109 protein-coding genes (1 of these 109 running past the window's edge) are annotated in these 115,343 nt (G+C 31.2%); 55 read left to right on the forward strand and 54 right to left on the reverse strand.

What is annotated here, in order from left to right; translation table 11 throughout:
- Nucleotides 1-189 precede the first annotated feature (189 nt).
- From Q0739_RS08135 to Q0739_RS08160, 6 genes are all read right to left on the reverse strand, one after another.
- On the reverse strand, nucleotides 190-1,359 hold the full coding sequence (locus tag Q0739_RS08135) for a T9SS type A sorting domain-containing protein (RefSeq protein WP_298238221.1): 1,170 nt from the start codon (nucleotides 1,357-1,359) through the stop codon (nucleotides 190-192).
- Between the two features lie 129 nt (nucleotides 1,360-1,488).
- Nucleotides 1,489-2,340, reverse strand: a complete 852-nt coding sequence (locus Q0739_RS08140) for a substrate-binding domain-containing protein (protein ID WP_298238222.1) — start codon at nucleotides 2,338-2,340, stop codon at nucleotides 1,489-1,491.
- A 12-nt stretch (nucleotides 2,341-2,352) separates the two neighbouring features.
- Nucleotides 2,353-3,222: a nucleoside phosphorylase gene (locus Q0739_RS08145; protein WP_298238223.1), complete on the reverse strand. Its 870-nt coding sequence runs from the start codon at nucleotides 3,220-3,222 to the stop codon at nucleotides 2,353-2,355.
- Nucleotides 3,212-4,153, reverse strand: coding sequence for a DUF1835 domain-containing protein (locus Q0739_RS08150; RefSeq protein WP_298238224.1), 942 nt, complete (start codon nucleotides 4,151-4,153; stop codon nucleotides 3,212-3,214). Before Q0739_RS08150 ends, Q0739_RS08145 begins: the two co-directional genes overlap by 11 nt.
- Before the next feature lie 3 nt (nucleotides 4,154-4,156).
- On the reverse strand, nucleotides 4,157-4,486 hold the full coding sequence (locus tag Q0739_RS08155; RefSeq protein WP_298238225.1) for a translation initiation factor: 330 nt from the start codon (nucleotides 4,484-4,486) through the stop codon (nucleotides 4,157-4,159).
- Between the two features lie 6 nt (nucleotides 4,487-4,492).
- The gene (locus Q0739_RS08160) at nucleotides 4,493-5,443 is read right to left on the reverse strand and encodes a 2-oxoglutarate and iron-dependent oxygenase domain-containing protein (protein ID WP_298238226.1); all 951 of its coding nucleotides are present in this window, start codon (nucleotides 5,441-5,443) and stop codon (nucleotides 4,493-4,495) included.
- 159 nt (nucleotides 5,444-5,602) lie between these two features.
- Here Q0739_RS08160 and Q0739_RS08165 point away from each other — a divergent pair, with 159 nt between their 5' ends.
- Together Q0739_RS08165 and Q0739_RS08170 are read left to right on the forward strand one after the other, a co-directional pair.
- Nucleotides 5,603-7,579 carry a dehydrogenase E1 component subunit alpha/beta gene (locus Q0739_RS08165; RefSeq protein WP_298238227.1) on the forward strand — a complete coding sequence of 659 codons (1,977 nt, stop codon included), beginning with the start codon at nucleotides 5,603-5,605 and terminating at the stop codon, nucleotides 7,577-7,579.
- A 59-nt stretch (nucleotides 7,580-7,638) separates the two neighbouring features.
- Nucleotides 7,639-8,007 carry a hypothetical protein gene (locus Q0739_RS08170; protein ID WP_298238228.1) on the forward strand — a complete coding sequence of 123 codons (369 nt, stop codon included), beginning with the start codon at nucleotides 7,639-7,641 and terminating at the stop codon, nucleotides 8,005-8,007.
- Between the two features lie 2 nt (nucleotides 8,008-8,009).
- On the opposite strand, the gene Q0739_RS08175 is transcribed toward Q0739_RS08170, so the two are convergent.
- Both Q0739_RS08175 and Q0739_RS08180 read right to left on the reverse strand, forming a co-directional pair.
- A complete protein-coding gene (locus Q0739_RS08175; protein WP_298238229.1) occupies nucleotides 8,010-8,567 on the reverse strand; it encodes a biopolymer transporter ExbD in 558 nt (185 codons plus the stop codon).
- Nucleotides 8,568-8,649: 82 nt separating this feature from the next.
- Nucleotides 8,650-8,781 (reverse strand): hypothetical protein, encoded by a 132-nt coding sequence (locus Q0739_RS08180; protein WP_298238230.1) that lies wholly within the window; start codon nucleotides 8,779-8,781, stop codon nucleotides 8,650-8,652.
- 567 nt (nucleotides 8,782-9,348) lie between these two features.
- Between Q0739_RS08180 and Q0739_RS08185 the strand changes: the two genes are divergently transcribed.
- Nucleotides 9,349-10,023: a hypothetical protein gene (locus Q0739_RS08185; RefSeq protein ID WP_298238231.1), complete on the forward strand. Its 675-nt coding sequence runs from the start codon at nucleotides 9,349-9,351 to the stop codon at nucleotides 10,021-10,023.
- On the opposite strand, the gene mgrA is transcribed toward Q0739_RS08185, so the two are convergent.
- Both mgrA and Q0739_RS08195 read right to left on the reverse strand, forming a co-directional pair.
- On the reverse strand, nucleotides 10,024-11,037 hold the full coding sequence (gene mgrA / locus Q0739_RS08190) for an L-glyceraldehyde 3-phosphate reductase (RefSeq protein WP_298238232.1): 1,014 nt from the start codon (nucleotides 11,035-11,037) through the stop codon (nucleotides 10,024-10,026).
- 105 nt (nucleotides 11,038-11,142) lie between these two features.
- Nucleotides 11,143-13,449 carry a S9 family peptidase gene (locus tag Q0739_RS08195; protein WP_298238233.1) on the reverse strand — a complete coding sequence of 769 codons (2,307 nt, stop codon included), beginning with the start codon at nucleotides 13,447-13,449 and terminating at the stop codon, nucleotides 11,143-11,145.
- A gap of 218 nt (nucleotides 13,450-13,667) precedes the next feature.
- On the opposite strand from Q0739_RS08195, the gene Q0739_RS08200 reads away from it, so the two are divergent.
- The 7 genes from Q0739_RS08200 (at nucleotide 13,668) to Q0739_RS08230 (ending at nucleotide 24,054) form a co-directional block, all read left to right on the forward strand.
- Nucleotides 13,668-15,221 carry a DEAD/DEAH box helicase family protein gene (locus tag Q0739_RS08200; protein ID WP_298238234.1) on the forward strand — a complete coding sequence of 518 codons (1,554 nt, stop codon included), beginning with the start codon at nucleotides 13,668-13,670 and terminating at the stop codon, nucleotides 15,219-15,221.
- Between the two features lie 70 nt (nucleotides 15,222-15,291).
- Nucleotides 15,292-18,570, forward strand: a complete 3,279-nt coding sequence (locus tag Q0739_RS08205) for a glycosyl hydrolase (RefSeq protein ID WP_298238235.1) — start codon at nucleotides 15,292-15,294, stop codon at nucleotides 18,568-18,570.
- A 192-nt stretch (nucleotides 18,571-18,762) separates the two neighbouring features.
- Nucleotides 18,763-19,218 (forward strand): cold-shock protein, encoded by a 456-nt coding sequence (locus Q0739_RS08210; RefSeq protein ID WP_298238236.1) that lies wholly within the window; start codon nucleotides 18,763-18,765, stop codon nucleotides 19,216-19,218.
- A 27-nt stretch (nucleotides 19,219-19,245) separates the two neighbouring features.
- Entirely contained in the window at nucleotides 19,246-20,160 is a 915-nt protein-coding gene (locus Q0739_RS08215; protein ID WP_298238237.1) for an EamA family transporter, read from the forward strand.
- Nucleotides 20,161-20,176: 16 nt separating this feature from the next.
- Nucleotides 20,177-20,986, forward strand: coding sequence for a DMT family transporter (locus Q0739_RS08220; protein WP_298238441.1), 810 nt, complete (start codon nucleotides 20,177-20,179; stop codon nucleotides 20,984-20,986).
- Between the two features lie 269 nt (nucleotides 20,987-21,255).
- Complete coding sequence (locus Q0739_RS08225) at nucleotides 21,256-22,893, forward strand: tetratricopeptide repeat protein (protein ID WP_298238238.1); 1,638 nt, start codon at nucleotides 21,256-21,258, stop codon at nucleotides 22,891-22,893.
- A gap of 114 nt (nucleotides 22,894-23,007) precedes the next feature.
- Complete coding sequence (locus Q0739_RS08230; RefSeq protein WP_298238239.1) at nucleotides 23,008-24,054, forward strand: glycosyltransferase family 9 protein; 1,047 nt, start codon at nucleotides 23,008-23,010, stop codon at nucleotides 24,052-24,054.
- Between the two features lie 44 nt (nucleotides 24,055-24,098).
- Here the strand turns inward: Q0739_RS08230 and Q0739_RS08235 are convergent, their stop codons facing one another.
- Entirely contained in the window at nucleotides 24,099-24,332 is a 234-nt protein-coding gene (locus Q0739_RS08235) for a hypothetical protein (RefSeq protein WP_298238240.1), read from the reverse strand.
- 265 nt (nucleotides 24,333-24,597) lie between these two features.
- On the opposite strand from Q0739_RS08235, the gene Q0739_RS08240 reads away from it, so the two are divergent.
- Both Q0739_RS08240 and Q0739_RS08245 read left to right on the forward strand, forming a co-directional pair.
- A complete protein-coding gene (locus Q0739_RS08240) occupies nucleotides 24,598-25,146 on the forward strand; it encodes a DUF4251 domain-containing protein (protein ID WP_298238241.1) in 549 nt (182 codons plus the stop codon).
- Between the two features lie 178 nt (nucleotides 25,147-25,324).
- The gene (locus tag Q0739_RS08245) at nucleotides 25,325-25,969 is read left to right on the forward strand and encodes a hypothetical protein (protein WP_298238242.1); all 645 of its coding nucleotides are present in this window, start codon (nucleotides 25,325-25,327) and stop codon (nucleotides 25,967-25,969) included.
- A 260-nt stretch (nucleotides 25,970-26,229) separates the two neighbouring features.
- On the opposite strand, the gene Q0739_RS08250 is transcribed toward Q0739_RS08245, so the two are convergent.
- Entirely contained in the window at nucleotides 26,230-27,126 is an 897-nt protein-coding gene (locus tag Q0739_RS08250; RefSeq protein ID WP_298238243.1) for a peptidoglycan DD-metalloendopeptidase family protein, read from the reverse strand.
- Nucleotides 27,127-27,718: 592 nt separating this feature from the next.
- On the opposite strand from Q0739_RS08250, the gene Q0739_RS08255 reads away from it, so the two are divergent.
- The 23 genes from Q0739_RS08255 to Q0739_RS08365 all read left to right on the forward strand — a co-directional run bounded on the left by Q0739_RS08255 (nucleotide 27,719) and on the right by Q0739_RS08365 (nucleotide 54,388).
- Nucleotides 27,719-28,696 carry an acyl-CoA desaturase gene (locus Q0739_RS08255; protein WP_298238244.1) on the forward strand — a complete coding sequence of 326 codons (978 nt, stop codon included), beginning with the start codon at nucleotides 27,719-27,721 and terminating at the stop codon, nucleotides 28,694-28,696.
- 19 nt (nucleotides 28,697-28,715) lie between these two features.
- Entirely contained in the window at nucleotides 28,716-28,958 is a 243-nt protein-coding gene (locus Q0739_RS08260) for a cold shock domain-containing protein (RefSeq protein ID WP_366140780.1), read from the forward strand.
- Nucleotides 28,959-29,190: 232 nt separating this feature from the next.
- Nucleotides 29,191-30,045 carry an AraC family transcriptional regulator gene (locus Q0739_RS08265; RefSeq protein ID WP_298238245.1) on the forward strand — a complete coding sequence of 285 codons (855 nt, stop codon included), beginning with the start codon at nucleotides 29,191-29,193 and terminating at the stop codon, nucleotides 30,043-30,045.
- 90 nt (nucleotides 30,046-30,135) lie between these two features.
- Nucleotides 30,136-30,537, forward strand: coding sequence for a DUF5367 family protein (locus tag Q0739_RS08270; RefSeq protein WP_298238246.1), 402 nt, complete (start codon nucleotides 30,136-30,138; stop codon nucleotides 30,535-30,537).
- Nucleotides 30,538-30,540: 3 nt separating this feature from the next.
- A complete protein-coding gene (locus Q0739_RS08275; protein WP_298238247.1) occupies nucleotides 30,541-31,035 on the forward strand; it encodes a DUF1772 domain-containing protein in 495 nt (164 codons plus the stop codon).
- A gap of 52 nt (nucleotides 31,036-31,087) precedes the next feature.
- Entirely contained in the window at nucleotides 31,088-31,930 is an 843-nt protein-coding gene (locus Q0739_RS08280; protein ID WP_298238248.1) for an NAD(P)H-binding protein, read from the forward strand.
- Nucleotides 31,931-31,935: 5 nt separating this feature from the next.
- The gene (locus Q0739_RS08285; protein WP_298238249.1) at nucleotides 31,936-32,280 is read left to right on the forward strand and encodes a 5-carboxymethyl-2-hydroxymuconate Delta-isomerase; all 345 of its coding nucleotides are present in this window, start codon (nucleotides 31,936-31,938) and stop codon (nucleotides 32,278-32,280) included.
- A 9-nt stretch (nucleotides 32,281-32,289) separates the two neighbouring features.
- The gene (locus Q0739_RS08290; protein ID WP_298238250.1) at nucleotides 32,290-32,751 is read left to right on the forward strand and encodes a GNAT family N-acetyltransferase; all 462 of its coding nucleotides are present in this window, start codon (nucleotides 32,290-32,292) and stop codon (nucleotides 32,749-32,751) included.
- 64 nt (nucleotides 32,752-32,815) lie between these two features.
- The gene (locus tag Q0739_RS08295) at nucleotides 32,816-33,967 is read left to right on the forward strand and encodes a hypothetical protein (protein ID WP_298238251.1); all 1,152 of its coding nucleotides are present in this window, start codon (nucleotides 32,816-32,818) and stop codon (nucleotides 33,965-33,967) included.
- Between the two features lie 615 nt (nucleotides 33,968-34,582).
- Complete coding sequence (locus Q0739_RS08300; protein WP_298238252.1) at nucleotides 34,583-35,260, forward strand: NUDIX domain-containing protein; 678 nt, start codon at nucleotides 34,583-34,585, stop codon at nucleotides 35,258-35,260.
- Between the two features lie 157 nt (nucleotides 35,261-35,417).
- Nucleotides 35,418-36,395, forward strand: a complete 978-nt coding sequence (locus Q0739_RS08305) for an SPFH domain-containing protein (protein WP_298238253.1) — start codon at nucleotides 35,418-35,420, stop codon at nucleotides 36,393-36,395.
- Between the two features lie 2 nt (nucleotides 36,396-36,397).
- Nucleotides 36,398-37,324: a sugar kinase gene (locus Q0739_RS08310; protein ID WP_298238254.1), complete on the forward strand. Its 927-nt coding sequence runs from the start codon at nucleotides 36,398-36,400 to the stop codon at nucleotides 37,322-37,324.
- Nucleotides 37,325-37,418: 94 nt separating this feature from the next.
- Nucleotides 37,419-39,332 (forward strand): Piwi domain-containing protein, encoded by a 1,914-nt coding sequence (locus Q0739_RS08315; RefSeq protein ID WP_298238255.1) that lies wholly within the window; start codon nucleotides 37,419-37,421, stop codon nucleotides 39,330-39,332.
- A 10-nt stretch (nucleotides 39,333-39,342) separates the two neighbouring features.
- Nucleotides 39,343-40,398 (forward strand): SIR2 family protein, encoded by a 1,056-nt coding sequence (locus Q0739_RS08320; RefSeq protein ID WP_298238256.1) that lies wholly within the window; start codon nucleotides 39,343-39,345, stop codon nucleotides 40,396-40,398.
- Nucleotides 40,399-41,481: 1,083 nt separating this feature from the next.
- On the forward strand, nucleotides 41,482-43,203 hold the full coding sequence (locus Q0739_RS08325) for a hypothetical protein (RefSeq protein ID WP_298238257.1): 1,722 nt from the start codon (nucleotides 41,482-41,484) through the stop codon (nucleotides 43,201-43,203).
- A 12-nt stretch (nucleotides 43,204-43,215) separates the two neighbouring features.
- Nucleotides 43,216-44,424, forward strand: coding sequence for a patatin-like phospholipase family protein (locus Q0739_RS08330; protein ID WP_298238258.1), 1,209 nt, complete (start codon nucleotides 43,216-43,218; stop codon nucleotides 44,422-44,424).
- Nucleotides 44,425-44,684: 260 nt separating this feature from the next.
- Entirely contained in the window at nucleotides 44,685-46,061 is a 1,377-nt protein-coding gene (locus Q0739_RS08335) for an SMEK domain-containing protein (protein ID WP_298238259.1), read from the forward strand.
- A 1-nt stretch (nucleotide 46,062) separates the two neighbouring features.
- A complete protein-coding gene (locus tag Q0739_RS08340) occupies nucleotides 46,063-47,487 on the forward strand; it encodes a hypothetical protein (RefSeq protein WP_298238260.1) in 1,425 nt (474 codons plus the stop codon).
- A 275-nt stretch (nucleotides 47,488-47,762) separates the two neighbouring features.
- Nucleotides 47,763-48,188, forward strand: coding sequence for a hypothetical protein (locus Q0739_RS08345; RefSeq protein WP_298238261.1), 426 nt, complete (start codon nucleotides 47,763-47,765; stop codon nucleotides 48,186-48,188).
- A 714-nt stretch (nucleotides 48,189-48,902) separates the two neighbouring features.
- On the forward strand, nucleotides 48,903-49,514 hold the full coding sequence (locus Q0739_RS08350; protein ID WP_298238262.1) for a VTT domain-containing protein: 612 nt from the start codon (nucleotides 48,903-48,905) through the stop codon (nucleotides 49,512-49,514).
- 65 nt (nucleotides 49,515-49,579) lie between these two features.
- Nucleotides 49,580-49,867 carry a DUF3817 domain-containing protein gene (locus Q0739_RS08355; RefSeq protein WP_298238263.1) on the forward strand — a complete coding sequence of 96 codons (288 nt, stop codon included), beginning with the start codon at nucleotides 49,580-49,582 and terminating at the stop codon, nucleotides 49,865-49,867.
- A gap of 1 nt (nucleotide 49,868) precedes the next feature.
- Nucleotides 49,869-51,110, forward strand: coding sequence for a mechanosensitive ion channel domain-containing protein (locus Q0739_RS08360; protein WP_298238264.1), 1,242 nt, complete (start codon nucleotides 49,869-49,871; stop codon nucleotides 51,108-51,110).
- 203 nt (nucleotides 51,111-51,313) lie between these two features.
- Nucleotides 51,314-54,388, forward strand: coding sequence for a sulfatase-like hydrolase/transferase (locus Q0739_RS08365; RefSeq protein WP_298238265.1), 3,075 nt, complete (start codon nucleotides 51,314-51,316; stop codon nucleotides 54,386-54,388).
- Nucleotides 54,389-54,628: 240 nt separating this feature from the next.
- Here Q0739_RS08365 and Q0739_RS08370 read toward each other — a convergent pair whose 3' ends face one another.
- The 6 genes from Q0739_RS08370 to Q0739_RS08395 all read right to left on the reverse strand — a co-directional run bounded on the left by Q0739_RS08370 (nucleotide 54,629) and on the right by Q0739_RS08395 (nucleotide 61,245).
- On the reverse strand, nucleotides 54,629-54,826 hold the full coding sequence (locus Q0739_RS08370; RefSeq protein WP_298238266.1) for a hypothetical protein: 198 nt from the start codon (nucleotides 54,824-54,826) through the stop codon (nucleotides 54,629-54,631).
- 145 nt (nucleotides 54,827-54,971) lie between these two features.
- Nucleotides 54,972-56,027, reverse strand: coding sequence for a 3-isopropylmalate dehydrogenase (gene leuB / locus Q0739_RS08375; RefSeq protein WP_298238267.1), 1,056 nt, complete (start codon nucleotides 56,025-56,027; stop codon nucleotides 54,972-54,974).
- A 343-nt stretch (nucleotides 56,028-56,370) separates the two neighbouring features.
- Complete coding sequence (locus tag Q0739_RS08380; RefSeq protein ID WP_298238268.1) at nucleotides 56,371-57,891, reverse strand: alpha-isopropylmalate synthase regulatory domain-containing protein; 1,521 nt, start codon at nucleotides 57,889-57,891, stop codon at nucleotides 56,371-56,373.
- A 94-nt stretch (nucleotides 57,892-57,985) separates the two neighbouring features.
- Entirely contained in the window at nucleotides 57,986-58,585 is a 600-nt protein-coding gene (gene leuD, locus Q0739_RS08385; protein ID WP_298238269.1) for a 3-isopropylmalate dehydratase small subunit, read from the reverse strand.
- 95 nt (nucleotides 58,586-58,680) lie between these two features.
- Nucleotides 58,681-60,087: a 3-isopropylmalate dehydratase large subunit gene (leuC, locus tag Q0739_RS08390; RefSeq protein ID WP_298238270.1), complete on the reverse strand. Its 1,407-nt coding sequence runs from the start codon at nucleotides 60,085-60,087 to the stop codon at nucleotides 58,681-58,683.
- Nucleotides 60,088-60,357: 270 nt separating this feature from the next.
- Nucleotides 60,358-61,245, reverse strand: a complete 888-nt coding sequence (locus Q0739_RS08395) for a DUF72 domain-containing protein (RefSeq protein ID WP_298238271.1) — start codon at nucleotides 61,243-61,245, stop codon at nucleotides 60,358-60,360.
- A gap of 90 nt (nucleotides 61,246-61,335) precedes the next feature.
- Between Q0739_RS08395 and Q0739_RS08400 the strand changes: the two genes are divergently transcribed.
- The 3 genes from Q0739_RS08400 to Q0739_RS08410 all read left to right on the forward strand — a co-directional run bounded on the left by Q0739_RS08400 (nucleotide 61,336) and on the right by Q0739_RS08410 (nucleotide 63,298).
- A complete protein-coding gene (locus Q0739_RS08400) occupies nucleotides 61,336-61,941 on the forward strand; it encodes a TetR/AcrR family transcriptional regulator (protein ID WP_298238272.1) in 606 nt (201 codons plus the stop codon).
- Nucleotides 61,942-61,992: 51 nt separating this feature from the next.
- Nucleotides 61,993-62,742 carry an SDR family oxidoreductase gene (locus tag Q0739_RS08405; protein WP_298238273.1) on the forward strand — a complete coding sequence of 250 codons (750 nt, stop codon included), beginning with the start codon at nucleotides 61,993-61,995 and terminating at the stop codon, nucleotides 62,740-62,742.
- Between the two features lie 139 nt (nucleotides 62,743-62,881).
- Nucleotides 62,882-63,298, forward strand: a complete 417-nt coding sequence (locus tag Q0739_RS08410; RefSeq protein WP_298238443.1) for a glyoxalase — start codon at nucleotides 62,882-62,884, stop codon at nucleotides 63,296-63,298.
- A gap of 133 nt (nucleotides 63,299-63,431) precedes the next feature.
- Here Q0739_RS08410 and Q0739_RS08415 read toward each other — a convergent pair whose 3' ends face one another.
- Both Q0739_RS08415 and Q0739_RS08420 read right to left on the reverse strand, forming a co-directional pair.
- Nucleotides 63,432-64,115 carry a DUF2461 domain-containing protein gene (locus tag Q0739_RS08415; protein ID WP_298238444.1) on the reverse strand — a complete coding sequence of 228 codons (684 nt, stop codon included), beginning with the start codon at nucleotides 64,113-64,115 and terminating at the stop codon, nucleotides 63,432-63,434.
- A 37-nt stretch (nucleotides 64,116-64,152) separates the two neighbouring features.
- Nucleotides 64,153-64,929: a tRNA pseudouridine(38-40) synthase TruA gene (locus Q0739_RS08420; RefSeq protein ID WP_298238274.1), complete on the reverse strand. Its 777-nt coding sequence runs from the start codon at nucleotides 64,927-64,929 to the stop codon at nucleotides 64,153-64,155.
- 95 nt (nucleotides 64,930-65,024) lie between these two features.
- On the opposite strand from Q0739_RS08420, the gene Q0739_RS08425 reads away from it, so the two are divergent.
- Nucleotides 65,025-65,444, forward strand: coding sequence for a hypothetical protein (locus Q0739_RS08425; RefSeq protein ID WP_298238275.1), 420 nt, complete (start codon nucleotides 65,025-65,027; stop codon nucleotides 65,442-65,444).
- A gap of 121 nt (nucleotides 65,445-65,565) precedes the next feature.
- Here Q0739_RS08425 and hisIE read toward each other — a convergent pair whose 3' ends face one another.
- From hisIE to Q0739_RS08520, 19 genes are all read right to left on the reverse strand, one after another.
- Complete coding sequence (hisIE, locus tag Q0739_RS08430; RefSeq protein WP_298238276.1) at nucleotides 65,566-66,159, reverse strand: bifunctional phosphoribosyl-AMP cyclohydrolase/phosphoribosyl-ATP diphosphatase HisIE; 594 nt, start codon at nucleotides 66,157-66,159, stop codon at nucleotides 65,566-65,568.
- A 42-nt stretch (nucleotides 66,160-66,201) separates the two neighbouring features.
- Nucleotides 66,202-66,957: an imidazole glycerol phosphate synthase subunit HisF gene (gene hisF / locus Q0739_RS08435; RefSeq protein ID WP_298238277.1), complete on the reverse strand. Its 756-nt coding sequence runs from the start codon at nucleotides 66,955-66,957 to the stop codon at nucleotides 66,202-66,204.
- A gap of 33 nt (nucleotides 66,958-66,990) precedes the next feature.
- Nucleotides 66,991-67,341 carry a four helix bundle protein gene (locus tag Q0739_RS08440; protein WP_298238278.1) on the reverse strand — a complete coding sequence of 117 codons (351 nt, stop codon included), beginning with the start codon at nucleotides 67,339-67,341 and terminating at the stop codon, nucleotides 66,991-66,993.
- Between the two features lie 39 nt (nucleotides 67,342-67,380).
- A complete protein-coding gene (gene hisA / locus Q0739_RS08445) occupies nucleotides 67,381-68,115 on the reverse strand; it encodes a 1-(5-phosphoribosyl)-5-[(5-phosphoribosylamino)methylideneamino]imidazole-4-carboxamide isomerase (RefSeq protein ID WP_298238279.1) in 735 nt (244 codons plus the stop codon).
- 1 nt (nucleotide 68,116) lies between these two features.
- The gene (gene hisH / locus Q0739_RS08450; RefSeq protein ID WP_298238280.1) at nucleotides 68,117-68,698 is read right to left on the reverse strand and encodes an imidazole glycerol phosphate synthase subunit HisH; all 582 of its coding nucleotides are present in this window, start codon (nucleotides 68,696-68,698) and stop codon (nucleotides 68,117-68,119) included.
- A gap of 54 nt (nucleotides 68,699-68,752) precedes the next feature.
- Nucleotides 68,753-69,889, reverse strand: a complete 1,137-nt coding sequence (hisB, locus tag Q0739_RS08455) for a bifunctional histidinol-phosphatase/imidazoleglycerol-phosphate dehydratase HisB (RefSeq protein ID WP_298238281.1) — start codon at nucleotides 69,887-69,889, stop codon at nucleotides 68,753-68,755.
- Between the two features lie 84 nt (nucleotides 69,890-69,973).
- On the reverse strand, nucleotides 69,974-71,014 hold the full coding sequence (hisC, locus tag Q0739_RS08460) for a histidinol-phosphate transaminase (protein WP_298238282.1): 1,041 nt from the start codon (nucleotides 71,012-71,014) through the stop codon (nucleotides 69,974-69,976).
- Nucleotides 71,015-71,068: 54 nt separating this feature from the next.
- Complete coding sequence (hisD, locus tag Q0739_RS08465; RefSeq protein ID WP_298238283.1) at nucleotides 71,069-72,355, reverse strand: histidinol dehydrogenase; 1,287 nt, start codon at nucleotides 72,353-72,355, stop codon at nucleotides 71,069-71,071.
- A gap of 62 nt (nucleotides 72,356-72,417) precedes the next feature.
- Nucleotides 72,418-73,275, reverse strand: coding sequence for an ATP phosphoribosyltransferase (hisG, locus tag Q0739_RS08470; protein ID WP_298238284.1), 858 nt, complete (start codon nucleotides 73,273-73,275; stop codon nucleotides 72,418-72,420).
- 310 nt (nucleotides 73,276-73,585) lie between these two features.
- Nucleotides 73,586-74,401, reverse strand: a complete 816-nt coding sequence (locus tag Q0739_RS08475; RefSeq protein WP_298238285.1) for a prohibitin family protein — start codon at nucleotides 74,399-74,401, stop codon at nucleotides 73,586-73,588.
- A 13-nt stretch (nucleotides 74,402-74,414) separates the two neighbouring features.
- Nucleotides 74,415-76,448 carry a VWA domain-containing protein gene (locus Q0739_RS08480; RefSeq protein WP_298238286.1) on the reverse strand — a complete coding sequence of 678 codons (2,034 nt, stop codon included), beginning with the start codon at nucleotides 76,446-76,448 and terminating at the stop codon, nucleotides 74,415-74,417.
- A gap of 57 nt (nucleotides 76,449-76,505) precedes the next feature.
- A complete protein-coding gene (gene fabG / locus Q0739_RS08485; RefSeq protein ID WP_298238287.1) occupies nucleotides 76,506-77,252 on the reverse strand; it encodes a 3-oxoacyl-[acyl-carrier-protein] reductase in 747 nt (248 codons plus the stop codon).
- 119 nt (nucleotides 77,253-77,371) lie between these two features.
- Nucleotides 77,372-78,244, reverse strand: coding sequence for a succinate--CoA ligase subunit alpha (sucD, locus tag Q0739_RS08490; protein ID WP_298238288.1), 873 nt, complete (start codon nucleotides 78,242-78,244; stop codon nucleotides 77,372-77,374).
- Between the two features lie 66 nt (nucleotides 78,245-78,310).
- Nucleotides 78,311-79,249, reverse strand: coding sequence for a UDP-3-O-(3-hydroxymyristoyl)glucosamine N-acyltransferase (locus Q0739_RS08495; RefSeq protein WP_298238289.1), 939 nt, complete (start codon nucleotides 79,247-79,249; stop codon nucleotides 78,311-78,313).
- A gap of 4 nt (nucleotides 79,250-79,253) precedes the next feature.
- A complete protein-coding gene (gene efp / locus Q0739_RS08500; RefSeq protein ID WP_298238290.1) occupies nucleotides 79,254-79,820 on the reverse strand; it encodes an elongation factor P in 567 nt (188 codons plus the stop codon).
- A gap of 78 nt (nucleotides 79,821-79,898) precedes the next feature.
- Nucleotides 79,899-80,684, reverse strand: coding sequence for an acyl-ACP--UDP-N-acetylglucosamine O-acyltransferase (lpxA, locus tag Q0739_RS08505; RefSeq protein WP_298238291.1), 786 nt, complete (start codon nucleotides 80,682-80,684; stop codon nucleotides 79,899-79,901).
- Nucleotides 80,685-80,737: 53 nt separating this feature from the next.
- On the reverse strand, nucleotides 80,738-82,144 hold the full coding sequence (locus Q0739_RS08510) for a bifunctional UDP-3-O-[3-hydroxymyristoyl] N-acetylglucosamine deacetylase/3-hydroxyacyl-ACP dehydratase (RefSeq protein WP_298238292.1): 1,407 nt from the start codon (nucleotides 82,142-82,144) through the stop codon (nucleotides 80,738-80,740).
- Nucleotides 82,131-83,159: a UDP-3-O-(3-hydroxymyristoyl)glucosamine N-acyltransferase gene (lpxD, locus tag Q0739_RS08515; RefSeq protein ID WP_298238293.1), complete on the reverse strand. Its 1,029-nt coding sequence runs from the start codon at nucleotides 83,157-83,159 to the stop codon at nucleotides 82,131-82,133. The genes Q0739_RS08510 and lpxD overlap by 14 nt, the downstream gene beginning before the upstream one ends.
- A 148-nt stretch (nucleotides 83,160-83,307) precedes the next feature.
- Complete coding sequence (locus Q0739_RS08520) at nucleotides 83,308-84,528, reverse strand: HD domain-containing protein (RefSeq protein WP_298238294.1); 1,221 nt, start codon at nucleotides 84,526-84,528, stop codon at nucleotides 83,308-83,310.
- A gap of 94 nt (nucleotides 84,529-84,622) precedes the next feature.
- On the opposite strand from Q0739_RS08520, the gene Q0739_RS08525 reads away from it, so the two are divergent.
- The 4 genes from Q0739_RS08525 (at nucleotide 84,623) to Q0739_RS08540 (ending at nucleotide 87,497) form a co-directional block, all read left to right on the forward strand.
- On the forward strand, nucleotides 84,623-86,170 hold the full coding sequence (locus tag Q0739_RS08525) for a bifunctional response regulator/alkaline phosphatase family protein (RefSeq protein WP_298238295.1): 1,548 nt from the start codon (nucleotides 84,623-84,625) through the stop codon (nucleotides 86,168-86,170).
- A gap of 91 nt (nucleotides 86,171-86,261) precedes the next feature.
- Complete coding sequence (gene tsaE / locus Q0739_RS08530; protein ID WP_298238296.1) at nucleotides 86,262-86,711, forward strand: tRNA (adenosine(37)-N6)-threonylcarbamoyltransferase complex ATPase subunit type 1 TsaE; 450 nt, start codon at nucleotides 86,262-86,264, stop codon at nucleotides 86,709-86,711.
- Nucleotides 86,712-86,866: 155 nt separating this feature from the next.
- The gene (locus tag Q0739_RS08535; protein WP_298238297.1) at nucleotides 86,867-87,010 is read left to right on the forward strand and encodes a hypothetical protein; all 144 of its coding nucleotides are present in this window, start codon (nucleotides 86,867-86,869) and stop codon (nucleotides 87,008-87,010) included.
- Nucleotides 86,973-87,497: a hypothetical protein gene (locus Q0739_RS08540; RefSeq protein ID WP_298238298.1), complete on the forward strand. Its 525-nt coding sequence runs from the start codon at nucleotides 86,973-86,975 to the stop codon at nucleotides 87,495-87,497. Before Q0739_RS08535 ends, Q0739_RS08540 begins: the two co-directional genes overlap by 38 nt.
- Here Q0739_RS08540 and Q0739_RS08545 read toward each other — a convergent pair.
- A complete protein-coding gene (locus Q0739_RS08545; RefSeq protein WP_298238299.1) occupies nucleotides 87,494-89,911 on the reverse strand; it encodes an outer membrane beta-barrel family protein in 2,418 nt (805 codons plus the stop codon). The two genes, Q0739_RS08540 and Q0739_RS08545, sit on opposite strands and share 4 nt — an antisense overlap.
- A gap of 201 nt (nucleotides 89,912-90,112) precedes the next feature.
- On the opposite strand from Q0739_RS08545, the gene Q0739_RS08550 reads away from it, so the two are divergent.
- The gene (locus Q0739_RS08550) at nucleotides 90,113-91,312 is read left to right on the forward strand and encodes an alanine dehydrogenase (RefSeq protein WP_298238300.1); all 1,200 of its coding nucleotides are present in this window, start codon (nucleotides 90,113-90,115) and stop codon (nucleotides 91,310-91,312) included.
- Nucleotides 91,313-91,351: 39 nt separating this feature from the next.
- The gene (locus Q0739_RS08555) at nucleotides 91,352-91,702 is read left to right on the forward strand and encodes a hypothetical protein (RefSeq protein ID WP_298238301.1); all 351 of its coding nucleotides are present in this window, start codon (nucleotides 91,352-91,354) and stop codon (nucleotides 91,700-91,702) included.
- 7 nt (nucleotides 91,703-91,709) lie between these two features.
- On the opposite strand, the gene Q0739_RS08560 is transcribed toward Q0739_RS08555, so the two are convergent.
- Nucleotides 91,710-92,891, reverse strand: a complete 1,182-nt coding sequence (locus Q0739_RS08560; protein ID WP_298238302.1) for a proline dehydrogenase family protein — start codon at nucleotides 92,889-92,891, stop codon at nucleotides 91,710-91,712.
- A gap of 95 nt (nucleotides 92,892-92,986) precedes the next feature.
- Between Q0739_RS08560 and aroB the strand changes: the two genes are divergently transcribed.
- Together aroB and Q0739_RS08570 are read left to right on the forward strand one after the other, a co-directional pair.
- Nucleotides 92,987-94,054, forward strand: a complete 1,068-nt coding sequence (gene aroB / locus Q0739_RS08565) for a 3-dehydroquinate synthase (protein WP_298238303.1) — start codon at nucleotides 92,987-92,989, stop codon at nucleotides 94,052-94,054.
- 74 nt (nucleotides 94,055-94,128) lie between these two features.
- Complete coding sequence (locus Q0739_RS08570; RefSeq protein WP_298238304.1) at nucleotides 94,129-94,419, forward strand: hypothetical protein; 291 nt, start codon at nucleotides 94,129-94,131, stop codon at nucleotides 94,417-94,419.
- 30 nt (nucleotides 94,420-94,449) lie between these two features.
- On the opposite strand, the gene Q0739_RS08575 is transcribed toward Q0739_RS08570, so the two are convergent.
- Nucleotides 94,450-94,932 (reverse strand): winged helix-turn-helix transcriptional regulator, encoded by a 483-nt coding sequence (locus Q0739_RS08575; protein WP_139002602.1) that lies wholly within the window; start codon nucleotides 94,930-94,932, stop codon nucleotides 94,450-94,452.
- Nucleotides 94,933-95,002: 70 nt separating this feature from the next.
- Nucleotides 95,003-96,154: a M14 family zinc carboxypeptidase gene (locus tag Q0739_RS08580; RefSeq protein WP_298238305.1), complete on the reverse strand. Its 1,152-nt coding sequence runs from the start codon at nucleotides 96,152-96,154 to the stop codon at nucleotides 95,003-95,005.
- Between the two features lie 282 nt (nucleotides 96,155-96,436).
- Here Q0739_RS08580 and Q0739_RS08585 point away from each other — a divergent pair, with 282 nt between their 5' ends.
- Nucleotides 96,437-96,799, forward strand: a complete 363-nt coding sequence (locus tag Q0739_RS08585) for a helix-turn-helix transcriptional regulator (protein ID WP_298238306.1) — start codon at nucleotides 96,437-96,439, stop codon at nucleotides 96,797-96,799.
- Between the two features lie 40 nt (nucleotides 96,800-96,839).
- A complete protein-coding gene (locus tag Q0739_RS08590) occupies nucleotides 96,840-97,208 on the forward strand; it encodes a DNA topoisomerase IV (RefSeq protein ID WP_298238307.1) in 369 nt (122 codons plus the stop codon).
- Here Q0739_RS08590 and Q0739_RS08595 read toward each other — a convergent pair.
- Both Q0739_RS08595 and Q0739_RS08600 read right to left on the reverse strand, forming a co-directional pair.
- Nucleotides 97,205-97,705, reverse strand: coding sequence for a hydrolase (locus tag Q0739_RS08595; protein ID WP_298238308.1), 501 nt, complete (start codon nucleotides 97,703-97,705; stop codon nucleotides 97,205-97,207). The genes Q0739_RS08590 and Q0739_RS08595 overlap by 4 nt on opposite strands.
- Before the next feature lie 10 nt (nucleotides 97,706-97,715).
- Nucleotides 97,716-98,477 carry an MBL fold metallo-hydrolase gene (locus Q0739_RS08600; protein WP_298238309.1) on the reverse strand — a complete coding sequence of 254 codons (762 nt, stop codon included), beginning with the start codon at nucleotides 98,475-98,477 and terminating at the stop codon, nucleotides 97,716-97,718.
- 93 nt (nucleotides 98,478-98,570) lie between these two features.
- On the opposite strand from Q0739_RS08600, the gene Q0739_RS08605 reads away from it, so the two are divergent.
- Nucleotides 98,571-100,046, forward strand: a complete 1,476-nt coding sequence (locus tag Q0739_RS08605; protein ID WP_298238310.1) for a TonB-dependent receptor — start codon at nucleotides 98,571-98,573, stop codon at nucleotides 100,044-100,046.
- A gap of 45 nt (nucleotides 100,047-100,091) precedes the next feature.
- Here Q0739_RS08605 and bcp read toward each other — a convergent pair whose 3' ends face one another.
- On the reverse strand, nucleotides 100,092-100,544 hold the full coding sequence (gene bcp, locus Q0739_RS08610; protein ID WP_298238311.1) for a thioredoxin-dependent thiol peroxidase: 453 nt from the start codon (nucleotides 100,542-100,544) through the stop codon (nucleotides 100,092-100,094).
- Nucleotides 100,545-100,579: 35 nt separating this feature from the next.
- Between bcp and nth the strand changes: the two genes are divergently transcribed.
- On the forward strand, nucleotides 100,580-101,239 hold the full coding sequence (gene nth, locus Q0739_RS08615; protein ID WP_298238312.1) for an endonuclease III: 660 nt from the start codon (nucleotides 100,580-100,582) through the stop codon (nucleotides 101,237-101,239).
- Nucleotides 101,240-101,264: 25 nt separating this feature from the next.
- On the opposite strand, the gene Q0739_RS08620 is transcribed toward nth, so the two are convergent.
- The gene (locus Q0739_RS08620; protein WP_298238313.1) at nucleotides 101,265-101,414 is read right to left on the reverse strand and encodes a hypothetical protein; all 150 of its coding nucleotides are present in this window, start codon (nucleotides 101,412-101,414) and stop codon (nucleotides 101,265-101,267) included.
- Nucleotides 101,415-101,470: 56 nt separating this feature from the next.
- Nucleotides 101,471-102,055, reverse strand: a complete 585-nt coding sequence (locus Q0739_RS08625) for a sigma-70 family RNA polymerase sigma factor (RefSeq protein ID WP_298238314.1) — start codon at nucleotides 102,053-102,055, stop codon at nucleotides 101,471-101,473.
- A gap of 239 nt (nucleotides 102,056-102,294) precedes the next feature.
- Here Q0739_RS08625 and uvrA point away from each other — a divergent pair, with 239 nt between their 5' ends.
- The gene (gene uvrA / locus Q0739_RS08630; RefSeq protein ID WP_298238315.1) at nucleotides 102,295-105,078 is read left to right on the forward strand and encodes an excinuclease ABC subunit UvrA; all 2,784 of its coding nucleotides are present in this window, start codon (nucleotides 102,295-102,297) and stop codon (nucleotides 105,076-105,078) included.
- A 17-nt stretch (nucleotides 105,079-105,095) separates the two neighbouring features.
- Here the strand turns inward: uvrA and Q0739_RS08635 are convergent, their stop codons facing one another.
- Both Q0739_RS08635 and Q0739_RS08640 read right to left on the reverse strand, forming a co-directional pair.
- Complete coding sequence (locus Q0739_RS08635) at nucleotides 105,096-106,172, reverse strand: DUF3667 domain-containing protein (protein ID WP_298238316.1); 1,077 nt, start codon at nucleotides 106,170-106,172, stop codon at nucleotides 105,096-105,098.
- A gap of 61 nt (nucleotides 106,173-106,233) precedes the next feature.
- Entirely contained in the window at nucleotides 106,234-106,719 is a 486-nt protein-coding gene (locus Q0739_RS08640; RefSeq protein WP_298238317.1) for a nuclear transport factor 2 family protein, read from the reverse strand.
- Between the two features lie 285 nt (nucleotides 106,720-107,004).
- Between Q0739_RS08640 and Q0739_RS08645 the strand changes: the two genes are divergently transcribed.
- Together Q0739_RS08645 and Q0739_RS08650 are read left to right on the forward strand one after the other, a co-directional pair.
- Nucleotides 107,005-107,715 (forward strand): hypothetical protein, encoded by a 711-nt coding sequence (locus tag Q0739_RS08645; RefSeq protein WP_298238318.1) that lies wholly within the window; start codon nucleotides 107,005-107,007, stop codon nucleotides 107,713-107,715.
- A gap of 526 nt (nucleotides 107,716-108,241) precedes the next feature.
- Nucleotides 108,242-109,549 carry a hypothetical protein gene (locus Q0739_RS08650; RefSeq protein WP_298238319.1) on the forward strand — a complete coding sequence of 436 codons (1,308 nt, stop codon included), beginning with the start codon at nucleotides 108,242-108,244 and terminating at the stop codon, nucleotides 109,547-109,549.
- A gap of 79 nt (nucleotides 109,550-109,628) precedes the next feature.
- Here Q0739_RS08650 and Q0739_RS08655 read toward each other — a convergent pair whose 3' ends face one another.
- The 4 genes from Q0739_RS08655 to Q0739_RS08670 form a co-directional block, all read right to left on the reverse strand.
- Complete coding sequence (locus Q0739_RS08655; RefSeq protein ID WP_298238320.1) at nucleotides 109,629-111,083, reverse strand: oligosaccharide flippase family protein; 1,455 nt, start codon at nucleotides 111,081-111,083, stop codon at nucleotides 109,629-109,631.
- A 1-nt stretch (nucleotide 111,084) separates the two neighbouring features.
- Entirely contained in the window at nucleotides 111,085-112,368 is a 1,284-nt protein-coding gene (locus Q0739_RS08660) for a glycosyltransferase (protein WP_298238321.1), read from the reverse strand.
- Entirely contained in the window at nucleotides 112,355-114,778 is a 2,424-nt protein-coding gene (locus Q0739_RS08665) for a YfhO family protein (RefSeq protein ID WP_298238322.1), read from the reverse strand. The genes Q0739_RS08660 and Q0739_RS08665 overlap by 14 nt, the downstream gene beginning before the upstream one ends.
- A 77-nt stretch (nucleotides 114,779-114,855) precedes the next feature.
- Nucleotides 114,856-115,137 (reverse strand): DUF4834 family protein, encoded by a 282-nt coding sequence (locus Q0739_RS08670; RefSeq protein ID WP_298238323.1) that lies wholly within the window; start codon nucleotides 115,135-115,137, stop codon nucleotides 114,856-114,858.
- Nucleotides 115,138-115,294: 157 nt separating this feature from the next.
- Between Q0739_RS08670 and Q0739_RS08675 the strand changes: the two genes are divergently transcribed.
- Nucleotides 115,295-115,343, forward strand: partial view of a transporter gene (locus tag Q0739_RS08675; protein ID WP_298238324.1) — the 5' end (the start) only. It continues 971 nt past the right edge of the window; the window shows 49 of its 1,020 coding nt (coding positions 1-49); it begins with the start codon at nucleotides 115,295-115,297; the stop codon falls past the right edge of the window.

Consider the following 115,343-nt stretch of genomic DNA (forward strand, 5'->3'; position numbering starts at 1 on the left):
CATTGAAATCAAAACAAAAAACGACCAAAAATCAAAAAACTCAGCTCGTTTTTGTAAAACTTTGCTGAGTTTTTTTACTCTATTTTTATAAATCAACTTACTTCTGAAAGTGCCTAATTAAATTTTAATAAAAAAACCTCAATAAGTAGTGTCATGTACTTAATGAGGTTTCTTTTCAAAGTAATGAGATTATCTAATTATTAACTTCTGAACAATTTTGTTTTCATTATCATTAACAACTTTAACAATATATAAACCACTTAATAAATTAGATATATTTACTTGAATGCGTCTATTATGAATCTCTTTTTTAGAAGATAACACTAGTTTTCCAGCTAAGTCATAAATTTTCAGACTAATATTTCCAGAATAATTATTGTCAAATTTAAAATTAACAATATTTGACGCAGGGTTCGGAAAAATAGCAAAACTATTTATTGAACTATCTTTAATACTTAAAGAAGGTAATTCAGTTGCACATATATTAAATGTCCCTTTTTCTTCATTAACATTTGACCATACCCTTACATAAATTGTTTCCCCTTGAGTTCGCTCACTTAATTCTATATAAGAAAATAAATCAGTCCCATCATCATCACTGCACTTAATAAAAGTCAGTCCATTAAGGCAATTTCCAGAATAAATAGCTATAACTGTATCCTCGATTGAACCATCATCAGTGCTTGTTTCAACTGAAAATCTTCCGGTAGAAGGAACAATAACACTAAACCAAACATCCGAACCTTCATAAGAACCAGAGCAGATTCCAAAGTCTGTGTTGTTAGTTGAGTCTGTTCCCTCATTAGATCCTGTGCTTGACATGCAGGTTACAGATGTGGGTAAAGTAATCGCATTTTCACAGTCGTCATTTGGTGCATACTCTATTTTTTGAGCACATATATTGAAACTGTTACCTGAATTTTCCAAGTCCCAAACTCTAATATAAATAATAGTATTTTCAGGTTCAATTATATTTATTCTAGAAAAGAAATTAACACCATCAGCAAGATCATCGTTACACCCAAGAAGAGTTAAGCCTCCACAGTCATTTCCTTTATAAATAGCCATTTTCGTATCAACACTAGAAACATTTCTACTGGTTTTAACTCTTACTCCATCTGCATTAGGCATTGTTAGTGTATACCATAGATCAGCATTTCCATTACTACTACATACTCCATCTGTAAAACCAGAATCTGTAGCATTAGTAAGATCTACAAGTGTGGCATTACATACGCCTGGTTCTCCAATGGTTAAAACCTCGGGAGTTCCAGAACAAGAATTATTAGCAGGTTGCGCAAAACAGTTATAAGAGGCTAATAGAAAGGAAGATATAACAATAAAAGTAATTTTATTCATAAGTATATTTATTAAGTTAATAGCAACTTAAAATTATGAAAAAAAAAGGCAATTAGTTGTGTTTTCTAGCCTAAGCGTTAGAAATTATAGTTAAAAGCATCTTTTTGCTAATATAATATACAAAAACTATCAAATACTTACTAGAGTTTCATACCCAACAACTTTAGGAATAATATTCAAAGCAAACAACTCCTTCTGAACATTCATAATCGTTTCTTCATCAATCACATCTTGAGACCATTCTGTTAAACTTAACCATTCTTGAACATCTTCAAGCTGTTGCTTATATCTATTAGCTATAGTTTTATCGATGCTAGGGATGTCTTTAAATTCTCTAGTTGTATTATTAATGATGCTTAGAATAAATTCTAAATCATTTTTATTTGATTTAATAAAGTCTTCTCGAACTGCGATTACAAAACAAGGCCAAGGCGAAGGACAATTACTTATACGTCTAAAAATACCATTATCTACCAATGGTTTTGTAGTAAACTTTTCCCATAAAAAATAATCGGCATCACCATTAATTAAACCTTTTACAGCACCTTCTAAATTTTTAATAACTTCGAAATTAAGATCCTTTTCTAAATCCCAATTATTATTTTCTGCATTTATGTACGCCATTAAGTGAGAACCTGACCCATATCTACTTATGGCGGCTTTGGTTCCTTTAATATCTTCAATAGATTTATATTTGGAGTCGTGAGCAACATGAATCCCCCAAATTAGAGGCGTTTGCACAAATGTCTGTACAATTTTACTCGGGTTTCCATTAATTATATCTTTGATGATACCTTCAGTTAGGATAACCGCTATATCAATATCTTTATTTCTGAGTGCCTTACACATATCGCCTGTACCACCTGGATAATCATGCCAGCGTAAATTAATGCCTTCATCTTTATATTCGCCATTCTTCAATGTTAAATACCAGGCTAAATTAAAATGTTCTGGTACTCCACCAATATTAACTTTCTTCATTAGTCAGTCTATTTATTCTATAATTTTGTTTAGTGTGTACTCAATTAAATTTGCTACAACTTTCGAAGGATTCTTACTAAACGTCCCATTTGCTCTATTTGCTATTATGGCATTTAAAGAGACAGCATGATGCCCTAATAGTTTGGATAGACCATAAATAGCTGATGTTTCCATCTCCATATTAGTGATTTTATATCCCTTAAAGTTGAAAGAATCAATTTTATCATTAAGACTAGAATCCTGCAACGCTAACCGCAAAACTCTTCCTTGAGGCCCATAAAACCCACATAAGGTAGCTGTTATTCCTTTAAAAGTAATCCCGCTATATAACTTTTCCTCAAGCGCAGTGCTATTTTCAATTATTAGAGGCGTTGCTTTATCAAAACTCCAATTTGTATACTCTATAAAAGCTTTTTCTATTTCAGGATTGCAAATAGTATCTAGTTGATAGGAGTGGAGCATACCATTTAAATCAAGTCCATGTGTGCTCAACAAAAAAGAATCTATTGGAACTGATTCTTGAAGAGAACCAGATGTGCCAATTCTAATAATATTAAGGTTTGTGAGGTTTTTTTTAGGCTGCCGCGTATTTAAATCAATGTTAACAAGAGCGTCTAATTCATTAATAACAATATCGATATTGTCTGGGCCTATCCCTGTAGAAATAACAGAAATCCGTTTGCCTTTAAAAGTACCTGTATGCGTTTTAAACTCGCGTTTTTGGGTTTTAAATTCTATACAATCAAAATGCTTACTTACTTTATCAACTCTATCTTGATCTCCAACCAATATAACAGTTTCAGCAATGTTTTCTGGTTTAAGGTTTAAATGATAAATGCTACCATCTGGATTTAAGATAAGCTCCGATTCTTTAATGCACATTTATTACAGTTTTTACAAGCTTATTTAACTTCTTGTTAAATTGAAAATCGAATTTATTGACACCGCCAAAAATCATATTATTATCAATTTCTGTAGAAAAGTTGTGCTGTCCAAGTAGCGCTTCATGGCCAGACCTATTAAGAGTTAATAAGTCTTCTTCTTGAGAAATAAAAATGCTTAATTTTTTAATAAGTCGTTCTAATTGCATATCACCATAACCATAATAACCTTGGTAGTTAAGTGCATAGCCCAATAAATGGTGTTTTGATTTTATGGTATTATCTCTTACAATTTTTAAGATGTTTCTTTCTAAAACATTCAAGCCATCAATAGAATCTGGAAAACGTTCAAGATGGGCTTTTAAACAATTACTTAAGTATTTAAACGATGATTGTTTAACAATAAAGGGTTTTAGCAAATTGTGATCTTTACCGCAATAAATACCCCAAACTGTAGTCGCTATATCTAAATCCTCGGATGTTAATTTTACCTTATCTTGATAATGATTTAATAATTGCTCAGAACTTAATTCTGATAATCCTTTTAAGGTTTTACTACCAGGAATTCTACCACTACAAACCAAATATATGGGGAGATTAATTTTTTTCTGTAGCAGCATATTAATTACAGCTAACATATTAATATGGCAAAACAAATCGTATTCAAACCACAATACTATTTCTGAATAGCGTTCAGGATGACTGAGTTGCTCCAAGGCAACTTTTACTTTATCTAAATCTAATTCAACATTGTATAAGTCATTTAAAAAAGTGCTTCTTAGAGCAATAAATTCGTCTGTATGAACTATTTCTTGTGTGGGTCCTTCACAAAGCATTTCTTGCCAAGTTATCTTTTCTCCAACAACTTCTAGTTCTATGAGGTATTTAGTAAGAATGCCTCCGTTTGTAATATGCAATGGTAGTTTATTCATAATTTAACCTCCCACACGTTTTACGTTAAAACCTTTATTCTTTAAAATACTCATAATTTTATCTCTGTAATCTCCTTGAATAATAATTTTATCATCTTTAAAACTTCCACCAACGCTAAGAGTCGTTTTTAATTCTTTGGCTAGTTTTTTGAAATCTTCGTTTGCACCCGTATAACCTTCCAAAATGGTAATTGGTTTTCCTTTTCGCTTTTCATATTTGCAAATAATGGGATCATCTTGCATCCATAGTTTAGAAATGTTATTTTCTTTAGTACTAGTAGCTTCTTGTTTGTGATCTGGAAATAAATTCTTTAGTTGGTCTTGTAAATCCATATATAACTATTTTTTTATAAGACCAAGCTCAACTAATCGTTGATTTAAAAATTCACCTGCTGTAATATCATCAAATGCTTTTGGATTGTTTTCATCAATACAACCTTTTAAAACATCGAGTTTCATATCGCTAATGGGGTGCATAAAAAATGGAATAGAATACCGCGATGTTCCCCAAAGTTCTTTTGGCGGATTTATAACACGGTGTATTGTAGATTTTAATTTGTTATTTGTATGTCGTGAGAGCATATCGCCAACATTAATCATAAGTTCATCATCTTCGGCAATGGCGTCTATCCATTCCCCTTTATGGTTTTGAACCTGTAGACCACGCCCTTGAGCTCCCATTAATAATGTTATTAAATTTATATCACCATGAGCAGCAGCTCTAACAGCATTGTTTGGTTCTTGGGTAATTGGCGGATAATGTATTGGTCTTAATATTGAATTCCCATTGTAAATGTAATTGTCAAAATAAGTTTCTTCTAATTCTAAAAACAAAGCCAAAGCACGTAAAACATACTTCGCAGTTTTTTCGAGCATTCTATAAGTTTGTTTGCCTATCTTGTTAAACTCTGGAAGTTCTTCGACAATAACATTCTCTGGATATTCAGCCTTTAGCTTTTCATTATTTTCAACATATTGTCCAAAATGCCAAAATTCTTTTAAATCACCTTCTTTCTTCCCTTTAGCACTTTCTTTTCCAAAGGACACATAACCACGTTGGCCACCAATTCCAGGAATTTCATATTTCTGTTTCGTTTCGGTAGGCAAGCTAAAAAAATTTTTAACCTCAATATATAAATTATCTACTAATGCATCATCAAGAAAGTGCCCTTTTAAGGCAACAAAACCAATTTCTACATAAGCTTTTCCAATGTTGTCGACAAATTTCTGCTTTCTTTCTGGATCTCCAGAAACAAAATCGCTTAAATCTACACTTGGCACAATATTCATGAAACTATAATTTTATGTGATGGTCTACAAATGTACAAAAACATTGCAAAGTTCTATATATTGAGTTATGTGTAATTTTTCTATTAAAAGTTACTTTTTATAGTATATTTGGTAAAGAAATGGAGTTATTTTTATGAAAATTACAACAGCTTCAAAGACATGACATTCGACATTAAAGGCCTAGACAAGAATATATTACTTGCATTATACAGCAACATGCTGAAGCCAAGATTGATAGAAGAGAAAATGCTTGTTTTATTACGGCAAGGAAAGATTAGCAAGTGGTTTTCTGGTATTGGTCAAGAAGCAATAGCTGTTGGTGTTACTATGGCATTAGATAGTGAAGAATATATTTTACCAATGCACAGAAACCTTGGAGTTTTTACTACTAGAAAAATTCCTTTATATAGACTATTTGCGCAATGGCAAGGTAAAGCTTCTGGTTTTACTAAAGGAAGAGATAGGTCTTTTCATTTTGGAACCCAGCAGTACAAAATTGTTGGAATGATATCACATTTAGGGCCTCAATTAGGGGTGGCAGATGGAATTGCCCTTGCCTCAAAACTAAAAAGCAAAAAGCAAGTCACTGCTGTTTTTACAGGCGAAGGTGGTACTAGTGAAGGTGACTTCCACGAGGCTTTAAATATTGCATCTGTGTGGCAATTGCCTGTTTTATTTTGTGTAGAGAATAATGGTTACGGACTGTCAACCCCAACCAAAGAACAATATAATTGTATGGACATTGCAGATAGAGGCCTTGGATATGGCATGGAATCTCATATTATTGATGGTAATAATGTTATTGAAATTTTCACCAAAATAAGCGCTATAGCAGATAGTATTCGAGAAAACCCAAGACCTGTACTTATAGAATTTAAAACTTTTAGAATGCGCGGTCATGAAGAGGCAAGTGGTACTAAATATGTACCTCAAGAACTTATGGATTATTGGGCTACTAAAGATCCTGTTATTAATTTCGAAGCGTTTTTAAGAGATCAAAATATTTTAAAAGAAGATGAAAATGTTAAAATTAAATCTTCAATTACAAAAGAAATTAATGAGCATTTAGAAGTTGCTTTTTTAGAAGAGCAAATCATTCCAGATACGAATGTTGAATTAAGCGATGTCTATAAGAAATTTGAATATGAAGATATCAATCATAATTCGAAATTAAAAGAAAGTCGGTTTATAGATGCCATATCTGAAGGTTTAAAGCAAAGTATGGAGCGATATAATGATCTAGTAATTATGGGTCAGGATGTTGCAGAATATGGCGGAGCATTTAAAATTACTGATGGTTTTGTTGATTTATTTGGGAAAGATCGCGTTAGGAATACGCCAATTTGTGAATCTGCAATAGTTGAAACCGCCATGGGACTGTCTATAGCAGGTATTAAGAGTGTTGTTGAAATGCAGTTTGCAGATTTTGTTACATCTGGTTTTAATCCAGTTGTTAATTATTTAGCAAAGTCTCATTATCGATGGAATCAAAATGCCGACGTTGTAATAAGAATGCCATGTGGTGGCGGTGTTGCAGCAGGCCCATTTCATTCTCAAACAAATGAAGCATGGTTTACCAAAACACCTGGATTAAAAGTAGTATATCCTGCTTTTCCTTTTGATGCCAAAGGATTATTAACAACAGCAATTAATGATCCGAATCCTGTGATGTTTTTCGAACATAAAGCCCTATATAGAAGCATTCGTCAAGATGTTCCTAGTGATTATTACACCTTACCATTTGGCAAAGCTTCAATGCTAAAAGAAGGTGATAAAATTAGCATTATTAGTTATGGAGTAGGGGTACATTGGGCATTAGAAATATTAGATAAAAATCCAGATATTTCAGCAGATTTAATAGATTTAAGAACGCTTCAGCCTTTAGACACAAATACTATTTATAACTCTGTTAATAAAACAGGAAAAGCAATTATTTTGCAAGAAGATTCACTGTTTGGTGGTATTGCAAGCGATATTTCAGCTTTAATTATGGAACATTGCTTTGAATATTTAGATGCACCTGTTAAGCGTATTGCGAGTATGGAAACTCCCATTCCTTTTGCTAGCCAATTGGAACAACAGTATCTTCCAAAAGCAAGATTTGAAGAAGCATTAAAAGAACTCTTAGAGTATTAGATTTAATAAATAGACATGTGAATATAAGATTCGTAGTAATTTTGATACTCGTTTTTTCTTTGAGTTGCAAAGAAGATAGTAATCAAAAATATGAATGGAAAACTTTAGAAGTAACTGCGACAGCATACAACTCACTTGCATACCAAACAGATTTAGATCCGCACATTACTGCTTTTGGCGATAGCTTAAAACCAGGTTTACGCTTTATTGCCGTATCAAGAGATTTACTAGCAATAGGGCTTAAACACAACACGCCTGTAACCATTGAAGGTCTAGAGCATTTATATTTGGTTAAGGATAAGATGCATTCTCGTTGGAGAAACAAAATTGATATTTACATGGGACTTAACGTAAAAGCTGCAAAATCTTGGGGACGTAAAAAAGTAACTATAAAATATCAAGTTCCTGTCTATTCAGATAACGAATAATATTATTTTGTCTCAGCTTCAGATAAAATAAAAGGGTAGGCGTCCTTTAATATTTGCATTTCTTCTTTCGATAAGTCCGTAATTGATTTTTTAAAGATACTTTTACTATAACGAGTTCTAAGTTCATAATAAGCCTTTGTTAGCTCATCTTGAACTTTTATAAATTGATTATAACTCGTTTGCTTATCATTTTGCAAAGAAATAACAGCTTCCTTGGGGTTGTCTGATGCTATCTTTAAATTTTGACCTTGACAATAATTACAACTACCATCGCCATTATTATCCAGAAAATCTTTGGTTATATTTTTTAATTTATCAACTGTAGTAACATTACCATTAACCATAATTTCATCATTGTTATTAATTACGATTCTTAAAATATTACGTTCATTAATATTAGTTTCGCATATTTGCCCAGGAGGACATAATTTTGATAGCCTTCGGTTAATACCTTTATCTTTGGGTATTACAGCTGTTACAAGAAAGAAAATAAGTAATAAGAAAGCGATGTCTGCCATAGATCCAGCATTCACCTCGGGAATAAAGTTAGAACGTCTCACGATTTTATAAATTATTGTTAATGCAATCTTTAAGTCACAAAAACAATACCACAGAAGCGTTACTAATTATTTCAATAAATGTTTAGTGTGCATAGCGCTTAGTGCCTCTCCAAATAGCTTCATTGGTAGATAAACTTAGAATACGTTTGCTAGGAAATAAATTTTCCTGTGTAATACTATTTAGTCGCTTAGATATTTTGATTACTGTTCTCATTTTGATTGATTGTTTGGTTGATGATTTTTTTATTTAGAGGCTGTCTAAAAAGTCTTTATAATTTTATTTGTCAGGTTGAGCCTGTCGAAACCGATATTGATTATTAATAAGTTAAAAATATTTCGACAAGCTCAATATAACATCGAACTTACTTTTCAGATATAAAAGGCTGTATTATCTAAAACGTCTTTTAGTATTCCATGTGTGACTCTTAGTTTTTGTTAAAGTGTTTGTTAATTGATTTGTGTTTAATGTTCTCATGATTATTGTTTTTTAATTGATTTATACTAAGTAGACGACACGATTATATTTTTGTTACAGTACTATGTATTACATAATAGTAATTTAACTAATTTTAACAATTTTTTGCTCAAAGTAGGGTAGAATAAACAATAATAATCCAAGTAATTTTTAAATTTTATTGATTTAAAATTTTATTAGGAATGGTTTTTGTTAATATTTAGGCAAATTATCGACATAAGTAAAGTCGATTTATTTGTAAAGAAATATATTTACAACTAATTTCAAGGCTTGCTTAAATAAAATTTATACTGAATAATAAAATTGATGAAACATTATTTTTCATTTGTTACATTTCTTTTTTTAATGCTTTCTGCAAGCGCTCAAATTGATAATAAGAATAAATCAATTTCAATACCTGCAGTAGAGAGTAAAAAAGATTCTGCTACTTCAATTTCAATAACGCCTTCAAAGCCCATAAATAGTAACACGAATAATCTTGCTTTGCCAAGAGTTTCTAGAAATTTAGAATTGCCAAAAAAAGAATTTTCTATGTTTCCGAAAGAAGAATTTGGAAACCCTGGAGAATTGTACGCAGATCGTATAGATAAAAATTTGGAAAATCTTGTAATACCCCCCGAAGAAGTAGAACGAAGAAATGGGAGTACGACAGATCAGTATTTTGGTGATTTTAGAAGTAACGCAGAATTTGTAAATGTGATTTATCGAGATCACGGATTCACAGATGGTGATGTAATACAAGTTCGTGTTAATGACGATATTATTCATGCAAGAGTTTATTTAACAAGTGGTTTTAAAGGGTTTAAACTCAATTTACAGAAAGGATTCAATAAGATTGATTTTTTAGCCTTAAACCAAGGAGAGTCTGGTCCTAATACGGCAGAGTTTAAAGTAGTTGATGACCAAGGGATGTTAGTGTCTCATAACCAGTGGAATCTTGCCACAGGAGTTAAAGCAACTGTTATTGTTGTAAAAGAATAATTAGGAAACTATATTGTCAATCAATTTTAGTTCTTCTTCAGAAAAATCTAAACAATCTAAAACTTTTACATTTTCTTTTAATTGATTTGCAGAACTAGCACCAATTAAAACAGAGGCAACTTGTGGTTGTCTTAGTATCCAAGCAATTGCCATTTGCGATAATTTCTGATCTCGTTTTAAAGCAACAGCGTTCAAGAGTTGAATTTTTTCAATATTAGTATTTACTGTTTCTGTATTAAGATACGTCAAGTCTTTAGCAGCTCTAGAACCTTTTGGAATACCTTTTAAATATCTGTCTGTTAGCATGCCTTGTGCTAAAGGAGAAAAAGCAATACAACCTACACCATTTTGCTCTAAAGTATCTAAAAGTTTATCTTCTACCCAGCGATCAAACATAGAATAACGTGCTTGATGCAGTATAAAAGGTACATTTAACTCTTTTAAAATTTTGGCAGCTTTATCTGCTTCAGTTGCTTGATAATTAGATATGCCAACATATAAGGCTTTACCTTGTCTAACTATGTCTGCAAGGGCTCCCATAGTCTCTTCTAATGGCGTATCTGGATCTGGTCTATGATGGTAAAAGATATCAACATAATCAAGCCCCATACGCTTTAAACTTTGGTCTAAACTGGATATTAAGTATTTTCTTGAACCTAAATTTCCATAAGGTCCAGGCCACATATCGTATCCTGCTTTCGTAGCAATAAATAACTCATCTCTGTAAGGTCTGAAATCTGATTTTAAAATAGTGCCAAAATTTTCTTCTGCAGAGCCATAAGGTGGTCCATAGTTATTGGCTAAATCAAAATGTGTTATACCTAAATCGAAGGCTGTTCTTAAAATATCTCTTCCATTTTGAATACTATCGACAAAACCAAAATTATGCCATAATCCTATGGATAAAGCTGGTAATAAAATACCGCTTTTCCCTACTCGGTTATAAGCCATCGTATCATATCGCTTCTCATTAGCTTGATAATTTTGAACTCCAGATTTATCGTTAATTTGCATAGTCTAATTTTATGAATTTCAAAGATATAAATAAGTTTTAAGCATTGTAAACAAAAAAGCCATTTGAATTTATCCAAATGGCTTTTAAAATAATATAATACTAGCTTAATCCTTTAGAGGTTGCTTTACTTCTTGTTTTAAGTGTTTTGCGTAAAAGCCCATCATCGACTCGTATAGCGCTATTCTGTTTTCTTCTTTACCAAAACCATGGCCTTCATCGTATTTAACCATATATGGTACATCAACGCCTTTTGCTCTTAAAGCTTCAACTATTTGATCAGATTCATCAATGTTTACTCTTGGGTCATTAGCTCCTTGTACCACAAATAATGGTTTTTTAATTTTATCAATTTGATATGCAGGTGATACTTCTTCCATAATTGCTTTTTCTTCAGCTATATCCTCATCATACCAAATCTCTTTAATAATCTTTAAATAAGGTTTCCAATAAGGTGGAATTGTTTTCATAAAAGTAAATAGATTCGATACACCTACGTAGTCTACTCCACAGGCATATAAATCTGGCGTTTTAGTTAAACCTCTTAAAACAGCATATCCACCATGACTACCACCGTATATTGCAGCATTATCTTTATCTACCCATCCTTGATCTACTACATATTGCAAGCCATCTTCAACATCATCCATAGCTTTTCTTCCAATTTGTTTAAAGCCTGACTCCAAAAATTCTTTACCATAACCACCAGAAATTCTAAAGTTTACTTGCAAAGTAGCATACCCACGACTTGCGAAAAGTTGTGCTTCTGGATTAAAACCCCATGAATCTCTAATACCTTGTGGTCCACCATGAGGATTCACGATTACAGGAACTCTTTTTCCATTTAGTGCTTCTTTAGGAAGTGTGATATAGCCATGAAGCGTGATACCGTCTCTACTTTTAAATGTTATTGGTCGCATTTCTGCCATATCGTTTTCAATAAGATTTGGCATTAAATTGTAAAGTAATTTAAACTCCTCGGTATTAGCATCGTAGGAGTAGTAAGTGCCATATAATTTATCGCTTTGTAAAAAGATTAGATATTTACTTTCATCATCTGTAACATCTGCAATAGAATAATTATATTTTGAGAATTTTGAGGTAATTTTATTATGAAGATTTTTATAATAATCACTAACAGGTACAATTTCTCTTTTTTCACCTTCAAAAGAAAAATAGTCTAGTTCGTAACCTCTATTTCTTGAAAGACTTAAACCAGAAACATCATATTTATCGTTTGAAAATAATTCCTTAATAACCTTATCTTCTTTTAAATCATAGAGGTATATTTTTACTTTATCGCTACTCAGATTTGAAGTTACATAGGCATCATGTGGATAATCTGTTGCATAATTAAACGAGGATATATTAAAATTATCTTTCCAACTTAATTTCTTTTTAATTTCATAATTTTCACCATCTGTGGTATAATACAAATCTATATTGACACCATCTCTAAGTTTAGCAAACCCTTTAAGGTTTCCGTCTTTATCAAATGTATAGCCGTTAATTGGATTAGTTGCATCATCATTTTTATATAATTGCACTAAATCTCCTGTAACAATATTGATTTTATATGGCTCAAATATTTGGGGATTATTCTGATTCATTGAAATAATCATATGGTCTTTATCTTCTTTCAACCCTTCCAATATATTAACTTTTACACCATCAAATGGTGTTAACTCTTTTTGGTTCGATCCGTCAATATCTACAGCAAATAAATGATAATCTTCATTACCACCTTTATCCATAACATATACTAATCGGTTGTCATTTGCCCAACCAAAACCTCTAATGAGTTCATCCTTTTCTTCGATAACGCGTTTTACCTCATCTGTTTCTAAATTTTTAACAAATACATGGTTTTTAGCATTTTCGTCCTTTTCTCTATAAGAAAGATATTTTCCATTAGGTGAAAAGTTAAATGATCTTGCCTTTGGTCTTGCGAAGTAATCTTTAACAGAATACTTAAAATTTGTAGGATTCCAGTTTGCAAGTTTATCCAAATCGGCATCAGATGTTGGTAAAGCAGTATTTCCTGGTAATGTTTTTACTGTTTTACTTAAAACAAGAGGTAGTTCCATACCACCTTGGTAGAATATACCTTCTAAGGTATTATCCTTTAGTGTACCTACATATTTAATTCCAGCTTGATTAAATTTAATTGTAAGTGTATTGTCTGCAAAAGTAGTTTCGTCCATAGCTATACCTGTTGCGCCTTGCGATGGACTATCCATAGTAGATGTATAAGTGTCTCCATCCATCTTTACATCAAAGATTAGTGGTATTTCGGTTTCTTGTACCGAAACTTTTCCTTCCCAAGACCCAATAATATCTTGAGCATTTAACTGTGTTGCTGTGCATATAAAAAGAATTAATGCTCCGCAAAATTTAGAAATTGTAGTGTTCATTTTTTTACTTTAAAGATTAAAAAAGAATGTTTTGAAATGCAAAAAGAATGCATTCTAAGTTTAAATGTTTTTAAGTTAGAAGCTTAAAAGCGAAATTTGTTACACTATATTTTGAAAATTAATTAACATAAAATCATTAATCGTTTATAACTTTAGGAATAAAGATTCGTTAAAAACCCTTTAAAGATGTTATTTTTGCCGCCGACAACAATGCGTTTATGAGTATTTCAACAACCGAATTAGAAGATAGAATAGTAGGTAAAGACTTGTATAGCTACCAAAAAGGTGCTATTGATAAAATCTTTAAAAGTTTTGAAGAATCTCCAGATGATTATCACTTACTTTATCAATTACCTACAGGTGGAGGAAAAACGGTTATATTTTCTGAAATAGTTAGGCAATACTTGAGGCATCATAACAAGAAAGTTTTGGTTATGACGCACCGAATTGAATTATGTAAGCAGACATCTAATATGCTTACTGAATTTGGAGTTGTAAACAAAGTAGTTGATAGTAAAGCAGATTTAAGTGACCAAGGAAATTATAGTTGCTTTGTAGCTATGGTAGAAACCTTAAACAACAGGTTGCATGATGATAAATTAGATATTTCAGACATTGGTTTAGTTATTATTGATGAAGCCCATTATAATTCTTTTACAAAGCTATTCAAGTTCTTTAGTCAGTCCTTTATACTAGGGGTAACAGCAACACCGTTGAGTTCCAGTATGGAGCTTCCTATGACAGATAATTATGATGAACTAATAGTTGGAGAAAGCATTGAATCTTTAATAGAGCGTGGATTTTTAGCACGCGCAGAAATGTTTTCGTACAATGTAGGGCTTACGTCTTTAGTTGTTGGAGCAAATGGTGATTATACCGTAAAATCTTCTGAAGATTTATACACAGATAATGATATGCTTTCTAAGCTTATTCAAGCTTACGAAGAACGTGCTAAAGGAAAAAAGACTCTTATTTTTAATAATGGTATTAACACCTCGCTTCATGTATACGATACTTTTAGACGTGCAGGCTATAAAATAGCGCACTTAGATAATACTAATACAAAAAAGGAACGTGCGCTAATTTTAAAATGGTTTAAAAACACGCCAGATGCAATTTTAACATCAGTAAGTATTTTAACCACTGGGTTTGATGAACCTACGGTAGAAAGTATTATTCTAAATAGAGCAACAAAATCACTTACCTTATACTATCAAATGATTGGTCGTGGTTCTCGAATTTTAAAACATAAGAAAACATTTTCTGTAATAGATTTAGGGAATAATTTCCATCGATTTGGACCTTGGGGAGATAATTTAGACTGGCAACGCATTTTTAAATCTCCTAATTATTATTTAGATTCTCTTTTAAGTGATGAAGATTTAGAGAGTAACTTTAGGTATGAAATGCCTGATGAGCTTCGTAAAGAATTTTCGAATTCAAAAGAAGTTTATTTCGATATTCAAAAAACTTATGTCGAATCTATTAGAAATGGAGAATCTACTAAAGTAGTTTTAGAACGTTCTATTGAACAGCATGGAAAGATATGCATTGAAAACAGTGAAGACGTTTACGATGCTTTAGCCTTAGCTAAAAAATTAGGTGATGACATCGATTTTAGAATAAATAGATATACCAAATGTATTAGTAAAAGTACCTTTAATTTTGTTGAATGGCTAAAAGGAGAATATCGCAAAAAACTTAACGCTTATTTACGATCTAATTTCGATGAGGTATTTGAAGCTATCCATGGTTATCCTCCAGTTGAGTAATTTCAATTTTTAACATTTTTTGAAGATTATATTTTATACATTACACAGGTAATTTATAAGATATCAACCAATGTTAAAATCAATTTTCTTAACACTAATCGTTTTATTATTTTCTTTTCAAACGCTTCAGTCTCAAAGTTCTAAAAAATCAAAATCAATTCATCCCTTAGATTCTGTAAAAATCAATGATTTAAAATGGAGACACATAGGGCCATCATTAACCTCTGGAAGAATTTCAGATGTAGCAGTTAATCCTAATAATCCGTTCGAATATTATGTAGCCTCAGCATCTGGTGGCGTTTGGAAAACTACTAATTCTGGAGTGGTTTATACGCCAATTTTTGATAAGGAAGGTTCTTATTCCATTGGTTGCATTACGCTCGATCCAAATAACTCGAATGTTGTTTGGGTAGGAACTGGTGAAAACAATAACCAGCGTTCCGTTGCTTATGGAGATGGTATTTATAAATCTGTTGATGGTGGTGTTAGTTGGAAAAATATGGGACTTAAGAATTCCGAACATATAGGTAAAATTATCGTACACCCCGAAAACTCTAATATAGTTTATGTTGCAAGTATTGGTCCTTTATGGAATAAAGGAGGTGATAGAGGGTTGTATATGACTTCAGATGGTGGTGTAAATTGGGTTTCTCTCATTGAAGTTGATGAACATACTGGCGTGAATGATGTAGTTATGGATCCCAGAAATCCAGAGGTCTTATATGCCTCAACGTACCAAAGAAGACGCCATGTTTACACCTATGTAGGTAGTGGTCCTGGATCTGGACTACATAAAAGTACAGATGGTGGTAAAACATGGAGGGAAATAAAAAAGGGCTTACCAAGTACTGAGTTAGGTCGCATAGGTTTAGCAATATCACCAGCAAATCCAGAGATTATATATGCCATAGTAGAAGCAGCTAATGGTAAAAGTGGCTTTTTTGCATCTACAAATAGGGGGGAGTCTTGGGAAAAACGAAGTGATCATGTTACCAGTGGTAATTATTATCAAGAGATTGTTGCCGACCCAATTGATGAAAATACAATCTTTTCTATGGATACATGGTTAACTGCTAGCTACGATGGTGGAAAAACGTTTAATAAAGTTGGTGAGGTTACCAAGCATGTTGACAATCATAGTATCTGGATTAATCCAAAAAACAACAAGCATTGGTTAGTTGGGTGTGATGGTGGTATTTATGAAACTTTTGATGCAGCAAAAACATGGGACTTTAAAGAAAATCTACCTGTAACACAATTTTATAAAGTTGCTGTAGATAACGATTATCCATTTTACAATGTTTATGGTGGTACTCAAGATAATTTTAGTTTAGGCGGACCTTCACGCGTACTAACAAATCATGGTATAACTAATTCTGATTGGTTTATAACAAATGGTGGTGATGGTTTTGAATCTCAAGTAGACCCTAATAATCCAGATATTGTATATGCTCAATCCCAGTATGGCTTTTTAGTACGATATGATAAAAAAAGTGGTGAATCTGTTGGAATTCAACCAAGAGAGCGAGAAGGAGAAGACACCTATAAATTTAACTGGGATGCACCACTTGTTGCAAGTAAACATGCTTCAGGAAGACTTTATTTTTCTGCTAACAAAGTTTTTAAATCAAACGATTATGGTAATAGCTGGGAGGTGATTAGTGATGATTTAAGTCGTAAAATAGACAGAAATAAACTTAAAGTTTACGACAGAATTGTAAGTATAGATGCTGTTGCTAAAAATGCATCTACGTCTCTTTATGGAACAATTGTTGCCTTTTCAGAATCATCAATAAATGAAAACCTATTAGCTGCAGGCACAGATGATGGGTTAATTCATATATCAAGCAACGGTGGAGATTCTTGGCGTAAAATTGAATCCATTCCTGGTGTACCATCACTATCGTATGTGAATAGCATTCATTTATCAAAGCACGATGAAAATGTTATTTATGTAGCTTTCAATCATCATAAATTTGGTGACTTTAAGCCATATATCTATAAGTCTAACGATAAAGGAAATACTTGGAAATCTATAAGTAATAATTTACCAAATAGGGGGAGTGTTTATTCCATTGAAGAAGACCATATTGATAAAAATCTTATTTTTTGCGGGACTGAATTTGGTGTGTTTTTCTCACCAGATAGTGGAAGTCGATGGAAAAAAATAAGCAATGGTTTACCCACAATAGCCGTAAGAGATATTGCAATTCAAGAACGAGAAAATGACTTAGTACTTGGTACGTTTGGACGTGGTTTTTATGTTTTAGATGATTATTCTGTATTGCGAGCTATTGAAAACTCCAATAATACTTTTGAACCTACAATTTTTTCAATTCGAGATGGACTCATATGGGAACAAAGCAGTCCTTTAGGGCTATCTGGAAAAGCATTTCAAGGTGATAATTTTTTTACAGCACCAAATTTAGGTCCAGAAGTTATAATTACGTATTACTATAATAACAGCTACCAATCTTTAAAAGATGCAAGATTAAAAGAAGAAAAGATATTAATAAAGCAAAATAAAGATGCCAATTACCCAACATATAATGAACTAACAAAAGAAACAACCGAAGATTCGCAAGAGCTAGTTTTTATATTTAAAGACAACCAAGACAATGTGGTTAATAAGACTTATATAAAACCTAAAGAAGGTGTAAATCGCTTCAATTGGAATTTAAGATACACATTACAAGATCCAATAAAATTCAGCAAAAGTAATTTCTATAATCCGTTCGCCTCTAAAGATGAAGGTACCTTAGTACTACCTGGAACTTATAGCGTGCAAATGTATTTATTACTAAACGGTGAAGCTAAAGCTAAAGGAGCTTCTGTTAGCTTTAAAGTGAAAGCTTTGGACAACACAACATTACCTGTAAAAGACAGAGCAGAAAAAGTGCAATTTCAAAAAGAACTAGCTTCTTTAAGTTCTAAATCGAAAATCTGCATGAATTTAATTAAAGAGATGGATAATAAACTAAAGTATATAAAAGAAGCCGTAAAGAAATCTGAACAACCTTTAAACACCTATGGAAAGGATATTTTGAATATTGAAAAAACATTAAAAATTATTAAAATAGAATTACTTGGTGATAATGTTAAGCGGAAATTAGATATCGATCAGCCACAAAACCCAATGACTAGGCTTAGAATAATTAACGGCGAACAAAAATATTCAACATCTGCTCCAACTCAAACCCATCGAGAAAGCTATTCTATAGCTAAAAAACAAATAGATGCTGCAAAACAAAAATTAGAAACTTTGTATAATGTTACTTTAAAATCACTTGAAGACAGATTAGTTAAATCTGGTATGCCATACACTCCAGGGCGTGGTTATGAGCACTAAGGGCATTTTTTTAATAAAGCTTAGTAATTAAGCATTAATTGCCCAGAACATTTATTAATTAGATTCTATATCATATCTTTGTATTCTATTAGGCAAGCGATATCAATGGTATCTGGTCTCTTTTTTTGGGATTTTAAAAATATTATCATTCTTCTTTAGCTTAATTATATTTATATTAATTAACACACTATAATGGCAAAATCTCAAGTAACATTTAATAAGATTGAAAAAGAAAAAAAGCGTTTAAAAAAACGTGAAGAAAAGCAAAAAAAGAAAGAAGCTAGAAAAGCTGAAAAAGAAGCCAGCGGAAATGAAGGGATTCAATTTGCTTATGTCGATTTTAATGGTAATTTAACCGATACACCACCAGATCCTGCAATGCGTGAAAAAGTAGAAGCAGAAAGTATAGAACTTGGAATCCCTAAGAAAGAAGATAGGGAAGAAGAAGTATTAAGTGCCAAAGAGGGGAAAGTGTCTTTTTTCGATCATAGTAAAGGTTTTGGATTTATTCTTGACAGCATTAATCAGGAAAAATATTTTGTTCACGTTTCGGGATTAATTGATTCTATAGAAGAAAATGATAAAGTAACCTATGAGTTAGAACGCGGATTAAAAGGCATGAACGCTGTTCGAGTTAAAAAGATTTAATAACTTTATATTTAATCGGGTGTTTTAATGAGTTTATCTCGAAAAACAATTCTAATAGTAATATCTTTTTTTGCTATTTATGTTATTTGGGGTTCTACATATCTTCTTAATAAAATTGCAGTTACTGAGTTAGCACCATTCTTTCTAGCTTCCATTCGATTTCTAACATCTGGTATTTTAATATTTATAATAGCAAAGACTATGGGTGTAAGTCTAAAATTGACTAGACCTCAATTTATAAATGTTATTATAACTGCTTTTTTGTTTCTTGTGTATGGAAATGGTGTCTTTGTTTGGGCACTTAGATATGTAGATAGCGGCTTTGGCGCACTTGAAGCTTCTACACAACCCTTATTTGTTTTAATATTAATGTGGTTAATAGATGGTAAAAAAATTCAATTACAGTCTTTTATTGGCATTTTATTAGGAATCATTGGTATGTATGTTTTGGTTAGCCAGAAAGATTTAGTGGCTAATGAAGGTAGCTTGCTTGGTATGTTTATGATTTTAACCTGTGTCTTAAGCTGGAGTTATGGGAGCGTATTTGTTTCTAAAGCCAATTTACCTGCCAATTATTTTGTGAGCACTGGATATCAAATGATTGCCGCTGGAGTTATGTTAGCTATTTCTAGTTTAGCTTTTAATGAAACTTGGGTTTCCCCTTTTAATTGGAGTGAGCCCGTTGTTTGGTCTATGCTTTTTCTAATCATCTTTGGTAGTATTGCCGCATTTACCGCATTTAATTATTTATTGAAGGTTGTTTCTACAGAAAAAGTGGCAACATCTGCATATGTTAACCCTGTTATAGCCCTAATATTGGGCTGGTATGTATTAGACGAAGTCTTGACACTGCAATCTATTATTGCAGCCGTAATTCTGCTTACTGGTGTCTATTTTATTACATCTAAACGAAAAATTAAAATAAGACCTTTTGGACGTTAAAACTGCCATTAAGTTTATGCTTATTAGCACTTTTGCATTTGCTTGTATGAATGCTACTGTTAAGTATTTAATTAACATAAATGCGTATCAAATAGTTTTTTTTAGATCAATAGGTACCTTAGTTTTTACATTTACATATCTTATTAAAAACAAAATTCCCATCCTTGGTAATAAAAGAAAGTTATTAATAATTCGTGGTCTTGTAGGGGTAACATCTATGACCTTGTTTTTTATGTCAATTAAGTATTTATCGGTTGGAACTGCTGTGTCGTTACGCTATTTAGCGCCTATTTTTGCTGCAGTTTTTGCTATATTCTTTTTAAAAGAAAAAATTAAACCTTGGCAATGGGTCTTTTTCTTTATGGCATTTTTAGGAGTTCTAATATTAAAAGGATTCGACACAGAACTTGATTCCTATGGACTAATTCTAATTCTGTTATCTGCTGTCTTTAGCGGATTGGTATATGTAACCATAAGAAAAATTGGAACTAGTAACCATCCTGTAGTCATCGTAAATTATTTTATGGTAATTGCAGCTATTGTTGGTGGAATTTTATCTATAAAATATTGGATTACACCATCAGCACTACAAACCATGATGCTTTTAAGTCTTGGCATTTTTGGTTACTTTGGGCAAGTATATATGACTAAAGCATTTCAAATTGCAAGTACCAATCAAGTAGCACCATTAAAATATATTGAAGTTATATTTACTGTTTTATTTGGCGTGTTTTTATTTGCCGAAGTTTACACGCTTTTTAGTTTATTGGGAATGGCACTCATAATTTTTGGTTTGGTTTTGAATACTGTTTATAAAAAGAACTAAATAGAACTTCATCCTTTTAAATAATAGACAAAATCCTTAAAATTAAGAGTTTCAAATATTCTATTCATAGTATTTCCACTTGAGATGCATTAAGTATACTGAAAATGATTTATTCGTGAATTATAAACTTTTAAATCAGTTTACTATTTCACCCATTATTTCTGTCTTAGATATGTTAAATTAAACTTAAAAAAGACTTTCCAATCATTAAAACTGTAACGTTCTAAAAAATTATAAATCCTTAAGTTAAATCAATTAAGGATAACACCATGCAAAAAATCATTCTATTATTTGTCATTTTATCATCGTTTTTTAGCTTCTCACAAGAAGAACTATCTCATAAAAATTGGCAAGAAGACTTAATATTTTTACAAAAAAAGATACATACAGAATATTCAACTCTATTCAGAAAAATTACTAAACAGGATTTTGATATAGCAGTACAAAAACTCTATCAAAAAATTCCGAACATGAAAGACCATGAGATTAAAGTTGCTATCGCAGAATTAGTGGCACTTTTTGGCTATGGTCATACAGCATTAAATCTTCATGGGTGGAGAAACAACCAGATAATTAACTTTCAACAATTACCAATTAATCTTTATTGGTTCAGCGATGGTATATATGTACAAGGTGCACATATAGATTATGAAAAAACTGTAGGAGCTAAGGTCCTTAAAATTGGCGATAAACCTATAGCAGAAGTGTTAGAAATTATTAATCCAGTAGTAAGTGCAGAAAATGATCAGTTTTACAAAGCATTTGGATTACATTATCTTGGATCACCTAAAATATTGCATGCTAAAGGCATTATTCAAGATGTTTCATTTGTTAAAATGACTCTAGAAAAACTAGGGGAGCAGTTTGAAATTGAAATAAAGCCTAAGCCAACTTCTAAATTCCCTGGTAATTATGGGTTAATACAGTCGCATGGAGATTGGATAGATGCACGATTAGTAAAATCAACTCCGCTGTGGCTCAAGAATATAGACAAAAAATACTTTTATGAGTATATAACTAATTCCAAAACAGTCTACATACGACAGAGTTCGGTTTTTGATGATGAAAATGAAACTATTAGTGAATTTTATGATCGTGCCTTGAATTTTATAAACAATAATGATGTAGAGCGTTTAATAATTGATTTAAGACTTAATGCCGGTGGAAATAATTTTAATAATAAAGATGTTATTCTAGGTCTTATTAAAAATGAAAAAATTAATAAAAAAGGTAAGCTTTTTGTTGTTTTGGGGAGAAGAACATTTTCTGCAGCGCAAAATTTGGTAAACGAAATTGAAAATTATACTCAAGCTACTTTTGTAGGAGAGCCAACATCAGAAAACGTTAACTTTTTAGGAGATGCAAGAACCGTTATTTTGCCACATAGTAAGCTTCCCTTAAGACTTTCATGGGCTTGGTGGCAAGATACTCACCCTAGAGATAAACGGAAATGGACAAGACCCCACATTCCTGTGGAATTATCTTTTCAAGATTATGTTAATAATAACGACCCAGTATTGAATATAATACCTTTAGCAGCTAATCTAGAATTGGAAATTTCAAATGCTTTTTTGGGCAATAATGTAGAAGATATTGTCAATGTAATATTGAAATATTCTTATGATTCTAGATTTGATTTTTATAATTTCGAATCAAAAATCAATAATTTTGGTTATCAATTATTGAACTTAGAAAAAATTCAGGATGCAATTACCATATTTAAGCTTAATACACGGCTATACCCTAATTCTGCTAATAGTTGGGATTCTTTGGCTGAAGCTAATTGGAGAAATGGTGATGTAAATAAAGCAAAAGAATTATACAACAAAGCTATAGAATTAGATCCTAATGGAAGAACAGGAGATAATGCAAGAACAATGCTAGGTAGAATTGAGAATAGTCATTAAAAATTAAAATGATTCTTATATGTTTTGAATGGTTTGTTATATTATTTATTAGTCAAAGTATAAGCTTGCCTAACTTTAGGGTAAGTTGTAATTTGCCGCTTTATAATTTCACAAATGAAAGTACCTAAGAGCATAAATAATATAAGAAGAAAAGTAATGCATGCCATTACTAAAAATGTTGGTGGATCATACAAAATCCCTGAGGTTGATAGTACTAAGAAACTCGATATAAAAAAGGTTTTAATCGTACGTCCCAACCATAGGCTAGGCAATCAATTACTTTTAACACCCATTGTACAAGAAGTTATAAATACGTTTCCTAAATGTAAAATAGATTTATTTGTAAAAGGTGGCGTAGCAAATCCGGTATTTGAGAATTATGAACATATTGATAAAATTATTCAACTGCCTAAGAAACCATTTAACAATTTACTGAGTTATATTGGTAAATGGATTTCTTTAAAAGGTCGTCGTTATGATATGGTAATAAACGGCGATAAAGATTCTTCTTCTGGCAGATTACTTACACAAATAAGTAAGGCAAACTTTAAAGTGTTTGGTAGTGTTAATGAAGAAATTCAACAACAATATTCAGATTATCAACACATTTCAAAGTATCCTGTTTATAATTTAAGACATTACTTAGAAAAATTAGGTTTTGAAAAAAATACATCTCAGATACCAGTTCTAAGCATAAAACTTAATTCAGAAGAAATTTCAGAAGGAAAAAAAATATTAGATGGTATTATAAAAAACGACAAAAAAACCATTTGTATTTATACTAATGCAACAGGCGAAAAATGTTATTCCGAAATTTGGTGGGAAACATTTTATGAAAGACTAAAAAAGGAATATCCAAATTTCAATATTATTGAAATGCTTCCCATTGAAAACATTTCAAAAATCAACTTTAAAGCACCTAATTTTTACAGTAAAGATATTCGTGAGATGGGAGCAATCATTAAGAATACTTCCATTTTTATTGCTGCAGATAATGGCGTAATGCATTTGGCTAGTGCGTCACTAACACCAACAGTTGGTTTCTTTTCTGTAACAAAACCTGAAGTTTATGCTCCTTATGGTAATGGTAGTCTAGCACTTAATACTAATGAATCTACAATTGACGATTGGATTAAGGAAATAAACAATATTCTTACTTAAAACTTATTAAGCACTTTTAATACGCATAGAGGTAATATTATCTTTTATATGTAATAATGGTTGACTATAGCAGATAGTTCAAACTGTAAATAGCGTTTATTTTTTTTGCTAAAGCTACTAATAGAATGTGTATATAAATAAGCAGCTCCTTTTTTAATAGCAACAACATATGTGTCTGATTCTGCATCTAAAGTAACAGAGCTTTTATAGTTACTTTCCAAAAGTAACCAATAGGATAAACTATTAATTTGATTGAATAACGAAAATGTAGTGTCCATAACGGATAAGTTTTTAAGATTTGGTTTTTTAAAGTTATACGCTGACTTTTTTGAACAGAAATTTTATTGACAGTCTACTTATTATTTCGGTAAAGTACGTTTCAAAAACATTTCATCTTAAAAAAGCAGCATCTTATAGATGTTAAAATTGATGTATAACCTCTATTTTTATATCCTTTTGTACATTTCATATCTATATTTTAACTAAAATTTAAATGATATTTTAAGCTTATTTCTTTATCTTTATCTAAGTAATTTACTTAAAATGAGACATTTAATTTACTTTTTATTTTTTATTCTAGTAGCCATAGCATGTAAGACTTCAAAATTTACAGCAACACCAGCGCAAATGGAGGCTCTAGAAAATTTAATAATTAATAAAGATTTTGTTATAGAATCCAATTGGGCGTATCCTCAATCAACTAATGCCATGCAACAAATTGCAAACACGGGAATCTTGGGTCCTGGAAATACTGCAGGAAGCATTAATTTAATTGGTAATTCAAATTTTTTAAAAATTTCTGGAGATAGCATTATGTCTTACTTACCCTATTATGGGGAACGACAAATGAATGTGGGCTATGGAGGTTCAGACAGCGCTATTCAATTAAAAGATATTGTTCATGACTATAAAGTTAAAACGAATAAAGATAATAGTTACACTATAACTTTAAATGCAAATAGTAAAACTGAAAACTTTACAGTATATTTAAGAGTATTTCCAAATTTAAAAAGCTCCATAACATTTAATAGTCCATCGCGATTTCCTATACGATATGAAGGAAAAATTCAAGAGAAAATAACAACAGAATAATTAAACTTAAGCTCTTTTTAAGTTTGAATATAAAATTTGCTACCCTATGTTTCATTACGTTTATCTATGGAAACTGCATTTAATTTCATTTCATCGTTTATTTTTATAGTTCATGTGATTTTTTAGGCACCAACGAACTGAATTACATAGTTTTACGGTAGCAAAAAATTCACTCCCCATGAAAAAGCTACTTATTTTGTTCTGTTCTATTTGGTTAATGTGCTCTTTCAGTAGCTTGAATGCGCAAGATTCTCCTGTTATTCTAGAAGAAGTACCTTTAAATTATAAAAAACGAAGTCCGCTTTATGATTATAGCGAAAAACAACTAAATAATACAGACACCATTCCAGATTTTGAAAGACGTTCTAATAAGTTAAAAATAACAGGTACTATATACCAAAGTGATGGCGTTACACCAGCTAAAGATATTATTCTTTATATCTATCAACCAGATGAAGATGGGAATTATAACACTAAGAAGAATAAAGGCAAACGTTATGTAAATCATCGTGGATGGGTAAAAACCGATGCAGATGGGCGTTATACATTTTATGCCTTTGTTCCAGGCTCTACTTTTGAGCCACTTACATATCCGCGTAAAATAGGACCAAAACAAATTCACCCTGTAATAAAGGAGCCAGGTCTTCCTGAATATAACCTTGATGCTTTTCTTTTTGATGACGACCCTTATTTAACCGAGCGTTGTCGTAAAAAACTTGAGCGCATCGGGTATGAAGGTATAGTGAAATTAAATAAAGAAGAAGGCTTATTTGTAGCCTCAAGAGATATAGTGCTTAAACAAAACATCGCATCTTATAAGTAAAGACATACTAATTGACAATAAAGATAAATTAGTACATGATTGAGATAAAATCGATGTTTTATAACTACTATTGCATCCATAAATTTGATACCTCGATTGTTGAATGAAACATAAAGTAATTGATTTTATAAATCGCTAAAAAGAAACATTTAATAATTAGTAGTATATTTAAAAGCCCTCAATCTGAGGGCTTTTAATATTTAAAGAATTGACTTGTGAAATTAAACACCCAATATAGTATTACAAAATAACATCCTTTTTTATTTTTCAATCACTAATTTTTGACCAATTCTAATTACAGAATTACGTTTAATAGCATTGACTTTACAAAGTGAAGCGATAGTGATATTATTTAGTTTAGATATTCGCGATAATGTATCACCAGATTTAACTATATATACAGAACGCTCTTTTACCAAACTAGCAATAGCCTCTTCCTCTGTTAATAAAGGTTTAATTTTACTTTGTCGCTTCGAGTTATGCGCAATAGCTTGTGTCCATTTTTTTGTTACCCAAAGCTCGCTTGATCTAATTTTATTTTCTTCATTAAACTCAAATAAATATTCAGGGTTTATAGGAATTCCTTTATAATTCACAACCAAATGTAAATGACTGCCTCTGGCATTACCAGAAACACCGCCTTTCCCTAAATATGATCCTCTAGAAACGGTATCGTTTTCTTTTACACCATACTTCGATAAATGGGCATATACCGTTTCTAAACCATTATAGTGTCTAACTACAACAGTTCTTCCGTGGCCTCTTGTGTATCTTGCCATTCTCACAATACCATCAAACATTGAAAATATACTATCACCTGTTATCAAATCTATGTCTATACCATTATGCGCACGTCCTCGTCTCCAACCATAACGAGAAGTAACAACCTTATCTTTTCCAATAGGGGAGAAATAAGTAGAATCTGTAAACGCAATTTTTAACGGAAAAGTGACAGTAACTTCTTTGTAGGGATTATATACTGTATGATTCCAAAAGTCTTTTTTAATATCTAATTCTAACGACAATGAATCATTACTTGTCTTTGTATTAGTTGAATCTACTAAAATGTAATAAGCGACTGGATTTAAGTTTTTATGCTTTTGAGCATATAAGTTTAAACTTAATAAAATTAAAATTGACGAAAACAATAATTTCATGATAAATTATCGAAGTGATTTTTTTTGATTGATTGACAAAGATAAAAATTTAACGGTAATTGTTGGGTTGTATTGTTAGCGTCTACTAGTATTCACGTAAATTACAATATCAACTTAAAAACCCAAATGGTGAAACTAGTAGAATCATAGAAATTAAGCTTAATTTATTTGCAATACTATATTGTTGATTTTTAATTATTTACAGCATTATTAATAAACCTATGCTAATTTAACCTACCTTTGAGCATTGAATATATTGACGGCCTTTCTATTTTTTATTTTTTCCAATTTTAATCAATCTTTAGCTTTCTTTAACTGTTGTATTTCAGTCTCAATAGTATGACTTCATATACAATAGCTTCAATAAATTATCATTTAGGTTAAAACTAAAATCAGCTCTTTTTAATCGATGTGGTGTATTATTTAACAATAAGAATATCAAAACAAAGTTAATCATATCGAAAATCCAAAATTTCCAAGAACAAATAATACCAACTTCTCCAAGACATTAAGAAGTCGTGTAAATATGCATTTCAAGACTAATAACAAAAGTAGAAATGCCAATACAACAATGGTTATTAAGACAATTATAATGATTACATTATTTTTTGCACCATTAATACTATTAGCAACTGGTATAATTACCTCTATATGGGCACTTTTTTTATTATATATTACTAGTGGATTAGGAATGGCTGGTATTGGTATGGGAGTTATGCACGATGCAATTCATGGCTCTTATTCAAAAAACAAAAAAATTAATAAGCTATTAAGTTATACTTTCAACCTTATTGGAGCCAATGCTACCGTTTGGAAAATACAACACAATATATTACACCACACTTATACGAATATCGATCATGCAGATGATGATTTGAATGCGCCCTTTTTTTTACGCTTTTCACCAAATGCTAAGTATTATTGGGTACATCAATTTCAGCATATTTACATATGGTTTTTTTATTCTATATCCACTGTCTCTTGGATAACTACTAAAGATTTTGTTCGTTTAAAGCGTTATAGAAATATGGGTTTTTTAGACAAAAAAAATGAGTATAATAAAGAACTTATAAGCATGGTAGTATGGAAAACACTGTATTACGTATATGCACTAATACTACCAATGATTATGGTGCCGCAATCTTGGGGAATAATTTTATTGGCATTTTTAAGTATGCATTTTGTTACTGGGCTTTTGGTAAGCATTGTTTTTCAGATAGCACATATTATGCCTTCAAATGAATTTCCACTACCTAATGAAAATGGTATGATGAAAGAAGATTGGTACGGGCATCAATTTGCTACAACTACCAATTTTTCACCAAATAGCAAGCTTTTATTTTGGCTTATAGGTGGTTTAAACTATCAAGTAGAACATCACGTGCTTCCAGACGTATGCCATGTACACTATAAAAATATAACCAAAATTGTAGCAGATACAGCTAAAGAATTTGGTATTCCTTATCATGTTAAAAAAAGTCTGCTACATGCCATAAGCGATCATATCAAGATGCTACGGTGGTTAGGTAAAAAGCAAACTGGAGCAAATATAAATACTATGGTTCCCTAATTTTAATAAAGATGAGATTATGATAAAACAAATTATAAATAAAATATTTAACACTAATAAAGCAAATACAATGAAAGAAGGAACTGTAAAATTTTTTAATAATGCCAAAGGATTTGGTTTTATAAAAGTTAAAGATTCTGAAGAGGAAGTCTTTGTCCATAAATCTAATCTTATCGATCAAATAAAAGAAGATGATACTGTTACATTTGAGGTTGAAAAAGATGAAAAAGGACTAAGTGCTGTAAAAGTAAGTTTGGCTTAATAAAAAGTTTACTTAATTACAAACTGAAAGAAATTATCTTATTTGTAATTTAATTTCTTTCAGCAGAATTCAATATGCGCATAAACTGCGTGATTAATGGTTTTATTACTAAAAAACCATTACGTAAGCATTGTTTGTACAAAGCGAAATTGAAGCATAGGAGGAGAGCACAATGTATCTAGAATATCTTAATATACCAAGCCTATATTTTCGTAAATTTGATATTCTATATATGACAAGAGATATTATAGATATAAACGATTTTACTATTTTAGTTGAAGAAGCTAAGGTAAATACTCCAACAATAGACTCTTGTTTTTTTGATGAACCTATAATTGCGGTAGCATTCTACGGGTCTGGAAATGTTGATTTAGCGGTTAAATATATCGATAAGCAAAAACAGTTTAATCATACTAAAGGTTTAGCACTTTCATTTTATGCTGATGAAAAAGTTGAATTTGTACATACTGTTTCTGCTTCAAAACCATTAGAGTGTTTGGTTATAGCAACAACTGCAAAAGCAATTGAAAAACTTCCAAATGAAGAAGGGGAGTTGTTTAGCGAAATGCTTAACCAATTAGTAAACCCTTCAGACCATTATGTAGAAGGACCAAGTTTTATAATGACGCCAGAAATGCAGTCCATTGTAGATTCACTCTTTAATATTGAATATACTGGAAAGACAAAGATGATGTTTTTCAGAAGTCAAATAACAACTTTACTATCACATTTTTTCGGACAATTAGCAGCTTTAAAAACTGAAAAAATAAATACTTCGGAACGTAAAAAACTAAATCAAGCCAGAGATATTTTAATAGAAAACATTGATAATCCGCCGTCTTTAGATGAAATCTCCAAGGAAATAGGACTAAATACTTTCAAATTAAAAAAAGAGTTTAAATCCTTTTTTGGCGTTCCTGTGTTTAAGTATCTTCAAAATGAGCGTCTTACATTAGCTCATAAAATGATTAGTAATCAAGAAGCTACAGTCCAAGAAGCTGCTTGGAACGTTGGCTACGATAGTTTAAGTTCCTTTTCAAATGCTTTCGAAAAAAAGTTTGGCTATCGCCCAAGTCAAATTAAGTAACTCCTTTTCGAACAAATCTTTATCCTTTTAAGACAAACCATGCTTTTGTCTTCATCATAATTTTGTCTTGTAAATAAAACTTATACAGACATGAAAACAAAACGCGCCATTTTATTAGGTATAGCCATTTGGATAATCGCTATCCTGTTTTACTCTATTTCTTATTCAGTATCCATTTTAGAACATGCAGATACACAAGCAAACGCGGTATTATTTATGGTAGTGATGCCATTAGTTTGGTTTGGGTGCCATTTTTATTACAAAAAAGACAGTACAACTCACGGACTAAAAGTTGGGCAAACCCTCTTATTAACAGCAGTGGCTTTAGATGCACTAATTACAGTTCCATTATTTGTAATACCAAATGGTGGGAGTCACTATAGCTTTTTTACCTCTTTAGGCTTCTGGATTATTGCTTTCGAGTTTATAGCTATAGCAACACTGTATTGGTATGCATGTGTTTATTCTAAAAATAAAATTGTAAAACAATAAATTATGGATTTCACTTTTCAAAACACATCAATTATCGTGCTTACATTATTAACAGGTTTGTCGGCAGGCTTAAGTTTTACGTGGGCTAATACTATTACTACAGGTATTGGAAATTTAGACAACTATGGGTATTTAAGTGCTTTTCAACAAATGAACAGAACCATATTGAATCTCCCTTTTTTTATAGTCTTTTTTGGACCTTTCGTTCTGGGATTAGTCAATTTATATAGCTTTAAAAATGCACCAAGTTCATTAATAGGAGTGTTAATATCTGCAACTATAATTTACTTTTTAGGCGTAGTGTTGGTTACCATTTTCGGAAATGTGCCTCTCAATGAAGTTTTAGATAAAACGGATTTAATTTCAGCAAGCAATGAAGATTTAAAAGCGCTGAGAAACATTTTTGAAGCCAAGTGGAATCGGTTGCATTTAATAAGAACAGTCAGTTCAATTGGTTCATTTTTCTTACTAATACTAATTCTTTTAGTGAAAAAATAAAAACAACAGTAACCTATACAAATATTTTTAACAAATTAAATCACAAATAAAAATGAAAAATCAAAACAACATTTTAGTCATTGGCGGAACTGGAAAAACAGGACGCAAAGTAGCAAACAAATTAACAGCATTAGGACATAAGGTAAGAATTGGTTCGCGTTCTGCAACACCAGCATTCGATTGGGATAATTCTGAAACTTGGACGGAAGCATTACAAGGTATGGACAAAGTGTACATTACCTTTCAACCAGATTTAGCAGTTCCTGGAGCTCTAGATGCTATAGAGAAGTTGACAAAAAAGGCAAAACAATGTCATGTTAAAAAGCTCGTGTTATTATCAGGAAAAGGTGAACGAGAAGCAGAGCTTTGTGAACAAGTTGTTATACATTCTGGCATAGACTATACCATTGTTCGCGCAAGTTGGTTTAATCAAAATTTTAGTGAAAGCTTTTTTCTAGAACCCATTTTAGAAGGATTTGTAGCCTTACCGCAAGCAGATGTAAAAATACCTTTTGTAGATACAGAAGATATTGCAGATGTTGCAGTTGAAGCCCTATTGAATGAAACACATAATGGAAACATTTATCAGCTTACAGGACCAAGAGCACTAACTTTTAAAGAAGTTATTCAAGAGATTTCAGAAGCCACACAAAGAGATATAACCTTTGTTCCAATTACTATATCTGCATATTCAAAGGCTATGAAAAACCAAGGTGTACCAGCAAATTTTATTTGGTTAATTGAGTACTTGTTTACAGAAGTATTAGGTAATTCAAATAATTCAGAAATCACTAATGATATAGAGCAAGTACTTGGTCGTTCTCCTAAAGATTTTTCGGAGTATATTAGAGAAACAATAAATACTGGAATATGGAATCCAGTAGTAACCAACTAAATAATATGCCACACTTTATAATTGAATGCTCAGAACCTATTATTGCTATGAAATCTCCAGAAGAAATTATGCAAAAAGTATATAATACAGCCAAAGCAACCCAACTTTTTTCTAAAGGCGATATCAAGGTTAGAATAAAACCATATAAATATTACAATATTGGAAATACAAATAATGATTTCATTCATGCATTCTCATACATTATGGAAGGTAGAACAGAGGACGAAAAAAACTCACTTTCTCTAAGCATAATTGCTAAACTTAAATTAATGTTTCCAACGGTTCCTATAATTTCAATCAATATTAAAAACTTCGAAAAAGTAGGCTATTGCAATAAATTTATGATTTAAAACACACAAATGATGAACATTAGAAAAGCCTCCAGAAAAGATCTTTCAGCAATTGTGCAAATGATATCTGATGATCCACTTGGAAAAACAAGAGAGAATTATCAAATACCATTACCAAATGAATATATTATAGCATTTGAAAAAATAAATGCGGATAAAAACCAAGAGCTTGTTGTAGTTGAAAACCAAAGCGCAGAGGTTATAGGAACTTTACAACTATCCTTCACACAATACCTTACGTATTGTGGAGGTATAAGAGCGCAAATAGAAGCAGTAAGAATACACAAAGCACACAGAGGAAAGGGAATAGGAGAATCATTATTTAAATGGGCAATCACACGTGCTAAAGGAAGAAAAGCACATGTAATCCAATTAACCACAGATAAAAAAAGACATCAAGCGCTTCACTTTTATGAAGAACTAGGCTTTATTGCCACGCATGAAGGCATGAAACTACATTTGGTTTTATGATTAATATCATAAAAAACCGTGTCATCTTTTTATAATTTTATAATTCAAATGTTAAATTTTAATTATGAAAAATTCAAGCCAATCATTCATTCAAACTATCTCTTATAATTTATTTATTCTTGGAGTTTTATTTTTATTTACAGCCTGTAATAACAGTCCTTCAAAAGATAAAACAAGTAAAACTGAAACAGAAGAAATTGCAAAAGTCAATGATATCTTATGGAATGTTAAAGCCATTCATCCAGATGGACAAAGCTTAGATGTTAAAGCCTTTAATGAAGAAGGAAAATCGTTCGAAATAAAGGCAATTCAAAACTCCGATCAAGATATATTTTTAGATATAAAAGCTATAGTAGATGATGAAAAATTACCCGTTAAGATGCTACAGAGCGAAAATCAATTTGTTCCAGTTGCAGCTATAAATAAAGAAGGTGTTAAGTATTTCATTAAGGCAATAACTGCAGAAGGGGAAAAACTAGATGTTAAAGGCGTTGCAAGATTTGGAAATATTGTCATTATGAAGGCCATTAATAAAAAGGGAGAGTTTTATGGTGTAAAGGCTATTTCACCAGCTGGACAACTTAATGATATTAAAGGTGTAAAAATTAATAGAGGAGACAGAGAGATGTCTTTACAAGGCATAGGTATTCATGCACATATTAAAGCAATGCACCCAGCTGCTAATGAAGATGACTTTAAATTGCCTTCAAAAAATGAAAAGAAAAGAAGCTATAAAAGTGATTTCGAAAGAATAATTTGGAATATCAAGGCGGTAACAACAGATGGTAAAAATCTAGATTTAAAAGCTTTTGATGCAGAAGGCAACAAATTTGATGTAAAAGCTACACAAGATTCTAAACAGCATAGTTTTATGAATATTAAGGCATTTGTAGACGGGTACGAACTGCCAGTAAAAGTAATGGAGAGTGCAGATGAATATGCACCAATTAATGCTATAGGTAAAAACGGCGTTTTATACGAAATTAAAGCAATAACAACAGAAGGGGAAAAACTAGATATTAAAGGTGTTAGTCGTTCGGGAAATATTATTAATGTAAAAGCAATAAATAAAAATGGGGAATTATTAGGTGTTAAAGCTTTTGCTCCAGACGGTAAACTTAATCAAGTAAAAGGGATTAAGATTTTTAATAGAAAAGTAGAAATGAAAACACAAGGACAGCCAGTATACGCTCATTTAAAAGCCATTAACCAATAATTAGTTTCTTTCATCTGTTAAAAGAGTTTAAAAGTTATTGAAGGATTAAAGGGCTTAAAATGTAAATGAATTATAAGTTATTTAAAATTCAATAGTTGTTTTTTTATCATTCATAAATTAGTAGGTTCATCCATAGGTTGAACCTACTTTTATTTGGCGACAGATGTAGATGATTTGATTGTTCGTGTTCTAAATCAAAGTTTGGATTATAAAAATAATATATATTACAATAAAACACGATTAATAATAGTTATAAAGCCATTTTACATAATGAAATTACGACTAATAATTTTGTATCATTATGTACTGCGTTATGTAACTTGAGCTTTACTCATTGGCTTATATTTGATATTAATGAAATCGCGAATCTTCTTCGTCGATTTGGTTAAAAGCAGGGCAGAGCGTATAGAAATAGTCCACTGGACTATTTTAGCGAATGAGCCAGTTGGCGCTTTGGCAAACTACAGTCTCTTAAATAAATTTAATCCCAAAAGTTTCTTCTAAATCTAATGGAACACTCTTTATGCGACGACGTAGGAGGGAAGCGTAATGTGTGTGGAATGGAATGATTAATAATACATTTTATTTTATATATTTGCGTATAAACTACACATAATGAGCAAGCAATCAATTAAACTTTCTGTAGATGCAGTTGTATTTGGATATGAAGAAGGAAATATATCTGTGTTATTAATTAAAAGGAAGTATGATCCATTCAAAGGTCAATGGGCAATACCAGGTGGATTTGTTGAAAACAATGAATCTTTGGAAGATGCAGTTGAAAGAGAATTGTTTGAAGAAACAGGAATTAAGATTAATTACCTTGAACAACTTTACACATTTGGAAAACCAAATAGAGATCCAAGAGGTAGAGTAGTGTCAATAGCTTATTTTGGATTAGTCCGTCCAAATGCATTTAAACTATATGCTTCAACTGATGCTGAACAAGCACAATGGTTCAATATTAATGACTTACCCAAATTATCTTTTGACCATAAAGAAATTTTAAAAACTGCTATAGAAAGGTTACAAGGTAAAATAACCTATGAGCCTATAGGTTTTGAATTACTTGACAAAAAATTCCCGTTTTCTGATTTAGAAAAATTATATACAACACTTTTAGGTAGAGAAATTGATAGACGCAATTTCCGAAAGAAAATTGTTGGTTTAAATGTATTAGATGAGCTTGACGAAAAAGTATCAAAAGGCTCTGGAAGACCTGCCAATTTATTTCAGTTTAATCAAAAACGATACTTCCAACTCAAAAAGGAAGGGATAATTTTCGAAATATAAACTACTGATATTCAATATAATAATGTATTTGTGTAAATAAAACACAAAATATATTTGGTAGATAGTTTAATTCATTTTATATTTGTGTTATAATTACGCAAACTAATAATTAAAACTCAATATTATGTTAGGAATAAATTATATCAAATTCGACTCAATGAATTATGTAATTCATTACAAAAATGGGAAGATAAAGAAAGAGGGAAGAGGATTATCATTCTTTTACTTTTCTCCGAACTCATCAATTGTATCTATTCCTGTACCAAGTAATGATTTTCAATTTGTATTTAATGAAACTACTAAAGATTATCAAGAGGTTACATTGCAAGGACAAATAACTTATAAAATTGATAATCCAAAGCAGATTGCTGAAACATTAGATTTTACAGTTAATAAGAAAAAACAGTATTTAAAAAATGATTACGAGAAAATTCAACAGCGAATAATTAATGAAGCTCAAACTGCGAGTGCTTCAATTATTCAGCGCCTAAATCTAAAAGAAGCTTTAAGACAATTAGAAGATATTGAAAAGGAGATATTTACTAGTGTTCAAAAGTCAAAAACTGTTCAAATGTTAGGTTTAGAAGTGTTAAGTGTAAATATACTTGGTGTAACTCCAAATCCTGAAATGGCTAGAGCTTTAGAAGCACAAACGAGAGAATCTTTGCAAAAAGAAGCTGATCAAGCTGTATATGAACGTAGAAATTTCGCCGTAGAACAAGAAAGAATAATAAAAGAAAGTGAGCTAAATACAGAAATTGCAGTAGAAGAGAAGCAAAAGCAAATTGTAGAGAAGAAAATGGAAACTGATGTTGTGAAGCAAGAAAATGCGCAGAAACTTAAAGAAATGGAAATGACATCTAATATTTCTCTAGAAGAACAGAAGAAAGAACTCATAGATATTCAAGTTACAAATGAGAAGAAAGAAGCAGATGTTAAAGAGTATGTTTTAAATGCTAATTTAAAGCCATATAAAGAGTTAGACTGGAAAACATTAATGGCAATTAGTAATAACGATAATGATCCAAGTAATAATATCGCATTAGCTTTTAGAGAATTAGCCGAAAATGCTGATAAAATTGGAAATCTTAATATCTCTCCAGATTTATTAGAATCTATTGTTAAAAGTAAATAAAAATGAAATTTGAAAGAGTTATAATAATAAGAGATAAAACTAGGCTTGAGCAATTAGTTGAAAGATTTAATTCCAAAGCTCAAGCCAAGTTTTATATTGAGAGTTCAGATGGAGGCTTCGAGTTTTTTGAATTTGAACACAACACTTTTTATGAATCACTTTCAAAAGTAAAGGACTCTATAAATGGAATTCTTAAATATAAAGTCATAAATCGTTCTTTTTTACCAACATATATTTTCACTGAACAGGATTTAGTGCTAGTTATTGGTCAAGATGGATTGGTAGCAAATACAGCTAAATACGTAAATGGATTGCCAATTATTGGTATTAATCCAGATATAGAGCGTTATGACGGAGTTCTCTTAAAACATTCTCCTAACGATCTAAAAGGAATTTTGAAAAATATTATCAAAGGTAGTTACGAAACAAAACAAGTTACTATGGCTAAAGCTACTTTAAACGATGGTCAAGTTCTTTTAGCTTTTAATGATTTCTATATTGGAGCAGATTCTCACATTTCTTCAAGATATAGCATTGAATTTAATGGTGAAAAAGAGCAGCAATCTTCTAGTGGTGTATTAGTTTCAACTGGAGCAGGTTCTACAGGTTGGTTGAGTTCTATTTTTAATATGGCAAATAATGTAAGTAAATATTATAAAAGTAATAAAAATGAATGTGGAACTACTCTAGATTGGAACGATAATAAGCTTGTATTTGTAGTAAGAGAACCTTTTTTAAGTAAAATGTCTGAAACCAATATTGGTTACGGAATAATAACAAAAAATAAGAAATTAAGAATAGAATCAAATATGCCTACAAAAGGAGTCATTTTTAGTGATGGCATTGAGGCAGATTTTTTAAATTTTAACTCTGGAAGCTATGCTGAAATAGGTATTGCAGATGAGAAAGCGAACTTAATAATTAGTTAATAATATATAGCAAATTATAATTTGGTAAGTGGAGAATATTAAATATCTTCATAAGAATTTTGAAATGTTATACAGCATATCAAGTATATAGAATATGGATGAAATAAAATTAAACTTTATAAACCTTTTGAATAGCGACGCTACTATACAGCTATTTAGGAGAGAATATAATCAAGAGCAAATCGAAGATGACGAACTGTATGTTTATAGCTTAAACATTCAAAAGAATGCTGAAGAAGATAATTATAGGAAATATGTAATAAGTTTTACAGAAAGAGATGATTTTAAGGAATATAATTGTTCTATTTGGGAGAATAATGAGCTAACCAAAAGATGGTTTTTTTATTTAGTTCATAGAGTTTTACAAACAAAAAATGAATCAAACTTAGAGTACAATATTTCTAATAAACGATTTGATTTTTCTATAGATTTTATTACCAATAAAACAAATTATGGAAATCAAGTGATTAATGTAGCTCCATATTTTTTAAAGGTAAAAAAACAGTTTGGTTTTTTGATTGATTTTAAGTTTAGAAAAAATGAAGCCGCACCATTTGATAAAGAAGTACAAAGATTAAGTTTAAGTTTAGATAAAAACTATAGAAGTAATAGAAACTATTATTCCGATAAGAGTTTCAAAATCCAATCTTTCCTACATGATGAATTTTTATCATTTTTAACCTTACAAACTGAAAACGAAGAACTTAAATTTGATAATGAGTTAGTTACTCTCATTTCAAATAAATTAGATAATAAGAAATACGTTTTTGGTAATGAAAAAACGGGACTTTCTCAATTCCATGGTATTAAAAATTATGGACCTTTTAAGGACGTAGAAACTCAAGATGTTATTTACTTATTTCTTTTTGAAGATAAGTTTAAATCATTTGCAAATGATGTTTACTTGAGCCTTATAGGTAAAACAAATCGAGGCACTTTTCCTGGTATGACAGAAATGTTTGGATTACCACTATCAAAAGAAAATGTTGAAAAAATTTCATTGAATAAATTAGATGTTGCGAACCTCAAAGAACCTATTGCTCAAATTTTAGAGAAAAAGAATAGTAATCCAAATAAAAAAATTATTGCAATTTTATTAGAAGAAAATAATGAAGATGACAATATAGAAACCAATTCTCCTTATTATTTTTTAAAATATAATTTATTAAAGGAAAATATACCTGTTCAAGTTTTATCTAAAGAGAGTGTAGGTAGTCCAAATTCATTGAAATGGTCTACTTCAAATATAGGTTTACAAATTTTTTCAAAATTAGGAGGTGTACCTTGGTTAGTTAAACCAAGCAATAATAATTGCTTAATTCTTGGAATTGGAAGTTCCCACAAGTTCGATGAAGAAACAGGTAAAATACACAAATATTCAGCATATTCTGTTTGTCTTGATTCTTCTGGTATATATAAAAGACTTTCTATTCTTTCAGAGTCAGAAAATAAAGAGACTTATTTAGATGAATTGAGAACAAAATTAATATCTCTCTTAAAAGATGAGTTTTCAAATTATACTAAAGTAGTATTGCATGTTCCCTTTAAAATTCAAAAGGATGAAATTAGATCTATGGAAGACGCTTTGTCTCAATTTCACAATATAGAATTTAAAGTTTTAAAAATAAATATCAAAAATAAGTTCTTTGGTTTTAGTAATCATAATACTGAAGTTCCATATGAAAGTAGTTATATCAGACTTTCAAACAATGAATATTTAGTATGGTTTGAAGGTTTGCAGTATGGCAAAGAAATAGTTTATCAAAGAGTTGGGAATCCGGTTCACATAAAGTTTTTAAATTCAAAAAATAGTTCTAAAGAGGAAGATCAAACATTCCTCCAAGACGTAGTTAATTTATCAGGAGCTAATTGGAGAGGTTTTAATGCTAAATCTAGACCTATATCAATTTATTATTCAGAGATAATTGCAGAATATACTAAAGCATTTGAAAATTTTGAAGATTTTGATAGAGGAATTTTTTCAACTAATAAACCTTGGTTTTTATAAAATATAGAATATGGAAGTAAAAGGAGAAAACATAATATTTTTATTAGGAGCAGGTGCAAGTTATGAAGCTAACATACCTATATCATTTCAAATGGTGGATGAAATTGAAACTCTAATTAAAAAAGATGATAAGTGGAATAAATATGAAGATTTATACTATTATTTAAAAAGTAGTATTCAATATGGAGATGGTATATTTGGTAATTTTGATGAGCCATTCAATGTTGAAAAGTTACTAATTGTTATTTCTGAAATAGAAAAGCGAGATAAGAATATTATGTATCCATTCATTGGAACGTGGAATATTAGACTGACCGATTTAGCAGGCAAAAATTTTGAAAACTTAAAAGAGTTTAAAGAACTTATAGTGAATAAACTTAATGAATGGGTTAGGTTAAAAAATTACGACAAAGCAAATTATTATGAAGGTTTCGCAAGTTTGAAAAATGAAATAGGAAACTTATTAAAAGTATTTACTTTAAATTATGATTTATGTTTTGAAAGAGTAGTGGGAAAGGATCAAAATGTTGAACTTGGATTTAATAATGCAACCAAAGAATGGCACTACACAAATTTTGATTCGATTGATAGTAAGGATTTCTTTTTATATAAACTACATGGTTCTATAAATTGGTATACAACTGATGATAAAATAAGTAAGCTTAAGATAAGTGATGATCCTGTTGAAGTACCAGAGCTTATATTTGGGATTCAACATAAAATGACATCCATTGACCCTTATTTTTTCTTTGCATCGGAATTCAGGAAACAATGTTTAGATAATGAAACCAAATTATTGGTTTGTATTGGCTATAGTTTTTCAGATGAGTACATAAATAATATTATATCTCAAGCTGTACTTGAAAAGGACGAAACTCAGATATTAGTTGTGGCTGGACCAAATGACGATAAGGATGAAATTAAAAAGGACATATCAGATAAGCTAAATGTAGATTTAAGCGCTATAAAAGTTGAAACCGTAGGAGCAAAAAAGTTTTTAGTTGAAGTAATGAATAAAGATTATTTAGCACAATATATACATGATTCAAAAGATGCTCCTTTTTAATATTATGTAAAATAGAAATCTAGATGTTAAACTTGGCCTCATAAAATTTTGGTCAAAACAATAGGAGAAATGAGCGTGCATATTTTAGGCTATACGAATGCAATGATCCTGTGGATGATTGAATTTGGATACAACACTTTACTAAAAGCTAAATTCAAATTGTATTCAGCTAATAATGTCCACAGGACATTCTATTAACGCTAAATAGTCTAAAATATAGCGAATGAGCCGTTAATTGTTTCCAAAATTATATGCAGCCTTGAATTTTTGTTTCTTTTGTTTCAAGACAAAAGATAATGAATCATTAAAAAAAAAGATTAATTGAAGTTCTAAATATAACAAGTGCATAGAATTTTATTTTTCTTAAAATTTATGCTCTTGTGGCAATCCACGAGAATCGTCTAAATTTTTTTATTACGTACATTTTATCGAATACGCGATTTTTAATAAGAGTAAAAAGGTTAGCTTTTATTTTGGCGTTGGCAAGCGTTGGATAATTGTGTGTAAAATAAATTGCCTAAGCAATTTGATTTTATAAAACAATCGAGCGCTTGGTAGCGGCTATTTTACATAACGGCTAATTATAGATACAAATGTTTTTAAACTCTGCGAAGCAAACCGCTTATTAGTTTAATGACCCAAGTTCCAATTTATCTAATGAAAACAAATGCTTTTGGGATATTTTACATAATACTACATTATAGCTATCAAATGGATAAACCACTATAAATACAAAACTATACATTTGTACTATAATGTTCTGCGTTATGTAACTTTGCTTTGGTAAAAGCGAAGTTTAAACTACTGCTTTTTCTTATTTTTTTCTTCTATAAACTTTCTCTACAATGTTAATGGAACACTCTTTTTACGAAGTGACGATAGGAGCGTAGTGGAATGTGTGTGGAATGGGTTGATAAAATTACAATTATAAATGTAGTTTGTTTCTTGTTAATTTTATTGTATATTTAAACTCTCCCTTCTTATTAATTACAATAGCACATTTATTAATTACCCAATATTGGGTATGTTTTGGTTTTAACTAAAGCCATAACATTGTTTATTGTATAACCTAACCAACCAATTATGAAAAAATTAGCTATTCTATTCATCTTAATGTTCTCTATTCAAATCAATGCTCAAACATTTAGTTCTTCTTTGAGTAATAATATAATAACAAGTTATAAAGATAGTGCTAGTGCTTCTACTAAAGGTTCTCCTGTGTTGCAATTTGATTATGTAATAGAAGCACATAAAATGGATACAGGGTATCTTGAAGTTACAATTAAATCATCTAAAGATGGTGTGGAAGATGAGGTGTTTTCATTAAAACCTTTATCAATTGATTTATTCAAGCCTAAATTTGAAATACATTTTAAGAATAGTGTTAAAAATTCGGGTGAAGCTAATGTAACAGAAATTGAAGAGCTTAACGATGCAAAAATTTCAATACTTTTTGCAAGACTTATCAGCTTTGAAAGAACAGAGGATGAAAGACCCGTCGTTGCTATTCTTTCATTAAACGAAAATATACCAGTTGTTATACCCTACAATAAAATCGAACCTGTTTTAGATGTAAACGACAAACCGAAAAATGATAAAGATGGAAAGCCTATAACTAAAATAGTAAAATATTATGAAATAATAAATATAGAAAATTACCCTAAAGTCGAATTAACTTTCTATAATGGTTTTATTGAGAAAATAGAGTTAGAAACAAAAGTATTAGGACATAGAATAAGGTTTTCAAATCTTTTTTCTATAGGGATTTCTTCAAGTGATGGTATCAGAAAATTTAATAACCATAAATTACAAAGTTTTAATTCTTTCATATTCAAGGATGGTAAATTATCAAAACCAAATATCAATTCTGAAACTAGAGGTCAATATTTGGAAATTAATTTTTCAGACATTATAGATTATGATAGAGAAATTGATATAAATGCCAACGACATTAGTCCAGAACCAACAAAGCTAGTTTTAGATGAAGTACAAAAAACAACCAAACTTTATAAACCTGAATCCACAAAGCTCTTTGAAGCAATTGTTTATTCGGACTTTTTTGGAGTTTTTGATGAAGAAAATCCTAATGGTATAATACAAACAGAAATTGCTAAAAAGTTTTACATAAATACAAAAAGGAAACAAAATAGGTGGTATTCTTATATACTTCCTCCAGCTTGGTATTCTGATGCAATTGGTGTTGCAGAATACATCAATCTTAATGTTAAAATTAGCAAACTCGAAGAAAATAATAAGTTTTTAAAAGCAGAGCAAATTGGCAATGAGAATTATTTTTCCCCGTTAAGCTTAAAACAACATGAATCTTTTAGTATCGGAGCAGATATTAATCTATTCTCCTTTGAAAACCAAAATAAAAAAATCAATACTTTTATCGAATTAGGTTGGAATTATGGAAGAAGTGGATTAGAATTTTCAGATCAAGCGGAAGACCAAACATTCTTAAATACAATAACAACATCAGCTAATATTGCATTTCATATTATTCCAGAAAAGAGGTATGGTTTTATTGCAAGTAATCGTATATCAAAATTTATGGTTTTAAATGATGATTTAATTGAATCCAATGAGTTTTCGTTTAAATCATTAAAAAATGGAGAATTGGTGGAACCAAACAAATGGTTTAACAGTTCTCAAATAGAGTTTTATTTGAATACATCGTCAACTGGGAAGCTTTTTATGCGTTATAGTTTAGTTAGCGACCTCAAGGATTTTGATAATAACTTTTCTCAATTTCAATTTGGCTATTCATTTTATATACTACGTCAAAATGGAAAAATTAAGTAATATTTAATTGTTATGTATAAAATTTTATCCTTAGATGGAGGTGGAAGTTGGGCAATAATTCAATTACTAACTCTTAAAGATAGATATGGAAATCTTACTGGTCATCAAGTACTTCAAAAATTTGATTTAGTAATCGCTAATTCAGGTGGAAGCATTGTTTTGGCAGCATTGGCAGAAAATTGGACACTTGAAAAAGCCTTAACTTTATTTGATAATAAAGATATACGAGAAAGTATTTTTAGCGAAAACACATACAGAGATAGTTTTTTCCCCGTAGATTATTTACGATTATTTAAAATACCTTTTGGTCCAAAGTATAGCTCAAAACAAAAAAAAGATAGTTTTGAAAAATTATTTAAAGAAGTTAACAAAAGGCAAATGTCGGAACTTCCTGCATTTATTAAAAAAGAATCTCTAAAAATTGTGGTTTGTACATATGACGCACTAAATAATAGAGCGAAATTTTTTAAGTCTTATGGAGTTGATTCAGAGGATTATGATTCAGTTAGATTAACTCAAGCTATTCATGGTTCTTCAAATGCACCTGTACAATATTTCGATTTTCCAGCAAGGTTTAAAGCAAAGAATAGCGAAATATACTATGAGCTATGGGATGGAGCATTAGGAGGATTCAATAATCCTATTTTGGCTGGATTAATTGAAGCATTTAAATTAGGAGTACCATTGAAGGATATAAAATTAGTCTCAATTGGGACTGGTAATAAATTAATGTCGTTAAAAGAAAAAAATAATTTTTGGAAGTGGAAGCAAATTGCCATAAAAAAAAGAAGAAAAAAGCTGGATTTTAAATTTTTAAAGCCACAAGCTAAGTTTTTTAAAGTGACTGTTTTAAATCAAGCTAAGACCATATTATATCAACCGCCAGATACTGCAAACTATATAGCTATGATGTTTTTAAAAATGGTTTCCGAAAAAGCTATAAATGAACATATTGTTAGATTATCTCCGCTTATTCATAGTGATTCTAGCACTTCAGAAGATGTTGTACCTCTAATAAATAAACTATATGCTTTAGATATGGATATAACCAAAGAAGAAGAGATACAATGTTTAATGGAGTGCTTTGACATGTGGCAAAATGGAGAAATTTTGAACCAACCCTTGGAATTTAAAGTTAAAAGAGACAACGATATTGTATTTATTAATGGGAATAAATATTATAAAGATGGAATGGATACATGGATAAGTTGGGGCTTTTGATTTTTTTGTGATTTTAAATATTTACGATTTTCTCTTTATTTACTGGAATACACCTTTTAAGAAACCATTTAAAAGAGTAGTTAAATGTGTATGAAATGGATTGTTAATATCTTTGCTTTTATGTGCATAAGAAATTATTATAATACGCATTTTAATTTTTAACTTTATACTCCCAATAAGTTATTCTCTCATAAGATTTAACGGATTAAAAAAATAATTGAAGTGATTATAAATCATTTCATAATGATATTACGTATTAAATGAATAAAAAAAGAGCAATAGACAGAATTATAGAATTATATACTCTATTTAGAGTTGAAGTAGAGTATTTCAACTCTGCAAGTTTATTTGATATAAATATATATGCAGAATCTGTTTTAATACCACTACTAAATAATGTTTATGGCTTAAATTTAAAAGATGCAAATTTTGATGAAAAAAACTTTTCAGCTGTTGACTTAATAGACAAAGAGAACCGAATCGCAATACAAGTTACATCAACAGCTAATGGAGAAAAAATAAAGCACACACTCCAAACTTATTTAAAAGACAAACGCTATAAAGATTTTGATAGCGTTTATGTTTACATTCTGAAAACAAAACAGTCAAAATATTCAGACGATACTTTTCAAAAAATAGTAGATGGTAAATTTGAATTTGAATCTACAAAACATATTATTGACAGTACCGATGTTATCAATGAAGTGAAATCATGGCTTTCTATGAATAGAATTCATGAATTTAGAGAAATATTAGAAGAGCAGTTTTCAAGTGATGCACAAGAAAGCAGAAAATATTATTTAGAGAATAAGGATGTTTTAGATACTCAAACGATTTACCCAAATATTTTAGAAATTGTTTTGCCTGAAAGCATATTTGTAGGTAAATTAAATATAGATAGAGAAAGGGTCATTAAACGCTCTTGGGAAACAGAATATAAATTAAAACTTAAAGCAAGTATTTTAAAAGTAATTAAAAGTCATATGTACCACATAGGTATAAAGCCAACTACTGACTGGAATGAATTTGAAGGAAATTTAATTTCGTTTAAAAACTTAAATGATGATTCGGAGCCTTTGAGTAAACTTGTTGAATTAGGAACTGTTGAAATGTTTACAGTTGAAGAATTTTTTGAATCTGGCGAAAATTATAAAATGGCATTTGGTAGATTATTAAGTTTATCCTTTACAGAGTTATTAAAAGTTAAAGATATTAATTGGTTACCAAAAGACAGGGTTTATAGATTTAATTCAGCAAAAACAAGAAAAGTCACTTGGAAAAAGAAAAATAAAGCTACTCGTACCGTTGTTAAGGAACATTGGAATAAAGACAGAAATCAAATTATGGCCTTTCAACATTTAGCATTTAGTTTAAATGTATTTTCTATTGATAATATTTGGTATGTTTCTATCACGCCTACATATAGCATAACCTTTGACGGAAAGAGAACTCATGCAAGAGCAAGTAAATATATAGATAACCAAAAAAAACTAGACAGAAATCAATCTGTATACAATCACTTTAGATTTATAGCATATTGTTTGAGAAATAAGATTGACGAAAAGGAAGCTGATTATGCATTAATTGGGGTGAAAAAGGCCATTAATATGTCTCTAACTTTTAAGAAGAATTTTTAATATGAATATTAAGTTAATTGAGGAACCAGTATTACAGTTTGGTACTGGAGAACATATTGACCCAAGACAAGGAATTTTAGTACATGGAACATCTGATTTGAATGAAGTACGTCCAGAAAGAATTGTAACTGGTTTTGTTGGAAAAAGTGAAAGCGTAAGTAAAATTATTTCTTGGTTTGATAAGAATAAAAAAATGATTTTGGGACCTGAAAAAAAGATGGCATTACGAAATTTGTTTCCAACTTTCCCTGGGTTTAATTCTAAATCAGCCTATAAGTGTGAAATAAAATATGATGCGTCATACATAAGAAAAATAAACAACTCTGCTTTTGACGAAATATTGGAAACAGCAAAGAGTATTGAAGACTTAATAGAGAAAGCAGTAGAACTTTATATAACAGAAATAAAATATTTATCTAAAAATAAAAAGCCAGATGTAATCTTATGCGTTTTAGATGAAAAATTCACTAAAATAATTTTCGGAAATGAAGAGTTTATAAGGAAAGTTGAAGATAGTGATAACGATGAAGATTTAATTGAAGAAATAGAAACAAACTTTAGAAGATTGTTAAAGGCAAAATCAATGGAGTATAATATCCCTATTCAGTTAGTCAGAGATAGAATAGTAACTCCGTCAGGAGAAATGCAAGATGAAGCCACAATTGGATGGAATTTTTTTACTGCATTATATTATAAATCTGGAGGTGTGCCTTGGTCAATAAAAAAGAAAAGCGATTCTGTAACTTGTTTTGCTGGTATTAGCTTTTATAGAAGTAGAGATAAGAAGACAATTCAAACAAGTGTCACACAAATTTTTAATGAAAATGGCAAAGGTGTGATTTTAAGAGGTTCTCCAATAGAGCAGGACAAAAATGATAGAGAACCACATTTAAGTAAAGAGCAAGCTTATGATTTAATGATAAAATCATTGAATGAATATTATGAAGCTATGAAAATTTATCCTCAAAGGTTAGTAATTCATAAAAGTTCGAATTATTCAGATGGAGAGATTGAAGGATTACGAAAAGCGACTAGAGAAGTTAATATTAACTCATTAGATTTGGTTACAATAATGCCCACTAAATTGAGATTATATAATGAAGGAATGTATCCTCCAAAACGAGGTACAATGTTTTCTTTAAATGAATCAACTCATTTACTTTATACACGAGGGTTTGTAGATTATTATGGTACTTATCCAGGAAGATATATACCAAATCCAATAGAAATAAGACTTTTCACATTTGATGAATCTCCGGAACAAATTTGTAAAGAGATTTTAGCCTTGACGAAAATGAATTGGAATAACACCCAATTTGATAGACGTTTTCCAATAACAATTGATTGTAGTAGAAAAGTTGGAGAAATATTAAAATATATAAGGGAAGACCAAAAGCCTCAAATAAAGTATAGTTTTTATATGTAAATATCAATTTCAATTGGAGCTAAAACGACATCATAAAATTTTGGCTAAAACAATAGGTGAGTGGAGCGTTCATATTTTAGGGGTCTAGTAAAAAAGTTTCTTAATAGTTACAATTATACAAGGGATTTCAAAGAAATCTTAATAAGTTACAATGTTTCCTAAAATATAGCGTAACGAGCCGTAATTGTTTCCAAAAGTTTATGCAGTCATGATTTTTTTGTTTCTTTTTTTATCCAAGAAAAAAAGATATAGAACAAAAATGTATCTTGTTAACTATGAATACTGTTATTGAAAACGCGTTGCAATTTATGAAACTAGAGCTTCAAAACGCTCAAATTGAAGTTTCAGCAAATGAAAGTGGGAGAGAAGGAGTTGATTTTTTAATTGGGAATAAGCAAATATACTTTCAGCCTTTAGATTTAGATACTATACTACAAAGTATTAAAATTTTAAAGCAAGACTTAGGAGAACTAAACGATAACTTGTTTATCGCTTTGGTTTTAATTATAGAAAAACAACCAAGAGTTGTATATGTAATTCCGTCTAAACAATTACAAGATTCTAATAATAACTTCTTTATAAATAATGACGTTAGCTTAATGCCTAGTTTATCTAATTGGGAAATTAAAATATCAAGTACAACCATAGAAGAATTAGAAAAGTATGCTTTAAACAATATGCTTGATAAGCTAAGAGTTTAGTTCTGAAGTATTATGTAAAATAGGATTTTAAAAAAGTTAAATTGGAATTCTAAATAGAACAAGTGCTTAGAATTTTATTTTTCTTAAAATTTAAGCTCTTGTGGCAACTTTACGAGAATCGTTTAGAAAAAATATGGAGCACAATTATTCAATTACGCTAAAATTTCAATAACATCTAAAAACTAGCTTTTTTTTTGGCGTTGGCAAGCGGCGGTAAATTGTGTTTAAAAATAAATGTTATTGAAACATTTAAATTTTTAAAAAGCAATCGAGCGGTTGGGCGCGGCAATTTTACATAATGGCTAATTATAGCTACAAACAGCAGAATGTTTCTTATTTAGTACTAAACCCAAGAGCTCAATGTTTAATGACCCGAGTACTAAAGTTTCTTTTGGAATACTTAAATCTTATGGGATATTTTACATAATAGAGAATTATAGCTATCAAATAAACCTATAAGCTAACTAGCCGTAATTTCTTTTAACATAATTGTTGACGATATAGACCTAAAGGCACTATATCTACAATTATGTGTAAATAGCCTGAAAAACGGCTATACAGAAATTACTGTGTATTTGTACTATAATTTATATTATGTAAAATAGAAAATATTATACACTATATCCTTTTCTAAAGATTTGTTAATTCTTTACTATTCCCTCTTAAACCTCAAAGGATGTATTATATTTGCAAACCCTGTGTTTTACCAATTACATGAAACTAAAACCTAAATATTCTAAATCACGTATAAAATTACTGCATCAGTATTATAGCTATACAGGTTTTTACGCATTTGTATGGAATGGTGTTAAAAAATCTTTGCCTTACATATTAGGCATTGTTGCTATAATTTATGTAGTCGATCATTTTTTCGATATTAATAAAGCTCTTATTACGCTAACAGAAATCTTGCCTGTATTTGGTGTTTTAAGTTTCTTTTTTGTTTCAGAAACCTTATTAGGTCTTATCCCTCCAGAAGTATTTATTGCTTGGGCTGGTAAAATGTATGCACCTTGGTTCTATCTTAGTCTACTTGCCGTATTATCTTATTTGGGTGGTCTTTTGGCTTATTGGATGGGACGTTCGCTGTCTAAAATGCCCAAAGTCCATTATTATTTAGAAGATAAAATGGCAAAGCACCTCAAAAACTCCAAAAAATGGGGTGGTTTCTTAATAGTTGTTGGTGCTTTATTGCCACTACCCTTTTCTATATCTTGTATTGCAGCTGGTATTATTGAGTTTCCATTTAAAAACGTAATTGTTTTTGGTTCGCTCCGTTTAGTGCGTTTTGCTATCTACGGACTAATCATTTTCAATGTTTTATAAAAAAAACTTAAATCATACGTTTGTTATTTGATTGTGAACTATTTTTGCACAAAAATTAGTTCAGTATGTTCTCTTCATTAAACATTTTCAGACTTGTTGCACTCCTAGAAGGTGTTTCTTATATATTATTACTATTTATAGCAACACCCATTAAATATTTACTAGACGACCCACAATATGTAAAACTATTAGGAATGCCACATGGTATTCTTTTTGTCGCTTATGTTGCACTAGCTGTCTTATTTAAAAAAGAATTTTCTTGGGATAATAAAACATTCTTAATAGTACTTTTAGCGGCTATCATTCCATTTGGAACGTTTTATATTGATAGAAAATATTTAAAAACAGCCTAGTATGGAGGATATAAAGCATCTGTTTTACAACTACTTACTGCAACATGGTTTATCTGAAAATGCTGCGAAGTATCTTAATATGCTTGCCTTACTCCTAGCATTATTAATTATTGTGTTTATAGTAGATTTTTTAATTAGAAAAATTTTAGTGCAAGCATTCACCAAGTTTGCTCAAGTTTCTAAGTCTAATTTTGACGATTTACTTGTAAAAAACAAGGTGCCTAGAAATGTAGCGCATGTTATACCGCTTTTAATAGGTATAGAATTTGTTCCAGATATATTTTCAGATTTTCAGGATTTTGAGATTATTGTTGAAAAAGGATTGAAAGTATTTGCTATTATTTTAACCCTATGGATTGTAAGGAGTCTGCTGAATACCGCAAAAGATTTTCTAAAAACTTTAGCAAGTTTAAAAGATAAGCCTATTGATAGCTATATTCAAGTCTTTATGATTTTTGCTTGGTTAGCTGGTATTATGTCTGCTATTGCTATCATTACAAACACCCCTTTTATTAAATTCCTCACTGGATTAGGTGCTATTTCTGCTGTTATCATTTTAGTATTTAAAGATACTATTCTTGGGTTTGTAGCCAGTATTCAGGTATCTATAAACGACATGGTTCGCATTGGCGACTGGATTACTTTTGAAAAATTTGGTGCCGATGGCGATGTGATTGAAATTACCCTTGCCACAGTTAAGGTGCAAAACTGGGATAAAACCATTACCACAATTCCAACATACGCCCTAATTTCTGAATCGTTTAAAAATTGGCGTGGAATGACTAGTTCTGGTGGACGTAGAATTAAGCGGTCTATTAGCATTAAAATGGATAGTATTACCTATTTAACACCTGATGCTATTGATAAACTAAAAGATATAGAATTAATAAAATCATATTTAATAGAGCGTCAAAATGCTATAGAAACGTATAATATAGATAACACTATAGATAAGTCTTTACCTCTAAATGGTAGAAACCTAACCAATATTGGCGTGTTTAGAAAGTATGTACAAGAATATATTGAAAACCATTCGGCTATAAATAAAGATATGACTATTATGGTACGCCAGTTGGCACCATCATCTCAAGGTTTACCTATAGAAATTTATGCCTTTAGTAGTGATAAGCGTTGGGCAAACTATGAGTATATCATGGCAGATATTTTTGATCATATTATTGCCGCTACCCCCTATTTCGATTTAGAAATATTTGAATTACCTAGTAGTTTTCTAAAGGAATAATTCTAAAATTTTCATACTTAAAATAAATTTTGTAACTTATAATGTATCAACAAGATACTTCCTTTTAAACTATAAGTATTTTTTCATCATTGCTATAATAGCAATAACAAAAAAGTGTTGTATCTTGCAACAAAGAATAGCTATTACATTTATTTTAATGCGTAATGGGTATAAAACTATATTGCTAACTAACTAAAAAAATAATGCATTTACCACCACCACACTTAAAAGCAATCTATCGATTGGTAAAAATTACATTTGGTATTTTTTTATTCATCTTTTCAATAAACCTAAAAGCACAAACAAAACCCAATATTGTAGTCATTTTAGTAGATGATGCAGGTTATGCAGACTTTGGCTTTATGGGAAGTCCAGATATGGTTACACCCAATATTGATGCTATAGCTAGCAATGGTGTTTATTTTACAGATGCCCATACTACAGGAAGTGCCTGTAGCCCTTCTAGAGCTGGATTACTTACAGGTAGATATCAACAGCGGTTTGGTCATGAACAAAATACTATTGGTAGTAATGATGGTATGGATCCTACTGAAACCACATTGGCAGATGTTTTAAAAACTGCAGGTTATACAACTGCTGCTTTTGGGAAATGGCATGTAGGTTACAAACCTGAGCATCATCCAAATGTAAGAGGCTTTGATGAATTTAGAGGCTTTATTAGTGGTAGTAGAAGTTATTGGCCAAATGCAAGTCAAGATCAACCAGGAAAAAGTACAGCAACACAACACAATGGTGTTTATGAAACCTTTAGTGGTTATTATACGGATGTATTGGGTGATCAAGCCATTTCATTTATTGATGCTAATAAGGAGAATCCTTTTTTCATTTATTTAGCTTACAATGCTATACACACACCTTTAGAAGCTAGAAGTGATGATTTAGCCTTGTTTTCTAGTATTTCCAATACAAATAGACGAAAAGCTGTAGCTATGAACTATGCTTTGGATCGTTCCGTTGGAAATGTGATTGCTAAATTAGAAGCAGAAAATATTTTAGACAATACATTGATTTTCTTTTTAAGTGACAATGGTGGGCCACAAGGAAGTACTTATGATAATGGTGTCCTTAAATCTGATAAGGGCTATGAGTTTGAAGGTGGTCACCGTGTTAGTTTTGCAATGCAATGGAATGACAAAATACCAACAGGAACGGTTTTTAACGGACTCTCATCTGCTTTAGACATATTCCCTACATCCATGAAGGCTGCTGGTATAGATAACACAATAGGAAAACCCTTAGATGGTGTTGATTTAATGCCGTTTTTAGATAATGACCCGAGTAACGATAATGTCGATCCACATGATATGCTATTTTGGAGAATCAGTCCATGGGAAGCCGCTAGAATTGGTGACTATAAAATGGTAAGAGCCTCTAGTGCGGCAACTGCTGTATATGATATTGCTAATGACCTTAGTGAAGTTAATAATATTAAAGACGCTAACCCTAATGAATTCAATACATTAGCTTCAGAAATGGATAATTGGGCTTCTGAAATGGCAGAACAAATGTGGGCAGGGTCTGCAAGTTTTCAAGATTCTAAGTTTTACAATTATGAAGATTTAGTAAATAATAGACCTTTCAGAACATCTAGTATGTCTGTTAATCAAATTGTAGCTCAAAATCAAGGGATAAATCATTATGACGATGTTATCTCAAGACATGATTGGCAAGTTATTTATGTAGATGGTGAAACAACAGGAAATGAGGGTAATAAAGTCATTGATGGTGATTATAGAACCTATTGGGATAGCGGAACATCAGGCGCATCAACACATCCGCATGAAATTCAAATAGACTTAGGAAGTAATTATGATGTTGAAGGGTTACGTTATTCGCCTCGAAATGATGGGTTTTTTACAGGATCTATTATTGACTATGAAATCTATGTCAGTAATGATATAAATGACTGGGGTGCTCCTGTTATAGTAGGAACATGGAATTACGGCACATCAGATAGAGATGCTGTTTTTAGTACTAAAGAAGGCCGCTATATCCGTTTTGTTTCTAAATCAAGTAAAAAAGGAAATAATGCTATTATTACCGAGTTAAACGTTATCGCAACGCCACTTTTTAACAATTGTGATATTTTTGATTATTATACAGAGGATACACCGCAGGTATTTGCTCAAAATGACTTTATACCTTATACAACAAATCAAGACCAACCAAGTGAAGGGAGTTTTACGGTTTCTAATGATGGCAGTACCCTTGATATTATAGGGAATAGATGGATAAGAACTCAAAACACCTACACCATTACCGCAAATACCATTTTAGAGTTTGAATATAAAAGCACTCAAAATGGAGAAATACACGCTATAGGTTTTGATGAAGATAACTCTCAAAGTAGTAATCGTGTTTTCGGAGTTTACGGAACGGATAGTTTTGGTATTCCTGTTAACGATTTTTATAGTGAAGAAGGTGAATACCAGTTCTATTCGATACCTGTTGGAGAGTATTATACAGGAATTAATATGAATTTAGTGTTCGTTAATGATAATGATATTTCCAATCCGCAAAATACAAGCAGTTACAAAAACATTAAAATTTATGAAAACACAGTAAGAGCACCATTAATTGTAGAAGGCTTATTTAAAATTGCAGAAAAAGAAACGGGTAAATTATTAGGAGTTAATGGTAATGCACCAAATACTACAATAACACTTGAAACAGATAATAATTCAGATGCGCAAAAATGGTATTTCAGACATATTAATAATAGCTACTATACCCTTCGTAATAATGCAACTAACACCTACCTTGATATCATAGATGATAACGGAACTCTAAAAATTATTGATGATGCAGATGTTAGTAAATGTTCTGCTGGTTGGGGTGTAGAAGATGCTGAAAATGGAGATTACAAACTAGAAAGTAAACTATTTAATGTTGTTTTAGAAAAAAGTATGAATGATATGCCTACTTCTGGAGAAGATTCAAATACTATTTCTCAAAAATGGGTACTAACACCTACTACGCCTTCTCTAAGCATAGCTGAAATTCAAGAAATAGAATCACAAACCATTGTACTTAACCCAATCAAAAATGGTACTAAACCAGTAGTTATTTTCAAAAAAGCACTTTCAAACGTATCTGTTTCTATTTACACATTAGGAGGCAAAAAAATCCATCATCAATTTTACAATTCACAATCAAGAGAGGTTGAAATAGATAAAAAACTGACTGCGTCTGGGATGTATATCATCGAATTTAGTTCAGATAAAGCACATTTTTATAAAAAGATAATTGTGAATTAAATCACTTCATTGTGTGCTTTAAAAAAAAAGACCTGTCAGGTTTTAAAAACCTGACAGGTCTGAATATTATACTTTTGGGTAACCGTTTTTATTAATTCAGGTTATAATTTTAATGGTTGTTCGGCTATTTGTTTTGTGCTTTCCGAAGCTAATTTCAAGAGTTTTTTTTTGAATAGGTGTTTCTATTTACCCAATATTCTAAAATTTCTACGAATTGAATGTCGGCTGTTCAAGTCCAAATTACATTGCGTTTAACCATTCTGGATTTCTTTTATCTATAGCTTCTTGAGAAATCAGTTTTCCTTTTTTAATATCCTGTTCACTCATTTCGAGCATAACTTTTTGTTCTTTCGTCAATTCAATAATATCAGATTCCGAATTTCTAATGAATAGTATTTTGTCTATCAGTCCGTTTCGTGTATTATCTATTGTTGCCATTTCACTTAAATTTAAGTTCTAAATACTCGAAAAATTGCTCATTTTTCCTAATGTTGCCCAACACCCAATAAAAATTATAAACAATAAAAAACCTGTTAAGCATAACACTTAACAGGTTTTAAATATGTAATAGTTGTTTAGTTTTCTAAATATTAGCAGCCAACCAGTCTCCAACTTCCTTAGTTCCATAAGACTTTCCACCGTCAGCTAAATCTTCAGTAACAATCCCTTCATTTAAAGCATTATTAACTGCATCTCTAATCGCTTTACCTTCATCCATCAATCCAAAGTTTTCAAACATCATAGCAGCAGATAAAATAGTAGCCATTGGGTTGGCAATATTTAAGCCTGTAGCCTGTGGGTACGACCCATGAATAGGCTCAAACAACCCAATATCTGACCCTAAAGATGCCGATGGCATTAATCCCATAGACCCAGAAATAACCGATGCCTCATCAGTTAAAATATCACCAAATAAGTTTTCAGTAATCAATACATCGTAGCTATTTGGCCATTGTACCAATCGCATTGCTACAGCATCCACAAACTCATAGCTAACTTCAACCTCAGGATAATCTTTTTCCATAGCCTGTACCGTTTCTCTCCAAAGTCTAGACGTTTCCAAAACATTTGCTTTATCCACACAGCATAATTTTTTACCTCGTGTCATCGCTAATTCAAAACCTTTTTTAGCTAAACGTTGTACTTCTGCCCTTGTGTAAACACAATTATCATAAGCTGTTTCACCTTCATCTCTTCTACCCTTTTCTCCAAAGTAAATACCACCAGTAAGCTCACGTAAAAACACCAAATCGGTCCCTTCAATACGCGCTCTTTTTAAAGGCGATTTTTCTAATAAAGATGGAAACGTAAATGTAGGACGCACATTGGCAAACAATCCTAAAGCCTTACGCATTTTTAATAACCCTTGCTCAGGACGTACCTTTGCAGATGGGTCATTATCAAACTTAGGATGACCAATAGCACCAAACAATACCGCATCAGAACTTTTACAAATCTCATGCGTTTCATCTGGGTAAGGCTCTCCAACAGCATCAATTGCTGCAGCACCTGTCAATGCAGGCTTCCAATTCAACTCATGTCCAAATTTGGCAGCAACAGCATCACTCACTTTTACAGCTTGCTCAATAACTTCTGGTCCTATACCGTCTCCGGCTAAAAGGGCAATATTTAATTTCATTATATTTATTTTAATCTTTTAATAATATTATTTATTTGGGCGTTACTTTTTACTCATACCTACAAGGTTTTCAAAACCTTGCAGGATCGCAAAAAGTCGGGCTTTACATTACAAGTCCTCGCTCGTACCTCGCTGTAGGCTTTCCATTACAATCCCTAACGCGGGGCAGTCTTGCTATAGCCAGTCTTCAGTCCAAAGTTAAGCTTATCCTAAAGCTCTCCACGCAGGAGAATGTGTATTGTTAAGAGTTAGTATTCGTTATAAGAAACCCTCTCTTATTTACAAACAAACTAACTTCCATCTTCCATCTTCCATCTTCGGTCTTCCGTCTTCGATCAATATGTCAACTCACCACAATATTCAGCATCTTCTCCGTAGCCTTAATCGCTGAAACCGTTTGATCACTATCTAAACCTCTAGTTTTAAATTCTTTATCAACAGCTTTCCAAGTAATAATCGTTTCACACAAAGCGTCCGAATTACTTCCAGGAGGAATTCTCACTGCATAATCTATCAACTTGGGCAGCACCACTTTCTTTATTTTAAAAACACTTTTAACAGCGTTCATAAACGCATCAAACTGTCCATCACCTTGAGCATTTTCTTCAAAAGTTTCATTTTCAATAGTAATAGAAACCGTTGTAGAAGGTTTTAATCCTTTTGAATGTGTTAGCACATAAGAATTCACCTTTACTTTTTCTTCATATGTTCTATCTAAAACATCCGAAATAATATAAGGTAAATCCTCTTTTGTAACCACTTGTTTTTTATCGCCTAATTCAATAATACGCTGTGTCACTTTCTTTAAATCTTCATCATTTAGCTGAAGCCCTAATTGTTGTAAGTTCTTTTGAATATTGGCTTTTCCAGAAGATTTTCCTAAGGCATATTGACGTTTTCTACCAAAACGCTCAGGCATTAAATCGCTGAAATATAAATTGTTTTTATTATCCCCATCAGCATGAATCCCAGCAGTTTGTGTAAACACATTAGCGCCAACAACAGGTTTGTTAGACGGTATCATAACTCCAGAAAAGTTTTCAACCAGCTTACTTACGGTGTAAAGCATTTTTTCATTTACGCCAATCTTAACTTCGGGCATAAAATCGTTTATCACTGCAATGGTACTAGACATTGGTGCGTTTCCTGCACGCTCTCCCATACCATTTACGGTTAAATGCAAACCATCTGCTCCAGCCCTTAAACCTTCCATAGCGTTAGATACACCTAAATCGTAATCGTTATGCGCATGAAAATCAAAATGCAAATCAGGATACGTGTCTTTTATTTCTTTTATAAATTCGTATGATTCCTTAGGTGTTAAAACGCCTAAAGTATCTGGAAGCATAATACGTTTTATAGGTTGGGTAGAAAGAAACTTTAAAAACTCAAAAACATAGTCTTTAGAATTTCGCATACCATTACTCCAATCTTCTAAATACACATTGGTAGCAATGCCTTTTTCTAAAGCTTGAGATATAGATCCTCCTATTTCTTTAAAGTGCTGATTTGAAGTCTTTTTAAGCTGATGAGTTAAATGGTTTAATGAGCCTTTGGTTAGTAAGTTTTGAACCTTTGCTCCTGCCTCTATCATCCACTGAATGGATACACCTCTATCCACAAAGGTGAGTACTTCAACCTTGTCTAAATAATTATTCTCTTTAGCCCAATCTGTGACACCTTTTACTGCTTGAAACTCGCCTTCTGAAACTCTTGCCGAAGCAATTTCAATACGATCTACCTTCAATTCTTCTAGTAAAAGCTTAGCAATAGTTAATTTTTCTGAAGCTGAAAATGACACACTCGAGGTTTGCTCACCATCGCGTAATGTCGTATCCATTATTTCTATGCGTTTTTTACTCATTGAGAGTTTTATAAATTCATAAAAAAGCATTTCATATTAAATATGGAATGCTTTTTTAGATTGTATCTATATAATTTGTTTTTTAACCACTTTACTAAAAAGGTCTTGTTTCTGCGAACACTTCAACTTCATCTTTCATGTTTTGAAGATAATCAATATCGTCAAAACCATTTAACATATTCCCTTTCTTATACCCGTTAATCTCAAATGATTCAGACTCACCAGTTGATAACAAGGTTACTGTCTGATTTGGTAAATCAACCTTTATTTCAGTTTTAGGGTCTGCTTCAATAGCATCAAATAGGGTTTGTGCGAATTGAGTTGATACCTGAACTGGCAAAACACCAATATTTAAACAGTTATTTCTAAAAATATCAGCAAAGAATGAAGAAATTACACAACGTAATCCGAAATCATAAACAGACCATGCAGCATGCTCTCTTGATGATCCTGAACCAAAGTTCTTTCCTCCTACTAATATTTTAGAACCTGCATACTTTGCATCATTTAAAGGAAAATCAGCAATTGGATTTCCTTCAGAATCATATCTCCAATCACGAAAAAAATTATCTCCAAATCCTTTACGTTCTGTTGCTTTTAAAAAACGAGCAGGAATTATTTGATCGGTATCCACATTCTCAATTGCTAGTGGATACGCTGTACTTGTTAACTCTTCAAATTTATCGTAAGCCATATTTTTTATACTTTTGGCCTTTAGCTACTTGCTATTGGCAAACTCTTATTTATATTTTGTTGTGCTAATGGTTAAACACCAAAAGCTAATAGCCCTTAAGCTGTTACTTCTAATAATGTTCTTGGATCTGTAACTACACCTTCAACAGCTGTAGCTGCTGCTACTAGTGGAGACGCTAATAATGTTCTTGATCCAGGACCTTGACGTCCTTCAAAATTACGATTAGATGTTGATACTGCTAATTTTCCAGCTGGAACCTTATCATCATTCATAGCTAAACAAGCCGAACATCCTGGTTCTCTTAAAACGAATCCAGATTCTTCTAATATCTTGTCTAAACCTTCTTCTTTAATCTGGTCTACAACCTTATGTGATCCTGGAACTAACCAAGCTGTAATATTATCTGCTTTTTTACGGCCTTCAACTATAGAACAAAATGCTCTAAAATCTTCAATACGCCCGTTAGTACATGAGCCTAAGAAAACATAATCTACTTGCTTTCCAATCATATTGTCTCCCTCATTAAACTTCATATAGCCTAACGATTTTTTATAGGTTTCAACACCGCCTTCTACTTGTTGTGCAGTTGGAATTGACTTTGTTACACCAATTCCCATTCCTGGATTGGTTCCGTAAGTAATCATCGGTTCTATATCGGCTGCATTATAATTAAACTCTGTATCAAACACTGCATCGTCATCAGTTTTAAGCGTTTTCCAATATGCCATGGCCTTATCCCAATCTGCTCCCTTTGGAGTATGTTTTCTTCCTTTGATGTATTCATATGCTTTTTCATCAGGAGCTATCATACCACCTCGAGCACCCATTTCAATAGATAAGTTACAAACCGTCATACGACCTTCCATACTCATATTTTCAAAAACATCACCAGCGTATTCAACAAAATAACCTGTAGCACCAGATGTAGTTTGTTGCGCAATAATGTATAACGCTACATCTTTTGGTGTTACTCCAAAACCTAGCTGCCCATTTACGTTAATGCGCATTTTCTTTGGTTTAGGTTGCATAATACATTGCGTAGATAATACCATTTCAACCTCTGAAGTACCAATACCAAAGGCAATAGCACCAAACGCACCATGCGTAGAGGTATGTGAATCTCCACAAACAATAGTTGATCCTGGAAGTGTAATACCATTCTCTGGTCCTACTATATGAACAATCCCATTATTTCTGTGCCCCAAACCCCAATGTGAAATACCATATTCAGCGGCGTTATTTGCTAAAGCATCTAACTGGTTTGCTGATAAAGGGTCTGCAACTGGCAAATGTTGATTCCATGTAGGTGTATTATGATCTGCAGTAGCGAATGTGCGCTCTGGGTACATAACTCCAATACCTCTTTGTTTTAAACCAACAAATGCAACAGGACTTGTAACTTCATGGATAAAGTGGCGGTCAATAAAAAACACGTCTGGTCCATCTTCAATTTTTCTAACAACATGTGAATCCCACACTTTGTCAAATAATGTTTTACTCATAAATAATTTAGATTTTTGTATTACTAAAATTTAAACATTGCATATTTTACAACGAAAGAAACAATAGCACTGTACAAATTTATATTTTATTACAGTTATTTAAAACTTTACGCGCTATTGTTATTGAATTTTTATAAAATTGCCAATGATTAACGTGTTATTTGAATTTTATTCAATAAAAGTAGAATATTGGTTACAATTTTTGAACTTGAAATTTAAGGTTAAAGTACGCCTACTCGACCTGCCAAGTTTTGAAAATCTGATAGGGCTTTAGAATAGCGTTTGTTGCTCATCCTCATTAGGAATGGTTAACGAATAGCCTAGTTCTGAATTCAGTTTTTTAATGAAGTAAGCCGACAACAATGGAGACTCTTTTTCAATGTTTTGATGAATGAAAAAATCAATTTCTTTAATGCCTTGATTTTTCCATAATTTTAAGCGTTCCACCCAATCATCCAAACGTGAATAATCTGACGGATGATTTGCCCCAACATAACGCACAAAAGCAGTGGCATTGGTTAATCGCATATGCATTAAATCGCGTCGTCCAGCAGTATCAACAATCACGTTTGAAATATTATGAGTTTCTAAAAGTTGGTATAAATCTTCTGCAATCGCGGTATCGTTATACCAATTGGTATGTCTAAATTCTATGGCTAACGGGATGTCTTTTGGCCAACTTTCCACGAAAGTGATCACTCTATCAAAATCTTTAGGTGCAAAATTAGAATGCATTTGCAGAAATATAGTCCCTAATTTTTCTTTTAAATTTGAAGCATTATAAAGATAATTTTCGACAACCTCTTGGGTTTCATTAAGACGTTTCCAATGGCTAATTTCTTGATTCAGCTTCGGAAAAAATTTAAATCCTTCAGGTGTTTTATCATACCATTTTGAGAATTGTTCAGCAGGAAATATTCTGTAAAACGTAGCATTCATCTCAATAGAATTAAATTGCGATGAATAATACCCCAACTCATCTTTTGTGCCTCTTGGGTAAAACCCCATAAGGTCTGCCCTATTCCATTTGGCACAACCTACATAGATTTCTGGAATATTATCATCCTTTACTTTTCCAAGTATTTTTTTAGTATCAAGATGATCATTTGGTAATGTAAAGTCTATCAATTCTGGATTGTCAACGCTTCCAAATTTCATATAAAACTATTTTTTATCAAAGGTATGTATTTATAGATTCACGATGAATAACAAAATTTTAACATTCCGTTTAAATAAAATGTATTAATTTTGAAACGTTCATTTCAAATAGATATGCCCAAAGTAGAAACATTTGATAGAGATTTTGTTATTAAACAAGCAACAGCTGTATTTCATGATAAAGGTTATAATGCCACGTCAATGCAAGATTTAGTTGATGCTACCGGCTTAAATAGGTCTAGTATTTATAACAGTTTTGAGAATAAGCATAACTTATTTTTAGAATGTTTAAATAGTTATCAAAATTACTATAAAGAACAATTAAACGATAAATTATTTAAGGCATCAACCCCTCTTGAGGCTATTGACTTTTTATTTGATTTGTATTTAAAAGATATTGTAGAAGAAAAGAACAATAAAGGGTGCTTGATTGTTAACTGTAAATCTGAAATGGCAAATCATGACAAACCGATAACTCAATTTTTAATAAACAATCAAAATTTAATGATTGATTTATTAGAAGACATTATTGCTAAAGGTCAAAAAGAGTTATTAATTAACAAAAAAATGACATCAAAAGAATATGCTTTATACCTCTATTCGTCTATACAAGGCTTTAGAATGACAGGTATTTTAACAAATAACAAGCAAGAATTACAAAGTATTATTAAAACAGTAAAACAAACATTAATATAATTTTTTTTAAACACATTTGGAACGATTGTTTCAAATTAAAAACAAGTACTTATGAGTAAATTAAAAAACAAAGTAGCAGTAATTACAGGCGCAAATAGCGGAATAGGTTTAGCAACAGCAAAACTATTTTTAAAAGAAGGCGCAAAAGTGGTGCTTTCTGGCAGACGACAAGAAGCATTAGATGAAGTATCAAAAGATTTAGAAGGCGATTTTATTACCGTTTTAGCAGATGTAGGGAAACCAGAAGACAATACTAATTTAATTAAAGTAGCGAAAGCAAAATACGGTAATATTGATATTTTATTTTTAAATGCTGGTATAGCACCCCCTACTCCAATTACTGATATAACAGGAGAACATTATGATGACATATTTAATATAAATGTAAAAGGGCCCATACTAGCTGTAAAAGAAGCGCTTCCAAATATGAATGATGGAAGTGCTATACTATTTACAACATCAATTGTAAGCCAAAAAGGATTTGACGGTTTTGGAGTGTATTCTGCCAGTAAAGGTGCATTACGCTCTTATGCTAGAGTTCTAACTTCTGAGGTTAAATCAAGAGGCATTAGAGTAAATTCAATTGCACCAGGTCCAATTGAAACTCCTATTTATGGAAAAATGGGATTACCACAAGATGTTCTTGATGGATTAGGAAAAGAATTTGGACAGCAAGTACCACTAGGTAGATTTGGTACTTCAGAAGAAATAGCAAATACTGCTTTATTTTTAGCATCAGATGATGCCTCTTTTGTAAACGGTATTGAAATTGAAGTAGATGGTGGTTTAAGTCAAATATAAAATCACATAAACTTCTATACAAAAAGGTTGAACATATTACATGCTCAACCTTTTTGTTAATAACCTCGTTAACAATTATGAAGTCAAGAACTAAATTAAGGGGTTTTAATTGATACTTTTAATGAAAATCTACAATATTATGGACTCCAGACAATTCAATCTTAAAAGTATCAGACCAGAATTTTTAAGTACTACAATTAACGATAATATGAGTACTGATGAACGCTTTCAGAATTTAGTATTACGACCAATTATTAAGTTACAAAATGATTTATTGATAGCTGTTTTTAGAAATTACATTGCTAAACATAAATCTGTTTTTTATGATTTGTCTTTAGAAAAACGTATGGTTTACATTGAAAATGCTATTCAAAAAGATATGAAGCTTCGTAATTCTATGAAAGGCATGATTATAGGGTTGTTTACTGTGGAAGAATATCTTATTTATATTGAAAATTCTTCGGCTTTGAACAAGCGTATGATGAACATTGTAAAAGAACGTTTATTAAGCCATATTCAATTATTTGAGAAACCTGAGTTGCTGGCTGCGGTTTAGAATATTTAAAAACTGATCACCTTTATCATCTCGAAATGAGGCACGATTGAGACATCTCATTATTTATGGTTAATATGCTAATAATGATGTGATTTCTCCTAATGTCGAAATGACTTAATGTTTTTCTACCAAGTTACTCAATCATAGAAACTCCATTCAAATCGGTAGTCAAAACATCACTCATATAATCAAAAAATGGGCGAATAGCTTTAAAAGCACTATCTATTTCATTTAAAAAATTAGCGTCAAGCACTTCCTTATCGGTATATTTTTTAGTGAAGATATATTGTTTTTTCTTAATTAAATCAATGGCTTTATGGTCTTTTGCAAAACCTCTAGGAGCAGACTTAACTTCATCACCTATAAAAGAATCTCCCCAAACCGAATTGAATTTTTTATTTGCTAGAATCTCACGAATTTCAGAATCATCCATTTCAAATTCCTTACGAATTCTTAATAAATCTGCTGGGGCTGGTTCCCAAAATCCTGTAGCTATAAAACTTTCATTATTGGGCTGAAGATGTAAATAATAACCGCCTCGTAATCTAGGTTTTGTTCTGTGAAACGAGCCTCCAAAATGCGTTTTATAAGGCAGCTTGTTTTTTGAAAAACGGACGTCTCGATAAATTCTAAAAATCTTGAGTTTATCAATATCATCGTGCTTATTGAGATTCTCAAAAATGGCATTGTAAAATAACTTTACACCACCTTCTATTGTTTTAAATTCAGGTTTATGCTCATTAAACCAATCTCGATTATTATTCTTTTCTAATTTCTTGAAAAACGAAAACACTTCTTTTGAAACTACTAAACTCATCATTTTAATTTTTTATAAAGCTACAAAAGCTTTGGTGTTATTCAAATTCTATTTTATTAAGAATTAAACCAGAAGCAGGAGCTATATATTCCATTTTAATCTTACTATCTGCTTCTAAACTGTTTTTAATATCTTGAAAGGTTAACTTACCTTTTCCTAAATCGACAAGTGTTCCCATCATCAATCTAATTTGATTACGCATAAACCCTTTGCCTTTCACTCTAAGTATATAGGATTTTTCAGGAAAGTAATTGGCGGTATAAATAGTGTTCTCCACCAGTTCACATTTTAAAATCTCTCGTGTATAAATACCTTTTTCGGTTGGTTTATAGCAATAGGACCATAAATAGTTTTCACCCTCAAAAAGTTTAGCACCTTTTTTCATAAGCTCTATATCTAAATCATCAAGAAAAGTAGTCATTATTGGCGCACAAAACGGATGGCATTTTTCACCATAGGCAAACAGGTATAAATACTCTTTAGTTTTTGGGTTATTGATAATGTTGAATTTTGAATCTACTTCTCTAATTGATAAAGCCCTAATATCTTGCGGAAGATTATAATTAAACAATTCAAGAAACGCCTTAGTGTCTTCTATAGGTTCAGATAAAAACAATTCAAAAGCGGCACATTCCGCAGAAACCATAGCATCTGTTCTGCCAGAGCTTAAACTTTTAAAATACTTGCCTTCTAAAATATAATTTAAGGTTCTATCAACCATCAGGTGTAATGTTTTTACATCGGGTTGTTTTTGCCAACCATGAAAGCGATATCCTAAATATTGAACATTAATAACGTAGAAAAAATTTTTCATCTTGAATTTTAACAGCTCGAAAATTAGTGTATTTATAATTTGTTACAAAAAATTTATACATTGTAATAGTTTATACTAATTTAAAACCACTAATTATGACACAATCATCATCAAACAAACCACCAATTTGGTTCTGGATAGTAAGTGTAATTGCGCTTGTATGGAACGGAATGGGTGTTAACGCCTATTTGCAACAAGCATATAATACAGAAGGTTATAGAGCAATGTATAGCGATGAACAACTTGAAATTACTTCTAATATGCCAGCATGGGTAACTGCTGCTTTTGCTATTGCTGTTTTTGCTGGTGCTTTAGGAGCTATAGGTTTATTACTTAGAAAATCTTGGGCAGTTAAACTTTGGTTACTATCATTGGTTGCCGTTATAGTACAAATGGGATATATCTTAATTAATGATTATGTTTCAAGTTTAGTGATGACTATCATGATAATAGTTTTCGCATTTATATTTGTATGGTTTGCAAGAAAATCTGAAGCTAAAGGATGGTTATCTTAAAAAAACTAATGTCACATTGAACGCAGTCGAAACCCTTAGAAATATGAGCTTTTAAGTATTTTGACTACGCTTAATGTGACATTAAAACTAAAAACTTACTTTTAATAGTAACCGCTACGTTTTATTTATGTCTCCCTTTTAATTCTTCTTCAATATCTTTTAAAGTAAAGCCTTTTGCTTGTAGTAGCATTAAGTAGTGAAATAATAAATCAGCCGACTCATATAAAAATAACTCATCATTATTATCCATGGCTTCAATAACGGTTTCAACAGCCTCCTCGCCTACTTTTTGCGCTACTTTATTGATGCCTTTTGAAAACAAACTTGCCACATAAGATTTTTTAGTGTCTTTGTTTGCAACGCGTTCTGAAATCACAGCTTCTAAAGTTGAAAAGAACCCATAAGACGATTTATTTTCTTCTTTCCAACAGGTATCTGTTCCTGTATGACAGGTAGGGCCAACTGGATTCACTTGAATTAATAATGAATCGTTATCACAATCATTTTTAATATCAACAAGGTTTAAAAAGTTTCCGCTTTCTTCACCTTTAGTCCATAAACGCTGTTTGCTTCTACTGAAAAAAGTCACTTGTTTCGTGTCTATTGTTTTTTGATAAGCTGCTTCATTCATATACCCTAACATCAAAACATTTTTTGTTGTAGCGTCTTGAATAATGGCGGGGACTAGACCGTTTGAATCGTATTTAATTTTCATAACTCAATTTTATGTGATGCTGAAACAAGTTCAGCATGACGACTAAAGCCGTACTTCTATATTATTCTTTTTTAATTCTTTTTTCAAATCTGGAATAGGAATTTCACCGAAATGAAATACACTTGCTGCTAATGCTGCATCAGATTTTCCTTCTGTAAAGGTATCTATGAAATGTTGAACATTACCTGCGCCTCCAGATGCTATAATCGGGATATTTAACTCCTCAGAAAGTTTAGCTAAAGCTTTGTTTGCAAACCCGTTTTTAGTACCATCATGATTCATCGATGTGAACAAAATTTCACCAGCACCACGTTCTTCAACTTCTTTTGCCCATTCAAATAAATCAATTTCCGTTGGAATGCTTCCTCCGGCTAAATGTACTTTCCATTGTCCATCCACCTGTTTTGCATCAATAGCAACCACTACACATTGACTCCCAAATTTATCTGCTAATTCATTTACCAATTCAGGGCGCTTTACTGCCGATGAGTTAATCGATACTTTATCTGCTCCACATTGTAGTAAAGCGTCAACATGCTCTACACTGGAAATACCACCACCTACTGTAAATGGAATGTTGACTTGTTCTGCCACATGTAAAACCATATCCAGAGTAGTTCCTCTATTTTCTAATGTTGCAGAGATATCTAGAAAAACGAGTTCGTCTGCTCCACAATCTGCATATTGTTTTGCTAATTCAACAGGGTCTCCTGCATCGCGTAAATCCACAAAATTAACGCCTTTTACGGTGCGTCCATTTTTAATGTCTAAACAGGGTATGATTCTTTTTGTTAGCATTTTTATGAGTCTTTAGTCTTTAGTTTCTAGAAATTAGTTTAGTTTGTTTTGTGATGATCTATTCATCTTTTGAATTTCATTACACAGATTAATTAAAGGTTCTATTTTGTCTTTAGAAATGAAATTTAATTTTAAAGACAATAATAGTTGTGTTTTAAGCTCTGATGTTGAGCCATTCGCTATAGATAAAAAATGAATAAATTTCTTTTTGGAGTTTCTCCCAGCACCTTCTGTTATGTTTGAAGGTATATAAATACTACAACTTTTTATTTGAGAAATTAATCCAAAACGTTCTTCGTTTGGCAGCTCATTAGATAACAAATAAACTTGCTCTACTAAACGCATAGATTTTTTCCAAATATGTAAATCTTCAAACTTATTCATTCTAAATACTTATTACTAAAATCTAACTACTATTATAGGCTATACAAATTTTTCTAATTGTTGAAGACTAATTCTATCTTCGTAAATCGCTTTACCAATAATAACACCTTCACAACCTAATTCAATTAACCTTGGTAATTCATCAATATGAGAAATCCCACCAGAAGCAATTAATTTTATAGATTGCCCACTACTACTATTAGAGCACTCTCCAATAATTTCTTTATACAAATCGAACGAAGGGCCTTCAAGCATACCATCTTTTGAAATATCAGTACAAATCACATACTGAATCCCTTTTTTTTGATATCCTTTTATAAACGGTATTACATCTTCTTTACTTTGTTCCATCCAGCCGCTAATAGAAACTTTTCCAGCATCACTATCAGCACCCAAAATAATTTTGTTACCACCATATTTGTTAATCCAACCTTCAAAAGTTTTTGGATCCTTAACTGCAATGCTTCCGCCTGTAATTTGGCGTGCGCCAGAATTGAAAGCAATATGCAAATCTTCATTGGTTTTTAAACCGCCTCCAAAATCAATTTTCAATTTTGTTTTTGAAGCAATTTGCTCTAGAACTTTATAGTTTACAATATGTTTGGCCTTAGCGCCATCTAAATCTACTAAATGCAAATATTCTATCCCTGAAGCTTCAAACATTTTTGCAACTTCAAGTGGGTTTTCGTTATATACTTTTTTAGTATCGTAATCCCCTTTGGTTAAGCGAACGCACTTTCCGTCTATGATGTCTATGGCTGGTATTATTCTCATATTATAATTCTAAAAAATTCTGTAATATTTTTGCTCCTGAAACACTACTCTTTTCAGGATGAAACTGCGTACCATAAAAATTTTCATGTTGTAATGCAGATGCATAATTAATCTCATAATCTGTGGTTGCAATGGTTTCATTACAATGCTCAGCATAATAACTATGTACTAAATACATGTATTCGTTTTCTTTGACTCCTTTAAATAAATCAGATTTTAATTCTTTAATAACATTCCATCCCATTTGTGGTACTTTCACATTATCTGAAAAGCGTTTTACTTTGGTTTGAAAAATGCCTAAACCTTCAGTATCGCCTTCTTCGGTATGTAAACACATGAGTTGCATACCCAAACAAATCCCTAAAACGGGTTGTTTAAGTGTTGGAATCAATTTGTCTAATCCACTTTCTTTAAGCATTTTCATTGCTGAACTTGCTTCTCCCACACCTGGGAATATAATTTTATCTGCTGATTTTATTTCTTCTGCATCATTTGATAAAATCGCATTATACCCTAAACGATTAAAAGCAAACTGAATGCTTTTTATATTTCCAGCTCCGTAATTTATTATTACTAATTTCATTTCTTCTCGATACAATTTCTCATCCTTCGAAATTACTCGAAGTGACAAATCAATTTAAAGCATTCCTTTTGTACTTGGTAAAAACATCTTGTTAGCATCACGTTTTACAGCCATTTTCATTGCTTTAGCGAAAGCTTTAAAAATACCCTCAATTTTATGATGTTCGTTTGTGCCTTCTGCTTTTATGTTCAAATTACATTTTGCGCCATCGGTAAACGATTTGAATAAGTGGAAAAACATTTCAGTAGGCATATCCCCTATCTTTTCACGTTTAAATTCGGCATCCCACTCTAACCAATTTCTTCCGCCAAAGTCAACTGCTACTTGCGCTAAACAATCATCCATAGGTAAACAGAAACCATAGCGCTCAATACCCAATTTATTTCCTAAGGCTTTGTTGAATAATTCTCCTAAGGCAATCATGGTATCCTCTATAGTATGGTGTTCATCAACTTCTAAATCACCAGCAACTTTTATGGTTAAATCCATGGCACCGTGACGCCCAATTTGATCTAGCATATGATCGAAAAAAGATAAACCTGTATCAATGCTGTTTTTACCTGAACCATCTAAATTTAATTTTATATAGATTTGAGTTTCATTGGTATTACGTGTAATTTCTTCAACTCTATCTTTAAGCTTTAAAAACTCGTATATTTCTGCCCAATCTGTACTTGTTAAAGCAATAGAATTTAAAATATCCTGTTTTGAGGTTTCAATTTCATCAGCTCCTAATTCTGGATCTTCAGACAAATAAATACCTTTTGCACCAAGATTTTTAGCCAATTCCATATCGGTAATTCTATCACCTAAAACAAACGAATTTGCTAAATCGTAGTCCTTAGAAAAATATTGAGTTAATAAGCCTGTTCTTGGTTTGCGTGTATCCGCATTTTCATGAGGAAATGTTTTATCAATATGAATTGCAGAAAACACCACGCCTTCTTTAGCAAATGCATCAATAATTTTATTTTGAGCTGGCCAAAACGTGTCTTCTGGGAAACTATCGGTTCCTAAACCATCTTGATTAGTAACCATAACAAGTTCATAATCCAACTCCTTGGCTATTTTAGCCATGTATTGAAACACTTTTGGATAATATTCTAACTTCTCTAAACTATCTAATTGATAATCAACAGGGGGTTCTAATACTAATGTTCCGTCTCTGTCTATGAATAATACTTTTTTCATTTTATTATCATTCCTGCAAAGGCAAGAATTTATTTAAATTATTTACTCCATTGTGGATTCCGCATTAAGTACGGAATGACAAAATTACTCTAACTCTTTTAACGATTTAATTAATACATCGTTTTCTTTTGATGTTCCAACCGTAAAACGCAAACAATTTTCACATCCAGGTTGTGTGGTTCTATTTCTAATGACTATACCTTTTTCAATCAACTGATTGTAACGTTTTGTAGCATCATCAACTTTAGCCAACACAAAATTAGCATCTGACGGGTATATTTTAGAAATAAAATCAACAGATTTCAATTTTGTTACTAACGCATCGCGTTCTTTTAATATATCTGTAACTTGTTGTTTTGTTATTTCATATTGCTGCTCTAACTGTGATATTGCTTTTTGCTGTGTTAGCTCATTCACATTATAAGGCGGTTTAATTCGATTTAAAACTGAAATAATCGCCTCGGAAGCAAAACAAATACCTAGTCTAATACCTGCCATTCCATAAGCTTTTGATAAGGTTTGTGTGACAATTAAATTAGGAAATAGATTCAATTTGCTAGCCCAACTTTCTTCATTTGAAAAATCAATATAAGCTTCGTCAATAACCACAATACCTTTAAAATTGTTAATCAATTTTTCAATAGATTTAGCTTCAAAACTATTTCCTGTTGGGTTATTAGGCGAACATAAAAACAATAACTTTGAATTTGAATCGGCTATATCTAATATTTCATCAACTTTTGGTTGAAAATTTTTATCTAGCTGAACACTTTTAATTTTAATCGCATTAATATTAGCCAAAACACTATACATTCCATACGTTGGTGGCAAGGTGATAATATTATCTTGATTAGGTTCACAAAACGCCCTGTAAATTAAATCTAAAACTTCATCGCTTCCATTTCCTAAAAGCATATTCTGTTGTGGAATCCCTTTTATATTGGAAAGCAAAGACTTTACCGTACGCTGTTGCGGATCTGGATAACGATTTACACCGTTCTCGAACGGATTCTCATTCGCATCCAAAAACACCATAGCATCACTATTGCCTTGATATTCATCTCTTGCCGATGAATACGGTTTTAGTGCCTTTACTGTTGGTCTTATTAAATCTTGAATGTTCATTTTATATGTTTCAGACCTGTCAGGTTTTTGAAACCTAACATATCTTGTATTTAATTATTTTTTCAAATCTTTTAATCGAATACTCACAGCATTTTTGTGAGCTTGCAAACCTTCAGCTTCCGCCATTAACTCTATAGTTTCTCCTATATTAAGTAAGCCTTCTTTAGATATTTTTTGAAACGTCATACTTTTTGTAAAGCTATCCAAATTTACTCCAGAATACGCTTTTGAAAACCCATTAGTTGGCAAAGTATGATTAGTACCTGAAGCATAATCTCCAGCACTTTCAGGTGTGTAATCACCAATAAATACTGAACCTGCATTACTAATACCATTAACATACAAATCTTCATTTTTAGAACAGATGATAAAGTGTTCAGGACCATATTCATCAATCATCTCTAAAGCGATAGTATCATTTTCAATATATATCAACTTTGAATTGGAAATTGCTTGTTCTGCAATTGCTTTACGCGGAAGTACCTCCAATTGCTTTGAAACTTCACCTGAAACGTCATCAATCAATCGTTTTGATGTTGAAACCAAAATCACTTGACTATCTATACCGTGTTCTGCTTGACTCAATAAATCTGAAGCAATATAAGCTGCATTGGCGGTGTCGTCTGCCACTACTAATAATTCACTTGGGCCTGCAGGCATGTCAATAGCAACACCATACTTTGTTGAAAGCTGTTTTGCAACAGTAACAAATTGATTTCCTGGACCGAAAATTTTATACACTTTTGGAATACTTTCTGTACCAAAGGTTAATCCTGCAATGGCTTGAATACCTCCTACTTTTATAATTTTTGTAACACCACACAATTTTGCTGCAAATAAAATTTCTGATGCTAATTGCCCGTCTTTATTTGGTGGTGAACACAAAACAATTTCTTTACAACCAGCTATTTGAGCTGGTACTGCCAACATTAAAACTGTTGAAAATAAAGGTGCAGTTCCTCCTGGAATGTATAGACCCACTTTTTGAATTGGTCTTTTTTCTTGCCAACACTGCACACCGTTTGTTGTTTCAATATTGATTTTAGAAGTTTTTTGAGCTGCATGAAATATTTCAATATTCTGTTTTGCTTGCTTGATAGCATTTTGAAGCTTCTCAGGAACCTGTTGAATTGCTTTTTCAATTTCTTCAGAAGTAACAACGTTTGACTCTAAAGAAATACCATCAAACTTACTTGTATATCTTTTAATCGCTTCATCACCATTTTTTGACACATCAATAAATATTTCATTGACTGTACCTTCAATATCATCAACCGTTTGTGTAGGGCGTTTTAAAATAGACGTCCATTCACTTTTCTTCGGATTATTAATTGTTTGCATTCTTAATTTAACTTTGAGTTAAAATCATGAGGTTTTCGCTTTCGCGCAAATAACAAAATATGCTAAAGCACCATTTTTTCTATTGGACAAACTAAAATACCTTGAGCGCCTTTAGCTTTCAAATCGTCTATAACATCCCAAAACTGATTTTTGCTTATTACAGAGTGAATTGAACTCCAACCTGCCTCAGCTAATGGTAAAACTGTTGGGCTTTTCATTCCTGGCAAAATATCAATAATATCTTGTACCTTATCATTTGGAGCGTTAAGTAAAACATACTTGGAGTTTCGTCCTTTTAAAACCGATTGGATTCTAAATTGAATGGTTTCTAAAATCGCCAGCCTTTCGTTGTTTAATTTTGGAGATACCGCTAAAACGGCTTCTGACTTTAAAATGGTATCTACCTCCTTTAAATTGTTTTTAAACAAGGTGCTGCCACTAGAAACGATATCGCAAATAGCATCAGCTAATCCAATATTTGGTGCTATTTCAACAGAACCATTAATAATATGAAGATTGGCATTTACATTGTTTTTATCTAGAAATAATTGAACGGTATTTGGATAAGAGGTAGCAATGCGTTTGCCTTCTAAATCTTTGATGGTGTCATATTTTTGATCTTTTGGAACAGCAATACAAACACGACATGAAGAAAACCCTAGTTTCTCTACAATGTTGATTCCTTCTCCTTTTTCAATTAAGACATTCTCTCCAATAATAGCAGCGTCCACTACGCCATCTTTTAAATATTGAGGAATATCACCATTTCTCAGATAAAATACTTCAACAGGAAATCCTTTAGCTGAAGCTTTTAATTGATCTTTTCCATTATCAATAGAAATACCAATGTCTTTTAATAATCTCATCGAGTCTTCGTTTAAACGACCCGATTTCTGTACTGCAATTCTTAGTTTACTCATTTTCTTTTTGTTATGAGTTTGAAACAATCTAGTTGATTTTAGAAATGAAAAACCCGCTTGATTGTCTCAAACGGGTTTAAAAATATATGTTGATTTTACTCAATACATTTTCACTTCGCTTGAGAGCAAATATGAAAATGATGATGTAATTGAATAAAAGTCATGTTTTTTTATTAACAGTGCAAATATCTATAATTTATATGATTAAATCCAAATTATAAATACAATTCTTGAAACAATTCAATATTATTAATATTTATCTATAAAAAAATTAATAATTTCTAAAGAATGTATTAAATGCTCAATTATTTTATTGATTTCCAAGAATAATTGGCATACCACTATCTCCAGACCCAATAACAATAACTTTACTGTTTGATGATTCTGAAAGTTTAACAGTTGCTTCAATTCCTTTATCCTGAAGGATTTTATCTGTTAATGATGCGCTTAGAATTCTATTTGATTCTGCTTTACCTTTTGCTTCAATAATTACTTTCTCAGCTTCTTTTCTTGCACTTTCAAGTCTAAACTCATATTCCAATGATTCTTGCTCTTGCTTTAATTTACGCTCAATAGCTTCTTTAATTGTTGGAGGTAAAGTGACATCTCTTACTAGCACCTCATTTAATTGAACAAATTGTTTATCAAGTATTTTCTTGGTTTCTTGAAAAATTTCAACTTGAATGGCATCACGTTTAGTTGAATACAAGTCATCTGGCGTATAACGCCCAATAACACTTCTTGCAGCACTTCGAATAGCTGGCTGTATAACGCGTTGCAAATAGTTTTGACCTAAAGACTGGTGTAAATTCCCCAATTCATCATAAACAGGCTCATACCATGCAGAAGCATCAATTTGAATTTCTAATCCGTTTGAAGACAACACTTTCATTTTTTCGAAAAGCTCTTGCTGACGTACTTCATAAATATATACCTTATTCCAAGGTGCAACAACATGAAACCCTTCTCCCATTGGTGGTTCATCAACAACAACACCATCTCCAAAGGTTTTAAAAAGTACTCCAGCTTCACCAGAATCTATAGTTACTGCTGATTTTGCTAATACTACTACTAATATAATTGCCCCTATTATAAAAGGCAATGCTACTTTTGGCAATTTTTCCATTATTTATTTTAGTTTAAATTAATCCGTTATATTTTCTTAGAAACCATTCTAAACCTAAGCTAATTGCTATAATGGCTAGGAGGTATTTCCAATCTATCAAAGGTATGGTTTTTTTGACGCTTTTTTGGATTGGAATGAAGCGATTATCATTTAATAATTCATCAATAATTCTTTCAGCATTATTAATGAAATGACTTGTACCAGAACTGTTAGTAGCCAAATGCTGTAACTTTGTTACATTGGCATTCATAAATTGTTGTTCTACGTTATATTCCAATATTTCAAAATTTCCAACCTTGGATATATTTTCACTAGCAACAGACACCGCAAAACTATAATTGGATGCTGGTAAACTGCTTAAATCTACTTGGTAATTACTGTTTTTTAAAATAAAAGGAAAGGTCTTCTTTTCGTTAGAATTTAAATCTGTAACTACCATTTTTAGATTTTGTCTTGCATCAAAAACATAATTCTTATCAAAGAACTGACCTTTAATAATGATGCTACTGCTCGAATTATAAAACGACTCGTAATCAACATCTAATCGACTTCTTCTTTTTTTAGATGCTAAATATTGAACTAACTTACCTATAAAATTATCAAATTCGTTAAAAGATTGATTATTAATAAAACTTTGAGCCCGCCATTGCCAAATGTTCTCTCCAAACAATATCGCTTCTCTTCTACCACCAGTTTCGTAAGTTGATAATAAAGGTTCTTCAAGCTTAATACTATTTAGAGATTTAAATAAAATGGTTTGAGTAGGTAATGAAAAAGATATGGATCCGTAGTTAGATTTTAAAGGAGGAAAGTCTTCGAAACTCATGTCACCAATATAAAAAGGCGCGTAATTAACATTCAAATTTGCTTGATAATCTTCTACTTGATAAGTAACTTCATGATTGAAATTTTCATAATTGTTATTTACAAAGTTTAAATCTGCCTTAGGGCCTACTATTATAAAACTATTTTTGTTTTCACTTTTTAACTTATCAACCAAATTTTTAAACCTATTATTAGGTTGATAAACCACAATTAATTGAAAATCATTTATTTGATTAGTAATTTCATTGGATCTTAAAAACTTAACTGTGCGTTGTTCATTGCTTTCTATACTCTTTTTAAGAGCACCTAAATCGGGATGAGAAAAATCGCTTACGATAGCTATATTTGTCTTTTGGTCTATAACTTCTACAGCAAAATTCTTCGAATTATTTACAATGTTTTTTTCGTTTTTTAAAGGAACAACTTGCGCTTTATAAGAATTAACACCTACTCTTGTAGAAGGTATCGTAAAATTTATAACTTTAGAATTATTCTCTTTTGTAAACCTAACAGTTTCAGAATAAACCGTTTTAGTACCTGAAGTCACTACAAATCTGGTATCAATACTTTTATTGCCGTTATATGTTAATATAGTTTCAACGGGAAAACTATTCTTTAAATAGGCATATTTATTAACGTTTAATTGAGTGATTTTTAAATCTGTATATCTAATCGTATCACCAACAATAATAGGATAAATTGGTTGTTCAAATTCTTTGGTTATAAATTCATAATCTGAACCATATGTTTGGTTTCCATCTGTTATTATTACTGTTGGAGAAATAGTTTCCGTATAAATTTGGTGTAACTGATTAAATACTTGGTTAATATTTGTTTGATTTTCGGTAAACCCAATCGAATCTGATAATGTAATATCACTCCCGAACGCATATGTCTCAAGGTTAAATTTCTCTTTGATGGATTGATTGCTTTTTAGAAATTCTACAAAGCTTCTAACTTTGTTATCATAATTCAAATGCTTTATTGAGCTCGAATTATCTATAGCAAGTATTAAATTTGGCTTTTCAGTGACTATTTGTTGGCTTTTAAATTTTGGATTTATAAACAATAACAATATAGAAAAGATGGTAATAAACCGAAGAAGCGTAGCTATTAATATGAATCTTGATTTGTTTTTTGCTTTATATTTATACTGAAAAAGCGCTATAAATAGCGCTAATATTCCAGCAAATATGATGTATAATAGAGTTTCTGAACTCATTAAAAGATTCGATATATTTTGATGAGATTCCCTCTTACGAGGAAATAACAAATAAGTTTAAGTAAGCATTCCGCCGTCTACATTTAACGTTTGACCTGTAACATAGGCGCTCATATCGCTTGCTAAGAATACACAAACATTAGCGATATCTTCTGGAGTTCCACCTCTTTTTAAAGGGATTCCTGCTCGCCATCCTTTTACAACTTCTTCATCTAACTTAGCTGTCATTTCTGTTTCAATAAAACCAGGAGCAACAACATTACTTCTAATATTTCTAGAGCCTAACTCTAAAGCTACAGATTTTGAAAACCCAATAATACCAGCTTTTGATGCCGCATAATTGGTTTGTCCCGCATTCCCTTTTACACCAACAACAGAACTCATATTAATAATAGAGCCTTTACGTTGTTTCAACATCGTTCTTTGAACTGCCTTAGTCATATTAAAAACGGACTTTAGGTTTACTTCAATAACCGTATCAAAATCCTCTTCAGAAATACGCATTAAGAGATTATCTTTTGTAATTCCTGCGTTGTTTACTAAAATATCAATACTTCCAAATTCTAACACGACATCTTCTGCTAATTTCTGTGCTTCCTCAAAACTAGCTGCATTACTTTTATAACCTTTCGCTTTAATACCTAATGCATTTAACTCTTTTTCTAGTTCATTTGCCGCATCAACAGAAGAACTATATGTAAATGCAACATTAGCACCTTGTTTAGCAAAAACTTGTGCTATTCCTTTTCCTATACCTCGACTTGCTCCAGTAACAATGGCTGTTTTTCCTTCTAGTAATTTCATAAATAAGTTTGCTTAATTGTAATTTTTTCTCGTGTATTCAAATATAACAAATACAAATTGTTTGAAATAAAAAAACCTCACAAGATTTTGTGAGGTTTTGAAAATTGATTTTTTATTTTTTAAGCTAAAACTTCAGCTATTTTTTTTCCAATTTCAGCAGGAGAATCAACAACATGAATACCACAAGCACTCATAATTTTCTTTTTGGCTTGCGCAGTATCATCACTACCACCAACTATTGCACCAGCGTGCCCCATAGTTCGTCCAGCAGGAGCAGTTTCTCCAGCAATAAATCCAACCACTGGTTTTTTACTTCCACTTGATTTATACCAATTAGCAGCATCAGCTTCCAATTGACCACCAATTTCGCCAATCATTATAACAGCTTCGGTTTCAGGATCATTAATTAATAACTCAACAGCTTCTTTTGTTGTTGTTCCAATTATAGGGTCTCCACCAATACCAATTGCAGTAGTGATTCCCAATCCTTGCTTTACAACTTGATCTGCGGCTTCATAAGTTAAAGTTCCAGATTTAGAAACAATACCTACTTTTCCTTGTTTAAAAACAAAACCTGGCATAATACCAACCTTCGCTTCACCTGGTGTAATAACACCTGGGCAATTAGGACCTATTAATCTACAATCTTTATTTTTTATATAACTTGACGCTGTTATCATATCTGCAACAGGAATGCCTTCAGTTATAGTAATTATTACTTTAATACCAGCATCGGCAGCTTCCATTATGGCATCAGCAGCAAAAGCAGGTGGCACAAAAATAATAGTAGTATCTGCACCAACCTCGTTAACCGCTTCTAAAACCGTATTAAATACTGGCTTATCTAAATGTGTTTGACCTCCTTTACCTGGCGTTACACCACCTACAACATTGGTACCATATTCTATCATTTGGCTTGCGTGAAATGTTCCTTCACTCCCAGTAAACCCCTGAACTATAATTTTTGAATCTTTATTTACTAAAACACTCATTTTTTATTTTTTAATTTTTGAAAAGCTATGCAAAAATACTTTTTTGAAGCTAGAATTAAGTCTAAATTATTTTATTTTTTTTATCGTCGATAAAATCTCTGGTATCCTTTTAATTGAAGCCATTTCTTTTAAAACAAGACGTGCCTCTTGCGCTGGGACACCCCAATAGGTTTTACCTCCTTCTAAGGATTTACTAATACCTGTTTGAGCATGAACTACTGCCTTTTTGCCAATAGTAATCCCACTGGTACAGCCAACTTGCCCCCAGATAGTTACTTCATCTTCAATAACCACACACCCCGCTATACCAGCTAATGAGGCTATTAAACATTTCTTCCCAATAACCGTATCGTGACCAATTTGAATTTGATTGTCTAACTTGGTTCCTTCTCCAATAATGGTATCTCCAGTAACACCTCTATCTATAGTACAACCTGCTCCTATATCTACATTGTCTTTTATTACTACACGTCCACAAGACTTTAATCTATCGTAACCTTCTGGTCTATTTTTATAATAAAACGCATTTGCACCTAAAACAGTTCCAGAATGAATTGTAACATTATTTCCTATAACTGCATCATCATAAATACTTACGTTAGAATGAATAATGCAATTATCACCAATTACAACATTATGACCTATAAAGCAGTTGGGTTGAATAATTGTGTTTTTTCCAATGATTGCAGAATCTGCAATACTAGTGTTTGAAGCTTTAAATGGTTTAAAATAATCTGTTAGTTTATTAAAATCTCTAAATGGGTCGTCACTTACTAATAAAGCCTTTCCCTCAGGGCATTCAACTTCCTTATTAATAAGAACAATTGTTGCTGCAGAATTAAGTGCTTTATCATAATATTTTGGATGATCGACAAATACAATATCTCCTGGTTCTACAACATGAATTTCATTCATGCCTAAGACTTGAAAATTATCATCGCCTACAAAATTAGAATCAATTAATTCTGCTATTTGCTTTAAAGTATGTGGTTTAGGGAACTTCAAAAAGTTATTCTTTAATACGTTCTTTGTATGTTCCCTTTTCTGTTTCAATTTTTATTTTGTCACCCTCATTAATAAATAATGGGACATTGACCTCGGCTCCAGTTTCAACAGTTGCTGGCTTTGTTGCATTTGTTGCTGTATTACCTTTTACCCCAGGCTCTGTATGTGTGACTTCTAAAATAACACTAGCAGGCATTTCAACAGATAGAGGTAAATTATCTTCCGTATTAATTAAAACCGTTACAACCTCGCCTTCTTTCATTAAGTCTGGTCTGTCTAGAGCTGCTTCTAATAATCGAATTTGAGTATAATCTGCTTCATTCATGAAATGATAAAACTCACCGTCGTTATACAAGTATTGAAATTTGTGTGTTTCTACTCGAACATCATCAATTTTATGACCAGCAGAAAATGTATTATCAATAACCTTTCCAGTGGTAACACTCTTTAATTTAGTTCTTACAAAAGCAGGTCCTTTACCTGGTTTTACATGCAAAAATTCAATTATTTTAAAAATATCATGATTATATTTTATGCATAATCCGTTTCTAATATCACTTGTACTTGCCATTCTTAAATTTTGAGTTTTTATTCGTTTTTTGTTGAGTTACTAGCTATAATATTTTCTATTATTCCTTTTAAATAAACTTTAATTTGATTTGAAATAACCCTTCATAATTCCACGATGAGAATTCTTTATAAATTGAAGAATTTCATCGCGCTCGGGTGTAGCTTCCATTTCAGCTTCAATTATTTCTGAAGCTTGTGTATTGTTATAATTCTTTTGATATAGAATTCTATATATATTTTGAACTTCCCTAATTTTTTCAGTTGAAAACCCACGTCTTCTCAAACCTACTGAATTAATCCCTACATATGATAACGGTTCACGAGCGGCTTTAACATAAGGTGGAACATCTTTTCTTACTAAAGAACCACCAGTTACAAATGCGTGATTTCCAATAGAAACAAATTGATGCACCGCAGTCATGCCTGCTAATACTACATTATCTCCAACAGTAATATGACCCGCTAAAGTACTATTGTTAGAAAAAATACAATTATTACCAACAACACAATCATGAGCTATATGGCAATATGCCATTATTAAACAATTATCACCTATAACGGTTTTCATTCTATCTGCAGTACCTCTATTAATGGTTACACACTCTCTAATAGTAACATTATTTCCTATTTCTACAGTAGTTTCCTCATCATTATATTTTAAATCTTGAGGTACAGCAGAGATAACCGAACCAGGAAAAATATTACAATTTTTACCAATTCTTGCACCTTCCATGATAGTAACATTACTACCTATCCATGTACCATCTCCAATTTTAACATTGTTATGTATTGTTGTAAACGGTTCTATAACAACATTTTTTGCGATTTTTGCTCCTGGATGAACGTATGCTAAAGGTTGATTCATTTATATAGTTTTATTTTGACAAAATAGGTAAAAATGTATTCGCTCAGTTTATTCTATTTTACTTTAGATATTTGAGCCATTAGTTCTGCTTCTGCACATAGCTTCCCGTTTGCGTAGGCATATCCTTGCATGTGGCAAATCCCTCTTCTAATAGGTGTAATTAAAGAACATTTAAAAATTAAAGTGTCTCCTGGGACTACTTTTTGTTTAAATTTAACCTTATCCATTTTCATGAAAAAGGTTAAGTAGTTCTCAGGATCTGGAACCGTATTTAACACAAGAATTCCCCCTGTCTGTGCCATAGCTTCAACTATTAAAACTCCAGGCATTACTGGCGCTCCTGGAAAATGACCTTTGAAGAACTCCTCGTTCATAGTTACATTTTTCATTCCTACAACATGACTTTCTGTAAGCTCAAATACCTTGTCTAATAATAAAAATGGTTGTCTATGTGGTAGCATTGCCATAATTTGATTAACATCCATTAAAGGTTGCTGATTCAAATCTATATTTGGCACATTATTTCGGCGTTCGTTTTTTATTATTTTAGAAAGTTTCTTTGCAAATTGTGTGTTTACAAAATGACCAGGTTTATTAGCAATAACTTTACCTCGAATTCGAGTTCTTACTAACGCTAAATCTCCAAGTACATCAAGCAACTTGTGTCTTGCTGCTTCATTAGGGTGATGTAAAGTAAGGTTATCTAAAATACCATTTGGCTTTACTGCTATAGAATCTTTTTTAAATGCTACTTTTAATCTTTCCATAGTTTCTGGAGATAATGCCTTATCTACATAAACTATAGCATTATTTAAATCTCCTCCTTTTATTAAACCATTCTCTAAAAGCATTTCTATTTCATGCAAAAAACTAAAGGTACGCGCGTTAGAAATATCCTTTTTAAAATCTGAAACTTGATTTAAAGTTGCGTTCTGTGTTCCTAATACTTTTGTACCAAAATCTACCATCGTAGTAATTTGGTATTCTTTAGCTGGCATCACAAGAATTTCACTGCCACTTTCCTCGTCTACATAAGAAACTATATCTGAAACTACAAACTCTTCTCTAAATGCATCCAACTCTTCTACTCCTGCTTTTTCAATAGCTTCAACAAAAAACTTTGAAGAGCCATCCATAATTGGAGGTTCAGATTCATTAAGTTCAATGATTGCGTTATCGATATCTAATCCAATAAGTGCCGCTAAAACGTGTTCTGATGTTTGAATTGTTACACCATTTTTTTCTAAGCAAGTTCCTCTTTGAGTATTGGTAACATAATTAGCATCGGCTTCTATTACAGGCGAGCCTTCTAAATCAACACGTTTAAAGGCTAAACCTGAATTTGCTGCCCCAGGCTTAAAAGTAAGTGTTACATTCTTTCCTGTATGCAAACCAACTCCAGTTAAAGAAACCTCTTTCTTAATTGTTTTCTGTTTAATTTCAGTATTAACTATTGCCATTTACTTTTTTTTCTAAATCATTAAAGTTCTTTATAATTTTAGGTAGATTTTTAAAATGAACGTAAGACTTATTATAATCTCCATACGATAACGCTGGAGATCCCTGTAAGATTTCATTATCTTTTATGTTTCTACCTATTCCCGATTGAGCTTGTATTTTTACGTTGTTTCCAATTGTAATGTGTCCAACGATACCTACTTGTCCTCCTATTTGACAATTTTCGCCAATTTTAGTTGAACCTGCAATACCAGTTTGAGCTGCAATTACAGTATTTTTACCTATTTCTACGTTATGAGCAATTTGTATTTGATTATCCAATTTAACACCCCTACGAATAACTGTTGAACCTAAAGTTGCTCTGTCAATTGTTGTTGCCGCTCCAATATCTACAAAATCTTCTAATATAACGTTTCCTGTTTGTGGAACCTTTGAGTACTCCCCTTTCTCATTAGGTGTAAAACCAAAACCATCGGCTCCTATTATAGCCCCAGAATTAATTACACAATTATTTCCAATAACGCAATCAGAATAAATTTTTGAACCTGCAAAAACGATTGTATTATCGCCCAAACTTACATTATCACCTATGTAAACATTTGGAAATATTTTAACATTATTACCTATAACTACATTATCTCCTATATATGAGAAAGCACCAATATAAATATTCTCGCCATAAGTTGAGGATTCTGAAATAAATGAAGGTTGTTCAATACCACTTTTATTTAGTTTGACTAAATTATAGTACTCTAAAACCTTTGAAAATGCTGCATAAGCATCTTCAACCTTTATAAGAGTTACAGCTACATTATTTTCTGGTTCAAAAGTTTTATTTACTATAGCTATTGAAGCTTGAGTAGTGTATATATATGGTGTATACTTAGGATTAGCAAGAAATGTTAATGATCCTTCCTCACCCTCTTCAATTTTTGAAAGTTTGGACACCTCTATCTCAGTATCCCCAACGACATCACCTTCTAATATTTCTGCTATTTGTAGTGCTGTAAATTTCATCTATTAAAAAAAAGCTATTTTGTTGACAAACTTGATACTATTAGCACATTGAAAAGCAGCTTAACCAAAGTTGTTTTAGTTATACTCATTTCGAGTGAATAGGTTTAATTAGTTTAAATTTAGTTTCCGCAAAAATAGGAAAAATGTGCTAAAGTTCTCCTTTGGGGTAACATATATAATATTTGGTTATAGGTTTTGATAAAGGTTTTAAATTAAGTTGATCTGATGCTTTAACGATATCCTCAATTTTACCAGATTTATACAATATATTAATATTCTTGTTTTTAATTCCGTAAGCCTGATTGGAAATATTACCTGTGAACACAAAATACTTTGCTTCTTCTTTAGTTATACTATAGTTTTCAATTAGGCTTTTTAAATATTTATCTAGACTTGAATACTTAATAAGCTTACTCTTAATTTTTACTTTTAATAAATTCCTATTTATTATCATTTGACACAAATGACTTAAAACAAAGTCTTCATGAAATTGCCATTCTTTCATAGCACTAATAACATCATAATCATCAAGTTGTGAGAATATATCGAGTGTAGAATCACTAAAATTTGATTCCGAAATTTCATTATACAAAAAATAACTTAAAGCTTTACTTGAATTTAACTTTACACCATTATTAACTAATTCCTTGGCCCGTTTTAAAACTCTAATTAAAAGTTGTTCTGCAACTAACCCTGTTTTGTGTAAATACACTTGCCAATACATAAACCTTCTTGCCACAAGAAATTTCTCAACACTGTATATCCCTTTTTCTTCTACAACCAAAGCATCATCTACCACGTTTAACATTGTTATTAATCGCTCACTATTTACATTACCCTCGGCTACTCCTGTGTAAAAACTATCTCGCCTTAAATAATCCAGTCTATCAATATCTAATTGGCTAGAAATTAATTGGCACATGAATTTTCTAGAATATTCTCCCTTGAAAATTTGAATAGCAAGCGTTAAACTTGAGTTAAATTCTTCGTTTAATTTCTCCATAAAAAGTAACGAAACTTCTTCATGCGATACATTATTAACTATACTATGCTCCATTGCATGCGAAAAGGGACCGTGACCAATATCATGCAGTAATATAGCAACATACAGAGCATCTTCTTCGGCATTAGAAATTGTAACTCCCTTAAAACGAAGTATGTTGATGGCCTTTTGCATTAAATGCACACATCCAATAGCATGATGAAATCTTGTATGATGTGCTCCTGGATACACCAAATAAGACATGCCCATTTGTGTAATTCTCCGCAAACGCTGAAAATATTTATGTTGGATTAAGTCGAAAATTAAGGAATTTGGAATAGTAATAAATCCGTAAATTGGGTCGTTTAAGATTTTAAGTTTATTCAAACTTTAATTTTTAGCATTTAATATTACAAATATAACTATATGAAGTCCATATTGGACAACCGATAATAAAATTGCACTTAATAATAAATTAACTATGATAAATATACTTTGGGTTGATGATGAAATAGATCTATTAAAACCACATATTTTGTTTCTTAAGCAAAAGAACTACAATGTTACAACTTGTAATAGTGGTACAGAAGCTATTGAAATTTTAGACGACAACAATTTCGATATTGTTTTTTTAGATGAAAACATGCCAGGTTTAACAGGTCTTGAAACCCTAAACGAGATTAAAGAGAAGCAGGATAACCTACCTGTAGTTATGATAACCAAAAGTGAAGAAGAATATATAATGGAAGAAGCTATTGGCAACAAAATAGCCGATTACCTAATAAAACCTGTAAATCCGAATCAGATATTGCTTAGTCTAAAGAAAAACTTGGATCATTCTAGATTAGTTTCTGAAAAAACCACTTCAAACTATCAACAAGAGTTTAGAAAAATAGCTTTGGATTTGGCTATGGTGAACTCGTATGAAGAATGGGTTAACCTTTATCAAAAACTAATTTATTGGGAAATTCAGCTGGAAGATATCGAAGATGCAGGTATGTTTGAAATTCTTGAATCGCAGAAAAACGAAGCGAATATCCAGTTTGGGAAGTTTATTGATAAAAATTATGCAGATTGGTTTAAGCCTAATACTGATGCGCCAGTTATGTCCCATACGCTTTTTAAAGAAAAAGTAGTACCAGAAATAAGCAAGGAACAACCAACTATGCTTGTTGTTATTGACAACTTAAGGTATGACCAATGGAAAGTTTTTGAACCTATTATTAATAATTATTATAAAAAAGAAAGCGAAGAAGCCTTTTTTAGCATCCTACCAACAGCAACTCAATATGCAAGAAATGCCATATTTTCAGGTTTAATGCCAAGTGATATGGAAAAATTATTTCCCAATTACTGGAAAAACGATACCGATGAAGGTGGCAAAAACTTATTTGAAGCTGAATTTTTAGAGGCTCAAATGAAACGTTTAAGCCTTAGCCATTTAAAGAGTGAATACTATAAGATTACAAATCTAAAATCTGGAAAAAAATTAGTATCTAATTTTAAATCACTTAAAAACAACGACTTAACAGTAATAGTCTACAATTTTGTTGATATGCTCTCACATGCAAAAACCGAAATGGAAGTTGTAAAAGAATTAGCATCAAACGATAAGGCATATAGATCTCTAGCGCTTAGTTGGTTTAAAAACTCGCCACTATTCGAAATGATTCAACAAGCGCAACAACTTGGATTTAAATTAATACTTACTACAGATCATGGAACTATTAATGTAAAGAATCCTTCAAAAGTAATTGGCGATAGAGATACCAGTTTAAATTTACGCTATAAAACAGGTAGAAGCTTAACTTACGACACTAAAGATGTACTTGTTGCAGAAAGACCAAAAGATATCCATTTACCATCTATTAATATGAGTAGCTCCTATATTTTCGCAAAAAGCGATTTATTCTTTGCCTACCCTAATAACTACAATCATTATGTCAGTTATTTTAGAAACACGTACCAACATGGTGGGGTTTCATTAGAAGAAATGATTATTCCTTTTGCAGTTTTTACTCCTAAATAAATCTGTGTAATGCGTAAATCATCGACGAAATACACTTTTTCTTAGGTTTTGTCAATTTTAATTATTAATATTGTATAAAAAATAAAGACAATTGGAGATTGTTTATATTCTAGAAGATATAAAAAGTGTTGCACAAGAACTAATAAATAGTGTCACTTCAAAAAAGATATTGCTTTATGGCGATATTGGAGTTGGTAAAACAACACTTGTTAAGGCAATTACGACTTGTTTAAGTAGTGATGACGAAGTTAGTAGTCCAACTTTTTCAATTGTTAACGAATACGAAATTAAAGGTGGTCTTCTGTATCATTTCGATTTTTACAGAATTAAAGATTTAGAAGAAGCTTATAATTTTGGAATTGAAGATTATTTATTTTCTGACGCATGGTGTATCATGGAATGGCCAGAAAAAGTAAAAAGTATTGTTCCAGAACCTTATGATGTAATTCGTTTAGAATTAAATATGGATGGTACTAGAACGCTAAAATTGAACAGAATAGATAAAATTAACCATAAAACCCTGCTTAGCAAACAAAGATAAACACTAATAAAAGCCTCGGATTTTGAAGATTTACGGAAAACCCGTAGCTAAAAAATGAAAAAATCTTGTTTTTAACATAATTTTAACATTTAAGCGATTTCTTCAGATTACTCTTTAGTTACTTTTGGATTATTAATTAATTAATCCCTTATATTATGAAAACTAAAAAGTATGTAATTGCAATCGCAATTTTCGGAGGTATGTTGTTTTTGGCTAGTGCTGCAAATCAATATAACTTAGATGCACAAGAAACCGCAAAAATTGACAAAACCAAGCTTAGGCAAAAGCACATCGCCTAGTCAAGGCAATATAGTAATTGGTAGTATTGTTGCTACTTTAATTGCTATATCTCCTTATTTATTTTATTTACATGAAAGTGTTCCAGACACGCAAATTTGGGACACTTTTTTATTTACATATAATAGTGGTTATTATGAAAGTGTTAATCTCGTTTTTTGGGTTCTTGCTGGCAAATTATTACCTTTATATTTATTGTTTTTATGGTTTTTTACTTGTAGGCATTGGTGGTATCATGTTTTATTAGTTCCGATAGCCATGTATTCTTATCAGACATTTGATGTAATAAACAGAGATGTTCAATTTTTTGATTCTAATCAATTAATATATCTAATTCCTATAATGGCTATTATAATACCTTCAATTTATTTGATTAGAGCACGTATATTTAATAAAATAAATGAAGCTACAAAAACCATGGAAGAATTAGAAGATGAATTCAAAATATCTCCTAAAAACTTTTGGGAAAAAGTAAAACAGTATTTTTAATTTAGCCTGTTTCGCTCGTCAAATTCAATAGATTTTTTATTAGAATTTAATCTAAAATTGCCAAATTTATAACTAAAGCCTAAAGTAAATAGTCTATTTTCTTCTTTAGAGCTTACAAACACATCTTGATTTAAGTATCTTGTAGTCCATGAAAGGTTTTGAGCGTTAAAAACATCTGTAACACCAACACTCAAAGTTGCTCTATTATTCCAAAATATTTTTCTTAGGCTAATATCTAACCCAGATGTATTATTGCTCACAGATGGCCCATCTGTAATTCGGGATGAAAACACATAGGATAAGTCAACCCCTAAACTTTTGTCTTTCAAAAGACTAAAATAATTGTTCACCTGCGTAAATACAGACCACCTATCAATGCTCTCTAATGTATTATTACTCTCTAAAGCAAAAAATTTATTTTCATAATAAAATAAAGATGATAACAAATATATATTCCAATGATTGACTACCTTAGTATAAGCAGTAAAATCTAATCCATAAGATACGCTTTGGTCTATATTAGTATTAATATGCTTAATTAAACTTTCTGAATTATCTTGGAAAGTTATTTGAAGTGTTGGGTTGCTTTCATGACGAAAATACACTTCAAATGTATAATCCTTATTAAGGGTATAACCCAAAGTAAATAAGTCGTCTATTTGTGGTTGTAAATTAGGATCCCCAGTTACATAAGCATTGTCATTTAAAAAATATTTAAATGGATTTAACTGATTATACCTCGGGCGATAAATGCGTCTATTGTAATTAAAATAAATTTCGTTATTAGAATTGAATCTATTTAAAACATGCAATGATGGGAAAAATTTAATATAGTCTGTATCAGAATTTTGATTTGTAGATATTGAATTGCCTTTTATATTTGTATACTCTGTTCTTAATCCTAATTTTAAGCTCCAAGATTCCCAATCATTTGAATAACTACTATATAATGCATAGTTGGTTTCATCATATAAAAAGATATCTGAATTTTCAAAATCCTCTTGCCTCATATCGTTTTCAAAAGTAAACTGATTTAAAGTGTTTTCGGAACTAATATTTGATACTTTTGCTCCAGCTTCAAATTGCGCCTTAGCAGTGATTGGTAACTCATAATCTAATTGACCTGTGTATATTTTTATTATCTGATTAGAAAACGTTTGAAATCGATTATTACGAATTGGAGATTGATCTGGAAACAAATAATTTGTATCTACATTTTGAAAACTGGAAAAATCATAATTAGTATGATGGCCACTTATGGCTAACGTTTCACCTTCTTTTTTAAATTTATGTAAATAATCTAGGGTAAAAGCAATATTAAAAGTTTCATCTCTTAATTTATTATCGGTTTTAAATATAGAATCTAACAATTTATCTGAACCAAAAACTTCTGTTTCTGAATTAACTTGTGTTTTTGTATTCTCTCTAGGAGAGATTAACATACTAGTTGAAAAACCAATAGCATTTCTTTTGTCTAATGTATAATCTATGTTAGCATTAATATTTTGATTCGCATTGTCTCTAACCCTTCTATAATCGGTTTCCCATCTAGATATAATTTGATCTTCTTCTATGAAATTAATGAACTCGCTATTATTCCTAAAATCCTTTCTAGGACTAATACTATAATTCAAATAAGTATTCAGATTCTTAGTCCTAAAAAAATGACTAGTTCCAAAAGAATATTTAGGAAACTCAGATCCTTGTTTATAATTACCAAAAACACTCCCATTATAACCTGCAATAATATTTTTACTAGTTACAATGTTTAAAACAGCTCCACCTTCAGCTTCATATTTAGCGGGCGGATTAGTTATAACTTCAATAGACTTTAAATTAGTAGCCGATGTACCCTCTAAAAGTTGCTGTACTTCATTAGAAGACAAGTGCACTTTTCTATCATTAATGTAAACAGTTGGAGTTGAGTTTTTTACGGATATACTTCCATCATTGACGATTACTCCTGGTGTATTCTTTAAAACATCTAACACATTACTGTTAGACAAAGTTGAATTTTCAACATTAAAAACTATTCTATCTACTAATCTTTTTACGGTTGGTCTCTTAGCTATAACCGTTACTCCAGCTAATTCTTGCGATTCTTCAGAAAGCACTATAGTACCTATATTTACGTTAACTGATAAATCTAAATCGATTGATTTTTTAGAATATCCAATAAAGCTTATTTCTAATAGATAATTACCCTTTTTTATACCTTCGAGTTGAAAATAACCAACTTCGTTTGTTGATGTTCCAGCTACAAATGTAGAATCAACAGCCGATTTTATTACGACATTAACATATGCTATTGGCTGTTTGTTTTGATCATTAATTTTTCCCTCAATAATAGAATCTTGAGCATAACCAAATACACAAAAAAAAAGCAGATAAAATGAAATTAATTTTTGAAGCATAAAATTACTTATCAATACAAACATAAAATAATTAATCCGAAAAGTTATGCGGTAAAGCCATAATAATTTGCATTAAAATTCTTATAATATTATAAATAAATAAAATATTATTTCTACATAGTTTTAAGCAATAATTTTAAATCATATGAAGAGTTTAAGAATTTTATTCGTAATTTCATTTTTCTTTAACTAACCCGTATTATGTCTAAATCGTTATCCCCTTTTACGAAACAACAGTTACTCCCACAAGAAGAGAAATTAGAAATATTAAAAAACAAAGGAGAGCTTTTTATTGGAATCCCAAAAGAGACAGATTATCAAGAAAGACGTGTTTGCTTGACTCCTGATGCTGTTTCAGATATTGTTAATAATGGCCATAGGGTTTTATTAGAATCTGGAGCTGGAGACAGAGCAAGTTTTAGTGATAAAGATTATAGTGAAGCTGGAGCCGAAATATCGAAAGACACCTCAAAAGTATTCGCCTGCCCTATGATTCTTAAGGTTGAACCTCCCAGTTTGGAACAAATAAAACTTATAAACCCACAAGCAATACTTATTTCTGCCTTGCAGTTAAAAACACAGAGTAAAAAGTACTTCGAAGCTTTGGCTTCAAAAAGAATAACTGCATTAGCCTTTGAATTTATTAGAGATGAAGACGGCACTTATCCTGCCGTACGCTCACTGAGTGAAATTGCAGGCACAGCTTCGGTTTTAATTGCATCGGAGCTTTTATCTGATGATAAACACGGAAACGGCCTAATGTTTGGAAACATTAGTGGTGTTCCTCCATTAGAGGTTGTGATATTAGGAGCAGGTACGGTGGGTCAATTTGCAGCAAGAAGCAGCATGGGTCTTGGTGCTAACATTAAAGTGTTTGATAATTCGGTCACCAAGCTAAGACGCATACAAAAAAACCTTGGTCGCCCATTATTCACTTCTACTCTTCAACCTAAAAACCTGAGCAAAGCACTTAAACGTTGTGATGTTGTAATTGGTGCTCTAAGAGGCACAAATCGTTCACCCATTGTAGTTTCAGAAGGCATGGTTGAGCAAATGAAGAAAAGAGCTGTTATAATTGACGTGAGTATTGATATGGGCGGATGTTTCGAAACAAGTGAAGTGACAACACACAAACAACCTACTTTCATAAAACATGGTGTTATACATTATTGCGTCCCTAATATACCCGCGAGATATCCTCGTACAGCATCTGTATCAATAAGTAATATTTTTACTCCATATTTACTAAAAATTGCTGAAGATGGTGGTATAGAAAATTCGCTGCGTTTTGATAGAGGATTAAAAAATGGATTGTATTTTTACCACGGAATTTTAACTAGTAAATCTGTTGGTGAATGGTTCGATTTAAAATATAGCGATGTCAATCTTCTTATATTTTAATTTAACTAAAGTACTAGGTTTTTACTGTATATCTCTTAAATGAAATTAATACAACGCATTGGTTACTATCTGGGTGGTTTTTCAATTGGCTTAGTTATTTTAGCTTTCTTTCTTAATGGTAAAAAAACATCTTGTAGTTATGGTCCAGAGGCAAGAGTTATGAAAAACATTAATATAAAAAATATTGTCTACGATATTTCAATTGAACCATCGGACTCTACATTAATAAACCATATACTTAAAACTGGTAATATCAATTTCTCTAAAAGTAATACTAGACAAGAACCTTGCGGGATTTATTTGCTAGAAAGCAATTATAACAATCAAGAAGTAATGATGACTGTTGAAAATTGTGATAGTATTGCCACCATTAAAAGTTTAAATAAATAACTGAGTTTTAATTATCCGCTAATTTTCTGCGCTTTCTCTCCTTGCTTATTAAACTAAGTTCTCTTCCTGTTTGTCCTGCAACAGAAGTGTTTTCTTCTGCTCGTCTAATTAAATAAGGCATCACATCTTTAACTGGACCAAAGGGAATATATTTTGCTACGTTGTATCCTTTATTTGCCAAGTTAAAACTAATATGATCGCTCATACCGTATAATTGACCAAACCAAACACGCTCGTCACCATTATTAATGCCTTTCTCTTCCATCAGTCTCATTATTAAATAAGAGCTATCTTCATTATGAGTTCCAGCAAACATAGACATGTCATGAATATTATTCAACATATAACTAGTTGCTGAATCAAAATTAATATCTGTAGCAGTTTTATGTATGCAAATAGGTGATTTATAATTTTTTTCTTTGGCTCGTTCATTTTCTTTTTCCATATAAGCACCTCGCACCAATTTATAACCTAAATAATAACCATCTTTTTTAGCCAGAGCATGTTGTTCTTTTAAAAATTCCAGCCTATCATGCCTATACATTTGCAAAGTATTATAAACTATTGGTTTTTCGGTGTTATACCGTTTCATCATTTCGGTAACCAATTGGTCAGCGGCATCTTGCATCCAGCTTTCTTCAGCATCAATTAAAACAGCTACATCGTAAGCTTTTGCTTTTTTACATACAGCATCAAATCTTTTAACTACATTATTCCATTCTGTAGTTTCTTTTTCATTGAGAGCTTCTCCACTACCCACTTTTTCATATAAAGAAAAACGTCCGAATCCTGTAGGTTTAAATACCGCAATTGGAATAGCATCTCGTTCTTTAGCAAATTCAATAATCTTAAGAATCGTATTCATCGCGGAATCAAATTCTGCTTCACTTTCTTTTCCTTCTACCGAATAATCTAGTACAGAGCTAACTCCTTTTGCATACATTTTATCTATTACAGGAATACAATCATCTTCATTAACACCACCGCAAAAATGATCGAAAACAGTTGATCTAATTAAACCTTCAATAGGCAAATTAGCTTTAATAGCAAAGTTTGTCGCAGCAGTTCCAATTCTAACCAATGGTTGAATTGATATCATTTTGAACAAGAAATAAGCACGATCAAGATCAGAATCGTTTTTTAGAGCAAAAGCTATTTCTGTGTTATCAAAAATTGGATTAGTAACCATTCAATTTAAAAATTTAAACAAATATAATTATCGCAGAGCTATATTTTTATATAAAAACTCCTTAATTTCACACACTCAAAAAAAGGTATTTATTTATGGATTCTATAGTAGCAAATAACTCTACAATTCATTTTAACGAACAATCTTATTCTGCTTTGAATGAGCATGTTACTGAAGGTAATTTTTCTAAAATATTTGTTTTAGTAGACAGCAATACACATACATTCTGCTTGCCTCGTTTTCTTAAAAAACTGGAAACTACTGTTTCTATTGAAATTATCGAAATTGAAGCAGGAGAAATTCATAAAACTATTGACACCTGTGTTGGTGTCTGGAATGCACTTTCTGATTTGGATGCAGACAGAAAAAGTTTAATGATAAATTTAGGAGGTGGCGTAGTTACCGATTTAGGTGGTTTTGTAGCTTGCACCTTTAAAAGAGGTATTTCTTATATAAATATTCCAACAACTTTATTATCTATGGTAGATGCCTCTGTTGGAGGTAAAACAGGTGTTGATTTAGGCCATTTAAAAAATCAAATTGGAGTCATAAGCTCTCCAGAGATTATTATTATTGACACAAACTACCTAGACACCCTACCCCAAAACCAAATGCGATCGGGTTTAGCAGAAATGTTAAAACATGGCTTAATAAATGGTGAAAATTATTGGAATAAATTTAAAAATTTGAGTGACTTAAATCTTCAAGATTTAGATCAATTGATTTATGAATCTATTTTAATTAAAAAACATGTTGTAGATACAGATCCGTATGAACAAAATTTAAGAAAAACTCTAAATTATGGTCACACACTTGGTCATGCTATCGAGTCTTATTTTTTGAGTCATCCTGAGAAAATCGATTTATTACATGGTGAAGCTATAGCTATCGGGATGATTCTTGCGTCATATATATCGACTAAGCTTACAGGCTTTTCTGAATCTGTAAACGATGAGATAAAGACTTTATTTAAAAGCTTCTATGGTCATGTAGATATAGCTAAAACTGAGTATGCAGCTATTATTGAATTACTAAAGTATGATAAAAAAAATGAGCATGGAAATATTAATTTCGTTCTTTTAGAAGCCATTGGTAATCCTAAAATTAATTGTTTGGTAGCTGACGATATTATAATAGATGCCTTTGAATACTACAATTCTTAGAATCTATTAATTTTTTTTGTATTTTTATAATGCTTGTCTATTGAAATTATTTATATCAATCAAAACATTTTGATATGAAACGACTTATAGTTGATTATAAAAAACTCACGCCTAATCTATTAAAAAGGCTGACTGAAAAATTTCCTGATGGCTATGGAGATGACGATATTATTACTTTCGACGACCATCACAATCAAACCATAGAGGCTGTAGAGGTAAAAACAGATGATGCCATTTATCTAGTTAAAGTAAATAGTAAACTGCACTATACAATGACTAATTTTGATAGCGACAATTTTGCAGTCAATGACCTAGGTAATGTTATAGTAGAAACAGACGATATTGAAAATAAAAAAGAAGAATAAAAAGAGTCTTTTTTACTATCTAATATTGCCTTAATTCATTTCATTAAAAATAGAATGCATTAAACGTTTTTTGTCGTTAATACTTTCTTCAAGAGATATCATGGTTTCTGTTCTATATACGCCTTCAATATCATCTAACCTAAATATCACTTCTTTCGCATGCTCTGTACTTCTAGCACGAATTTTACAGAAAATATTAAATTTCCCCGTAGTTATATGAGCTACAGTAACAAAAGCAATTTCATTAATTCGCTCAAGCACAAACTTAGTTTGTGATGTATTGTTAAGATAAACACCAACATAAGCAATGAATGAATATCCTAATTTTTTATAATCTAAAGTTAAAGAAGAACCTCTAATAATTCCAGCTTCTTCCATTTTTTTTACACGAACATGCACAGTTCCTGCCGATATAAGTAACTTTTTTGCAATATCTGTAAATGGAATTCTTGTATTGTCAATTAACATATCAAGAATTTGGTGGTCGATTTCGTCTAATTTAATTTTCCCCATAATTAACTATTCTTAAATAAAAATCAAAATTAATACATTTTTATTAATAATTATGCATTATAGGTGCATTTTATTTCAGAAATAATGCGATTCTATCATTATTTACTATTACGAAAACGTTTTCGTTATCAACTTCTAAAGGCTTCCCATTTTCATTGAGCACTACATTTTGTTTAGCATCATACTCTTTATGCCCAAAAAATGAAGATAAATCTGCAATCTTTTCGACCTTTGGATGAAATTCTAACTTTTCTTCTACTAATCTTTCTTGATACATTATCCCTATATCATTTGAACCAAAGGGCTTTCCATTTTTAGTATTCCTAATAATAATATCATAAAATAATTTCTCATTTTGTGGAATATCTAAATACGGTTCATATTTAATACCATCTATATCATTTTGTGCGATATAATCTAAAGAACTCATTAAAGCATAATATATGTATGACCTCGTTTCTTCCCGAGCATAGTCATTAAAATAATGTCCAGCTTCAAATAAAATAGTTGGGATGTTTTTACTTTGAAAAGTATCTCCAACGCAATTCAAATTAAAGGCATCATCATAAACACCTACTTGTTCTGGTATTTCATTTTGCAAGAACTTATTCATAGTTGCAATTATTTCCATCGCTATTTTTCTATTATCTGTAATGGTGCATGCTTCGTCTTGAGCTGGAGCCAAAAACGATACTGTAGCTGGTTTATTTTTGCTGCCAGCACTAAAAATAGTACGTTGACCATGTAAGTTATAGCAGAAATGTGGTTTAAAACTATTAAATACGTCAAGTAAAACCTTGCTCTCAGGCTGAGATAATACTTGAGCATCTCTATTTAAATCAATTTTGTTTGCATTTACTCTGGTATAAGCTTTTGCACCATCTGGATTTAATATTGGAATTATATATATGCAGCAAGACTCCAAAATATGCTTTGTATTCTCTTTAGAATATATAAAAGTATTTAAAAGATCGAAAACAGCTTTGGTTGTAGTTGACTCGTTTCCGTGCATTTGAGACCACATCAAAATTCTTTTTGAACCAGTTCCAATTTTTAAACCATGAATTTGTTCTCCTAATACAGACTTTCCAACAGTTTCAACTTGCACCTGTTTTGCAATTTTTTCTAAAATTGGTGCAATGTGATTATTGGTGATGTATCTATGAAATAAGCTAATTTCTTTGTGCTCTATATAGAGCTTTTTAATCTCTTCAATTTCCATTCAAAAATAATATGACACAAAAGTAAACATTTAACAATTTACATTTGTAAACAATAAAAAAGACTTATTTGTTTACAATAATAACCAAACAAAAGGATCGAATAACAACAAAAACACGTCAACACGTAAATCAATATATAAATATCATATTATCACTAATATAAGGTATATTATATAAAGTTATGTTTTAATTAAAATAACAAATAACAATCATTTTTAACAATAATTAATCATATATATTGTTACATTTGTATATTAAAAACAGATTAGCTGCAATTCACAATGATAAACAACGAAGCGTTCGCGAAAAGACTACAAAAAGTAATAGATTATTATGGCGAATCCGCCTCTTCTTTTGCAACTAAAATTGGTGTGCAACGATCAAGTATATCGCATATTTTATCTGGTAGAAATAAGCCCAGTTTGGAATTCGTTTTAAAAGTTCTCTCCTCTTTTCCAGAGGTCGAACTCTATTGGCTGTTAAATGGCAAAGGGGAATTCCCGAGTAGCATCGATAATTCTCCAAAAGAAATTTTTAAGGAAGTAATAAAAGAAATAAAGCCAGTTAAAAATACATCTAACAAATCTATTGAACGTATTGTTGTTTTTTATTCTGACGGAAGTTTCAAAAGCTATCAAAATTAACAAGAATCTTCGTTAACTTTGCCTAATAAATGAAAATACTATGCGATTTTTAATATTTATTCTTGCAATAAGTCTAACAAGTTGTTATCAAATAGAAAGAAATTGTAAAGATTACAGAACAGGCGAGTTTTACAGTGAAGTAACTATTGAAAACAAGGTTTATAAGTCCACGTTTAAGCGCACTGAATCAATTCAAGTTGAATTGTACAATAACAACATAGACTCCTCTGAGATAAGATGGATAAACGACTGTGAAGCCGTTTTTAAAACTATTAACCCTAAGAATATGGCCGAAAGGAAAGATATACATCTTAAAATGCTAACTACCACAGACTCTTCATACACTTTCGAATATTCTTATGTTGGAGAAACAAAAAAACAAAAAGGAGTTGCTTTTAAAACAAATTAGTAAAACGGGTACAAAAACGACTCAACTAAGCTAAACTTAACCTCATTATCTTTAGTTATTTCATAGGTTAAAAAAATTTCTCCCCAATACTCCCCATCTGAAAAATCTGCAATAATCCATTTATGATTTAGCATTTTAACGGTGTTAATCATCATTTTCCTGCCTTCGCTTGCGGCATATGGCACAATGGGATGGGCGCCTTTAACTTCGTTTAATTTATATAATTCGTCTTTAATAATTGGTATTAACTCATCAACTTTATAACCATCACTCTCAAAATAGGATAGTGCATCTTCGTTTCTTTCTAAATTAAAATGATATAATTTGGAAATTTCATCTTTTAGTGATGCTATAGAATCTTGCTGTGTATCAGATTTTAAAATTAGCTTATCCATTTTACCATTTAAATCTTCAAATACACGCTTTGCATTTACATACTGAAATAATGCTAATAATGCGGCGAAAATAAATAGGTATAAAAATATACGTTGTTTCATTTATTAAAATTTAAATTTTTAGTTCTAGTCCATCATAGGCTAGATAAACATTTTTAGGTAAACTTTGTTGTACTTCTTCATGGAAACCCAACAAATGACTAATATGTGTAATATAAGCCTTTTTAGGAGATACTCTTGTTATAAATTCTAAGGCTTCTTCGAGGTTAAAATGAGATTCGTGTGGCGTAATTCGTAATGCATTCACCACTAAAACCTTTACGTTCTTAATTTTTTCTACTTCTTTATCTGTAACGGTTTTCATGTCAGTTAAATAAGCAAAATCATTAAATTTGAATCCAAAAACCTGTAATTCACTATGCAAACCATTAACTGGAATCACTTCTAAATTTTTCAATTTAAATGGTTTATTCTTTATTTTATTAGCAATAACACTGGGTGCGCCTGGGTACTTATTCTTAGTAGCAAAAATATAATCAAATCTCTTTTTTAAGGCTTTTAAAACCCGTTTGTGTGCATAAATTGGAATATCCCCTTGTCTGAAATAAAACGGTCTTATATCATCTAACCCTAGAACATGATCGGAATGTTCATGTGTAAACAAAACCCCATCTATTTTATTACAATTAGCTCTTAGCATTTGATATCGAAAATCGGGACCACAATCTACAACGTAGGCGTAGCTATTCCATTCAACAAGAACAGAAACTCGCAATCTTTTATCCTTAGAATCCTTGCTTAAACAAACTGGGTGCGTACTTCCTATAACAGGAATACCTTGAGATGTGCCAGTGCCGAGAAAGGTGATTTTCAATTAGATTAAGTTTTACACAAAAATAAGTTTATTTTTTTGTTTGATATACTTTTATGATACCTTTGTAATTACAAGATATAACCTATTATTGATATGGAAATTACCATAAAAGGCGATAAAGAATTTGATGATATTCCTTCATTAAAATCGAAAGCTCTTCGAATTAATTTGAACGAAAATATTTACGGAACATTTGCTGAAATTGGCGCAGGACAAGAAACTTGTCGTCATTTTTTTAGAGCTGGTGGTGCCTCTGGAACTATTGCTAAGGCTATGTCTGCTTATGATAAAGATTTTAGTGATGCCATTTATGGTGCTGAAAAAGATGGACGTTATGTAACTGAAGCCCGTTTACGCAAAATGCTTTCTCATGAGATGGATCTTATGGAAAACAGACTTACGCGCGAAAGGAATCCGAATAAAATATTTTTTACTTATGCTAATACTGTTGCTACCATAGATTTTGCTAAACAATTTAAAGGTCATGGCTGGGTAGGAATAAAATATCAAATAGAAGCAGGTCAAGACTACAATGAAATTATTATTCATGTGCGTTTTAAAGAAACCGATGCCCGATTACAACAAGAGACATTAGGTGTTTTAGGAACTAACTTAATTTATGGTGCTTTCTACAAATACAACAAGCCAAAAAAATTATTACGCTATTTATACGATCATTTAGATAAAGATCAATTAGAGATTGATACCATCAATTTTTCTGGACCAGTTTTTAAAGATGTTGATAATCGTTTAATGAGTTTACAGCTGGTTAGAAACGGAATGACAGATGCTGTAATGTTTGGTCCCGACGGCAACAATGAGCTTCCTGCCAGAGTTTTTTACAAAAAAAACATTTTAGCTTTAAGAGGTAGTTTTAGACCAGTTACTAAAGTAAACATGGCTATGTATGAGAAGTCATATGAGATGTTTATTAAAGAAAATAAAGTTGATGTGGACAAAACAGTAGTTGTTTTTGAAATAACACTTTCTAACTTAAGGGCCGAAGGCGAAATTGATGAACAAGATTTCATGGATAGAGCAGACTTATTATGCTCTCTGGGACAATCTGTGATGATCTCTAATTTCCAAGAATATTACAAAGTAGTTGAATACTTTTCTAAATACACCAAAGCTAGAATGGGACTAGCCATGGGTGTTAGCAACCTAGTAGATATTTTCGACGAAAAATATTATCGCCATTTAAGTGGTGGTATCTTAGAGGCTTTTGGGAAACTATTCTTTAAAGACTTGAAAGTATATTTATACCCAATGCTTGACCCAAAAACAGGAGAACTTATTAATAGTAGCAACTTAAAAGTTTATCCAAGAATGAAAGAATTATATAAATTCTTCAAATACAATGGCAAAGTTATAGATATAGAAAATTACGATAAAAGTATTATGAGCATCTTTTCTAGAGAAATACTGGAAATGATAGATGCAGGAGAACGTGGTTGGGAAAATATGGTTCCAGAAGGAACAGCAGATTTAATTAAGGACTACCGTTTATTTGGATATACAAGAAAACCACTTAGTCCAGTTCGAATTAAGAAACGAGTTAAAAAGTAATGTTGACTTGTAAAAAAAGTGGTTATTATAAAATAATCACTTTTTTTATGCTAATATTTGAGCTGCATGGTCTTTAGTTTTTACTTTATCAATAACGCGTTCTATAATACCGCTTTCATCAATTAAAAACGTTTTTCTATGGATACCATCATATTCTCTACCCATAAACTTTTTTAGCCCCCAAACACCAAAAGTATTGATAACCGTTTTGTCTTCGTCTGCTAAAAGAGGAAACGGAAATTTAAACTTGTTTTTAAAATTAGATTGCTTTTTTTCAGAATCTGCACTCACCCCTAAAAGCTCGTAACCCGCATCTTGTAACTCTTTATAATTATCTCTTAAATTACAAGCTTCTAATGTACATCCAGGTGTATTAGCCTTTGGATAGAAAAACACAATCAATTTTTTTCCTTTATAATCGCTCAATGAAACTGTCTTTCCTTGTTCGTCTTTTGAAGTGAAATTCGGTACAACATCACCTTGTTTTAATGTATTCATAGTCTTAACTTTGATTTTTAACAAAAATACAATTAATGACTAAAGAAGAGAAAGTTAATTTCGTTATAAATACGTTAAAAGAACTTTATCCAACAATTCCGATTCCTTTAGACCATAAAGACCCGTATACCCTTTTAATTGCCGTATTAATGTCTGCACAAAGTACTGATGTTAGAGTAAACCAAATAACACCAGTCCTTTTTGAAAAAGCAGATAACCCGTATGATATGATTAAGCTTTCTGTAGAAGAAATAAGAGCCATAATCAAGCCTGTTGGGTTATCTCCAATGAAAAGCAAAGGAATACATGGTCTATCACATATTTTAATTGACAAACACAATGGAAAAGTACCTAAAACGTATGAAGCGTTAGAAGCGCTACCTGCTGTTGGTCATAAAACAGCAGCTGTTGTTTTATCTCAGGCTTTTGGAATTCCAGCATTTCCTGTTGACACACATATACATAGACTCATGTATAGATGGAATTTAAGTAATGGAAAAAATGTGAAGCAAACAGAAAAAGATGCTAAACGCTTATTCCCTAAGGAATTATGGAACGACTTACACCTTCAAATTATATGGTACGGCAGACAGTATTCGCCTGCAAGAGGATGGGATTTAGAAAAAGATATTATTACCAAAACAATTGGTAGACAATCTGTAATTCAAGAGTATACAAAAACAAAAAAGTCCTGATAACTAAATCAGGACTTTTGAAAACTTAGTTTAGAAGCGCTTCAAACTTCATATTATTACAATTTATAACACTTAAAGCCTTAGAATAATTAAGAAGAAAATTAACCGTTTCTTCGCTCGGTTGAAGTTCGTTTAAATTTTTAACAGATTTTTTTTCAGAGTAAAGTTTTGCCATTTTATTAATTAAGGGTTATTTTGATTAAATAACGCAGCAAAATTTACTTTATTGTATCAATTTGTTAAAATGATATTATGCTTATCAATTATTTTTCTTAAGTTAATTAAAGCGTAACGCATACGACCTAAAGCTGTATTAATACTAACACCTGTTCTTTCAGATATTTCTTTAAAACTCATGTCTTTATAAATACGCATCAAGAGAACTTCTTTTTGATCTTCTGGTAATTCATCAACCAAACGTCTAACATCATTCTCTACTTGTTCTTTTATAATGCGCTTTTCTGCATTCAAATCATTATCACTTAATACAGAAAAAATACTAAAATCACCACTATTATCAAATTTTGGCATTCTATTATTTTTTCTAAAATAATCAATAACAAGATTATGCGATATTCTCATTACCCATGGTAAAAATTTGCCTTCTTCATTATAAGCTTTACGTTTTAGGGTGCGTATTACTTTAATAAAAGTATCTTGAAAAATATCTTCAGCGACATCTCTATCGTATACTTTCGAATATATAAAACTATAAATTTTTTGTTTGTGTCTTGTGATAAGAATTTCTAAAGCACCTTCATTACCATCAATATAGTTACTAACTAGCGTAGCATCTGAAATAAATTCGTGTTGCATAATCATATTACTTTTAGCGCACAGAAGAGGGCTTCTTTGCTTGGGGTTTAACATTTTAAAAGTAATATTATACTATAGGCAAGTGTAATTTAAGTAATTAATAGTGAATCAAATATAACAACAATCATACCTAAAAAACAAAATTTAATGCTTTTTTTTAATATATTTTAGATTTAAACTAGGTTTTATTAGATGAAATACTTGTAGTATCTTTGCAAGATTATTTCTTTAAAACACCTATGATTACTAATATTTCTGAAGTTAACCCGAAGCAAAATATCATCATAAAAGGTGCTAAATTGCACAATCTTCAAAATATTGATGTTGTTCTACCTAGAAATAAGTTAGTAGTTATTACTGGGTTATCCGGTTCTGGTAAATCTAGTTTAGCCTTCGACACTCTGTATGCAGAAGGACAAAGACGGTATGTTGAAAGCTTATCTAGCTATGCTCGTCAATTTTTAGGAAGACTTAACAAGCCTAAAGTTGATTATATAAAAGGTATTGCTCCAGCTATTGCAATAGAACAAAAAGTTAATTCTACAAACCCACGTTCTACAGTAGGCACAACAACAGAAATTTATGATTACCTAAAACTACTTTTCGCTAGAATTGGCAAGACCTACTCTCCTACTTCTGGTCTCGAAGTAAAAAAAGATACAGTATCAGATGTTTTAAACTATTTAAAAACATTTCCAGAAAGAGAAAAACTACTCCTACTAGCACCTATTCATTTGGAAGAAGGCCGCAGTATAGAAGATAAGTTAAAGGCATTGCAACAACAAGGATATGCTAGAATAAAAGTAAATGATTCTGTTTTAAGGCTTGATGAGGTCGAAACAGTTTCTATAAAAGATAATCTTCTTCTAGTAATCGATAGAATTATAACAAAAAAAGATGAAGATTTTTATAACCGTCTAGCAGATGCCATTCAAACAGCTTTCTTTGAAGGTAAAGGATCTTGCATTATAGAAACATTAAACGACAATAAGCAACGCCTTTTTAGCAATAAATTTGAACTAGATGGTATTAATTTTTTAGAACCCAATATTCATTTATTTAGTTTTAACAACCCTTATGGCGCCTGCCCTAAGTGTGAAGGATATGGCGATATTATTGGAATTGATGAAGATTTAGTAATTCCAAACACTGGATTATCAGTTTATGAAAATGCTATTTTTCCTTGGCGAGGTGAAAGTATGAGTTGGTATAAAGATCAATTAGTTAATAATTCGCATAAGTTCAATTTTCCTATTCATAAACCATATTTCGAATTATCAAATGCTCAAAAACAACTCATTTGGAATGGAAATCAATATTTTGAAGGGCTTAATTCATTTTTCGAAGAATTAGAATCTAAAGCTTACAAAATTCAAAATAGGGTTATGTTATCTCGCTATCGCGGAAAAACAAAATGTAAAACTTGTAATGGTAAACGTTTAAGAGTTGAAGCAAATTACGTAAAAGTGGGTAATGCCACATTAACAGATTTGGTTGAAATGCCACTTGATAAGTTATCGAATTTCTTTAGTCAGTTAGAATTAAACAATCATGACACAACAATTGCAAAACGACTACTAAAAGAAATAAACAACAGATTATCTTTTCTTGCCAACGTTGGCTTAAACTATTTAACTTTAAACAGAAGATCTAACACCTTATCTGGTGGCGAAAGCCAGCGCATCAATTTAGCAACATCTCTAGGAAGTAGTTTGGTAGGATCCATGTATATTTTAGACGAGCCTAGTATTGGTTTACACCCAAAAGATACTGAGCGTTTAATTTCTGTATTAAAGTCTTTAAGAGATTTAGGCAACACGGTTATTGTAGTTGAACATGATGAAGACATTATGAAAGCTGCCAATTACATTATCGACATAGGACCAGAAGCAGGAACTTTAGGCGGTCATGTAGTAGCATCTGGAACTTATGATGATATTTTAGCTTCAAATTCGCTAACTGCACAATATTTAAATGAAACACTGTCCATTAATATCCCAAAGACACGTAGAAAACCCAAATACTTTGTTAATATTAAAGGTGCTAGAGAAAACAATTTAAAAAATATTGATGTCCACTTTCCTTTGGGCATGCTTACAGTAGTAACAGGGGTTTCTGGTAGTGGAAAAAGTACACTAGTAAAGAAAATTCTATACCCCGCATTACAAAAAAAATTAACCGATTTTGGTGATAAACCAGGCCAATTTACAGCTCTAGATGGCGATTTCTCTAATATAAAACATATCGAGTTTGTAGATCAAAACCCAATTGGGCGTTCTTCTAGATCTAATCCTGTAACCTATATAAAAGCTTATGATGATATTCGAGCCTTATATGCTAAGCAGAAATTAAGCAATCTAAGAAATTATCAAGCAAAACACTTTTCGTTTAATGTAGATGGCGGACGTTGTGAGACTTGTAAAGGTGAAGGCGAAGTAACCATTGAAATGCAATTTATGGCAGATGTGCATTTAGAATGCGAAACATGTAAAGGCAAACGCTTTAAAAAAGAAGTTCTCGAAGTCAATTTTGCTGAAAAAAGTATTGACGATATCTTAAACCTTACTATCGATGATGCTATAGCCTTTTTTGAAGCTAACGACCAGACAAAAATTAAAAACAAGTTACAACCTTTACAAGATGTAGGATTAGGGTATGTTACATTAGGACAAAGCTCTTCTACCCTTTCTGGTGGAGAAGCACAGCGTATTAAATTAGCTTCCTTTTTAGGCAAAGGAAGCAACAAAGACAAAGCCCTATTTATTTTTGATGAACCAACTACTGGCTTACATTTTCATGATATTAAGAAACTTTTAAAATCATTTAATGCCTTAATTGAAAAAGGGCATTCCATTATTGTTGTAGAACATAATATTGATCTTATTAAATGTGCTGATTATATTATAGATCTTGGCCCATCTGGAGGCGAACATGGAGGTAATTTAGTAGCTTCAGGAACTCCTGAAGATATTGTAAAGATAAAAGCTTCAGAAACTGGAAAGTATCTAAAAGAGAAGCTTTAAAACTCAACTGTTTAGCTTTAATAAAAGAAAAAACTAACTACACTAAGCATTATTAAAGCTATTGGAATAACAAACATTAAATAGATAAATGATGTCATGCCTGTTTTTATAAAACTTAAAAACCATCCTTGTCTATAAAACCTTTTAATGGCAACTAACAAATAAAAAAATGTTGACATTACCACCAACCAATCTATCCAATCTGGAATTTCGATAATTTCATTAATAAGTAGTATCAAGCTGAATACTGTAAATAGAAATGAGAAAAAGTAAAAGCTAAATACTAAATGATGTGCATAGCTTCCGTGTTTACGGAAAAATAATTTTAAAATTAAAGCAAAAATTGGCAAAAGAATAAATAGCGATATTGGGATGGTGTCATAAAAAGACTGCAAAATTTGTCCACCACTTCGCTGCTTATAAAACTTAAGTGCTTGAGAATAAAATTTTCTGGTAACCCATCCTGCATCCTCAGACATTCCCATAGCTTTATAAATAGACTCATCTTCTGCATTTAATGCAATAAGAGAATCAACCTTATTTTCTTCGAAATCGAACATTAAGGTTTTATTGCTTGATTTGTAAGCACTTGCTTTAATTAAAGAATCTAAAGCTTTTGCGTCTTCTTTTTTTAAACCAGGAATAACATTTTCTCTTATAGGCTTTAATAGGCTATCAATTTGAACAGAATCTAAAGCTTTTAAATTTTTTTCTTTTAAAGAATCTGATACAATAGGTTTATTAAGTGTCTTTTTTAAAGTAGCATCCAAATCTTGCACTTGATTTCTAACAACTGTAGCCGATAACAAAAAGAAAAATACCACAGAAATAAACAAATACATTTGGGCTGGATGTAAATAGAGCAAGCGCTTACCTTCAATAAACCGTTGTGCCAGATACCCTGGTTTAAACATTAATGGAAAAAAACTCTTTAAAAATCTAGCATCAAATGAAAAATAATTACTTATTGTGTTATAAAACAACACACTAAAGGTAAGATCTTCTTTTGCTTGCTGTCCGCAATATGGACAGAATTGAAAACCTTTTTTAAATTCCTTTTCGCAATTTTTACAAATTTCTTGTTTAGTCGCCATTAAGTCAATTTATTTATATAAATGTAATGATTATAGACAAATATAAACACCTTGTAAAAAATTATTCTTGATCCTTTGGATTTAGTATACCTGCAAAAGTTTGTTGCATAATTTTGTTATTTTTTATAATAAAAGTATCTGTACCTAGCGGCACATTTAAAGCAGGAGAATCACCATGCCAAACCAAATACACAAGCTCGTTTTTAATGAATAATTTATCTACCACAATATTAGTTTCTCCAGTTGGAAAAGCTGGAAAGAGTCCAGCCGCCAATGCTTTAATTTGTTCTAACCCCTTATATATTGAATCTTGTGTTACTATAATAGACTCTTCTGTATAATCTGCTATAAAAGCTTCAATATCATTTTCTAAAAAAGCTTTTAAATGATGATCCATAACAGCTTTTGATTGTTCGAAACTAGCTTCAGGTATTTTTTCTTCAGAAACCTCTATAGCAGTTTCTTTTTGGGGTTTTTCTACTATTTTTTTACAATTAAAACTTAAAACAACAAGAATTAGGGCAATAATTTTAAATAATGTTTTCATTATAATATGTAAGTTGGTTGGTTAAAACTGATTATTAGGATAAGTTTTATAATAGCATTGGGAGTTTATCAAATATAATAATTTTTTGCTGCCACATAAACTATTATAAATCATCTATTTACACTTAACAGATTTATTAATATTACATTAATCTATGTGAGACGATATTTTTTTGGCACGCATATTGAAATTCTCTTACCAAATAGCGAAAACCGAAAAGCTAGATGTCCCCGATAATTATCGGGATGAAAAAAAATCGGTATTAATAATTTAAATCCTAGAATTATGAAGAAAAGGTTACTTTTATTTACAATGCTGTTAATGGGATTAACAGTTGTATCAGCAACAAACCAACACAATCACGAGTCAGATCATCATAAAAAAAATAAAAATTTTGATCGCTATGCACAACCTATAATTTTTATGGAGCGTGGTGTTGAATTCCTAATTTTTCCAGATGGAAGTTTCGATTTTAATACCAATAATTACAATTCATATTATAATGATGATGCATATTACAAATCTAACAGATCGAAACGTAGCAGTGTAAATGTTATTTATAGAGGACCAAATGCAAATATGGGCTTTACTAATAACAGAAACAACGGCGTATACATTTCTAGAGATAGGTCTGGACAGGTTAGACGTATAGGAAACGTGTTTTTAAATTACGACAGACTCGGAAAAATTACTAGAGTTGGTTCGGTTTTTATAGACTATGTCCGTGGTAGAAATGGCACTTTAAGACAAGTTGGTGGTTTACGAGTAAACTACAACCATTGGGGTGAAATTGTTAACCTTAGAGGGCAAGTTAAGCGTTATCAAGATGATTTTTGTAACGTTTGCGGTGTAAACTCTTGTAATATGACCCATGATTTTGGAAATCATAGAGATAGACATTATGATAACGATAGATACGATAATCGTCGTGATGACAACTTTTACTATTACAAGAAAAATGGTAAAGTGAAGAAGCACAAGAAAAATAAACGTTAATTTATTTTGACTGATTAATAGATGAAAAAGAGGCTGTCTGAAAAGTAAGTTCGATGTCATATTGAGCTTGTCGAAATATTTTTAACTTACTGATAATCAATATCGGTTTCGATAAGATCAACCTGACAAATCAAATTATAAAGACTTTTTAGGCAGCCTCTTTAAATTTCAACTCTTAATTTACTGTATTTGCCTCATAATTACTTCTTTGATTTATCTTCAGAGACAATTCCTTGTTTTTAATATATTCCATAGCTTAAGACACTTAATTCTTTAAATCAGATAACTACTCTTTATTTTTTTATTAAGCAAATACTATTAATCTATATTTAAACTAAAATCATTTTATTATACATTTTATTGCAGCAAGTTAATTTTTCCCGCAAATTAAAAAACAATCGAATTTCAGTTTCAAAAATTTACCAACTATTTGTTTATTGATTTTCAGAATATTATACAAGATTATCGTTTTTTGGCACGCTGTTTGTAATTAGTAAATCGTATTCACACATTAAATTTTACAAATATGAAAAAAATAGCCTTTTTATTAGCTGGTTTACTCCTTACAGGATTTACCGTTAATGCAGACACAAATAACAGCCATGTTAATTCAACATCTATAACATTTGGTGGTTATAGCAATTCATACATATTTGTAGAAGGTGGTATTGAATTTTCGATTTTTCGAGATGGGCAATTCGATTTTAATATTCAACGCTATGTTAATTCTAATGTAAATGTTTCTATAAGTTCACCTAATGTAAACATTAGTTTTAATTCTGGATACGATTATAACGGGTATGTGCAATACGATGAGTTTGGTGCAGTTATTCAAATAGAAAATACACCAATTTTTTACGATTATTACGGACGTATTTCTCAAGCTGGAAATGTAAATATACATTATAACAACTTTGGCTATGTATCGCGTGTTGGTGGATTGTATTTACACTATAACAGTTATAACAGATTTTCACACTATACTGGTTTTATAAATATTTATAACAGACATTATGTTTACAGACCATGGCATGCTTACTATAGCATTCCTGCTTTCAACTATTGTGTTGTTTACAATAGACCTTACAGACAATACTATAACCCTGTACGCTATGTTTATAACAGACCTTTTTATAATAATTATAGACCAAGAACATCGGTTGCTAGTAGACGTGGGCATTCTATAATAAGAAATTCCCGTTATGCTACTGTAAATAGAAGTGCTAGAAATAGAACGCAGGTTAATAGACAAGCGTCTTCTAGAAGAAGTTATGCAAGTGCAAGCACAACAAGTTCTAGACGTGATAATACATCTATAAATAGAACAGTAAGTCGTAATAATGTATCATCTGCAAGTAGTAGAACTTCAAGAAATACAAATTCTCAAATTGCGAGTCGTGATTCAAGAAGAAATAGTAATACTCTTAATCGTAATACTACTGGAAATAATAGTTCTAATAGAAATGCTGTAACTAGGAATTCAAGACCTAATAATAGCACCGCTAACCGAAATACAACAAGAAGTAATACGCCCTTTAATAATACTAAAAGAGTTAAAGAAAGCGTTAATAATACAAGAACGAGAAACAATACAGTAACAAGATCTATAAATAATTCTGTTACTCAAAAACCAAAGAGAAATAATACACGTACATATAATAGCAGCAGTACAACTAGAAGAACAGCTCAAGTAGCTAATAGAAGCTCGCAAAGTAAGCCTAGAACGACACAAAGATCGATTTCTAGACCGTCTCAAAGCAAATCTAGAGCGACGACACAAAGCAGAAGTTCTTCTAACAATAATACAAGATCTGCTTCAAGAAGAAGGTCTTAACCGTTTTGGTTGGTTAGTTGGAAAGCCCCGCGATAAGTTTGCCTCAAAGCAAATTCGTGGGGTTTTCTCTTTTTAAAAATTAGCGTTTAAGGATTTTTTTAATTAGTATAGATATATCTTCAGAAAGTCTCAAATAGTGCGCTATAAAAACATAAAAAGATGTAACTAAGATTGACTTCAATACAATATTAACTACTGGATTAAAAGTAAAGTTCCAGTAGTAGAAAATAACAAAACACACAACTATTAACACCAATGCTTTCAATGTATTACTTGTAAAAGGTATTATTTTAAACAGAAAATTCACAAATAATATTTTGGCAATATTATAAATCATCACAGCTATAAAAGTTGCATAAGCGGCTCCAACAACACCGTATTTAGGAATAAATACAATATTTAAAGCAATGGTTAAAACAACCAAGCCAAACCCTAACAAGAGTACCATTCTATAGTAATCGCTATTAAAAAGAATGGCGTTATTATTCCCCAATAAATTATCAGATAATTTCGCAATACCAATTAAAAACACCACAATCATGCCTTCTCTAAATTTTTCAGGTATTAAATGATATAATTCAGAAATATTTAAAACAATTAGCAGGAAAATTAAACCACTTATTATAAATAAACTCAGTGAACTTTTTTGGTATAATATTTTTAATTCTCCTTTATCATTATCATTAAGAAGCTTTGCTGTTATAGGGCTTGTTATTTGGTGCATCGCTCGAGCAGGCACACCTATAACACTAGCAATATAGATAGCTACAGCATAATAAGCAACGTTTTCTATTTGTATATAATGTCCAATCATGAACTTATCAATCTCCAAAATAATATTTGCAACCGAACCCGCTATAATTATTAATGCAGAATATTTTAAAATATCACGAATATTAGCAATTCTATTAAATCTTAAAATTGGCACTTTTAAACTGAAGGCATACAAAGCCATAATTACCATACGTAAAGCGTAAACCCCTACAAGATTATAAATAAGTTGGTTTACATTAATAAATTCCAAATACAGGCAAAACAACAATATTGTCGTACTTATTCTATGAAATATTTCTTTCATAAAGTTCCCAAATACGCTGTGCATTTGTACTTTGCTCCATGCATAGAACACTTCGAAATAGGCAAATAAAATGGCTGACAAAAAGATTAACCAAATGTAATCTTGAATAATACTATTTTCTTGAGTAAGCCAAAAACTTATAGATTCAAAAGACAAATAACCAAGAAACCCAACAGGAATAGCAATACACAAAGGCAATATAAGCATAAGTGTTAAAAAGCTATTCTGTAATTGTCGTGTTTTAAATGACGAATAGAATTTAATAATCGTATTATGAACACCAAAAGCCATGAGAGGCATCATTATAGCTGCTGTAGAGAATATATACTGTATAAGACCGAAATAATCATCGTTTACAAAATTTGTAAACAGAAATAATACATTAATCCCGCCTATAACAAAACCTACATACGTTGTAAATGTATTTTTTATAGACTGTTCTAGAACGATACCCATATTAAATTAACTCTGCTAACAATTTTGTTAATTCCTTTCTGCTATACTTTTGTAACCCAATGGCATGAGATTGTAATTCTCCCATTTTAAAAGCTTTATAATGTTTTAATATAGTGTTTTTTAAAACTTCGAAATCATCATATAAAAAATAATCACCTGTATTAGTTTCTTTAATAATTTTTTCCACATCAGAGTCTTTTGGCCCTACAGCAATTATAGGACGATTGGAAATCATATATTCAAAGAGCTTTCCTGGTATAATACACCTTGTTTCTTCTGAATTAATTTCAACTAGCAAAAGAACTTGTGATTTTTTTTGATATTTAATTGCTTCTTTATGTGAAACATAACCTATGTTATTCAAATAATTACTTAAAACAAAATACCTAATGGTATTTATAACTTCATCGCTTACCGAACCTATTAAGTTTAACTGAAAATCTTTAGCAAAATCATCATTTTCTTTTATTAATTCAGAAAGTGCTTTCCATAAATTCAAAGGGTTTCTTTGTGACAATAAAGACCCAATATGTGCTAATGTAAATTTCGAATCTATTGCAAAATCTGTCATCTTTTCCTTATCATAACCATTGGTTATAACAGTAATCGGTATCTCAGTAATTTCTTTAAACTCTTTTTTGGTTGCAAAACTTGTTACAATTACCTGATCTGCACTATTTAAAACTTTACGCTCTAAAATTTTATGCTTTTTTTGAGACTTTTTAGTAAGTTTTAGCTCTTTATGATATCCTATAGTAGTCCAAGGATCTCTAAAATCTGCCAACCACTTCACTCCTAAGCTTTCCTTGAGTCCTAAACCAATAAGATGCACACTATGTGGTGGTCCCGTTGTAATAATGGTTTCAATATTATTTTCGGAGATGTATTGCGATAAATAAGCTATGGAAGGCTTTACCCAGTTTTTTCTAGCATCTGGAATAAAGAAATTACCACGTATATATAACATAAATTGTTCAAGAAAACTTTGCTTGTCACCTTCAGGAATAATGCCTTTACTAATGGCCTTTGCAGATTTTTTAGAAAACAAATTAGCTAATTTATAAGGCTCTTTTATTGGTCGCTTTATAATATGAAGATTATCTGAAACTTCTTTCAACAAACTTGAATCGGCAATAGCATAATTAGGGTTTTCTGGTATATAAACAATTGGTTCAACATTAAAATCTGGCAAATACTTTACAAACTTTAACCAACGCTGTACACCAGGACCTCCTGCAGGTGGCCAATAATATGTGATTATGAGTGCTTTTTTACGCACTTTCATTTCTTTTTTTAAACTCGTAAAACAATCCAGCTAATATTAAAAAACCAAATAAAACTGAACTGGCTAATGCTATTTTACTACCAGTTTTAACAACATCTGGATCAAATCTAAACTCAATAGTATGATTTCCAGCAGGAATTTCCATACCACGCAATGTATAATTAACCCGCATGTGATCTACTTCTTTACCATTTATAAAAGATTTCCAACCATTGCCATAATACACTTCAGAAAACACAGCAAATCCATTGTTTGAGTTGTTTGATTCGTATTTTAAGTAATTAGGAGTCACTTCCTTTAAATTTATTGATGCTAAAGAATCTACTTTGAAACTATCGTTAAAATCTGAAACAGGGATTCTAATATCTATTAAAGCTTGTTTTTTTGTGTTTAAACTATCTAAAAGCTTAATTTCCTCATTAGCAGACGACACCCTAATTAACCTATTTATAAACCACGCATTACCATTAACATCTTCATTAGTATAAGTAAACATTCCTCCTTTTTCATCCTGAGCTATAATATATTTGGTGTTTAACATATTAAGCACATTAATGTTGTTTTTAACTATATACCAATCAAAAACTTCTCTGTATAGCTTCAACTCCGCTGCATTATAACCATTTAAGGAATTGTGATAGTATGAAGGTTTTGATGGACCCGAAACCAAATCGAACACTCTAAAGTGTGTGGTGTCTTTCAATATTTCTTTATCAGCTTCATTTTTTTGAAAAGGCTCATTAACTTGCTTTGCAGAAACAAAGTCATCATTATTTACGTAACGCTTATTAACACCTACTAAATCAAAAAGAATAAGTGCTGCAAAAATCACAATCACCCATTTTTCTTTTAGCTTATCTTTTAAAAATGCCCAAATTATTCCTGCAGAAAGCAATACTAGGATTAATGAACGAATCGTATCTTGAGTGAAAATAGCTTTTCTATCTTCTTTAATAGCATCAATAAAAGCTTGTCCGTAATTCTGACGATAAAACCCATCATTAACACCAGCAAAATCAAATGATGATTTAAATAACAAGAACAGAATGGCTATACCGCCTGTAATTCCAGCAGTAAACTTTAAAGCTTTTAGTTTTTCTTCTTTCTTTTCAAAATCATTAAACAGCCTTACGAGTCCGAAAATTGCTAAAACAGGAATACACAACTCTAAAATGACTTGTACAGAAGTTACTGCTCTAAATTTATTGTAAAGAGGTACGTAATCAATAAAAAAATCTGTTAGAAACCCTAGGTTTTTCCCATAAGATAATAGTAATGACAAAATTATTCCACCAACTAACCACCATTTTAAGCGTCCTTTCACTAAAAACAATGCAAACACAAATAAAAACAACACTACAGCTCCTATATAAGCAGGTGCCGCAACCCCTGGCTGGCTACCCCAATACATAGGTGCTTGTTTTGATGCTTGCAAAGCCTGACTTGGTGATGCGCCTAGTTTCCTGTAAGCTTCAAAAGTAGCGGAATCTTTACCGAGATCCTCACCATTTCCACCACCCATTAAACGTGAAATATATAAGTTAAATGTTTCTAAAAAACCATAACTATAAGCTGTTATATGATCTCTATCCAAACCAGTAGTTACTTCTTTCGGCGAACCATCAGGATTTATCGTTAACTCACTTTTTCCTCGAGCACTCTCTTTTAGGTATTCTTTGGTAGCTAAAATTCCAGTGGCATTTAAAGCTAAGGCAAGAAAAACAGCAGCAAATAAAATACCTACCGATTTAAAATAATGTGGTAATATTTTTTTTCTGTAAGCATCAATTAAATAAACTACCCCTAAAACAATAACTAATAGCATTAAATAATAGGTCATTTGGAAATGATTTGCGACAATTTCTAAACCCATCGCTACTACAGTGAGTAAAAATCCAGCAATATATTTTCGCTGAAACGTTAACAAAATACCACTTAAAACCAAAGGCATATAAGCAATGGCGTGTGCTTTACTGTTGTGCCCAACACCAATAATAATTATCAAATATGTGGAAAACCCAAAAGCAATCGCGCCGAGTGCTGCGAGTTTAAAATCGACTTTTAAAACCAATAGCAGCACATAAAAACTTAGTAAATACAAAAAAAGATAATCTGCTGGTCGTGGTAAAAACCGTAGCGTTAAATCTAATTTTTTAATGTAATTATGTGGGTACTTAGCACCTAATTGATAGGTTGGCATACCAGCAAAAACACTATTAGTCCAATACGTTTCTTCTCCTGTTTTTGTTTTAAAATCTTTTTGCTGTTTAGATTCACCAATATAGTGTACTATATCACTTTGCAAGATCTGTTTACCTTTTAAAACAGGACTAAAATAGGCTAATGAAATTATAATGAACCCAACTATAACTAAGACGTGTGGTAGGATTCTTTTAATTGAAAACTGCATGAAAACGTATTAAAACAATGATTGTGAAAATAGTTATAATTTTCAAGAATTACATAAATTGAAAGTACAAATTATAACTATTCAATTTCTTCATAATCAACATAATCGCCAACATCTTTATTTGACACCTTTGTCTTTGGTATTTTATCAATGGTAACTTCTCCTGGTTTTTTTGAAGTTTCTTGTTGTTGCTTTTGAAATTGACCAAATTGATCTCCAAAACGTTGTTCTGCTTTTTTTGCAACAAATTTCAACAAAAAAGGAGCAAACAAGCGCGATAAAATTTTAATTCCGAAATAAATTAAAAGAATGATTAGTATCATTCTTACAAATCCCGTTACAGATGCGAAATGCAGCATAAGAATAGTTTTAGGCAAAAATACAATTCTATAGGCTTAAAAAACGTTTAAAAATGATAAAAAAACTATAAAATATCTATATTTGAGAACCCTTAATCGCAACCAATTAACAAAATACGTTAAAAATCAAATTGAGATTCTATCTAAATTCCTAACTATGAAGCCTATCAAATCTACTTGCATACTTTTTTTTAGTTTAATATCAG

The organism is uncultured Algibacter sp., assembly GCF_947487605.1.
GTDB lineage: Bacteria > Bacteroidota > Bacteroidia > Flavobacteriales > Flavobacteriaceae > Algibacter_D.

Excerpts from the sequence above, each read along its gene's own strand:
- Q0739_RS08200 (WP_298238234.1), top strand. The coding sequence starts at position 13,668 with ATGAGTATTTCAACAACCGAATTAGAAGATAGAATAGTAGGTAAAGAC.
- Q0739_RS08655 (WP_298238320.1), bottom strand. The coding sequence starts at position 111,083 with ATGGGTATCGTTCTAGAACAGTCTATAAAAAATACATTTACAACGTAT.
- Q0739_RS08295 (WP_298238251.1), top strand. The coding sequence starts at position 32,816 with ATGAAAAATTCAAGCCAATCATTCATTCAAACTATCTCTTATAATTTA.
- Q0739_RS08325 (WP_298238257.1), top strand. The coding sequence starts at position 41,482 with ATGAAAAAATTAGCTATTCTATTCATCTTAATGTTCTCTATTCAAATC.
- Q0739_RS08320 (WP_298238256.1), top strand. The coding sequence starts at position 39,343 with ATGGAAGTAAAAGGAGAAAACATAATATTTTTATTAGGAGCAGGTGCA.
- hisC (WP_298238282.1), bottom strand. The coding sequence starts at position 71,014 with ATGAACATTCAAGATTTAATAAGACCAACAGTAAAGGCACTAAAACCG.
- Q0739_RS08640 (WP_298238317.1), bottom strand. The coding sequence starts at position 106,719 with ATGAAAACATTATTTAAAATTATTGCCCTAATTCTTGTTGTTTTAAGT.
- aroB (WP_298238303.1), top strand. The coding sequence starts at position 92,987 with ATGGATTCTATAGTAGCAAATAACTCTACAATTCATTTTAACGAACAA.
- Q0739_RS08220 (WP_298238441.1), top strand. The coding sequence starts at position 20,177 with ATGCTTATTAGCACTTTTGCATTTGCTTGTATGAATGCTACTGTTAAG.
- Q0739_RS08440 (WP_298238278.1), bottom strand. The coding sequence starts at position 67,341 with ATGAATAAGTTTGAAGATTTACATATTTGGAAAAAATCTATGCGTTTA.
- Q0739_RS08270 (WP_298238246.1), top strand. The coding sequence starts at position 30,136 with ATGAAAACAAAACGCGCCATTTTATTAGGTATAGCCATTTGGATAATC.
- Q0739_RS08625 (WP_298238314.1), bottom strand. The coding sequence starts at position 102,055 with ATGCAACACGAATTTATTTCAGATGCTACGCTAGTTAGTAACTATATT.
- Q0739_RS08535 (WP_298238297.1), top strand. The coding sequence starts at position 86,867 with ATGAAAACTAAAAAGTATGTAATTGCAATCGCAATTTTCGGAGGTATG.
- Q0739_RS08215 (WP_298238237.1), top strand. The coding sequence starts at position 19,246 with ATGAGTTTATCTCGAAAAACAATTCTAATAGTAATATCTTTTTTTGCT.
- Q0739_RS08330 (WP_298238258.1), top strand. The coding sequence starts at position 43,216 with ATGTATAAAATTTTATCCTTAGATGGAGGTGGAAGTTGGGCAATAATT.
- Q0739_RS08365 (WP_298238265.1), top strand. The coding sequence starts at position 51,314 with ATGCATTTACCACCACCACACTTAAAAGCAATCTATCGATTGGTAAAA.
- Q0739_RS08415 (WP_298238444.1), bottom strand. The coding sequence starts at position 64,115 with ATGAGTTTAGTAGTTTCAAAAGAAGTGTTTTCGTTTTTCAAGAAATTA.
- nth (WP_298238312.1), top strand. The coding sequence starts at position 100,580 with ATGACTAAAGAAGAGAAAGTTAATTTCGTTATAAATACGTTAAAAGAA.
- hisB (WP_298238281.1), bottom strand. The coding sequence starts at position 69,889 with ATGAAAAAAGTATTATTCATAGACAGAGACGGAACATTAGTATTAGAA.
- Q0739_RS08150 (WP_298238224.1), bottom strand. The coding sequence starts at position 4,153 with ATGAATAAACTACCATTGCATATTACAAACGGAGGCATTCTTACTAAA.
- hisH (WP_298238280.1), bottom strand. The coding sequence starts at position 68,698 with ATGAAATTAGTAATAATAAATTACGGAGCTGGAAATATAAAAAGCATT.
- Q0739_RS08510 (WP_298238292.1), bottom strand. The coding sequence starts at position 82,144 with ATGGCAATAGTTAATACTGAAATTAAACAGAAAACAATTAAGAAAGAG.
- Q0739_RS08590 (WP_298238307.1), top strand. The coding sequence starts at position 96,840 with ATGCGATTTTTAATATTTATTCTTGCAATAAGTCTAACAAGTTGTTAT.
- Q0739_RS08665 (WP_298238322.1), bottom strand. The coding sequence starts at position 114,778 with ATGCAGTTTTCAATTAAAAGAATCCTACCACACGTCTTAGTTATAGTT.
- Q0739_RS08165 (WP_298238227.1), top strand. The coding sequence starts at position 5,603 with ATGACATTCGACATTAAAGGCCTAGACAAGAATATATTACTTGCATTA.
- Q0739_RS08670 (WP_298238323.1), bottom strand. The coding sequence starts at position 115,137 with ATGCTGCATTTCGCATCTGTAACGGGATTTGTAAGAATGATACTAATC.
- leuB (WP_298238267.1), bottom strand. The coding sequence starts at position 56,027 with ATGAAATTAAATATTGCCCTTTTAGCCGGAGACGGTATAGGACCAGAA.
- leuD (WP_298238269.1), bottom strand. The coding sequence starts at position 58,585 with ATGGCTTACGATAAATTTGAAGAGTTAACAAGTACAGCGTATCCACTA.
- Q0739_RS08340 (WP_298238260.1), top strand. The coding sequence starts at position 46,063 with ATGAATATTAAGTTAATTGAGGAACCAGTATTACAGTTTGGTACTGGA.
- mgrA (WP_298238232.1), bottom strand. The coding sequence starts at position 11,037 with ATGCAAATTAACGATAAATCTGGAGTTCAAAATTATCAAGCTAATGAG.
- Q0739_RS08405 (WP_298238273.1), top strand. The coding sequence starts at position 61,993 with ATGAGTAAATTAAAAAACAAAGTAGCAGTAATTACAGGCGCAAATAGC.
- Q0739_RS08570 (WP_298238304.1), top strand. The coding sequence starts at position 94,129 with ATGAAACGACTTATAGTTGATTATAAAAAACTCACGCCTAATCTATTA.
- Q0739_RS08310 (WP_298238254.1), top strand. The coding sequence starts at position 36,398 with ATGAAATTTGAAAGAGTTATAATAATAAGAGATAAAACTAGGCTTGAG.
- Q0739_RS08410 (WP_298238443.1), top strand. The coding sequence starts at position 62,882 with ATGGACTCCAGACAATTCAATCTTAAAAGTATCAGACCAGAATTTTTA.
- sucD (WP_298238288.1), bottom strand. The coding sequence starts at position 78,244 with ATGAGTGTTTTAGTAAATAAAGATTCAAAAATTATAGTTCAGGGGTTT.
- Q0739_RS08525 (WP_298238295.1), top strand. The coding sequence starts at position 84,623 with ATGATAAATATACTTTGGGTTGATGATGAAATAGATCTATTAAAACCA.
- Q0739_RS08585 (WP_298238306.1), top strand. The coding sequence starts at position 96,437 with ATGATAAACAACGAAGCGTTCGCGAAAAGACTACAAAAAGTAATAGAT.
- hisF (WP_298238277.1), bottom strand. The coding sequence starts at position 66,957 with ATGCTAACAAAAAGAATCATACCCTGTTTAGACATTAAAAATGGACGC.
- Q0739_RS08195 (WP_298238233.1), bottom strand. The coding sequence starts at position 13,449 with ATGAACACTACAATTTCTAAATTTTGCGGAGCATTAATTCTTTTTATA.
- efp (WP_298238290.1), bottom strand. The coding sequence starts at position 79,820 with ATGGCAAGTACAAGTGATATTAGAAACGGATTATGCATAAAATATAAT.
- Q0739_RS08265 (WP_298238245.1), top strand. The coding sequence starts at position 29,191 with ATGACAAGAGATATTATAGATATAAACGATTTTACTATTTTAGTTGAA.
- Q0739_RS08350 (WP_298238262.1), top strand. The coding sequence starts at position 48,903 with ATGAAACTAAAACCTAAATATTCTAAATCACGTATAAAATTACTGCAT.
- Q0739_RS08575 (WP_139002602.1), bottom strand. The coding sequence starts at position 94,932 with ATGGGGAAAATTAAATTAGACGAAATCGACCACCAAATTCTTGATATG.
- Q0739_RS08555 (WP_298238301.1), top strand. The coding sequence starts at position 91,352 with ATGAAATTAATACAACGCATTGGTTACTATCTGGGTGGTTTTTCAATT.
- Q0739_RS08650 (WP_298238319.1), top strand. The coding sequence starts at position 108,242 with ATGAAAAAAATAGCCTTTTTATTAGCTGGTTTACTCCTTACAGGATTT.
- Q0739_RS08345 (WP_298238261.1), top strand. The coding sequence starts at position 47,763 with ATGAATACTGTTATTGAAAACGCGTTGCAATTTATGAAACTAGAGCTT.
- Q0739_RS08205 (WP_298238235.1), top strand. The coding sequence starts at position 15,292 with ATGTTAAAATCAATTTTCTTAACACTAATCGTTTTATTATTTTCTTTT.
- Q0739_RS08635 (WP_298238316.1), bottom strand. The coding sequence starts at position 106,172 with ATGGCGACTAAACAAGAAATTTGTAAAAATTGCGAAAAGGAATTTAAA.
- hisA (WP_298238279.1), bottom strand. The coding sequence starts at position 68,115 with ATGAGAATAATACCAGCCATAGACATCATAGACGGAAAGTGCGTTCGC.
- fabG (WP_298238287.1), bottom strand. The coding sequence starts at position 77,252 with ATGAAATTACTAGAAGGAAAAACAGCCATTGTTACTGGAGCAAGTCGA.
- Q0739_RS08550 (WP_298238300.1), top strand. The coding sequence starts at position 90,113 with ATGTCTAAATCGTTATCCCCTTTTACGAAACAACAGTTACTCCCACAA.
- Q0739_RS08160 (WP_298238226.1), bottom strand. The coding sequence starts at position 5,443 with ATGAATATTGTGCCAAGTGTAGATTTAAGCGATTTTGTTTCTGGAGAT.
- Q0739_RS08135 (WP_298238221.1), bottom strand. The coding sequence starts at position 1,359 with ATGAATAAAATTACTTTTATTGTTATATCTTCCTTTCTATTAGCCTCT.
- Q0739_RS08645 (WP_298238318.1), top strand. The coding sequence starts at position 107,005 with ATGAAGAAAAGGTTACTTTTATTTACAATGCTGTTAATGGGATTAACA.
- hisIE (WP_298238276.1), bottom strand. The coding sequence starts at position 66,159 with ATGAAAATTAAATACGATTCAAACGGTCTAGTCCCCGCCATTATTCAA.
- Q0739_RS08355 (WP_298238263.1), top strand. The coding sequence starts at position 49,580 with ATGTTCTCTTCATTAAACATTTTCAGACTTGTTGCACTCCTAGAAGGT.
- Q0739_RS08145 (WP_298238223.1), bottom strand. The coding sequence starts at position 3,222 with ATGTGCATTAAAGAATCGGAGCTTATCTTAAATCCAGATGGTAGCATT.
- Q0739_RS08300 (WP_298238252.1), top strand. The coding sequence starts at position 34,583 with ATGAGCAAGCAATCAATTAAACTTTCTGTAGATGCAGTTGTATTTGGA.
- Q0739_RS08475 (WP_298238285.1), bottom strand. The coding sequence starts at position 74,401 with ATGGAAAAATTGCCAAAAGTAGCATTGCCTTTTATAATAGGGGCAATT.
- Q0739_RS08210 (WP_298238236.1), top strand. The coding sequence starts at position 18,763 with ATGGCAAAATCTCAAGTAACATTTAATAAGATTGAAAAAGAAAAAAAG.
- bcp (WP_298238311.1), bottom strand. The coding sequence starts at position 100,544 with ATGAATACATTAAAACAAGGTGATGTTGTACCGAATTTCACTTCAAAA.
- Q0739_RS08545 (WP_298238299.1), bottom strand. The coding sequence starts at position 89,911 with ATGCTTCAAAAATTAATTTCATTTTATCTGCTTTTTTTTTGTGTATTT.
- hisG (WP_298238284.1), bottom strand. The coding sequence starts at position 73,275 with ATGAGTAAACTAAGAATTGCAGTACAGAAATCGGGTCGTTTAAACGAA.
- Q0739_RS08595 (WP_298238308.1), bottom strand. The coding sequence starts at position 97,705 with ATGAAACAACGTATATTTTTATACCTATTTATTTTCGCCGCATTATTA.
- leuC (WP_298238270.1), bottom strand. The coding sequence starts at position 60,087 with ATGAGTAAAACATTATTTGACAAAGTGTGGGATTCACATGTTGTTAGA.
- lpxD (WP_298238293.1), bottom strand. The coding sequence starts at position 83,159 with ATGAAATTTACAGCACTACAAATAGCAGAAATATTAGAAGGTGATGTC.
- Q0739_RS08315 (WP_298238255.1), top strand. The coding sequence starts at position 37,419 with ATGGATGAAATAAAATTAAACTTTATAAACCTTTTGAATAGCGACGCT.
- lpxA (WP_298238291.1), bottom strand. The coding sequence starts at position 80,684 with ATGAATCAACCTTTAGCATACGTTCATCCAGGAGCAAAAATCGCAAAA.
- Q0739_RS08380 (WP_298238268.1), bottom strand. The coding sequence starts at position 57,891 with ATGAGTAAAAAACGCATAGAAATAATGGATACGACATTACGCGATGGT.
- Q0739_RS08275 (WP_298238247.1), top strand. The coding sequence starts at position 30,541 with ATGGATTTCACTTTTCAAAACACATCAATTATCGTGCTTACATTATTA.
- hisD (WP_298238283.1), bottom strand. The coding sequence starts at position 72,355 with ATGCAAACAATTAATAATCCGAAGAAAAGTGAATGGACGTCTATTTTA.
- Q0739_RS08155 (WP_298238225.1), bottom strand. The coding sequence starts at position 4,486 with ATGGATTTACAAGACCAACTAAAGAATTTATTTCCAGATCACAAACAA.
- Q0739_RS08420 (WP_298238274.1), bottom strand. The coding sequence starts at position 64,929 with ATGAAAAATTTTTTCTACGTTATTAATGTTCAATATTTAGGATATCGC.
- Q0739_RS08230 (WP_298238239.1), top strand. The coding sequence starts at position 23,008 with ATGAAAGTACCTAAGAGCATAAATAATATAAGAAGAAAAGTAATGCAT.
- Q0739_RS08360 (WP_298238264.1), top strand. The coding sequence starts at position 49,869 with ATGGAGGATATAAAGCATCTGTTTTACAACTACTTACTGCAACATGGT.
- Q0739_RS08395 (WP_298238271.1), bottom strand. The coding sequence starts at position 61,245 with ATGAAATTTGGAAGCGTTGACAATCCAGAATTGATAGACTTTACATTA.
- Q0739_RS08335 (WP_298238259.1), top strand. The coding sequence starts at position 44,685 with ATGAATAAAAAAAGAGCAATAGACAGAATTATAGAATTATATACTCTA.
- Q0739_RS08370 (WP_298238266.1), bottom strand. The coding sequence starts at position 54,826 with ATGGCAACAATAGATAATACACGAAACGGACTGATAGACAAAATACTA.
- Q0739_RS08605 (WP_298238310.1), top strand. The coding sequence starts at position 98,571 with ATGGAAATTACCATAAAAGGCGATAAAGAATTTGATGATATTCCTTCA.
- Q0739_RS08260 (WP_366140780.1), top strand. The coding sequence starts at position 28,716 with ATGATAAAACAAATTATAAATAAAATATTTAACACTAATAAAGCAAAT.
- Q0739_RS08245 (WP_298238242.1), top strand. The coding sequence starts at position 25,325 with ATGAAAAAGCTACTTATTTTGTTCTGTTCTATTTGGTTAATGTGCTCT.
- Q0739_RS08290 (WP_298238250.1), top strand. The coding sequence starts at position 32,290 with ATGATGAACATTAGAAAAGCCTCCAGAAAAGATCTTTCAGCAATTGTG.
- Q0739_RS08225 (WP_298238238.1), top strand. The coding sequence starts at position 21,256 with ATGCAAAAAATCATTCTATTATTTGTCATTTTATCATCGTTTTTTAGC.
- Q0739_RS08480 (WP_298238286.1), bottom strand. The coding sequence starts at position 76,448 with ATGAGTTCAGAAACTCTATTATACATCATATTTGCTGGAATATTAGCG.
- Q0739_RS08255 (WP_298238244.1), top strand. The coding sequence starts at position 27,719 with ATGATTACATTATTTTTTGCACCATTAATACTATTAGCAACTGGTATA.
- Q0739_RS08240 (WP_298238241.1), top strand. The coding sequence starts at position 24,598 with ATGAGACATTTAATTTACTTTTTATTTTTTATTCTAGTAGCCATAGCA.
- uvrA (WP_298238315.1), top strand. The coding sequence starts at position 102,295 with ATGATTACTAATATTTCTGAAGTTAACCCGAAGCAAAATATCATCATA.
- Q0739_RS08280 (WP_298238248.1), top strand. The coding sequence starts at position 31,088 with ATGAAAAATCAAAACAACATTTTAGTCATTGGCGGAACTGGAAAAACA.
- Q0739_RS08140 (WP_298238222.1), bottom strand. The coding sequence starts at position 2,340 with ATGAAGAAAGTTAATATTGGTGGAGTACCAGAACATTTTAATTTAGCC.
- Q0739_RS08660 (WP_298238321.1), bottom strand. The coding sequence starts at position 112,368 with ATGAAAGTGCGTAAAAAAGCACTCATAATCACATATTATTGGCCACCT.
- Q0739_RS08250 (WP_298238243.1), bottom strand. The coding sequence starts at position 27,126 with ATGAAATTATTGTTTTCGTCAATTTTAATTTTATTAAGTTTAAACTTA.
- Q0739_RS08305 (WP_298238253.1), top strand. The coding sequence starts at position 35,418 with ATGAATTATGTAATTCATTACAAAAATGGGAAGATAAAGAAAGAGGGA.
- Q0739_RS08620 (WP_298238313.1), bottom strand. The coding sequence starts at position 101,414 with ATGGCAAAACTTTACTCTGAAAAAAAATCTGTTAAAAATTTAAACGAA.
- Q0739_RS08580 (WP_298238305.1), bottom strand. The coding sequence starts at position 96,154 with ATGGAAATTGAAGAGATTAAAAAGCTCTATATAGAGCACAAAGAAATT.
- Q0739_RS08425 (WP_298238275.1), top strand. The coding sequence starts at position 65,025 with ATGACACAATCATCATCAAACAAACCACCAATTTGGTTCTGGATAGTA.
- Q0739_RS08560 (WP_298238302.1), bottom strand. The coding sequence starts at position 92,891 with ATGGTTACTAATCCAATTTTTGATAACACAGAAATAGCTTTTGCTCTA.
- Q0739_RS08180 (WP_298238230.1), bottom strand. The coding sequence starts at position 8,781 with ATGAGAACAGTAATCAAAATATCTAAGCGACTAAATAGTATTACACAG.
- Q0739_RS08285 (WP_298238249.1), top strand. The coding sequence starts at position 31,936 with ATGCCACACTTTATAATTGAATGCTCAGAACCTATTATTGCTATGAAA.
- Q0739_RS08235 (WP_298238240.1), bottom strand. The coding sequence starts at position 24,332 with ATGGACACTACATTTTCGTTATTCAATCAAATTAATAGTTTATCCTAT.
- Q0739_RS08185 (WP_298238231.1), top strand. The coding sequence starts at position 9,349 with ATGAAACATTATTTTTCATTTGTTACATTTCTTTTTTTAATGCTTTCT.